General features: G+C 71.6%; 82 protein-coding genes and 1 pseudogene (2 of these 83 only partly in view). 46 read left to right on the forward strand and 37 right to left on the reverse strand.

Going from position 1 to position 115,343, the window contains the following annotated elements:
• The 4 genes from ACGFH8_RS18490 to ACGFH8_RS18505 form a co-directional block, all read left to right on the forward strand.
• Window positions 1–16,137 carry the 3' portion of a toxin glutamine deamidase domain-containing protein gene (locus ACGFH8_RS18490; protein WP_393368345.1) on the forward strand. The gene continues 1,731 nt to the left of window position 1, outside the view, so 16,137 of the gene's 17,868 nt are visible here — the last part of the coding sequence; its start codon lies beyond the left edge, outside the window; the stop codon is at window positions 16,135–16,137.
• Window positions 16,138–16,208: 71 nt separating this feature from the next.
• Window positions 16,209–16,721 carry a hypothetical protein gene (locus ACGFH8_RS18495; RefSeq protein WP_393368346.1) on the forward strand — a complete coding sequence of 171 codons (513 nt, stop codon included), beginning with the start codon at window positions 16,209–16,211 and terminating at the stop codon, window positions 16,719–16,721.
• 65 nt (window positions 16,722–16,786) lie between these two features.
• Complete coding sequence (locus ACGFH8_RS18500) at window positions 16,787–19,513, forward strand: LuxR C-terminal-related transcriptional regulator (RefSeq protein WP_393368347.1); 2,727 nt, start codon at window positions 16,787–16,789, stop codon at window positions 19,511–19,513.
• The gene (locus ACGFH8_RS18505; protein ID WP_393368348.1) at window positions 19,510–22,236 is read left to right on the forward strand and encodes an AAA family ATPase; all 2,727 of its coding nucleotides are present in this window, start codon (window positions 19,510–19,512) and stop codon (window positions 22,234–22,236) included. Before ACGFH8_RS18500 ends, ACGFH8_RS18505 begins: the two co-directional genes overlap by 4 nt.
• Here the strand turns inward: ACGFH8_RS18505 and ACGFH8_RS18510 are convergent.
• The gene (locus tag ACGFH8_RS18510; protein ID WP_393368350.1) at window positions 22,221–24,692 is read right to left on the reverse strand and encodes a hypothetical protein; all 2,472 of its coding nucleotides are present in this window, start codon (window positions 24,690–24,692) and stop codon (window positions 22,221–22,223) included. The genes ACGFH8_RS18505 and ACGFH8_RS18510 overlap by 16 nt on opposite strands.
• A gap of 138 nt (window positions 24,693–24,830) precedes the next feature.
• On the reverse strand, window positions 24,831–26,327 hold the full coding sequence (locus ACGFH8_RS18515) for a hypothetical protein (RefSeq protein WP_393368352.1): 1,497 nt from the start codon (window positions 26,325–26,327) through the stop codon (window positions 24,831–24,833).
• Window positions 26,328–26,449: 122 nt separating this feature from the next.
• On the opposite strand from ACGFH8_RS18515, the gene ACGFH8_RS18520 reads away from it, so the two are divergent.
• From ACGFH8_RS18520 to mycP, 8 genes are all read left to right on the forward strand, one after another.
• The gene (locus ACGFH8_RS18520; protein ID WP_393368353.1) at window positions 26,450–26,737 is read left to right on the forward strand and encodes a hypothetical protein; all 288 of its coding nucleotides are present in this window, start codon (window positions 26,450–26,452) and stop codon (window positions 26,735–26,737) included.
• Window positions 26,734–27,075, forward strand: coding sequence for a hypothetical protein (locus ACGFH8_RS18525; RefSeq protein WP_393368355.1), 342 nt, complete (start codon window positions 26,734–26,736; stop codon window positions 27,073–27,075). The genes ACGFH8_RS18520 and ACGFH8_RS18525 overlap by 4 nt, the downstream gene beginning before the upstream one ends.
• Window positions 27,076–27,113: 38 nt before the next feature.
• On the forward strand, window positions 27,114–28,064 hold the full coding sequence (locus ACGFH8_RS18530; RefSeq protein ID WP_393368357.1) for a hypothetical protein: 951 nt from the start codon (window positions 27,114–27,116) through the stop codon (window positions 28,062–28,064).
• 188 nt (window positions 28,065–28,252) lie between these two features.
• The gene (locus ACGFH8_RS18535; protein ID WP_393368359.1) at window positions 28,253–28,810 is read left to right on the forward strand and encodes a sigma-70 family RNA polymerase sigma factor; all 558 of its coding nucleotides are present in this window, start codon (window positions 28,253–28,255) and stop codon (window positions 28,808–28,810) included.
• Between the two features lie 101 nt (window positions 28,811–28,911).
• Complete coding sequence (locus tag ACGFH8_RS18540; RefSeq protein ID WP_393368360.1) at window positions 28,912–30,678, forward strand: RICIN domain-containing protein; 1,767 nt, start codon at window positions 28,912–28,914, stop codon at window positions 30,676–30,678.
• Window positions 30,675–32,351, forward strand: a complete 1,677-nt coding sequence (locus ACGFH8_RS18545) for a S8 family serine peptidase (RefSeq protein ID WP_393368362.1) — start codon at window positions 30,675–30,677, stop codon at window positions 32,349–32,351. The genes ACGFH8_RS18540 and ACGFH8_RS18545 overlap by 4 nt, the downstream gene beginning before the upstream one ends.
• A 130-nt stretch (window positions 32,352–32,481) precedes the next feature.
• Complete coding sequence (locus ACGFH8_RS18550) at window positions 32,482–33,378, forward strand: zf-HC2 domain-containing protein (RefSeq protein ID WP_393368364.1); 897 nt, start codon at window positions 32,482–32,484, stop codon at window positions 33,376–33,378.
• A 2-nt stretch (window positions 33,379–33,380) separates the two neighbouring features.
• A complete protein-coding gene (gene mycP / locus ACGFH8_RS18555; RefSeq protein ID WP_393368366.1) occupies window positions 33,381–34,580 on the forward strand; it encodes a type VII secretion-associated serine protease mycosin in 1,200 nt (399 codons plus the stop codon).
• A gap of 15 nt (window positions 34,581–34,595) precedes the next feature.
• Here mycP and eccCa read toward each other — a convergent pair whose 3' ends face one another.
• Window positions 34,596–38,567: a type VII secretion protein EccCa gene (eccCa, locus tag ACGFH8_RS18560; protein WP_393368368.1), complete on the reverse strand. Its 3,972-nt coding sequence runs from the start codon at window positions 38,565–38,567 to the stop codon at window positions 34,596–34,598.
• 202 nt (window positions 38,568–38,769) lie between these two features.
• On the opposite strand from eccCa, the gene ACGFH8_RS18565 reads away from it, so the two are divergent.
• The 13 genes from ACGFH8_RS18565 (at window position 38,770) to ACGFH8_RS18625 (ending at window position 54,989) form a co-directional block, all read left to right on the forward strand.
• Window positions 38,770–39,648: a WXG100 family type VII secretion target gene (locus tag ACGFH8_RS18565; protein ID WP_393368370.1), complete on the forward strand. Its 879-nt coding sequence runs from the start codon at window positions 38,770–38,772 to the stop codon at window positions 39,646–39,648.
• 20 nt (window positions 39,649–39,668) lie between these two features.
• Window positions 39,669–41,057, forward strand: coding sequence for a type VII secretion integral membrane protein EccD (gene eccD / locus ACGFH8_RS18570; protein ID WP_393368372.1), 1,389 nt, complete (start codon window positions 39,669–39,671; stop codon window positions 41,055–41,057).
• A complete protein-coding gene (gene eccB, locus ACGFH8_RS18575; protein WP_393368374.1) occupies window positions 41,057–42,469 on the forward strand; it encodes a type VII secretion protein EccB in 1,413 nt (470 codons plus the stop codon). The genes eccD and eccB overlap by 1 nt, the downstream gene beginning before the upstream one ends.
• Window positions 42,470–42,598: 129 nt before the next feature.
• Complete coding sequence (locus ACGFH8_RS18580) at window positions 42,599–42,922, forward strand: WXG100 family type VII secretion target (protein WP_393368376.1); 324 nt, start codon at window positions 42,599–42,601, stop codon at window positions 42,920–42,922.
• Window positions 42,923–42,954: 32 nt separating this feature from the next.
• The gene (locus ACGFH8_RS18585) at window positions 42,955–43,257 is read left to right on the forward strand and encodes a WXG100 family type VII secretion target (protein WP_357073452.1); all 303 of its coding nucleotides are present in this window, start codon (window positions 42,955–42,957) and stop codon (window positions 43,255–43,257) included.
• A gap of 83 nt (window positions 43,258–43,340) precedes the next feature.
• Window positions 43,341–46,193 (forward strand): hypothetical protein, encoded by a 2,853-nt coding sequence (locus ACGFH8_RS18590; RefSeq protein WP_393368378.1) that lies wholly within the window; start codon window positions 43,341–43,343, stop codon window positions 46,191–46,193.
• A 3-nt stretch (window positions 46,194–46,196) separates the two neighbouring features.
• Complete coding sequence (locus ACGFH8_RS18595) at window positions 46,197–47,117, forward strand: hypothetical protein (RefSeq protein WP_393368379.1); 921 nt, start codon at window positions 46,197–46,199, stop codon at window positions 47,115–47,117.
• On the forward strand, window positions 47,110–47,562 hold the full coding sequence (locus ACGFH8_RS18600) for a YbaB/EbfC family nucleoid-associated protein (protein ID WP_393368381.1): 453 nt from the start codon (window positions 47,110–47,112) through the stop codon (window positions 47,560–47,562). Before ACGFH8_RS18595 ends, ACGFH8_RS18600 begins: the two co-directional genes overlap by 8 nt.
• On the forward strand, window positions 47,555–47,860 hold the full coding sequence (locus ACGFH8_RS18605; protein WP_393368382.1) for a hypothetical protein: 306 nt from the start codon (window positions 47,555–47,557) through the stop codon (window positions 47,858–47,860). The genes ACGFH8_RS18600 and ACGFH8_RS18605 overlap by 8 nt, the downstream gene beginning before the upstream one ends.
• Window positions 47,861–47,915: 55 nt before the next feature.
• Window positions 47,916–50,351 (forward strand): right-handed parallel beta-helix repeat-containing protein, encoded by a 2,436-nt coding sequence (locus ACGFH8_RS18610; protein WP_393368384.1) that lies wholly within the window; start codon window positions 47,916–47,918, stop codon window positions 50,349–50,351.
• 245 nt (window positions 50,352–50,596) lie between these two features.
• Window positions 50,597–52,714, forward strand: coding sequence for a hypothetical protein (locus tag ACGFH8_RS18615; protein WP_393368386.1), 2,118 nt, complete (start codon window positions 50,597–50,599; stop codon window positions 52,712–52,714).
• A gap of 247 nt (window positions 52,715–52,961) precedes the next feature.
• Complete coding sequence (locus ACGFH8_RS18620; protein ID WP_393368388.1) at window positions 52,962–54,077, forward strand: discoidin domain-containing protein; 1,116 nt, start codon at window positions 52,962–52,964, stop codon at window positions 54,075–54,077.
• A gap of 333 nt (window positions 54,078–54,410) precedes the next feature.
• On the forward strand, window positions 54,411–54,989 hold the full coding sequence (locus tag ACGFH8_RS18625) for a hypothetical protein (protein WP_393368390.1): 579 nt from the start codon (window positions 54,411–54,413) through the stop codon (window positions 54,987–54,989).
• Between the two features lie 33 nt (window positions 54,990–55,022).
• Here the strand turns inward: ACGFH8_RS18625 and ACGFH8_RS18630 are convergent, their stop codons facing one another.
• Both ACGFH8_RS18630 and ACGFH8_RS18635 read right to left on the reverse strand, forming a co-directional pair.
• Window positions 55,023–57,593, reverse strand: a complete 2,571-nt coding sequence (locus tag ACGFH8_RS18630; protein WP_393368392.1) for an FtsX-like permease family protein — start codon at window positions 57,591–57,593, stop codon at window positions 55,023–55,025.
• Between the two features lie 8 nt (window positions 57,594–57,601).
• The gene (locus tag ACGFH8_RS18635; RefSeq protein ID WP_393369100.1) at window positions 57,602–58,348 is read right to left on the reverse strand and encodes an ABC transporter ATP-binding protein; all 747 of its coding nucleotides are present in this window, start codon (window positions 58,346–58,348) and stop codon (window positions 57,602–57,604) included.
• A 242-nt stretch (window positions 58,349–58,590) separates the two neighbouring features.
• On the opposite strand from ACGFH8_RS18635, the gene ACGFH8_RS18640 reads away from it, so the two are divergent.
• Window positions 58,591–59,778, forward strand: a complete 1,188-nt coding sequence (locus tag ACGFH8_RS18640; RefSeq protein ID WP_393368394.1) for a histidine kinase — start codon at window positions 58,591–58,593, stop codon at window positions 59,776–59,778.
• Window positions 59,766–60,425, forward strand: coding sequence for a LuxR C-terminal-related transcriptional regulator (locus ACGFH8_RS18645; protein ID WP_393368395.1), 660 nt, complete (start codon window positions 59,766–59,768; stop codon window positions 60,423–60,425). Before ACGFH8_RS18640 ends, ACGFH8_RS18645 begins: the two co-directional genes overlap by 13 nt.
• Window positions 60,426–60,481: 56 nt before the next feature.
• On the opposite strand, the gene ACGFH8_RS18650 is transcribed toward ACGFH8_RS18645, so the two are convergent.
• Window positions 60,482–60,775 (reverse strand): hypothetical protein, encoded by a 294-nt coding sequence (locus ACGFH8_RS18650; protein ID WP_393369133.1) that lies wholly within the window; start codon window positions 60,773–60,775, stop codon window positions 60,482–60,484.
• Between the two features lie 206 nt (window positions 60,776–60,981).
• Window positions 60,982–61,155: pseudogene (locus tag ACGFH8_RS18655) on the reverse strand (helix-turn-helix domain-containing protein); the annotation flags it as partial.
• A 168-nt stretch (window positions 61,156–61,323) separates the two neighbouring features.
• Here ACGFH8_RS18655 and ACGFH8_RS18660 point away from each other — a divergent pair.
• Entirely contained in the window at window positions 61,324–61,887 is a 564-nt protein-coding gene (locus ACGFH8_RS18660; RefSeq protein ID WP_393368397.1) for an AAA family ATPase, read from the forward strand.
• A 14-nt stretch (window positions 61,888–61,901) separates the two neighbouring features.
• Here the strand turns inward: ACGFH8_RS18660 and ACGFH8_RS18665 are convergent, their stop codons facing one another.
• Window positions 61,902–62,456 (reverse strand): hypothetical protein, encoded by a 555-nt coding sequence (locus ACGFH8_RS18665; protein WP_393368399.1) that lies wholly within the window; start codon window positions 62,454–62,456, stop codon window positions 61,902–61,904.
• A gap of 158 nt (window positions 62,457–62,614) precedes the next feature.
• Here ACGFH8_RS18665 and ACGFH8_RS18670 point away from each other — a divergent pair, with 158 nt between their 5' ends.
• The gene (locus ACGFH8_RS18670) at window positions 62,615–63,367 is read left to right on the forward strand and encodes an MBL fold metallo-hydrolase (protein ID WP_393368401.1); all 753 of its coding nucleotides are present in this window, start codon (window positions 62,615–62,617) and stop codon (window positions 63,365–63,367) included.
• Between the two features lie 187 nt (window positions 63,368–63,554).
• Here ACGFH8_RS18670 and ACGFH8_RS18675 read toward each other — a convergent pair whose 3' ends face one another.
• Both ACGFH8_RS18675 and ACGFH8_RS18680 read right to left on the reverse strand, forming a co-directional pair.
• A complete protein-coding gene (locus ACGFH8_RS18675) occupies window positions 63,555–64,418 on the reverse strand; it encodes a Crp/Fnr family transcriptional regulator (RefSeq protein ID WP_393368402.1) in 864 nt (287 codons plus the stop codon).
• Window positions 64,415–64,921 carry a hypothetical protein gene (locus ACGFH8_RS18680; protein WP_393368404.1) on the reverse strand — a complete coding sequence of 169 codons (507 nt, stop codon included), beginning with the start codon at window positions 64,919–64,921 and terminating at the stop codon, window positions 64,415–64,417. Before ACGFH8_RS18680 ends, ACGFH8_RS18675 begins: the two co-directional genes overlap by 4 nt.
• Before the next feature lie 168 nt (window positions 64,922–65,089).
• Here ACGFH8_RS18680 and ACGFH8_RS18685 point away from each other — a divergent pair, with 168 nt between their 5' ends.
• The 5 genes from ACGFH8_RS18685 to ACGFH8_RS18705 all read left to right on the forward strand — a co-directional run bounded on the left by ACGFH8_RS18685 (window position 65,090) and on the right by ACGFH8_RS18705 (window position 71,176).
• Complete coding sequence (locus ACGFH8_RS18685) at window positions 65,090–65,884, forward strand: hypothetical protein (protein ID WP_393368406.1); 795 nt, start codon at window positions 65,090–65,092, stop codon at window positions 65,882–65,884.
• Between the two features lie 80 nt (window positions 65,885–65,964).
• Window positions 65,965–68,175: a hypothetical protein gene (locus tag ACGFH8_RS18690; RefSeq protein WP_393368408.1), complete on the forward strand. Its 2,211-nt coding sequence runs from the start codon at window positions 65,965–65,967 to the stop codon at window positions 68,173–68,175.
• Between the two features lie 13 nt (window positions 68,176–68,188).
• The gene (locus ACGFH8_RS18695; RefSeq protein ID WP_393368409.1) at window positions 68,189–69,067 is read left to right on the forward strand and encodes a hypothetical protein; all 879 of its coding nucleotides are present in this window, start codon (window positions 68,189–68,191) and stop codon (window positions 69,065–69,067) included.
• A 107-nt stretch (window positions 69,068–69,174) separates the two neighbouring features.
• Complete coding sequence (locus ACGFH8_RS18700; protein WP_393368411.1) at window positions 69,175–70,131, forward strand: cyclase family protein; 957 nt, start codon at window positions 69,175–69,177, stop codon at window positions 70,129–70,131.
• Between the two features lie 265 nt (window positions 70,132–70,396).
• Window positions 70,397–71,176, forward strand: coding sequence for a hypothetical protein (locus tag ACGFH8_RS18705; protein ID WP_393368413.1), 780 nt, complete (start codon window positions 70,397–70,399; stop codon window positions 71,174–71,176).
• A 93-nt stretch (window positions 71,177–71,269) separates the two neighbouring features.
• Here the strand turns inward: ACGFH8_RS18705 and ACGFH8_RS18710 are convergent, their stop codons facing one another.
• The 4 genes from ACGFH8_RS18710 to ACGFH8_RS18725 are packed head-to-tail and all read right to left on the reverse strand — an operon-like array spanning window position 71,270 to window position 77,228.
• A complete protein-coding gene (locus ACGFH8_RS18710) occupies window positions 71,270–71,464 on the reverse strand; it encodes a hypothetical protein (protein WP_393368415.1) in 195 nt (64 codons plus the stop codon).
• Window positions 71,433–74,810 carry a S8 family serine peptidase gene (locus tag ACGFH8_RS18715; RefSeq protein ID WP_393368416.1) on the reverse strand — a complete coding sequence of 1,126 codons (3,378 nt, stop codon included), beginning with the start codon at window positions 74,808–74,810 and terminating at the stop codon, window positions 71,433–71,435. Before ACGFH8_RS18715 ends, ACGFH8_RS18710 begins: the two co-directional genes overlap by 32 nt.
• Before the next feature lie 43 nt (window positions 74,811–74,853).
• Window positions 74,854–76,071, reverse strand: coding sequence for a hypothetical protein (locus ACGFH8_RS18720; protein WP_393368418.1), 1,218 nt, complete (start codon window positions 76,069–76,071; stop codon window positions 74,854–74,856).
• On the reverse strand, window positions 76,068–77,228 hold the full coding sequence (locus ACGFH8_RS18725) for a ThiF family adenylyltransferase (protein WP_393368419.1): 1,161 nt from the start codon (window positions 77,226–77,228) through the stop codon (window positions 76,068–76,070). Before ACGFH8_RS18725 ends, ACGFH8_RS18720 begins: the two co-directional genes overlap by 4 nt.
• A gap of 417 nt (window positions 77,229–77,645) precedes the next feature.
• Between ACGFH8_RS18725 and ACGFH8_RS18730 the strand changes: the two genes are divergently transcribed.
• Window positions 77,646–80,267 carry a tetratricopeptide repeat protein gene (locus tag ACGFH8_RS18730; protein WP_393368421.1) on the forward strand — a complete coding sequence of 874 codons (2,622 nt, stop codon included), beginning with the start codon at window positions 77,646–77,648 and terminating at the stop codon, window positions 80,265–80,267.
• A gap of 33 nt (window positions 80,268–80,300) precedes the next feature.
• Here the strand turns inward: ACGFH8_RS18730 and ACGFH8_RS18735 are convergent, their stop codons facing one another.
• Genes ACGFH8_RS18735 through ACGFH8_RS18750 form a run of 4 tightly spaced genes read right to left on the reverse strand, consistent with a single transcriptional unit; the run spans window position 80,301 to window position 83,470 of the window.
• Entirely contained in the window at window positions 80,301–81,161 is an 861-nt protein-coding gene (locus tag ACGFH8_RS18735) for an oxygenase MpaB family protein (RefSeq protein ID WP_393368422.1), read from the reverse strand.
• Window positions 81,158–82,372, reverse strand: coding sequence for an MAB_1171c family putative transporter (locus ACGFH8_RS18740; protein ID WP_393368424.1), 1,215 nt, complete (start codon window positions 82,370–82,372; stop codon window positions 81,158–81,160). Before ACGFH8_RS18740 ends, ACGFH8_RS18735 begins: the two co-directional genes overlap by 4 nt.
• Window positions 82,373–82,379: 7 nt before the next feature.
• A complete protein-coding gene (locus ACGFH8_RS18745) occupies window positions 82,380–82,904 on the reverse strand; it encodes a hypothetical protein (protein WP_393368426.1) in 525 nt (174 codons plus the stop codon).
• A 50-nt stretch (window positions 82,905–82,954) separates the two neighbouring features.
• Complete coding sequence (locus ACGFH8_RS18750; protein WP_393368428.1) at window positions 82,955–83,470, reverse strand: hypothetical protein; 516 nt, start codon at window positions 83,468–83,470, stop codon at window positions 82,955–82,957.
• 343 nt (window positions 83,471–83,813) lie between these two features.
• On the opposite strand from ACGFH8_RS18750, the gene ACGFH8_RS18755 reads away from it, so the two are divergent.
• Window positions 83,814–84,635, forward strand: a complete 822-nt coding sequence (locus ACGFH8_RS18755) for an NAD-dependent epimerase/dehydratase family protein (RefSeq protein WP_393368429.1) — start codon at window positions 83,814–83,816, stop codon at window positions 84,633–84,635.
• A 30-nt stretch (window positions 84,636–84,665) separates the two neighbouring features.
• Here ACGFH8_RS18755 and ACGFH8_RS18760 read toward each other — a convergent pair whose 3' ends face one another.
• Both ACGFH8_RS18760 and ACGFH8_RS18765 read right to left on the reverse strand, forming a co-directional pair.
• Complete coding sequence (locus tag ACGFH8_RS18760) at window positions 84,666–85,847, reverse strand: toprim domain-containing protein (RefSeq protein WP_393368431.1); 1,182 nt, start codon at window positions 85,845–85,847, stop codon at window positions 84,666–84,668.
• Between the two features lie 113 nt (window positions 85,848–85,960).
• Entirely contained in the window at window positions 85,961–86,821 is an 861-nt protein-coding gene (locus ACGFH8_RS18765; protein ID WP_393368433.1) for an ATP-grasp domain-containing protein, read from the reverse strand.
• Between the two features lie 153 nt (window positions 86,822–86,974).
• Between ACGFH8_RS18765 and ACGFH8_RS18770 the strand changes: the two genes are divergently transcribed.
• On the forward strand, window positions 86,975–87,235 hold the full coding sequence (locus ACGFH8_RS18770) for a hypothetical protein (protein WP_393368434.1): 261 nt from the start codon (window positions 86,975–86,977) through the stop codon (window positions 87,233–87,235).
• A 26-nt stretch (window positions 87,236–87,261) separates the two neighbouring features.
• Here ACGFH8_RS18770 and ACGFH8_RS18775 read toward each other — a convergent pair whose 3' ends face one another.
• Entirely contained in the window at window positions 87,262–87,906 is a 645-nt protein-coding gene (locus ACGFH8_RS18775; RefSeq protein ID WP_393368436.1) for a class I SAM-dependent methyltransferase, read from the reverse strand.
• 110 nt (window positions 87,907–88,016) lie between these two features.
• On the opposite strand from ACGFH8_RS18775, the gene ACGFH8_RS18780 reads away from it, so the two are divergent.
• Window positions 88,017–88,613, forward strand: coding sequence for a helix-turn-helix domain-containing protein (locus ACGFH8_RS18780; RefSeq protein ID WP_393368438.1), 597 nt, complete (start codon window positions 88,017–88,019; stop codon window positions 88,611–88,613).
• Here the strand turns inward: ACGFH8_RS18780 and ACGFH8_RS18785 are convergent.
• From ACGFH8_RS18785 to ACGFH8_RS18815, 7 genes are all read right to left on the reverse strand, one after another.
• Entirely contained in the window at window positions 88,610–91,297 is a 2,688-nt protein-coding gene (locus ACGFH8_RS18785; RefSeq protein WP_393368440.1) for a bpX6 domain-containing protein, read from the reverse strand. The two genes, ACGFH8_RS18780 and ACGFH8_RS18785, sit on opposite strands and share 4 nt — an antisense overlap.
• The gene (locus tag ACGFH8_RS18790; RefSeq protein ID WP_393368442.1) at window positions 91,297–92,949 is read right to left on the reverse strand and encodes a hypothetical protein; all 1,653 of its coding nucleotides are present in this window, start codon (window positions 92,947–92,949) and stop codon (window positions 91,297–91,299) included. Before ACGFH8_RS18790 ends, ACGFH8_RS18785 begins: the two co-directional genes overlap by 1 nt.
• Complete coding sequence (locus tag ACGFH8_RS18795; protein ID WP_393368444.1) at window positions 92,946–93,356, reverse strand: hypothetical protein; 411 nt, start codon at window positions 93,354–93,356, stop codon at window positions 92,946–92,948. The genes ACGFH8_RS18790 and ACGFH8_RS18795 overlap by 4 nt, the downstream gene beginning before the upstream one ends.
• A complete protein-coding gene (locus ACGFH8_RS18800; protein ID WP_393368445.1) occupies window positions 93,353–94,504 on the reverse strand; it encodes an AAA family ATPase in 1,152 nt (383 codons plus the stop codon). Before ACGFH8_RS18800 ends, ACGFH8_RS18795 begins: the two co-directional genes overlap by 4 nt.
• Window positions 94,505–94,591: 87 nt before the next feature.
• A complete protein-coding gene (locus ACGFH8_RS18805; RefSeq protein WP_393368447.1) occupies window positions 94,592–95,233 on the reverse strand; it encodes a hypothetical protein in 642 nt (213 codons plus the stop codon).
• Window positions 95,230–95,982, reverse strand: a complete 753-nt coding sequence (locus ACGFH8_RS18810) for a hypothetical protein (protein WP_393368449.1) — start codon at window positions 95,980–95,982, stop codon at window positions 95,230–95,232. The genes ACGFH8_RS18805 and ACGFH8_RS18810 overlap by 4 nt, the downstream gene beginning before the upstream one ends.
• Window positions 95,976–96,689, reverse strand: coding sequence for an ABC transporter ATP-binding protein (locus ACGFH8_RS18815; RefSeq protein ID WP_393368450.1), 714 nt, complete (start codon window positions 96,687–96,689; stop codon window positions 95,976–95,978). The genes ACGFH8_RS18810 and ACGFH8_RS18815 overlap by 7 nt, the downstream gene beginning before the upstream one ends.
• 112 nt (window positions 96,690–96,801) lie before the next feature.
• Here ACGFH8_RS18815 and ACGFH8_RS18820 point away from each other — a divergent pair, with 112 nt between their 5' ends.
• Together ACGFH8_RS18820 and ACGFH8_RS18825 are read left to right on the forward strand one after the other, a co-directional pair.
• Window positions 96,802–97,650: a sensor histidine kinase gene (locus ACGFH8_RS18820; protein ID WP_393368452.1), complete on the forward strand. Its 849-nt coding sequence runs from the start codon at window positions 96,802–96,804 to the stop codon at window positions 97,648–97,650.
• Window positions 97,647–98,312, forward strand: coding sequence for a response regulator transcription factor (locus ACGFH8_RS18825; RefSeq protein WP_357239979.1), 666 nt, complete (start codon window positions 97,647–97,649; stop codon window positions 98,310–98,312). The genes ACGFH8_RS18820 and ACGFH8_RS18825 overlap by 4 nt, the downstream gene beginning before the upstream one ends.
• 17 nt (window positions 98,313–98,329) lie before the next feature.
• Here ACGFH8_RS18825 and ACGFH8_RS18830 read toward each other — a convergent pair whose 3' ends face one another.
• A complete protein-coding gene (locus ACGFH8_RS18830; protein WP_393368453.1) occupies window positions 98,330–100,510 on the reverse strand; it encodes a HelD family protein in 2,181 nt (726 codons plus the stop codon).
• A gap of 281 nt (window positions 100,511–100,791) precedes the next feature.
• Between ACGFH8_RS18830 and ACGFH8_RS18835 the strand changes: the two genes are divergently transcribed.
• Window positions 100,792–101,742: a hypothetical protein gene (locus tag ACGFH8_RS18835; RefSeq protein WP_393368455.1), complete on the forward strand. Its 951-nt coding sequence runs from the start codon at window positions 100,792–100,794 to the stop codon at window positions 101,740–101,742.
• A gap of 48 nt (window positions 101,743–101,790) precedes the next feature.
• On the opposite strand, the gene ACGFH8_RS18840 is transcribed toward ACGFH8_RS18835, so the two are convergent.
• From ACGFH8_RS18840 to ACGFH8_RS18850, 3 genes are read right to left on the reverse strand one after another with little or no spacing between them, the layout of a single operon-like run.
• On the reverse strand, window positions 101,791–103,380 hold the full coding sequence (locus ACGFH8_RS18840) for a serine hydrolase domain-containing protein (RefSeq protein ID WP_393368456.1): 1,590 nt from the start codon (window positions 103,378–103,380) through the stop codon (window positions 101,791–101,793).
• A 19-nt stretch (window positions 103,381–103,399) separates the two neighbouring features.
• Window positions 103,400–103,675 carry a hypothetical protein gene (locus ACGFH8_RS18845; RefSeq protein ID WP_393368458.1) on the reverse strand — a complete coding sequence of 92 codons (276 nt, stop codon included), beginning with the start codon at window positions 103,673–103,675 and terminating at the stop codon, window positions 103,400–103,402.
• Window positions 103,676–103,677: 2 nt separating this feature from the next.
• A complete protein-coding gene (locus tag ACGFH8_RS18850) occupies window positions 103,678–104,016 on the reverse strand; it encodes an ArsR/SmtB family transcription factor (RefSeq protein ID WP_393368460.1) in 339 nt (112 codons plus the stop codon).
• 183 nt (window positions 104,017–104,199) lie between these two features.
• On the opposite strand from ACGFH8_RS18850, the gene ACGFH8_RS18855 reads away from it, so the two are divergent.
• Window positions 104,200–105,573 (forward strand): serine hydrolase domain-containing protein, encoded by a 1,374-nt coding sequence (locus ACGFH8_RS18855; RefSeq protein ID WP_393368461.1) that lies wholly within the window; start codon window positions 104,200–104,202, stop codon window positions 105,571–105,573.
• Window positions 105,574–105,601: 28 nt separating this feature from the next.
• On the opposite strand, the gene ACGFH8_RS18860 is transcribed toward ACGFH8_RS18855, so the two are convergent.
• Window positions 105,602–106,621: a hypothetical protein gene (locus ACGFH8_RS18860; RefSeq protein ID WP_393368462.1), complete on the reverse strand. Its 1,020-nt coding sequence runs from the start codon at window positions 106,619–106,621 to the stop codon at window positions 105,602–105,604.
• On the reverse strand, window positions 106,618–107,202 hold the full coding sequence (locus tag ACGFH8_RS18865) for a PadR family transcriptional regulator (RefSeq protein ID WP_393368463.1): 585 nt from the start codon (window positions 107,200–107,202) through the stop codon (window positions 106,618–106,620). The genes ACGFH8_RS18860 and ACGFH8_RS18865 overlap by 4 nt, the downstream gene beginning before the upstream one ends.
• Window positions 107,203–107,370: 168 nt before the next feature.
• Here ACGFH8_RS18865 and ACGFH8_RS18870 point away from each other — a divergent pair, with 168 nt between their 5' ends.
• The 3 genes from ACGFH8_RS18870 to ACGFH8_RS18880 all read left to right on the forward strand — a co-directional run bounded on the left by ACGFH8_RS18870 (window position 107,371) and on the right by ACGFH8_RS18880 (window position 110,546).
• Window positions 107,371–107,601 carry a hypothetical protein gene (locus ACGFH8_RS18870; protein ID WP_393368464.1) on the forward strand — a complete coding sequence of 77 codons (231 nt, stop codon included), beginning with the start codon at window positions 107,371–107,373 and terminating at the stop codon, window positions 107,599–107,601.
• A 329-nt stretch (window positions 107,602–107,930) separates the two neighbouring features.
• Window positions 107,931–109,385, forward strand: a complete 1,455-nt coding sequence (locus ACGFH8_RS18875) for a hypothetical protein (RefSeq protein ID WP_393368465.1) — start codon at window positions 107,931–107,933, stop codon at window positions 109,383–109,385.
• A gap of 261 nt (window positions 109,386–109,646) precedes the next feature.
• Window positions 109,647–110,546: an S-4TM family putative pore-forming effector gene (locus ACGFH8_RS18880; protein WP_393368467.1), complete on the forward strand. Its 900-nt coding sequence runs from the start codon at window positions 109,647–109,649 to the stop codon at window positions 110,544–110,546.
• 72 nt (window positions 110,547–110,618) lie between these two features.
• On the opposite strand, the gene ACGFH8_RS18885 is transcribed toward ACGFH8_RS18880, so the two are convergent.
• Window positions 110,619–111,683 carry an SMP-30/gluconolactonase/LRE family protein gene (locus ACGFH8_RS18885; protein ID WP_393368468.1) on the reverse strand — a complete coding sequence of 355 codons (1,065 nt, stop codon included), beginning with the start codon at window positions 111,681–111,683 and terminating at the stop codon, window positions 110,619–110,621.
• 319 nt (window positions 111,684–112,002) lie between these two features.
• Here ACGFH8_RS18885 and ACGFH8_RS18890 point away from each other — a divergent pair, with 319 nt between their 5' ends.
• Window positions 112,003–112,386, forward strand: coding sequence for a hypothetical protein (locus ACGFH8_RS18890; protein WP_393369103.1), 384 nt, complete (start codon window positions 112,003–112,005; stop codon window positions 112,384–112,386).
• A gap of 145 nt (window positions 112,387–112,531) precedes the next feature.
• Here ACGFH8_RS18890 and ACGFH8_RS18895 read toward each other — a convergent pair whose 3' ends face one another.
• Window positions 112,532–113,641, reverse strand: coding sequence for a glycosyltransferase family 2 protein (locus ACGFH8_RS18895; protein ID WP_393368470.1), 1,110 nt, complete (start codon window positions 113,639–113,641; stop codon window positions 112,532–112,534).
• Window positions 113,642–113,671: 30 nt separating this feature from the next.
• On the reverse strand, window positions 113,672–115,343 hold the 3' portion of the coding sequence (locus ACGFH8_RS18900) for a hypothetical protein (RefSeq protein WP_393369105.1). 35 nt of this gene lie beyond the right edge of the window; 1,672 of the gene's 1,707 nt are visible here — the last part of the coding sequence; its start codon lies off the right edge, out of view; it ends in the stop codon at window positions 113,672–113,674.

Raw genomic sequence — 115,343 nt, forward strand, 5'->3', positions numbered from 1 at the left:
GTGGACGGGGGTGAGAGGCAGGGTGCTGGCAACTCCATAGGCCAGGGCGGGACGAATGTGGCCGGCGGTGTCGCGGGCACGCCAACCGGCGACGGCGTCGCTGACCGGTCGGGCGGAGGGCTCGGCGATGGTTCGCCTGTCGGCTCGAACGAGAATGCCGGCCACCTGTCGGACGGTTTGCCGGCCGAGACCACGGTTGGTGGCCAATCCGGCGAGGTCGCGCAGAGGGACGGCGCTCGCGTCGGCGGTGACCAGATCACCGGCGGCCAGTCCGCGGCCGGAGCCCCGGAAACCGGTGGTGCTGGTGGTGCCTCGCAGGGTGGTGTGGGGTCGGGTTCGGGACAGGCCGACGGTGGTGTGGCGTCGTCGGGTGGTGTGGCGTCACCGGTGGGTGACGCTGGCGGTGCCCGAGGGGAGGGGCAGCAGCGCGCACAGGTGGGCGCGGGCCAGTCGCTCGATGGCGGCGCCGCCCGATCGGGCCCTCCGACCACGGTGGTCGGGGGCGACGGTACTCATGGGGCCGACCGTGCGACCACCGACCCGGGCAGCTCAGCCGACCTGCGGACCGTCTCGGACCCCGGTGTCCAGCAGACACCGGGCTTCGGCACCGACCGGTCAGACGGTGCGGATCCGGCTCTGCCGCGGTCCGCAGAGGACTCGGTGGGCAGGAGCGATCCCCGCAGCGGCGATGTGGAGCGCCTGCTGGCGTCGTCGACCCAGGATGTGTCGCACGTGGTGGCCAACACCCGCGCCGCTGTCGAGGGTGCGCAGGACGCGATCATCGGCGCGCTCCAGGCGTCGCCGCCGGACCGTGCCCCGGAGGTGGCGGCCGCCCGCGACGCGGTCCGGTCGGTCCAGCAGTCGCTGACGCACCTGGAGGAGTCGCTGCCGAGCCTGTCGAAGCAGCAGGCGAGGGCCGACATCGCGAGGGTGCTGACCGCCTACGACTCGGCGCACCAACAGGTGCGCAGCGTCGCCGGCGCGGCGCTCCTGCCGTCGGTCGACACGCTTGTCGGCCCGAGCCGCCCGGAGGTGGTGGGCGGAGACCACTCGACGGTGCCGCCGTCCACCGATCAGCGGTTCCAGCAGGCTGCTGTCGACCAGGTCGAGCATCGAACGGCAACGGCGCAGTCGCCGGCCAGCGAGCCGAGCAACGGACCGGCCAACGAGCCGGCCAACGGACCGGCCAACGAGCCGGCCAACGGACCGGCCAACGAGTCGAGCAGCGAGTCGAGCAGCGAGCCGGGCGCCTTGGGCCCGGTCGGGCAGGGGGCGGACGGCGTCGCCCCGGAACGCGGCGATGTGGATAGGCGGTTGTGGTCGGCGGTGGGCCAGTTGCCGGCCTGGGACAGGGCGGCGGACTGCGTCGATCGGGTCGCGGGGGTGCTGCGCCGGGTCGGCGTGCCGATCGTGGCCGAGGTGGATGGCCCGCGAGCCCGGGATGTGGTGGCCCAGTCGCTGGGCGGTTGGTTCGGGCCGGCGGGTGGTGTCGGCCGGTTGGCCGGGTTGTCCGTTGGCGCGATGACGCCTGTGTGGTTGCCGCCGACGGGCAACGGCGAGACGCCGGCACACATGGCCCTGGTGTGGCGTGCTTCCGGGTCACGGTTCGTGCTGGTGGAGACGCAGGGGGACGTCTCGCCGGACGGGTCCGACAGTCGGTTCGTCGACTTCGAGGTGGGGGAGTTGCGGGGCCCCGTGCGGTTGGTGTCCGACGCCGACGGCGCGTTGCGGCAGGTGGACCTGTCCAGCGGCGCGGTGCTGGCCGGCGCCGCCGCGTCGGCGCTGCCGACGCGTGGTGACCGGGTGGCGGACGCCCTCCTCGACCGGGTGCCGCACACCCACGAACCAGGCCTGATCGGCGGCGAACTGGAGGGCTATGTCCGCATCGGCGCCCCGGTGCGCCCTGCGACAACCGCCCAACAGGAGGCGTGGCTGGGCGAGACCATCGCCACGGTGCACTCACTCGGGCTGACGGTCAAGGGCGAGAACAAATCCCCGGTGTACGGCCGCTACTCGGACCGCTGGTACCCCGGTCTCGCTCATCTCCGAGCGGTCGAGGGGCGGCATTACCAGGGCCACCGGCAGGAGCTGTGGCTCGCCGCCGAGGTGGTTTACGACCCGGGTGCGGCGGTGCCGGGGGAGGAGGGCACCGTCCCCTTCACCGTGGCGCAGTATCACGGCCTCGGGAAGGCGCTCATGCGGTGGCTGCAGGACGCGGGACGCATCGGGCTGACGATGGGCGAAGCCCTGCAACCGTCCGCGGACTGGCAACGGGGGTATCTCGACGACTGGCTCAACCAGGTCCCACCCGAGAGCCGCGACTACGCCGACGCGCTGTACCAGGCGTTGCAGACCCCGGACAACGTCCAGGTCGAGCAGGGCATGGCCGATCAGACGCTCTTTCATCCGACGAACGTCCATGGGCAGAACATCAACCTGCAGCTCTCCGCGGGCGGATCCCTGGCGGCGCTTCCCACCTTGATGAATTCCGCCCAGTGGGACGCCGCGGGGCTCGGCGTTGCCAGCGCCGGCACTGTGTCGGAGGCGGTGGGGGTCGCCGACCGGATTGCCAGGCGCCTGATGGCCGACTTCGTTCGCTCCCTTGCCCCTGGGCAGCCCCTCTCCCCGGCCGACATCGAGGACCTCATGCAGTTCGAGGAGCCGACGCAACTGCATGGCGCCCTCGTCCAGGTCCTGACGAATGCGACAGGCGAGGTGATCGGTCCGATCGCCGGATCCAATATCAGCAAGAACTCGGTGCTCCTGCTCAGCCGGCAGGACATGATCCACTACGGTGCGAACCTGCTCCCGGCGGTGCGTGACTACGTCAGCCGCAACATTCTGGACATCACCAACGCGATCGAGAACGCCTACCGGCAGGAGCAGCAGGGCCTAGGTAACCACCCGGCCGAGCAACAGGGACTGTCGTGGATCGATGCCCTGTACCGGGTCTCCGGCACGGACCGGCGGTATTCGGTGCGACAGCTGATCCAGGAGGGACTCACCGGCGTGCCGGTGGTGAACATCAGCCAGGCTGACCTCTTCGGAAAGCTGGCCAGCTTCCCCCCACACCTGTCGCCCGACGGCACGCGCGCGATCTTCGTGCTGGAGAAGCGGAACAACCGCGCGCACCAGGACGCCACCCCCGGGGTGCAGTACGACCCGTACACCACGCTCGACAGCACCGACGACTTCGTCGCCGACATGCTCGCCCTGACGAACGAGGCGCACGAGGTGGCCGAGCGTGCCCGGGCCCGCTCCGAGCAGTGGGCACCCACGCCGACCGCGCCGTTTGGTGGCGTCCAGGCCGCGGCACAGGCGTACGGCGCGGCGCACGGCCAGCTCACGCCGATCCCGAACTCGGTGCTCAACGTCGACCAGCAGGGCAACTACTGGCAGCTGACCGCGCAGGGTTGGGAACTGGTCGCCGATCCGGATCTCGGCGGCTACGCCAACAACCCCTGGGTGTACGCGCTGACGAGCGTGCAGACCAACTCCGTCGTGGGGGTGGACCATCTGGTGCCGGCGACAGTCGACGGCGTGCGGCGCGCCGCACAGGAGGTCCTGGACCAGCTCGACGGGTTGGCGGATCGGATCGAGTCGGCGTTGCGGGAGGCGCTGACCGACCAGGCCGTCCCGGCGGACGGCCCGGACCGCACCGAGCAGGTGGAGACGGCCAGGGCGGTCCTCGACGCGGCCCGGCAGGGGCTCGCCGGTGTGGTCAACTCGGACCAGAGCCGTTCGGGGCCGGCACGTGAGCACTTGCGCGACGCGCTGCTCCAGGTGGACCACGCCCGCCACGAGGTGAACCGGGCGACCGGCGCGGAGACCGTACCGACTGTGGAACGCCTGCGGGGCGCGGCGACCGAGACAGTTGACACCGACGTGACCCCGCGCTCGTCCGGCGCGCTGCCGACGTACACCGTGGGTCTGGCCCGTGTCGACGACGCCGCGCAGCTGGTGGCGGCGCTGCCGGGCAACGCGCAGGACATCGTGCAGGCGTTCGTGTCGCTCCGGGACGACCGGCTGGATGACATCAGGACCGCTCTGGGACAGCCGGGCTCGTCGGCCGCCTTTTCCGCCGTCACCGCGTTCGACCGGCGACTCCTCGCCCTGGAAGCGGGCATGGCCGGCATGTCCGAGCAGACGCTGAGGGCTGGCCTCGTCGACCTGGTGCGCGACTATCGGGTCGCCCGAGGCCAGCTGCTGGCGCTGACCTATGACCAGGACCTGCTCCCGCCGGTCGAGGCGATGCTGGAGTCGTCGACATCGGACGACGACACACCGACCGGCAAGGGGAAGGGCAAGGCGACGTCGAACACCCGTGACGCCGGGGGACAGGGCTCGTCGGCGACCGGGGGCGGTGGGGTTGGCCGGCCGTCGAGTCAGGGCGGTGGGAAGGGCGCGGACGGTCCGGGCGGTGGGAGGGGCGCGGACGGTCCGGGCGGTGGGAGGGGCGCGGACGGTCCGGGCGGTGGGAGGGGCGCGGACAGCCGGGGCGGGGCCCGGGACGGCGGTGACGAATCCACCCCTGCCCCGCGTGCTCCCAGGGCTTTCGCCGACCATCCCGAGGAAGGTGAGCTCTACCCCAATCCGGAGATCCACGCGATGCTCCGGGAGACCAAACTGCTCCTGAGTTCGGTGCTCGAACCCGGGCAGCGGGACGCCCAGCACGTCGCCGACAAGGCCGACAAGAGCCTCCGGGACCACCGGGACGAGGTACGGGCGGCGACGCAGACCAGGAACGACCTGGCGAGTGCCGAACAGACGGTGCGGGACCGGCAGCAGCAGACGGATGGTGCGGTGCGGGCGCTACAGGTCAGCCAGGGCGAGGTGGCCGCGGCAACGAAGGCTCTGGCGGACGCGACCGAGCAGCTCGCAGAGACCGAGCGGCAGCACGACGCCCTGCGGGAGACGCGTGCGGACGCCGAGCGGGCCCGGGCCGAGGCCGAAGCCGACCGGGCCGCCGCGCGAGCCGAGATCACCAGGCTGGAGGACGAGCGGGACACGGCGCAGGACCGGTTGGAGGAGATCGAGGAACAGCTCGACAACCTCAACCAGCAGAGCCTCGCGACGCTCGCCCCGGCTGAGCGTACCGCCGGTCAGCGGCGCCGCATCCACCTCATGGCGGAACAGGCCCAGCTCAACGAACGGCTCGACGCGATCGTCGGGGAGGGGCGGCAACAGGGCGCCCGGGGCAGAGCAGCCGACGTCGCCCTCACCACGGCCAGGGCCACGATCACCACGACGGACAAGAGCCTGGAATCGGTGACGGAGAGCCTGCGCCAGCAGCGCGCCGCCCTGGACGGCGACGACGGCCTGCGGGCACGCCTGCGCCATGCCGAGGAGAAGCACGCCGAGAACAGGGCCACCGCCCAGGCCGCCACGGCGAGCCGGGACGAGGCCGCCGCGCAACGGGATGTGCTGCGTACCGAGGTCGAGCGCCTGCCCTCCGAGACGGACCTGGCGAACACCACGACCCGCCTGACCCGGGCGGCCCGGGACGCCGGCATGGTGCGTGACTCGGCCACGGCGCGAGCCGATGACGCCCGCGAGGCCCTCGACGAGTGGCAGGGCATCGCCGACGAGCGCGAGTCGGACCTGACGATCTTCGGCGATCGTGACGAGACCGAAGGCGATCGTAGCTATCTGAGTATCGGCGCCGAGGGCGTGATCACCGAGCAGGCCGCGGCTCGGATGCGGGAGCTGGCGCTCGCTGCCGTCCGCCCGCTGGGGCGCTGGACTCAGGAGGCGGAGATCCAGGGCGACATCGCCCGCCTGACCACACCGATCGCGTTGGTGGATGATCTGCCGTCCTCCACCGGGCGCAGCGGGTCGGTACAGGTGGTCGGAAGCGGCCGCCACGCGGTACGGCTGACCTTCCACTCGACGCTCACCCGACACGACGAGCGGGACCTCGCCCCGGACTACCCGCCGCCCCCGGTCACCCAGGGCGAGAAGCGGCGCTTCTCGGATGTCTCCTCCACCAGTAGCCACAGCAACATCAACTACCGCGACTTGCCGCTGCCCATCCAGGAGTTCCTGGGTCTGGGGACGACCGGCCCGCTGCGGGTGCTCAACGTGTCGGCGGTGCCCCGGCTGACCCACAACCGGCAGACCCGCAGCGCCTTCGTCGAGACCGGCACCGGGCCGGCGACCATCGAGCGACTGCGGGAACCAGGACTGGCGCACTTCTACACCTGGGAGATGAGGGTCACGGCGGAGCCGGCGGGCCGCCCGCCCCGGCTGGTCACGCCCCCGGGGCGACCCACTCTCGACGATCCCGACGACCCCTGGCAGGACATCGAGGGTGACCCGGAGTCGAACAGCGTACGCGAGCGGTTGGTGGTGTTCTTTCCACAGCACATCGCCGTGCCGGATCCTCCGGCGGACACCACAGTGGCGGACGACGCGGCTCTCGCCTCGTACCCGATGTCACTGGACACGCTGCACGACCCAACGGAGCTGCCGCTGCGCATCCTGAGCGAGTTGCCCGGTCTCATCGCGGAGGCACGCGACCGGAGCAGGGCCGCCGGGGGCAGGAACGCCGCCGGTCGGCGCGCCGGCCGTGGCGCGCCGGCCGTGCGCTCGCCCCGCCGTGGCCGCCGGCTCGGTGCCCGGCGGGGGAGCCGCGCGGGGCTGCTCAACACGAGGTCGCAGAAGCACATTTTCAGCTTCGCCGGGCACGGCAACATGCACAACGTCTTCCAGCGGGCGCGCGACGGGGCTGCCTACAGCGACCCGATCCACGACGCGAACGGCAGACTGCTCGGCGTCCTGCGCCTGTCGGGAGTGCCGTTCACGGATGACACCAGCCGTATCGTCAGCCGGGCCAGCGACAACTCGCTGGAGTTCCTGACCGAGGCGCAGATGACCGAGCGGGGATCGGTCGTGCTGCGCAACGCTCTCGACCTGCCGGTCAGCGGAGGCGTGACACTCCTGAAGGCGCCGACCGAGGGGACCACGACTCCCGGCACGTTCCTCTCGGGCGGCCCCTCGGTCACCCTCGGCCTGGGGACCGGTGCCACCATCGGCCACAACAGCGGGGCGGTCTCGTTCGTGGGCCGCGGGTTCCGGTCCGGCCGGGAACCCGACCCGAAACGGCCCGGCATGGCACCCGACCCCACGGCCACCAAGGCGATCCGACGGGGCATGGTCGCCGACGTCGGCATGAGGTGGAAGCTCGAACTGATCACCGGCGGGAAGGAGCGGCACGCCGCGCCGCCCTCCCGCACGTGGTCCGGGAACTCCGCCGGCCATGGCGCCCGGGTGCGATACCTGCCGTACACGCTGCGCGACGCGGACAAGGTCCGCCACCCACCGCGCGGCGTCGTCGACGGTGACGGGCCCGGCATGGCGGTCTTCAAGAACTTCACAGTGGCCCCCCAGGGGACCGCCGAGGATCCGCGACCGGACCTGGACATGCAGGTGGAGGACTACCTGCGCAGCGAGGGGTACCTGCCGAAGACCGCGCCGGCCACCGAGCTGTTGGCGAAGAACCACAGACGTCTGCTGGAAACCAGCTCCGGCGCGCACCGGATCGGCATGATCGGTGCCCTGCGCGGCACCGGCCTGTGGGTGCCCTACGACAAGCTCACCGCCTCCGGGACGCACCGGAAATGGATCAAGTACTTCATCCCCGCCGACCAGGACCCGGAGGTGGGGTACGAGGGCCTCACCGACGAGCTCGGCGCCAACATGACGATCGACTCGTTCTTCCGGCTGGACAGCGTCCGGTCGATGTTCCGGTCCAAACGCGCCGCGCTCGACGGCAACCTCAGCCTGCCGGTCCGGAAGTGGCTGAAGAAGTGGCTGCCCGGCTGGACGAACTCGGTGCTCAGCGGCACCGTGATCGGCAAGACCTGGGAGAACACCACCTCCCTCGGGTACGGCCAGGTCCCTGGTCGGTCGGTGGTCCTGGACACCGAGCAGGACCAGGCGATGCACAAGTTCGTCCTCTCCACGAACCTTCGCGCCGAGGCATACGACGAGGGCCACGACACACCGGACGAGACGTTCACACCGGGGGACCAACCCGTCTCCTACGAGGCGTGGGTGCCCGACATGCGCGTGCTGACCGCACCCGCGCCCCGGCGTGAGCCGATCAGTCACCGGCCCCTCACCGAATTCGACCACGCCATGCTGAGCGTCGGACCCAGCCTGCCGAACCTCGCGGGCATCGACGCCGTCCGCGGCAGCGCCGCGCTCGACACGATGTTCGCGGAACTCGCCACGAGCCAGTTCGCCCCGCTACAGGAATGGCTCAGCAACCTTCCGGACATCCTCGTCGCACGGTGGTCGAAGCTGATCGGCAACAACCCCGGCTGGCCGACCACCCTGTCCGCGCACACCCGCCGGGTCTTCATCAGCGAGGAGCGGCTGCTGGCGGTGATGGACGTGGCGCTGCGCGGCGCGCACTCCTCGGAGCAGGCATTCGAGCCGGGCCTCCTCGCCGACGCGGAAGGCCGGCACGAGTTGCAGGCCTACATCCATCAGGTGCCCCGGTACGTGCCACAGCCCCGGGACTACGAGCTCTACGTGGAGGACGGGATCCCGGTCACCGGCACCAGCGCGTTCACCCGGAGCCGGGAGGAGACGCGGTACCACAGTGCAGGCGCCAATGCGGTGCACCCCCATGGCAACGCGCCGAGTGCCACGTACCTCACGTCCACGCGTGAGCGTGTCAGCGATACCAAGACGCTGGCGGGCACCGACTACCGGATCAACAACATCAGCGCCCGCATCTACACGATCACCATCCCGGTCACGATGGTCGGCACCTTCACCGGGGCCTCCCGCAACCTGGTGAGCAGCCTCCGCTCACTCTTCGGCGGGATGTGGGAGGCCGCACTGCCGGCGACGGCGTCGGACAGCGCGATCGACGTCGAGGACGGCATCCAGGCGCTGGTCAGCATCCTCGACATGGCGACCATCTGGCGCGATCTCGAACGGTCCTGGCCCGACGTCGACCACTTCGCCGACACCGACGGTGTGCCGGCCGACTTCCAGCGGCCTGTCGACTTCATCGCGGGTCTGCCCCCCGCGCTGCACGCCCAGGTCAAGGCCGCCCTCGACCTGTTGCCCCCCGAGCCGGGCGAGAAACCGGGCCCGGACGCCGTGTATCCACCACGACGGATCAGCCAGCGGCTGGGCCTGGGTGACGCCTCGGTGCTGGACATCAGACTTCCCGCCGGTCGGGAGCTGCTGCACCACACGCTGCGCAGCCTGAAGGTGGACGCCGACGGCGCCACCGACCTGGGTTCCAACAGCTACTCGGCCGGGCTCTACGACTGGATCACCCTGCACGCGTCGAGCATCGTGACGCGCGGCGACATCCGCCGGTACTTCAGCTCCGGGCCGTCCCCGTACCCGGTGGTGGTGGCCGGGTTCCAACGCGCGATCACCCACCGGGGCGGCACCATGGTGGTCGACTACAAACTGCTTGCCCGCCCCGACCCACTGCACGATCCGCTGCGGCTGCACGGCCGGAAGCTCCCCCACCAGATCGACCCCTCCACGACCGGCGCCGTCGACGAGAACGGTCGCCCCTTCGATCCGGTACCCGCGCCGGAGTCCGACATGGAGATGCACGGGACCCACCTGGAGTCCCGGGGCAAGGCGAGGCAACGGGTGAAGTCGCACACCGGTCGCCTCTCCGGCCCCGTGCACACGAGGGCGCAGCGGCACAAGCCGGTGCGACTGATCGGGGGGACTCCGCAGATCGAGCTGTCGCGGCAGCGGAGCGAGGCCGACCTTGAACGGGACCGGCAGGAACCGCGGGTGATCACCAAGTCCAAGGGTGGGCTGGCCCGCATGTACTACCCCTTCGAGATCAGCGTCGACGTGCAGGTGATGACACTGAAGGATTGGCTGATGACGGCGATCACGCCGACCATCTTCTCCTGGGCGAAGTCGCTCTGGACCGATCCGGCCGGCGAGACGGGTCAGCAGTCTTGGCTGAAGGCTGGCGCCGTGCTGGAGTTCATGGCGGCCGACGGTTCCACTCAGCCGCTGGTGCCGGACGGTACGGGACGCCCGCCCGGGGTCACGGTGTTGCACGGCGACCCGGCGGGGCGGGAGACCCTGCACGGGGTCCGGATCAACCCGACCTCCCGGGCCAACGAGACGGGCGGGTTCACCCTCGGCGTGCTCCGGTCCTTCCGTCCCACCGATGGGTTGGGACCGGAGTTCCGGGTGAGCTGGTTCAGCGGCCTCCCCAAGCTGCAGGAGCTGGTGCTCGAGGTGCTTCCCGGCGTCAACCAGTGGGAGCTCACCGGGTTCGTGGACGGGGAGGTCGGCGGGGGCAACCTCTACTCGTTGCTCAAACGCGGCGGAGTCGCACAGACCTTCCCGAGTGGAGGGATGGGCGTCGGTGTCGACGGCACGTTGACCATCAAGACGATCGCCGCGTCGCCCTGGCGGCTCCCCGCCGAACAGCACAAGCCCAACCCCGGCGACCCCGATGTGCCCGTCGACTTCGTGCCCGGCCACGACGCCAGCGCGGTGTTCGAGTACTTCCCGATCGTCGGCAAGGTCCTGACCTCCACCAGCCAGGTCGAGCAACGCGTGACCGTGGCACTGGCCCCCCTCGTCTCGCTGAACCAGGGCGACGGGGTCCGGGCGGCGAACAGCCCCACTGTCACGTCGCGCCAACTGGACTCCGGCGACGCGTCGGGCGACAGCGGCGGTGGCACCAGTTCGGCGGGTCGGCCGGAGTTCGGTGCGGCCCCCGGTGGCCAGAGCTTCATCAACTTCACCATCCTGGGCGTGTCGTTCATCGGCTCCGAGACCATCGGCGCGAGTACCCAACTGCGCTGGTCCGACCGACGCGGCCGGCGTTTCGCGCCGGCCAAGACCGGCTCCCACGAGGAGAAACACCCGGTCGTCCTGCGCCAACGCGACGTGCTCCTGGAGATCACCGGCGAGACCTCGACGGTGTCGAGCGTCGTCTGGGAGGGAATCGTCGACACGGTCCGCAACGCCGGCCAGACCGTCGGCGACGCGGCCAAGTGGGTCGAGGATCTCGCCGGTTTCGGCGGGTCCGTCGACGCCCTCGCCGAGCGGCTGAGCCCGGATGCCCCCGTGGGGAGCAAGACCACGCGGACCCGGCTGCTCGCCGGCACCGTGGAGACCCGGATTCCGTTCGCCCTGGTGGATCCCGGCCGGCAGGTCGACGCGGGCGTCTACCTGCCCGGCGCGGCCGACCGGGACACCCATGTGGACGCCATCGAGGGGCTGCGGGGTCACCCGGACGCGCCGATGGTGATCGGCCGCGGCATCACCGTGGACGGCACGACCACCATCGGCGGCCGAACGGCCGCACAGGTCCTGGACACGTTGGAAACGGCGGGCGTCTCCCGGAGTTCGCCCCTGGTCGTGATGGCCGGGACGGACCGGACGTTCGTCGAGGAGCTGTCTCGCGGGTGGGTCGGTCCCGTGTTCGCCAACCGGCATGTCGTGGTCGACGAGGACGGCCAGGTGCTCGGCTACACAAACGAGGAGGTCCGCGAGGGCCTGCGAGCGGCGCGCAACTGGGAGGAGTTCCGGGGTGGTCGGTTCCACAAGGAGCTTCCCTCGCACAACCTCGCCGACGTGCTGGCCGAGCGGTACGGCTCCGACAGGCGACCGCCGGCTCCGGTCCGTACGGAGTCGCAGCCGGTGTCCCTGACGGCACCGTCGGCCAGCCGGCCGCTACCGCCCGACCACCAGCACTACGAGGGTGCACCCAAAGCCGACGGTCTCGGGAAGCCGAGGGGTGTCCTGAAGGCCAGGGGCGTCCTGAAGGCCAGCGACGGGGGGAAGGCCAGCGGCGTCGGGAAGGCCAGCGACGGGGGTAAGGCCAGCGGCGTCGGTAAGGCCAGCGGCGTCGGTAAGGCCAGCGACAGCGGGAACGCCGGTGGCGGGGGGCGACAGCGGAGGGTGCACTGGGCCTTACCAGAGGATTCCAGCGCGCCCACCGGTCCGCCCACCGGTCCGCCCACCGGTCCGCCCACCGGTCCGCCCACCGGTCCGCCCACCGGTCCGCCCACCTCGGGGCCGGGGGGTGGTGACCTGGCCGGTGCGACGCCTGCCGACCGCAGCGGCTGGACCGAGGTCGGTCCGCCCCGGGCGGCGAGCGAGGTTCTGACCAGGCATCCGTATCTGCGATCGAGCGGCACGGACCCCACCACCCCACGGACCGACTGCGTCTTCGCGTCGATGGTGACGGACCTGCGGATACGCACGGGGGGCCAGGGCTCGTTCGTCGTTCCGGAGTCGGTGGCGACCGAGGTGGGCGTGCTGTCCTGGTACGCCGGGCATCCGCTGCGGGACGTCACGGGCTTCGACGCGGTCACCGAGGCGATGCGCAACGCGACTGACGGCGCCGCCGGCATCGTGGTCGTCAACGGCGCCGACGGCGACGTGGCGCACGCGTTCAACGTTTTCCGCGACGACGACGGTGAGGCCACCTACTGGGACGACCAGACCGGTCAGCCCGCGACGGCGCCTCCCGACCCGTCCCGGATCCGGTTCGTGGCCACCACCGAGGGCGTACCCGATCCCGCCGCGCCGCCGGTCGCGCCCGCACCGACGGACGGCGCGGTGAACCTGGCCGGAGCGTCGGCCGACGACGGACCCGGCACACCGGCCCCGCACCGGTGGCCGGCCGACGGGTTCGTCAACAATCCCGACGAGTTCCGGGCCGTCGAGGACGACGTGCGCCACCGTCTCGACGTGGGTGACGATCCCCTCCCGTACCGCACCGGTGGCGTGCTGTCCGGCCTCGCGCCCGGCGCGGACGCCGCGCTGACCCTGACCCTGGGCCTCGACCCGGCGGATCCGGCGCGTGCGTCGGTCGACGGCGTCGCCGTGGCGGCGCGGCTGCGTCGACCGGAGAACGTCACGGTCGCGCCCGATGGCGGCACGGTCACGATGCGGATCACCGACGACTCCGCGGACACCTGGACCGACCTGCGGGAGCTGGTCCGCCACCTGCGCTCCGCCGGCGTACGACAGGTGCACGGCGGCATCGAGGCGGCTCTCGACTCCGCTGCCGACACGCAGGGCCTGGCCACGCTCGTCGACGGGTACGCGGCCGAGTGGGGCGTGCTGCTGGCGGCGACGGCCGATCCGCACACGGCGCCCGGTGCCCTCCTGCTCACGCCGGACGCGATCACCGCGCGGATGCCCGCCGCGCGGCTGGACCTCGGCACCATCCAGGCGCAACTCGCCCTGGTGGTGGCGGTGCGGGCCGTGGACCACACCTCGATCGTGGCAACGCCGGGCCCCAGCGCCGTTGCCCGCCCGTCCGCCGCACGGGCCCTGATCGACCAGGTCGGGACCGGGCCGGCACACCGACGTGACCTGGCCCGGCTCTTCCACCTCGGCGGCCGGGTCAGCCGGGACGACGAAACGCGGTCGGAGTCGGCGACCGACTCCCTGGAGGGCTCTGCGGCCCTGACCGGTGAGGGCCTGCGTCGGTTGTTCGGCGAGGTCGTCGCCGCTGGCCGCGGCGTCGATCCGGCCGGTCGGGCGACGGTGGCGGACTGTCTCGCGGTGGTGCAGGCGCTGGTGTCGCGGCTGTTTCCGGGTGGCCCGCTGGCGCACGCGGTGCGGGTGCCGCGGACGCGGGACGACTCGGATCTGGGTCGGCCGGCGGAGGCGTGGCTGGGGGATCGGCGGGACTGGGAGCGGTTCGACGGCTGGGACGGGCTGACGGCGCGGCTGGGCGCGGATGACCTCGGCCGGCGTTCGGTGGCGGTGGTGTTGGTGGAGCGCACGCGGTCGGGGTTCGGGCACGTGTACGCCGCGTATCACACGGCGGACGAGGGTGTGCTGTGGCTGAACCTGACCGATCCGGGGGCGACGCCGCGGGTGGGCGCGCCGCAGGAGACACCGGGGGAGTACGACGCGGACGTCCACGCACGTGCGCTGGTGATCGGTCCGGACGGTGTGGTCCGCGGCGGCGGCACGTCCCGGCGGCCGCTGGCCGAGGCCCTGCTGGACCCGGTGGCCAGCAAGGGGTATCGCGGCGGCGGGCTGGAGGGTGAACGCACCATGCCGATGGACCTCCACGCCAACGACTCGGAGCAGGCGTCATCGGACGGCATTCTCGCCCGTGCCCGCGACGGCAGCTTCCACATCGAGGTGGAGCACAAGGAGCTGCGCTATGCGGCCCAGGAGGCCGAGGACGGCGAGCCCCGCGGGTACCTGCTCCCCGGCGACCCGGCCAGCGGCGACCCGGTGTGGGTCGCCATGCCCGAGCTGGTCACCGGGATCATCAGCAACCTTCCCGGTGAGCAGGGCCGGATCGAGGACACCGAGGACTTCTGGCGGCAGCTTCAGGAGCTGGAGGACCGGTTCGAGGCGGTCCAGGGGCCTGCGGGCCTGCCCACTGTCGCCCTGCCCGCGACTCTCGCCTCCGCCGAGGTGGTGGCCGAACCGGCGGCCAGCGGGACGATCGGTCCGCCACCGCGAGGTGACGAGGGTGGTTGGCACTGGCACATCTCGATGGGTACGCCGATCGAGCGCCTGTCTCGGTTCCTGGCGCACGTCGGGGAGCGCACCTGGCGCGACAGCGCTGTCACCTACGAGTCGGCCCCGCTCGGTCTGCTCGCCTACCGCACGAAGGAGAACCAGCAGGACGGGGTCGCCTTCGGTGATCGCGAGGCAGAGCACGTCCTGCGGTACTTCGCCGGTGCGGGTCAGGTGCCCAGCGCCCGGGTGCTCGACGCGATCAAGGGTGTGCTCGCGCTGGTGTACGCACACACGGCCGGGGCCGCCGAATACCTGCTCGCCCCGATGAGCCTGACCAAGGCACACGTCGCCGCCCTGTCCCGGCCCGCGTTGGGCCTCTACGTCCGACAGTTGCCCTGGTGGGCGCGGCTCTATCTGAGCGATCAGGCGGACGCGATCCACAACCGCTTCGCCCAGTTCTACCTCGACCACAACAACGGCTACCTGGACGAGCTCGGAGCCGTGGCCGGCGCGGGGGTCGGTGTGCGGTTGTCGAGCCGTCAACAGCCCTGGACCGCGTCCCGCGCCGCACCACTGATGTCGCCGATGATGTACCTGCTCTCGGCGCTGCACGGGAAACTGGTCGACCAGCAGCACGTGTTCCCCGGGATGACGACGCACGACCAGCTCGACACGGCGGACGGCAGCCTTTCGGCCGAGCTCGGAGTGGTGGAGGTGCGGTCCTACGGGGCCCGCCGGGGCACTGTCGCGCAGGCCCGTGTGTGGTACCAGGAACTCGCCAGCCTGGCCCGCGACCTGTACCTGGAGGTGAAGGACCTGCCACCGCTGCGGGAGGAACCGCTGCCGGAGGCCGGGCCGACCACCACCGCGCAGGCGCGCTCGGTCACGGCACCGCTGTTCGAAGCCGTCAGCCGAGCCCTCGCCGACGACCTGCCGGGCGCGCTCGACGCGCTCGAGCCGGCCCGCCGGCACCTGACGGTCAGACAGCGGGCCCAGTGGGCCAGGCAGTTGACGTCGCTGAACCACACGCGGGTCGTGGCGGACGGTCCGGCAGCCAGAAGTCCGTTGCTGGGTCTCGCCGCCGAGATCGCGATGCCGATGATCAGCCTCTGGCTGGCCGCGCCCACCTGGGAAACCGCGAAGCGGGAGTGGCAACCGCTCAACGACATCCTCGCCGTCGACGGCGGCCGGCAGTTGGTGCCCTTCGTCCAGGAGATTCTCCTGCCGGACGATTTCGGCGACCCGCCCTGGCAGACGGTCGGCGGTGGCGGCGAGGCCGCGCATCAGGCGGCGGCCGCGGTCATCGACCTCGCCAGTGCGGGCGTCGGGAACGAGGCGCTGGCGCTGCTCGCCGCCGACGGCGCCGAGGCCCGCCAGGACGCGTTGCGCGCTCTGGTGGCCAAGGCCGACCCGGATGAGTACGACAGGTTGCACCGACTCATCGAGGTGGCCGCCCCGCCCGCGGCCGACGTCGCGATGCTGACGGCCCTCGGTCGTGTTGCCGGTGACGACGTCGACGCGGCGGAGCTGATCATTCGGGACACGGTGGTTCACCTCGACTCCACGTCCCGGAACTACTGGATCCGTCGGTTGAGCCACCTGGGCGAGCGCGGCGACATCGGTCTCCCCGAGGCGGACCGCCTGATCCTGCTCATCGCCGACGCACCGGAGACACCGTGAACGACTCGGGGTCGCGTCTCGTTTGAACAGTCGCGTCCGGCACACCGTCGGGCGTGGATGGAGGCGAGCACGTGGCACGGGTCGGGAACGAGGAACGGCGCTATCGGATGGTCTGGGCCGCGGGGGAACGCAGCGTCAGCGCCGACGACCCGGCGACGCTGCTCGCCGAACTGATCGCGGGATACCAGGCCGTGCCGGAGGGGAGGCGCCGGGCGGTCCGCACGGAGCACGCCGAGCTGTCCCTGCGGCGGATCCAGCGGCGGGTGCTCGACGCCTACGACTCCTTCGACTGCGATTCGGAGGAGATGCAGGTCCTGCTCAACGACCGCGCCAACCGCAGGGTCCCGCAGCGGTGGTCGGCCCCGGTGCCGCTGGTGCTGATCGATGCGCACTTCGCCGAGGCCGGCGCGGATCGCCCCCGCGAGGCGGGCGGGCGGATCATCTGGCTGGAGACCGAGGACGAGGAGTCCTACGTACGTTCGCTGGCCGTGGCCGGTGAGATCTTCCTGGTGATCCGGCAGGACGCCGTCGGTGCGGCAGCGGGTGGGCGTGGCCGCCCCGGCGTCGGGGCGGCGGTCGGATGACGGCGCCGGAGGTGCCGCGACCACGCACCGTGCGGCCGGGAGCCATCCCGAGACGGCGGGCGATCGTGGGTCGCGCGACGCAGTTGGACGCCCTCGACGCGGCCCGTGCGGCTGCCGCGACCGGTGGCGGGTTCGCACTGGTCCGAGGTCCGGCCGGCAGCGGCCGGACGTCGCTGCTGGACGCGGCCGCGGGTGCCTGGCGTACCGCCGGGGTGGTGGTGCTCCGGGTGGCACCCGCCGCACCGGGCGACACCGCCGCCGGCTTCGCGGCGCTGCTGAACGCCGTTCGCGACCAGTACGAGCTGCTGGCCGACCCGCCCCTCGCCGGCCCGCTGAGCGCGCTCGGTGCGCTCTGCGACAAGCCCGCCGGCGAGCACGCCGGACGTGGCATCGCGTTGGCCCAGCAGGCCGCCGCCGCGTTCGCCCTGATCGGCCGGCGGGGGCCGACGGTGCTGATCGCCGACGACGCCGGTCCCGCGCTGGCCCCGGCGCTGGCCGCCGCCGTCCGTGCCGGTTGCCTCGTCGTGGCCGCCGGAACGCCCGGCGACGGCCGACTCGGCACGCTCGCCGACGTCGTGGTGGACCTGCCTCCGTTGAGCGCCGAGGCGGTACGCGGAATGCTCGCCCGCCGGTACGCCGTGCCGCTCGACGACGCGGTGCCCTCGGCCCTGTCCACCGCGCTCGGGCCGTTGGCCGGGCACCCCGGCACGGTGCTGGAGGTCGCACACGAGTTGACCCGGGCCGGGCGGCTCGCGGTCGTCCGGGGGCACCTGTGCCTGCTGGACCCGCACGCCCCGATCGCGCTGCCGACGGACCACAGCCTGCTTGCCGCGCTGCGGGCGCGCGGCCCGGTCGCCGTCCGGCTGGCCACCATGGCCGCCGTCACCCGGTTCGGCGTCGACGACCTGCCGCTGTTCGCCGACGCCACCCGGGGGCGACTGTCCGACTACGGCTGGATCATCGACGAACTGATCGACGACGGACTGCTCGTCGCCGGGCCGCGGGGCGGGATCCTCCCGCAGAGCCCGGCGCTCACCGCCCGCCTGATCACCGATGCCGGCCCGGACGCGGTGGCCCGCCTGCACCGCGCCTGTGCCGCGGCGATGTTCCGCCGAGCCGCGTCCGGCCGGCCGGCGGACGGGGCGGCCCTGGCCGACCAGGTCACCTCGGCGGGCGTCGCCCTGCCGTTCGACAGGCGTACGGCGGTGACCCTCGCCGCCGCGGCCGACGAGAACACCGACCGTGCGCCGGACCGGGCGGCGCGCTGGCTGCGCGCCGCGCTCTGGCACGCCGGCGACGGGCGGGCCGGCGACGACATCCTCGCCCGGCTGCTGCGGCTGCTGGTGCGCACCGGCCAGGTCGCCCGCCTCGGCGAGGTGGTGGACACGGCGATCCAGCGAGGCCACGGCGCGTCGTCCCGGCACGCCGCGGACCTCGCGGCCGCCGCCGCGCTTGTCGCCGTGCACACCGGAGAGCCGGTGCCCACCACCATCCGGTCCGCTCTGCGGGGAGCACCGGCGGGCCGGGCGATCGTGGACCTCGCCGACTGGTGGCTCACGGGCGGACCGCCCGCGAAACCGCAGCCGGGGCCGGAGCCGGGGCCGCAGCCGGAGCCGATGCCGGGGCCGCAACCGGGGCCGACGCCGGAGCGGGAGCCGGGGCCGCCGGTCGCCCTCGCCGACGCCGGAGCGCTGCTGCACCCGGCGGAACTCGGTGTCCTGGCCGACGCCGTCGGCCCCGGGCTGGCGGATGCCGGCCCGGCGACCGAGGAGTTGCTGCTGGCCGGCGAGACGGGGGACGTGGCCGCACTCCTGGGGCTGGTCCTGGGTCCGCACCGCTACGGCGTGCCGAAGGACGGGCTCCTGTCCGCGTACCACCGGTTGCACACCTGCCAGGCCGGCGGCGACCTCTCCGGCGTGCTCTCGGCCGCCCGCGAGCTCGACCTGACCGGCGCCGAGGCGCCCCTGCCGCGCTGTCTCGCCCGGCTCTGGGCGGCCGAGGCGCTCGGCCTGCTGGGTCGAGCCACGGAGGCGCCCTCCTGGCTGCGCTCGGTCCCGGAGGAACCGCCGTACGCGGCACTTCGGTGGTGGGCCGCGAACGGGCCGGCCGGGGAGGCCCAGACGGCGCAGGAGGCGGCCCGGCGGTTGGGAGACGGGCGGCGGGCGTACGAGAGCCACCGGCGCCACGGCAGCCGCATCGGCGTCGAGCACCTCCTGGTACGCGCGGCGGGTCTCGCGGCACGGTTCGGTCTCGGCGAGCAGATGGCCTGGTTGACGGCGGTGGTCGACGCCGACGCGGCCGAGCCTCGGCGTCGGGTCAGCAGGCAGACGACGCTGCTGGTCCAGGCGCTGTGCCGGAGTGACGCGAACGCCGCCGCACGCGGTGTCGATCTCGTCCGTGCCGGTGGGAACCGCCTCGCCCTCGCGTACGCCTGTCTGGCGCTCGGCCGGGTCGCCGAGGACCCTCGGCCGTGGCTCGTCGAGGCACAGGCGGTGGCGAAGACGATGACCTCCGGTTGGCTGCGGTCCGCCGTCGCCGCCGCGATGCGGGAGCGCGACGTCCGCCAGCCCCGCACCCGTACGCCGCGGACGGGGTTCAGCCCGGTGGAGACGCACATCATCGAGTTGATCGGTCACGGACGGACCAATCGGCAGATCGCGGCGCAGGTGCGGATCAGCGAGAAGACCGTCGAGAACCACCTGACCCGGCTCTTCGCGCGTACCGGCTGCCGCTCGCGTGTCGAACTGGCCGCGGTGAGCCTCACCACGGACATCCTCGGTCCGGCGTCGTGAGCGTCGCGGTGAACCTCCCGGTCGACCTCGACGGGCCCACCCTGACCGTGCTCACCGGTCCGGCCGGCATCGGTCGCACCCATGCCCTGCGCACGCTGCGCAACGCCGCCACGCGGGCCGGCAGACCCGTTCTCGACCTGCGGTTGGCGCCGGAGTGTCGGCACGACGCGGGATATCTCGCCGGGCGGATCCTCGCCGCGCTCATCCCGACCCCCACCCGGTTGGCCGCCGGTCGTGGCCACGCCCTCACCGGCGAGCCGCCAGCGCACGCACTCTCCCGCGTCCTGCGGCGACACCCCGGCCTGGTGCTCCTCGTCGACGACGCCCAGTGGGCCGACGCCGAGTCCGTCGAGGCCCTGCGCAACGTGTTGCACGGGGTGTACCCGGTGCCCGTACGGTGCGTCGCCACCCTGCGTTCCGACGCCGTCGGTGCCGACCCGGACCAGTCGGCCGCCTTCGACCGCCTGCGCCAGGGAGGGCTCGTGCGGATCGAGCGGCTGCGGCCGCTGTCCCGTGCCGACGTCGACGCGCTCGCCCGCCAGGCATTGCAGGCAACGCCACACGACTCCCTCTCGGCGCAGCTACACCGACTCGGCCGGGGTGTGCCCGCCGCGGTGCTGGCCGTCGTCGAGGGTTACCGGGCCGCGGCGGCCCTGCGGATCGTCGAGCGCCGCGCCTACCTGACCGATGCGGCAAGCACACCCCGGATCCCCGCCGAGCACGACCTCACCCGGCCGGTACGCCAGCTGGGCCCGGCCACCCACACGGTCGCCCGCGCCCTGGCAGTGCTCGAACCGTTGGGCAGGGCCGTCCCCGGGCTGATCGGACAGGCGCTCGACACCACACCGGAGCAGGCACACCGGCACCTGGATGCCCTGCGCGCGGAGGGTTTCGTGCGGGAGCATCGGCGCGGCTGGCGGATCCGGGTGCCCGCGTTGGCACTGGCCCTGCGCGCGGGTCTCGGCCCCTACGAACGACGCCGGCTCGCGCAGGTGGCCGTCGAGGCGCTCTGGTCGGGCGCCGCCCGGTGCGCGGATCCGGCGTACCTGCCGGATCAGGTCGCCGCCGCCGGTGGCCTGGTCGACGCCGAGCGGGCGGCGGCGCTGCTGCGCCGGCACGCGGACGACGCGGGCGTACGCGCGCCCGCCGCGGCGGCACGCTGGTGGGCCGGTGCGGCCGACCTCAGCGGCGATCCCGCGGACCGCGCCGAGGCCCTGCTGGCCCGAGCCGTCGCCGAAGTCGGCATCGGCGGGTACACCGTCGCCCAGGCGCAGATGCGCCACCTGCTCGGCGAGTACGCCGACGCTCTGCCCGACGCCGCCCGGCAGGAGGCCGAACTGCTCGCCCTCGCCAGCGCGCGGGGCGCGCGTGCGGCGCCTGACGTACAGGCCATCGCGGCCGGCGAACCCTGGCTGCCCGAGGGTCCGGTGCCGACCCGGACGACCCGGGCCGCGGCGCTCTGTTTCCTGGACCGCTGGGCCGAGGCCGTGAGTCTGCTGCCGTCCGACCCGGCCCGCTCCGACAGCGAACTGCTGATCGGCACGCCGATCACCGCCGGCAGCGCCCCGGTGGCCGACGCCTCGGCCGGTGACGGCTCGGGCGGCGGCGTCCCGGTGGCCGGCGCTTCGGCTGGCGATCTCCCGGTGGGCGGCGCTTCGGCCGGTGACGGCTCGGGCCTCGGCGGGTCGGTTCGGGGCGCTGCCCGCCGACGTTTCGCGGACACCGTCGCGCGGGTCAGCCTGGCGGCGGTCGTCGGTGCGCTGGACCGGGCGGATCGTGAGCTGACGGCGGCCGGCCTGACGGTGGACGATCTGCCGCCGCCCGAGCGGTGCCTGGTGCACTGGCGCGCGGGCCGGTGGGACGCGGCGAACGACGCCGCGCTGCTCGGTATCGCAGCCGATCTCCCCGTGACGCGCCCGGTGGCACACAGCACCGTGCATCGGGCGGCGGCCGAGATACTGCTCGCCCGTGGTTGGCCGGTGCGGGCCCGCGCACTGCTCGACGCCGCCCGCGCCGACGCCGCCCCGTTGCCGTACCTGCTGGCACCCGTGGCGGCCGAGGCGGAGTGGATCCTCGGCGACGCGCCGGCCGCCGAACGCGTCGTGGGCGACGCCCTGGCCGCCGCCACCCGGCACGGGCTGGTCGTCGGCCTGGACGAACTCTGGCTGGTGGCCGCGGAACTCGCCACCGACCGCGGCGACGGCGAAGCGGCCCGCACCGCCGCCGCATCCGCCGTGACGGCGGCGGACCAGACCACCGCCATCGGCGCGCTGCGGGTCGCCACCGCCCACCTGATCGTTCGACCGGACCGGGTGCGGGCCGGGGACCTGGTGGCACTGGCCCGGGTCGTCGGTCAGCCCCACGAGGTGGCCAGGGCGATCGAGCGGGTGGTCCGCTGGACCGGTCGGAGCGTCGAGCTGCTGGGTGAGGCGTACGAGATCCTCGGCGACCTGGGCGCGATCCTGCACCGGTCCCGGGTCCGCCAGGCGATGCGCGACCATGGCATCACGGTGCCGGGACGGGCGCAGACCCTTGCCGAGGGCGAACGGTTGCTCGCCGCCCTGGTCGCGGAGGGACTGTCGAACCGACAGTTGGCCGCCGCCACGCAGAACAGCGCGAAGAGCATCGAGGGCCGGCTCACCCGACTGTTCAACCGCACCGGCTACCGGTCCCGGGTGGAGTTGGCCACGGCCGTGCTGCTCGGTGACTACCGCATCGGTTGAGGCCGCCACACGTCTGGTGCGGGCCGATGCCCGAGGAGGTTCGGCAGGTCCAGGTCGACTCCTCTCGCCCGCTGCCGCCAGCGCCCGCCGTCGGTGTGCAGCACCTGCTCCACCCGGGTGTCGTCGTAGGAGCCCGGCGGCAAGAGCAGCGTCACACCGTCGGCCACCAACTCGGGCAGGCGCGACCGAATCGAGGTATGGGCGGCCAACGCGGCGGCGCTGGCCCGCGCGTCGATCGCCCGGCCCGCCGCCACCCGAAGACGTACCAACAGATATCCGTCGCGCACCGGCGGCCGACCCTGGTGCAGTGGCAGGAAGTCGTCTGTCGGCTCGTCCCCGGGGGCTGGGATAAGCGCCCAGACGCCAGCCCTCCGCCCACCTGCGGGCCAACGCACCACGTCGTCCGGGAGACCGTCCGTGCCGTGTCGCGCCCCGGTGCAGCGCAGCACGACGTCATGTCCGGGTAGCGCGGTCTCCTCCTGTGGCCGCCCGGCGTCGTCGATGTCGTAGCCCGCCTGTAGCCGCGCCTGGTCGAGCCAGCCCGCCGGCAGCAGGAACCTGCCCGCCGCCGCGGCGACGCGGTGGCCCAGGTCCGCCGGTAGGTCACCGACCCGGTCCAGGTCCACCAGGCCGCCGGCCTCGACCCGCAGGCACAGCAGATGCTGGTACGGGTGGGCACGGGCGACGCGCTCGCCGTCGAGGTCGCCGACGAGGAACAGGTCGGCCGACGGCACACCCTCGACCGCGGCCCGCCGCGGCGACCACGGGCTGGCCAGCCAGACCCACACGGGGTCGGCGTTCACCTCGGGGCGGTCCGGCAACCACCGCAGACCGTGTGGCCGGCTGCCGGGTGCGGGAACGGTCAGTGCGGGGCGCGGGCTCGGTGCCGGCAACACCCGCTCGGGCGGCGGCGCGGCTGCCGCCGGTGCGGCGGGTGACCGCTCGGCTGCCGGTTCGCCGGGCGACCGCTCGGCTGCCGCCGGCTCGGCGGGCGACGGTCCCGGCGCAGGTGTCGACGGCTCGTCCGCGCCCCGCCGACGCGGGATCAGCCAACCATCGTCGTTGCGCCACCGACCGGTCTCGGCCCGCAGATCCGCATCGGCGGCCCGCAACCAGCGCGCCGGGCGTCGCTGTTCGTCGACGGCCCGGGCCAGGCCGTCGCGGACCACGACGACGGCGCCGGGGGCCAGCGACCAGATCTCGACGCCGAGGTCCGACTCCAGAACGCTCAGGTGCTCCCGCAGGCCCTCGGTCCACTCGTCGGCCACCGGGGTCAGCAGTTGGAGGTCGGCGCCCTGCCACCCGGCGTTCGTCAACAGTGCCCGCAGCTCGACCGCGCTCACCGCGAGGTGGCTGCCATCTGGGTAGCGCAGAGCGAGACGCCCGCCGTCGAGAATTGTCAGATCGACGAGCGTCATGCCCGGCTCGGCCGACAGGTCGGCGTACCGTTCGAGGAACGTGACCTCCGACGGCCGAACCGAGCTGATCAGCGCCACCCCGCCGGCGGCGCTGACCGTGGGCCCGCCACCGGGCACGAGCCGTCCGTCACGATCGGTCTCGAAGCGAGGGGCGCCCGGCGCGTGTGGGGGGCGGTATTCCCGCCAGCGGGTGACCGTGCCGGAGCGGTCCCGGGCGGCCAGGTCCAGGCAGCCGCGCAACAGCACCGCCTCGCCGCCGACCTCCGGTGCCCACACCGTCGCGCCGGTCGCCTCGGCCAGTGCCGTCACCTCGGCGTCGAGGCGCGCGCACTGTGCGGGATCGTCCGGCCAGCGCATCCACAGGCGCAGGTCACCGCCGTACAGGAACGTCGCGGAAAGGGCCGCGGCCACGTCCTGCCCGGAGTGCCGGCCCGGTCCCTCCCCGGCGGCGTCCTGCCGGTACGTCGAGAGCCGGAACTGGCCGGCGCGAGTCGCGAGGGCGACCGTCACCAGGTCCGGATGACCGTCACCGAGCCGGGCGGCAGCGGCCCGGCGTACGACGAAGTCCTCGCGGTTGGCGAACTCCAGGCCGCCCGCCAGCGGCAGTGTCGCCAGCCCGCTCCTCGGCAGCACCAGGCCGCCGGCCAGGTCGAACCATCCGGGCCGGGTGGTCTGGAGTGCGGTGGGCTGCACCAGGACCCAGTCGACCACCGCCCCGGTGACCCGGTCGACCGGGACCGCCTCGGCCGGGCCGGCAAGGCCCGGGCCGGTCCGGCGCCGCACGGTCGCTCCGGCGGGCGCGACCAGGACGTCGCAGCTCAGCGCGGTGGCGACCTGCCCGAACAGGGCTGCGTCACGGGCACCGTCGTCGACGAGGACGCGAAGGTCCCGCCCCGCGACTCCGAGGGCCCGCGCGCATTCGGCAATCCCGTCCGCGGTCAGGGCCGTGCTGTCATCGGCTTGCCGGGCCAACCCGCCGTCCTCGGTGCGGGCCAGCACGAGGTCGCACAGGCCGTCGACGGGTAGCGGCAGATCCATCGGGGAAACCTGCTCCGGGCCTGCCCCGAGCGTGCGCTGTCGGTTGGGTCGCAACGTAGTCCTCGCTCTGTGTCCCGCCTCGGGCCGGCACCGGCCGCGAGGCGTCCATTCTGGGCGTACGCCCGGCGCTGGGCCAGCTCACCGTCCGGTCTGGGCCGCGACCGGTGGACCCAGCCGCAACGACCACCGTGCCGCGGGTCCCGCGCCGACGACAATCGGTACGGTTCGTTGAGGGCTGTGCGACAGGGCGCGGAAGGGAGCCCACCGCGCCACGGCATCGGGGCCCGCGCACACCACCACCCGTACCCTCGCCGATGATTTTTCGGCTGCCAACTCGGAAACGGCGTCGACCCGGCGGCAACCCTCGGGTGCCGCGTCGCCGAGCACGTCACCGACCACCACTACGTCCGTGTCGGCGTCGAACTGGCCCAGCAGGGTCAGCGTGTGCCGGCGGCAGGCGGCCAGGTCACCGCCGAGGGTGAGCACGTCGGGGGCCACCGCGAGGTCGATCCACAGTCGACGCCCGTCCCGGTCGCCCAGCACGAGAGGCGCACTCGACGGTGGCGGTCGCTGCCCGTCGGTCAGCCACCCGTAGGGGGATCCCCAGCGAGCCGGTCGTGCGCCGACCAGCCGCACGGTCGCCCGGTCCGGGCCGCAGGTCAGATCCGTGACCAGGGTGGCGAACGGGTTGGGACGGGACAGCGGAAGAAGGCCGGCCGCCCGGACGTCGGGCACCGCCCGAGCCGGGGTGCGATCTGCGGCTCGCGGCGATGGGACCGCCACCGGCGGCGGGGCGGGTGGCGTGGTCGTGACCGCCGCGGGCGGTTGGGTGGGCGGCTCGGTCGCGACCCACGCGGGTGGTTGGGCGGGTGGCGTGGTCGTGACCGCCGCGAGCGGCCGTGTGGGCGGCTCGGTCGCGACCGGGGGTGGCAGCACGAGGGCTGGTGTCGCGGGCGCCGGGGGAGGCGGTGGCTCCGCCGGCGGCGCGGTCACCGGTGCGGGCCGTGGATCCGGGGGAGTCGTCGTCGGGACGGGCCGGACCGGGCTGCTGGCCGATGCGGCGCCGCCACGGGCAGGTCGATGCCGTGCACGGAGGGCCACGTGTGCCCAGAGCAGCAGGAGCACGGCGAGCGCGATCAACGCCACCCGCAGCCCGGTCGGGGACCACAGGGCCGACAGCTGCGGCAGGGTGACGGTGGACGGTGCCGGGGGGTCGACGGGTGCGGTGGACGCGGTCGACGGCCGGGACGGTGACACCGCTGTCGGTGCTGGCGTCGGTGCCGGAAGCGCGCCGGTCTGGACGCCGGGGCCCGTCGCGTCCCGGGGCAGGACGAGGATCCAGCCGGGCTGCAGGCTTGTCGCGTCGGTCAGCCGACGGCCGTCGGGTTGGAGTCGCCCCTCGTTGAGCGCGAAGATCTCCGGGGACCGATTGCCGTTGCCGAGTGTCTTCGCCGCGATCGCGAAGAGATATTCTCGTTGGCCGTCGACCGGAGGTCCGACGACGTAGTACTTGCCGGTCTCGCCCGGGGCGCGCAGCGTCGAGGTGGGTGCGGCGACGGCCGCCGGAGCGGTCACCTGTGTGCTGACGCCCAGCATGAGCAGGCAGAGGCCGAGCACCGCGAGTCGTCGTCTCATCGTGGCATCGTCCTTCGCCGGGGTCGTCGGGTGCTGCCGCGATCCAAGGATCGTCGGAGGAATGGTGAACCGGGGCGTGCCACCCGTCGTTCTCAGGATGTTCTCTCGAGATCGGAGGCGTTATGAGGGGAATTACACCGTATCCGCAGGGCCAGGGCAATATCGCCGACGCGTGCCGCGATGCCGCGGCCGGCATCAGTACGCAACTCGACCGGCTACGCGCCCACCTGGCGAGCCTCGACCCGACGCGCCTGCGGATGTCCGCCTCCCGTCGCGACGCCCTGCTGACCGGGTACGACATCTACGCCCGGATGCTCGACGACGCGCTTCACGACATCGCCGGTGACCTGCAGACGGAGGCCGACCTCCGGCCGGCCGATCTGGCGCTCGCCGCCGGTGGGTCCCGATGAGCGGCGCCGAGTGGGCACCGGTCCCCGACGGCGCGGGCGACCCGGCCGACCCGGGGCCGGCCATCAACGCGCTGGCCACCGATGTCGCCAGGCGGCTCGCCACGCTGCGCGAGCAGTTGGAGCCGACGCGGGCGCGGTGGGCCGACAGCCACGACTACCTCGATCCGGCGGAGGAGTGGGCCATCGCGACGGACGGTCTGCTCGGCCCGACCGGCGTGTTGGGCATCATCAGCGACGCGGTGCGGATCACCCTGCCGGACCTTGTCGGCACCAGGTGGTCCGAGCGTACGTCCGGCCTTTCCGCCGGGCACGGGGGATCGGCAGCGGGTGGCGACTGATGGCCGCTGCCGCCACCCCCCGCGGGGAGTGACCTCCCATGGTCACGTCCACCTGCGTCGACGCCACGATGCGGACAAGTGTCTGCATGCTCGTGCTCGGTCTGCTGTCCGAGGTGGAGAGACGCGACGTCGCCAGTCACCTGGACCACTGCGCGAGCTGCCGGGCCGAGCGGGAGGACATCGGCCACACCGTCGACACTCTCGGCCTGCTCAGCGCCGCACACGTACGACGCTTGATCGCCGATTTCGGGGCGGGTCCGGCCGAGCCGGACCGTACCCCTCCTGGTGATCACCTTTTCGGCGCACCCGGCGGCGCGCCGGCGCGGGACCGGCCCGCCCGCGCCGAGGCTCCGGTCGTGATCGTGCGCGAGACCCGTGCGGTGCCCCGGATCGACGTCCCCGACGACGTCCGTCCGGTGACCCGGGTCCACCCGCCCGGTGCGGCCGACCGGTACCGCGCCGGACCCGGTGAGGGTTTCCTGCCCCCACGACCCGCGACCGGCCCGTTGTCCCGTGGCCCGCACTCGCACCGCCGCCCCAGGCCACGCGGTCGGCGCATCGGTGGGGTGGTGGGCCTGACCGGCCTGCTCGCCGTCGCGCTCAGCACGACACTGCTCATCGAGCCCTGGAACGCCACTGACTCGCCCGGCCCGGTCGTGGCGGTGGCGACCACCGACGACGGCGTCAGCGGCGTGGAGTTCTCCGCGGTCCTCTACGACGACGACGGTCAGGTCAACCTGCGGGTCTCGACCGACGGTCTGGCGCCGGACGCGTCGTACCAGCTGTGGGCACGCACCACGGCGGGCGAGGAGTTGCTGCTCGGTCGGCTGAACGGCAACCCGGGCCGCGGCGGCTACACCGGTGACGTCGCGGTGTCGGTGGACGACCTGAGCCAGCTCAGCGTCCGTCAGGTCGACGGCGGGGTTCTGGTGACGGCCGACGTGGTCAAGGGATCGCCGCGACCGGACGGGGGACCGGATCCGACGTGAGTCGAGCCGACGCGCAACCCGTCCAATCGCGACCGCACCGAGCCGCACCGACCGGTTCGATGTTTCGGCAGGTCAGCGTACGCAATGGGGTTCCGACGTCGAGCCGGTCCGCGAGGGTCTGCCAAGATTCCTCGGGAAAACCCCCACGAACACTGAACGCGGGTACCGATGCACTCGTTATCGCTGCCATGAACCAGGCCGCGGGGAACATGCTCTCGGGTGCGTCGTCGCCGGAGCCGACCTACGACGACGCGCTGCGGCTCGCCTATGAGACACATGGGCCGATTCTGCTCAACTACCTGCTGCGTCTGACGATGGGCAATCGTGGCCTCGCCGAGGACATCGTCCAGGAGACGCTTGTGCGTGCCTGGCACCATCCGGAGGCGCGGACGACCGAGGGTCAGTGGAGCCGGGGCTGGCTGTTCACCGTGGCCCGACGCATCGCCATCGACCACCTGAGGGCGGCCCGGGGCAGGCCGTCCGAGCAGCTCGACGAGCGCATCGAGGAGCGGCACGCCGCCGTGGACGACATCGACCGCCTGCTCAACGGCCGCGAGGTGCGTGACGCCGTGGCCAGGTTGCCCGAGCGGCTGCGCAGCGCGCTGATCGAGATCTACTTTCAGGAACGCACGGTTGCCGAGGCCGCGCGCAACCTCTCCATTCCCGAGGGGACGGTCAAGTCACGGACCTTCTACGCGCTGCGGGCGCTGCGCGAGGATCTCGCCGGGCGGGGGTTCAGCATCTGAGGGGCCCACCGGCAGAAGTTCCGAAGTTGGCCCGCCCAACCGTGAACCAACCTGTCGCTCGGCTCGTTCACAGCGCACACCCGTCGGAGAGGGAAGCAACCGTGACACTGAGATCGGTGATCGGACGCCTGGCCAACCTGCACACCTCGGGCCGGCGCGCATGGGGTTCACTGCGGACGACCCGTCAGCGGATCGAGGCCGGGGTCGCCTTCACCGCGGCCGTCGTCTGCGTCGTGGCGGCCGGCCTGCAGGTCGGGCCGGCGTTGGCCGAGACCACAGTCGAGGGTGAGCCGGTCCCCGCCGACGTGCTGCCGGCGATCGTCGTCGGCGCCACCTCCTGCCCGGCGCTGACCGGGCCGCGACTCGCCGCACAACTGATGGCCGCCTCGGGGTTCAAGGCGACGGCCGTGTCCGCGTCCGGCGAGGGCATCGCCGGACTGGACTCCCGGGCCTGGCAGGCGTGGGCGCCGTGGCAGCAGGCCCAGCGCGCCGACGTCCGAGCCAACGTGCTCGCGCTGGCGCACCGCACCTGCGAGGCGATCGGTCAGGTCCGGGCCGGCGGTGCCGGCGGCGACCTCTGGAAGGCGGCCGTCGCGGCCGACAAGGTCGGTCTGGACGCGGTGGTCAAGGCCAAGGGCGTGCCGACGTCCGCCCAGGAGCACGTCGACACGGTGGCCGGGTACGCCAACTGGTACGCCAAGCAGCCGCAGTTCTCGGGCGCGACGAAGCCGGCGCGGCCGTCCGCCACTCCCGCCGCGGACAAGGTGGGCATTCCCGAGGAGTACGTCGACGCGGTGGTCCAGGCCGGTCAGGTCTGCCCGTCGACCGTGTCCGCTGCCCGGATCGCCGCGCAGCTGAGGTCGCTCTCGGCCTTCAACCCGAACCTGAAGGGCAGCGGCGGCGGCCAGGGCATCGCCCAGTTCACGCCGTCGCTGTGGGAGGAGTACAAGCCGTCCGACAGCGCATCGGTCTGGGACCCGCAGGTGGCCATCCCCACCCTGGCCACCGCGATGTGCGACCTGCGCAACCAGCTCTCCGGAATGAACCTGCGCCAGTCGGGGGAGGAGACCGACCCCTACTCGCTGGCGCTCGCGGCGTACCAGTGGGGCGTCACCGCGGTGCGGGCCAGGGGCGGAGTGCCGCGTGGCGCCGCCGTTCCGCAGCTCGTCGACACGGTCGACCTCTACCTCGACGCGTACACCTCGGACAGCCGACTGGCCAGCGCGTTCCCGTCACCGTCGGTGAGTCGCCCGGCCCCGCCGCCGTCGCCCTCGGCATCGCCGTCCTCGCCGCCGTCCTCGCCGCCGTCGTCGCCCTCGGCGGTGCCCACCCCCGCGCCGACGAAACCGGCTGCGCCACCGACGCCCGCCGCGACTCCGTCGCCCGTGCCACCGCCGCCGGTCACCGCCCTGCCGGCGAAATGGGACCCGGCCGTCTCCTACCAGTTCATCAACGTCCTGAACGGCCGGGTCATGGAGGTGCCGGGGAAGGACAACGTCACCGCCGGCGGGACGACCATCCAGCTCAGTGACAACCTGCATCAGAAGGACCAGTACTGGCACGTCGCCAAGGCCGCCGATCCCAGGTACGTCGTGATCACCAACGCGTTCAACAACAAGGCACTCGGCATCCGCGGCGGCTCGATCAAGGACGCCGCCGAGTTGGTGCAGCTCGACCCGGCGTTCGACAACCCCAACCAGCAGTGGTCGTTCATCGACGGCGGCACGTGGGTCACCCTCATCAACCGCAATTCCGGCAAGGCGCTCGACATCCTCGGTGACGACTGCTGTGGCAAGCACGGCACCCCGATCACCCAGTGGAGTCGGCAGAGCTGGGCCGTCGACCAGCGCTGGGTGCTCAGCAGATGACAGGGACGCGGGACACGGATCGACGCGGCGCGACGGGCTGGGTGGCGGCGATCATCGCGGCGGTCGTGCTCGTCGCCGGGGCACCCGCCGCGCCGGCGCGTGCCGCACTCGACGAGTACGTCCTCTACTACACCGTCACCTCGGCCTACCAGGGCAAGCCGGAGAACCTCGGCGAGATCGCCGGCCGGTTGCTGGGCAACTCGTCGCGCTCCACCGAGATCTTCAACCTCAACACGGCCCGACGGCAGCCGGACGGCGGCGCGCTCACCGACCCGAACACCCTCCATGCCGGTTGGTACCTGGTCGTGCCCTGGGACGCGGTCGGGGCGGGTCTCCAGCACGGCGTGTTGCCCAACACCGCTCCCGCCGCCGCACCAGCCGCGAGTGCTCCGGCCCTCCCGCCGCAGGCGTCCACGCCGCAGGCACCAGGCGTTCCCGCCGTTCCCGCAGTTCCGGGCAGGCCGTCGCCTCCGGCCTCCCCTCCCGGCGGAACGCCGCCGATCCCCACCCTGACACCGGGCCCGGCGCAGATACCGTCCGCGCCGCCACCACCCGCACCGCCGGGCAAATGCGTCACGGCGACCGCCGCCAGCGCACCGTCGAACTGGGCCACCGTGCGGCTGGCGGCCGACCTGGCCTGGCCGCACACCCGGGGCGTGGGGCAGCTCGTCGCGATCGTCGACTCCGGTGTGGATGGTCGCGCGGCTCAACTCGCCGGCCGGGTGTCGGTCGGGGCCAACATCGTGACCGGAGACGGCCGCGGGGACAGCGACTGCCTGGGCACCGGTACCGCGATGGCGGGCCTGGTTGCCGCGCAGCCGGTGGACGGAGACGCTTTCGCGGGTGTCGCCCCGGAGTCGGTCGTCATGCCGGTGCGGGTGGTCACCGACGTGCCGTCCGCGGACGCGGTCGCCCAGGCGACGGCCATCGAGGTGGCGGTCTCCGCCGGGGCGACGGTGATCGCGCTCGGCTCGTACGTGGATGTCACCGCCGAGGGCGTGCTGCGGGCCATCGAGGCGGCGCTCAGCCGCAACATCGTCGTGGTGGCCGGCGCTCCGGCCGGTGCGGGCGCCACCGCCCCGCCGGCGGAGCTGATCAGCGTCGCCGGTGTCGGCGTGGACGGCAAGCTCCTGGAGGAGTACGCCGCGGACCTGGTCGACGTGGTGGCCCCGGGGGTCAACGTCTCCAGCATCGGCATCAACGGCACGAAGCAGTTCGTCGGCAGCGGCACGCAGTACGCGGTCGCTCTTGTCGCCGGCGAGGTCGCCCTGGTGCGTGCCGCCCACCCTGACCTGTCGGCCGCGCAGGTCGCCCACCGGGTTGTGGCCACGGCCGACAAGATGGGTGACGCGCAGCCGGATGCCCGGTACGGCGGTGGCATGATCAATCCGGAGGCCGCGGTGACCCGGGAGCTGCCCGAGGAGGCGACGCAGGTGTCCACCGGTCGGCGTTCCGGTCAGAGCACCGGGGGCGACGGCACCCGGGTCGCGTTCCTGCTGACCGTACTGGTGGGGCTCGTGCTCAGCGCGCTGCTCGTGTTCCGCCTGCGTCGCAGCGTACGGCGGGCCGAGACGGAGACCGGAGGCGAGGACGATGGATTGGACGCGGACTGGCCGGCGGGAACCGCCCCCGACGAACAGCCGAGTCAGCCGACGCTCACCGGCGCGCACTGAGCGACGGTCGGTTTCGTGACAGCACAGACGTCCCCGGTCGTGAACTCCCCCGTGGGCAGTTCCGTTCTTAGAAGGTCGGGGACCGCGGGCGACCAGCCGCGCGGGCGAGGGATTGAGGACTTGGTGCGACATGGCTGACGACGTGTGCGACGAGCCCCAGCTCCGCAGCGCGCTCGGCGTGTACCTGGCCGGCGGGTTGGCCGAGGACCAGCGCGACGCGGTCGAGAGCCACCTTGCCACCTGTGCCCCGTGCTCCGCCGAGGCCGACGCGCTGGCCGAGGCGGTGGCGATGCTCGCCCTGCTCTCCGACCTCGACCACCGGGAGTTGGTGGCCGAGTACGGCGTCCCGCCGAGCGCGACGGTGGCCGGTCCGGCCCGTGTCGACGAGCGGGAAGCAGCACCGGAGCCACCGCCAACGCCCGAGCGGGAGCCCTCCGCGGCGCAGCCGGCTCCGCCGGTCACGGCCCGTACGGCGGAGCCGGCCCGTGGACCTGTCGCGAACCGCGCCAGCACCGGTCCGGGGCGTACGCCGACCACGGCGGCCACCCGCCCCGGCCGCCAGCAGCGCCGGCGGCGGATGAGACTCGCGGGCGCCGGGCTCGCCGTGGTGACCCTGGTCGTCGCGGGTCTGCTGGTCGGCCAGTCGCTGCGTGGCCAGACGACCACCGGGGACCTGGCGGTTCCGAAGGGCCCGGACACCGTCGTCACGCTTGTCACGAACGCCACCGACACGCCCAGCGGTGCCACCCTGTCGGTGGTCGTCTCGCAGCAGGCCGGCGCGGTGAACCTGCGGGCGACCCTGGCCGGCCTGCAGGTCGGTGCGTCCTATCGGCTGTTCGTCACCGACGTCGACAAGCAGAGCTGGGAGTTGGCCGTGGTGACCGGCGGGGACTTCCGGCAGGAGGTCGCCCGCGGCTGCCCCGTGCCCTTAGACCGACTCGACCGGTTCAGCGTCACCGCGGCCGACGGGTCCCTGGCGGTCGTCGCCGTCGTGGACCGGGCATCGCGGTCGGCGACCCCGCGCTAGCCGTGGCGGGAGGCCTGGCCGGCGCGGTGGTCGTGGCGTTCACGATCGTCACCGGCTGGCCGGTGGCCGTGGCCGCGCCCACCCCACCGGCGCGCGGCGGCGGTTGCCTGCGTCCGCCGGAGACCGTCGAGACCGGTGTGCCCTGGGCGCAGGAACGACTGGGCGTGGAGCGGGCCTGGCCGCTGTCGCGCGGTCAGGGCGTCACCGTGGCGATCGTGGACACGGGCGTGGCCACGAACAGCCCGCAACTCAGCGGCCGGGTGCTCGCCGGCGTCGACCTCACCGCCGCCGGCCGGCCGCGCGCCGACGACGACTGTTTCGGCCACGGCACGTTCGTCGCCGGCATCATCGGTGCGGCGCCGGCCGCGGGCACCGGCTTCGTGGGCGTCGCACCCGAGGCGCGGATCCTGCCGATCCGGGTCGCCACCAGCACGGACGACGGAACGGCGGCGCTGCTCGCCAAGGGCATCCGCACGGCGGTGGACGCCGACGCGGACGTCATCAACATCTCCGCCAGCACGTCTGCCCCGGAGCCCAGCCTGGTCGAGGCCATCGCGTACGCCGAGGCCAGGGACGTGGTGGTCGTCGCCGCCGCGGCCAACAGCGCCCAGCACGGCCAGCAGGTGGCGTACCCGGCGGCGCTGCCCACCGTGCTGGCCGTCGGCGCGATCGACGCCACAGGTGCCCTCGCCGGGTTCTCGCAGACCGGCCGGCACCTGGGGTTGACCGCACCCGGTGTGGACGTGGTGAGCATCGGCCCCGGCGGGCCGGGGCACTGGCAGGGCAGCGGCACCAGCTACGCCGTACCGTTCGTGGTCGGGGTGGCCGCGCTGGTCCGGGCGTACCGGCCGGCTCTGACGGCGGCCGAGGTGCGGCACCGGCTGCTGGTCACGGCCGACCACCCGGCGGTGGCGTTGCCGCACCCTGGCTACGGCTGGGGCGTGGTCAACCCGGCCGCCGCCGTGGCGACCGTGCTGCCCGAGGAGGACGCCGCCCGGCCCGGCCTGCCCGTGCCGGCCGCTCGCCACCCCGACCTGCCGACCCCCGACCCGATCGGGCGCTACCTGGTCACTCTCGGTGCGGGGCTCGCCGTCGTGCTGACCGGGCTCGTCGCCCTGCTCACCGTGCTGATGCCCGCCGGGCACCGACGCCGCTGGCGGCCCGCCCGCGTCGTCGAGGTCCGCCGACCGCCGACGACCTGAGGCCCCGGTACGACATCACTGCTCCGGCCGGTCCGGAGTCGGCACCTCGGGCGTCTGCACCAGGCGGACCGAGCGCCGGCGGTCGATGTACTGGCCGCGGGCGGTGGGTAGCGTCCGCGGCCGGATGTTGCCGAGGAAGGTGCCCTCCTCCCGGGGGCAGGAGAACAGGATCGCGGGAGAGCCCAACTCCCAGGCCCGACGCAGCACCGGGCTCATCATCGCCCGGGAGGCGCCCACGGTGCTCCGCGCGATGATCAGGTGCAGCCCGATCTCCGCGCCGTGCGGCAACAGCGGCAGCAGGGGTTGCAGCGGCGAGTCCCGGCCGCCCTCGATCAGCTCGAAGTCGTCGACGATGATGAACAGCCGGCCGCCGGTCCACCAGTCCCGTCGGGGCAGCCGGCTCGGCGGGACATCCGGGCCGGGCAGCCGGCCGGTCAGCACCTGACCCGCCTCGGCGATGGTCGCGGTGAGGCGCTCCGCCGACATCGAGTAGCCGATCTGGTTCGCCTGCGGGATCGCGTCGTGCAGCTCGCGGCGGAAGTCGCCGAAGACCACCCTTGCCTCGGCGGGCGGGTGGTGCGCCGCGACGCTGCGGGCGATGTGCCGCAGCAGGTTCGTCTTTCCGGTCTCGGTGTCCCCGAAGATCAGCAGGTGTGGGTTGGCGTCGAAGTCGTGCCACAGCGGAGCCAGGCGTACGTCGTCGAGCCCGAGCGGGACGCGGATCTCGGCCTCGCGGGTGGGCGCGGTCGCGACCGGCAGATCCGCGACCGGCAGCACCTCCGGCAGCAGCCGTACCTGCGGTGCGCGCGGTGCGGTGGGCACGTCCAGGGCCTCGACCAGCTCGGCCGTCGCCTCGGCCAGGTCCTCGGTCTCCGGGATCCCGTCGATGCGGGGCAGTGCCGTCAGGAAGTGCCGCCGGTCCGCTGTGATGCCCCGGCCCGGGATGGCCGGCACGGTCGCCGCCACCCGGCTGTTGACCTCGGACTCCACCGGGTCGCCGAGCTTCAGCTCGAACCGGGTGCCCAGCACGTCCCGCAGCCAGGGCCGGATCTCCGACCACCGACCGGCGGAGACGAGCAGGTGAACGCCGAAGCTCAGGCCCCGGGCCGCGATCTCACCGAAGCGGTCGTCGAGCTCCTGGAAGTCCTGTCGTGCCGTATACCACCCGTCGATCACCAGGAACACGTCTCCGTACGGGTCCTCGTCCTGGTATCCGCCGGCCTGCCGGGCCCGCCGGTAGCTGGTCATCGAGTCGATGCCGTGCTGGGCGAAGATCTGTTCCCGGCGGGCCATCAGGTTCGTCAGCTCCAACACGGTACGGGTCACCCGGTCGCGGTCGAGCCGCCCCGCGACGCTGCCCACGTGCGGCAGCCGCGACAGTGCCCCCAGCGCGCCGCCGCCGAAGTCGAGACAGTAGAACTGCACCTCGGCGGCGGTGTGGGTCAGCGCCAACGCGCTGATCAGCGTCCGCAGCAGGGTGCTCTTGCCGCTCTGTGGGCCGCCCACCACACCGACGTTGCCCTTGCTGCCCGCCAGGGAGGCCAGCAGCAGCTCCCGCCGTTGCTGCGCGGGCAGGTCGACGAGCCCGATCGGCGCGACGAGCTGGCCGGTGCCGTACCCGCCCACCGGGGCCAGACCGAGGGTGGGGTGGTCGATCAGCGGAGGCAGCAGCTTCTCCAGCGTCGTGGTCTCCGTCAGCGGCGGCAGCCACACCTGGTGCGCGGCCGGGCCGTGCCCGTGCAGCACGGACAGCAGCACGTCGGCCATGACCGGCGGCTTCTCCTCGTTCTCCTGCGCCTCGTCCGGCTCCGGCGTCACCGGCGCCTCGGGGCGCAGATACTCGGTGCCGAACGGAACGAGACCACCCTGGACCGCCTGGAGGCGGCGCTGGTGCGGTGGCCGCCACGGCCCGGAACAGTAGGCGCCCTTGAACCGGATCAGAGTCTGGGTGTCCGGTCGCAGGTAACCGTTGCCCGGCACGTTGGGCAACTCGTACGCGTCCGGCACACCCAGCACGCTGCGGCTCTCCATCGAGGAGAAGGTCCGCAGACCGATCCGGTACGACAGGTGGGTCTCGATCTGGTGGATGCGCCCCTCGTCGAGGCGCTGACTGGCCAGGAGTAGATGCACACCAAGGCTGCGGCCCAGCCGGCCGATCATCGCGAAGACGTCGATGAACTCGGGTTTGCTGCTGAGCATCTCGCTGAACTCGTCGACGACGATGAAGAGCGCCGGCATCGGCTCCAGCACGACACCCTCGGTCCGCGCCTTCTCGTAGTCGCGCCGGGACGGGTATCCGCTCGCCCGCAGGTGCTCCTGGCGACGGTTCAACTCACCGGTCAGCGCGTCCTGCATGCGGTCGACGAGCTCCAGCTCCTCGGACAGGTTGGTGATCACGGCCGAGGTGTGCGGCAGCCGCTCGAAGCCGAGGAACGCCGCCCCGCCCTTGAAGTCGACGAGGACGAGGTTCAGCTCCTCGGAGGTGTGCCGAGCGGCCAGCGCCAGCACCAGCGTACGGAGCAACTCGCTCTTGCCCGAACCGGTGGCGCCGATCAGCATCCCGTGTGGGCCCATGCCGCCCTCGGCCGCCTCCTTGATGTCCAACTCGATCGGGGTGCCGGTGGCCGACATGCCGATCGGCACCCGCAGCCGTTGCGCCGCCGTCCGCCCGGCCCGGTAGGCGGTCGGGTCCAGGGCGGTCAGATCACCGAGCTGGAGCAGGCCGGCCAGGTCGTAGTCGGTGGCCAGCGGCTCCTCGGTGTCGGTGCCCGCGCCCACCCGGTAACGGGCCATCGACCGGGCCAGCGCCGCCGCCGCCACCACACCCAACCGGTCCGGACGGCACAGTCGGCTGCTGCTGGACTTGCCGAGGTGGTCGAAGGAGACGATGTCCAACTGCTGCTCGGTGGCCCGCACCAGCAGGGTGTGCGGGTGCGCCTCCCAGCCCAGCGTCGCGCCCACGTCCAGCGTGAGCACGTTGCGATAGCCCTCCATTCCGAGGCGGTGGCCGGCCGGCAGGCGTGGTCCGTCGAGGACGAGCACCACGAACGGCTCGATGGCCGTGACCGGGGAGTCCGGTTCGTAGCCGGGGCGGTCCTGCACGTTCAGCGTGGCGAGGGCCTCCTCGATCTCGGTCCCGTCGGTGGCGAACCTCCGCCGGGTGCCGGTCACGTCGGGAACGGTGTCGTCCTGCACGTGCGGCAGCCACTTGGCCCAGTCCCATTCCGGGCCCCGGGCGGAAGCGATCACCACCAACAGATCCTGCGGGGAGTGGGCGACGGTGAGCTGAGCCAGGATCGCGCGCACCGTGGACCGGGCCACCGACACGTCGCCGCCGAACCCGATCCGCGCGAAGCCGCGCAGGTAGATGGCGATCGGCGCGTCCTGCAGGGTGGAGTAGGCCCGCAGGAAGCGACGCAGGGCATGCGCGGCCAACGGCTCCAGATCCTCCAGCGGCTTACTGTTCGGTGCGGCCAACCGCACCGTGGAGCGGCGGGTACCGAGCCCCACACGTACCTCGCCGAAGTCGTTGTGCGCCGTACGCCGCTCCCACAGCCGATGACTGAGCGCCATCGACCACAGCGCGCCCGGGTCCGGGTGCAGCCAGCGGGCGGCGCGCCGCTCCTCGGTCAGCGCGGCACGCACCTTGCGCCGAACCTGGCCGAGGTAGCGCAGGTAGTCGCGGCGCTCACCGTTGAGCCGGTGCTTGTGCTGCCCGGCGTTGCGGATCAACGGCACGATCAACATCGCGATCGCCGAGAGCACCATCAGGCAGACGCCGACATAGGCAAGTGCGCCCGCGTTGGGTCGCAGGAACATGAGCACCATCGCGAGCGAGGCGATGGCCATCGGCGCCAGCATCAGCACGGCGCTCAGGCCCCGCTCGGCCGGCTCGGGGATGACCGGCGGCTCCTGGAGCGCGATCTCCTCGGCCGGCGCGACCGGGCCGGCGCGGCGAGCCCTACGGACGTACGGCACGGTGCCCACGTTCGTCTCCTTCGGTGAGGGGTTTCCCTCCGATCGGCCCGGTTGCCTGCCGAGCACCCGTCGGGCGCGCGACAGCGGGCTTATCGTCCTGGGGATTCGGCGCTCGACCCGGAAGCGATGTCGGAGGCCGCGGTCTCGCTTGTGGAGGCAGACCGGGCACCGGAGAAACGAACAGCAGTGACCATAGCAGGAGGGGGCGGTTGTGGCGGAGACACGCGTTACCCCGGATCAGTTACGGGAGATCGGCAAGAAGATCGGCGCCCTTCTGGAAGACCACCAGTCGGTTTTCAACAAGCTGGCGAAGATGGAGCCGAACGCCGGCAAGTTCGACGCGGCGACCTGGCTGGAGGATCTCTTCGTCGATCGCCGGGACGGAATCGTCGAACACGTGAAGTACCTGCAACGGGCATTCGACGAGATCAACACCGGCCTGTACCAGATCGCCGACGACTACGAGCGGATCGACGGGAGCAACGCCGACGCGGTGTCCGCGTTCAACAAGGACGCCAAGAAGGTGGTCGGCGGGATGGGTGACGCCGAGTTCGAGCCGACAAAGGTGAAGGAGCAGTCCAGCTACAAGACCGGCGACTACGGCTCCGAGGTGGACAAGTCGACGATCGACCCGGAAAAAAACCTGATCAAACCCTTCAAGCCGGGCGACATCGAGGGCATGGACGAATTCCTCGACATCAAGGGCATCGGGCCCAAGGACGACACGAACCTCGACCTCCGCGAGAGCCCGCAGCTCAAGGACATCGACGGTTATCCCGACTCGCGGCTCAGCGAGGAGAGCGCGGAGGAAAAGCCGGAGGAGGAGAAACCGGAGGAGAAGAAGCCGGACGAGAAGAAGCCGGAGGAGACGCCGCTCTCCACCGGTGAGCACTTCGATCCGCATCACGAGCCGGTGGGGGAAAAGTACGTCCACAACCCGTCCAACGACGAGGATTTCCGGGGCAAGACGTACCGGTACTACGAGATCGACGGTAAGCACCAGACCGGTCCGGGCGGCGTCGAGATCTGGTGGACGGACCTGCAGCCCTACTACTACGACGGCCGCTACTACCGTCCGTACGAGCACTGACACCCCCCGAGATGGAACGGTTGAGCACGCAGCGCCTCTCGGCACCCGTACGTCTCCGGTTCGTGCTCGGCTCGCGTGCCGTGGACGTGGCCCTGCCCGGGGACGCGCCGCTTGTCGATCTGCTGCCGTCGGTGCTGCTCCAACTCAACCCCGAGGCCGCCGACCACGGCGCCGAGCATGACGGGTGGGTGGTGCAGCGCGTCGGCGAGCCGTCGCTGGACGAGGAGCACTCGGCCCTCGAGCTGAACCTGCTCGACGGCGAGACGCTGCACCTGCTGCCCCGGGCCGAGCAGTTGCCGCCGATCGACTTCGACGACCTGGTCGACGGCGTGGGTGAGCAGGCACGTACCAGCCCGTGGCGCTGGACGGTTGCCCGCACCCGCGCGATGCTGCTCACCGACGGCGCGGTGCTGCTGGCGGTGGGCCTGGTGGTGCTCTGGCTCGGCGGGCCGGCGGTGGTGCGTGCCACCGTCGCCGCGGCGCTCACCGTCGTGCTCCTCGCCGCCGCCGGCCTGGTCAGCCGGGCGGTTCCGGACCCGCAGACGGGGACGTTGCTGGCCATGGCGGCGGCGGGATACTCGGCGACAGCCGGTTGGCTCGGGGCGGTCGCGATCGCCCCGCACTCGGCACTCTCGGTGCGGATCTGCCTGGCGGCACTGGCCGCGGTGGTGACGCTCGCCGCCGGGCTCTCCGCGGTGGCCGACGCCGGTCTGCTCTTCGCCGGTGCGCTCGCCCTCGCGGTGACCGTCGCGCTTCCGGCGCTGCTCACCGCGGCGGGCCCGGTGACCCCACCGGAGGCAGCCGCGTGTGGGCTGGTCTTCTCGATGGTGGCGGCGTTGATGCTGCCGCCGGCCGCGTTCCGCCTCGGCGGGCTGACGTTGCCGCTGCTGCCCGGCAAGCCCGAGCAACTCTCCGAGGACATCGACCCCGAGCCGCACCGGATCGTCGTGGAGCGGGGGAGCGCGGGTCTCGCGTACCTGGCCGCGCTCACGATCGGGGTGGGTGCCGCGCAGGTCCTGATGGCCGCGGCGCTGCTGGTGGCCGGCGGGCGCTGGGAGATGATCCTCGCGTTGCTGGCGGCCACCCTGCTGGGCATGCGAGCCCGGCACCTGAGCGGCCTGGTGGCACGCTGGGCGACGATGACCCCGGCCGTGGCGCTCGTCCTCTTCACCCTGCTCCGGTACGCCGCGGACCAGGGGACCGTGGCGCGGGCCGCCGTCCTGGTGCCCACCGTGGTGGCGGCCGCCGGCGCGTTCCTGACCGCGGCGTCCACCCTGCCCGGCCGTCGGCTGCGGCCGTACTGGGCGCGCACCGTGGACGTGCTGGAGATCCTTCTCGCGGTGGCCCTGATCCCGGTGCTCGGCGCGGTGCTCGGGATCTACCAGATGGTCCGGGCCTGGGCCAGCTGATGGAGTCCCGCAAGGATCAGGTCCACGCCTACTTCTACACGGTCAGCCGCCTCAACTCGGCGGTGATGCAGGGCCGTCCCGACCCGTACGAGCCGCCGAACCAACGTCCGATCCTCGGCCTGGTCATCGGGATCCTGCTGGCCATCGTCGTCGCCGGTGGCTTCGGCATCTACGGCATCTTCCGACCCGGCGGTGACTCTTCCTGGCGGCAGGCGGGTGTCGTCATCGCGGTGAAGGAGACCGGCGCGCGGTACCTGCTGATCGAGGGGCAGCTCCGACCGGTGCTGAACTACGCCACCGCCCGCCTGGTGCTGGGCAGCGGCAGCCCGGCACGCCTCGTCCAGGTGTCGCGCAACTCCCTGAAGGGCGTACCGGTGGGAGCCCCGATCGGCATACCGGGCGCACCTGACACGGTGCCGGTGGCGGGCCGGCTCTACTCGGGTGCGTGGACGGTGTGCGCCCAACCGCCCGAGCCCTCGGGCACGGCCGCCACCACGCTGCTCCTGGGTGACCTCGTCCGGCCTGTCGCACTGACCGACCGGGAGGGGTTTCTGGTCCAGACGACCGACCGCCAGCGATACCTGGTCTGGCAGGGACGCCGTCACCACCTGGCCGACCAGGCCGCGGTGGCGCTGGGCTACGCAGCCGTCGAACCGGTGTCCGTGACCCCGGCGTGGCTCAACCCCATCCCGGCCGGTCGGGACCTGGCCTTCCCCGCCGTGGGCGACCGCGGGCGGCCGGGACCGGCGATCGGCGGGCGAGCCAGCCTGCTCGGCCAGGTGTACGAGGTACGCAAGCCGATCGGCGACGCGCCGGAGCTGTTCCTGTCCCGTTCGGACGGATTCGTGCGGCTGAGTCGTACCGCCGCAGCCCTGGTCCTGGCTGATCCGGCGATTCAGGCGGCGTACCCCGGAGGTGGGGTCGCGCCGATTCCCGCGCGGCCCGACGAACTGGCGGGCGCCACGGTCGCCAGTAGCACCGAGTTCGTGGACGGCTATCCGCCCGAGCCGCCGAAACCGGTGAGCGGTGCGTCAGTGCTGCCCTGCGTGGGCTTCCGGCCGGCGAGGGACGCGGTGACTGTCACCCTGACCAGGATCTCGACGTCGGCGGCACGGTCCGCCCTGCCGGTGCCGCGGACCGCTGTCGCGGCGGGCGGCATCGTGGACCGGATCCTGATCGCCGCCGGCACGGGGGTGCTCGCCCGCAACCCGTACGCGCCGGGCGGTGGTGGGGCGCTCTATCTCGTCTCCGAGTACGGAGTGAAGTTCCCGCTGCCGCCCAGGGGTGCGGAGGCGCTCGGCTACGCCGGCACGACGCCTGTCGACGTCCCTTCGGAGTTGCTGGAACTGCTGCCGACCGGTCCGGCGCTGGATCCGGCCGCGGCGCTGGTGAGCGAGACCTGGGGTGGTTGACGGGGGTTTTCCCCGCGAAGGGACCGGTGGGCCCGCTGCGGCGGTGTTGTCGCCAGACCCGCTGGTTGCATGAGCCCCACCAGGCGAGAAATACCGGATCACCACAGTCCAGAGCAGGGAGAGGAAGCCATGGCGAACGGTAATACCACCCTCGATCCGAGTACCGCCAATCGGGTCGCGGGGGACCACCGACAGACGGCCGGCGACGTCGACGCCGCGAAGAACAGGTTCAGTGCGGCTGTCGACCTGATGGACGACTACTGCGACGGCGCGATGATCAAGGCGTTGCTCGAGGCGCGCGACGACTGGATGGAGGAGGTGACCCGCATCGTCGCGGACCTCAACGAGATGGCCGGCAACGTGGACGGCACGGTGCAGGACTTCGACGAGCAGGACCTGGCGAACGCCGGCCAGGTCGGTGCCATCGGTGTGGGCATTCTCAAGGACATCTGAGCCAGTACAAGCGATCGGAAAGGGGACCGGCCATGTCCGGCAACGGCCTCATCGGCTATCAGTACGACCAGATCTTCGAGGGCATCTCGCAGATGCAGCGGGTCAACCGTGATGTCGAGGGTTACATCGAGAAGTTGTCCCAGGAGACCGGCCACGCGCTCGACACCTGGACGGGGCCGGCGGCCGCGAACTACAACCAGCTCTCGAAGCAGATCGAGGACAACTTCGCCGACATGAACACCATCGTCGCGGAGTTGGCCAAGGAACTGGGAATTCGTGCCGACGACATGAAGGAGCAGGACATCCGCTCCGGCAACCGGTTCGGCAACCGCTGAGCGTTTCGAGGTGACGCCGGGGGGCCCGCGGGCTCCTCGGCGCATTCCGGCAGATCGTGACGAGTCTGAGCGGTGGGGGAATCGTGCCAACGGGTGAAGTTGGGTCCTTCGACGAGAAGAGCCCACCCACGGGAGAGACGTTCCGCAACTATGGGGTGTGGACGGAGATCGGCCCGTTCGTCGCGGACATCACCGAGCCCGGTCTCAACGCCGAGGGCGGCTGGGCCGAGGCGGAGGAGGCGTTCAACAAGGCGGAGGTCGAACTCGACCTCGTCCTGGAAGATTTCGACAAGCTGGCCAAAGAGCTGACCGGTGGGGCGAAACCGGCCTTCGCCGGAGAGGCCGCCGCCGCCTTCGACACCCATGTCGCGGAGGTGGTGGGGAAGAGCAGGAAGGGCGTCTACAACGTCCTCGACAGCAACGCCTACGGCACCAAGATCGGTGACGTCGGCGATGCCATCGTGAGCTTCCGCCGGGATTTCTGGGACATCATCGAGACCGGCCACCGGCTGACCGACCGGCTGCGGGACTGGGTCGTCTCCGAGATGGACAGGATCTACACCGGAGTCGACGACCAGAGTTCCAAGCAGGCGGACCTGGAGCGTGGGCTGGGCCAGGCCTACCAGGCCGGCGAGCGCTGGATCATGTCCAACCTGCGGGCCCGGCTGATGGAATTGTCCACGACGTACCAGGACCTCGGTGGCCGGCTGCCCAAGCTCGACATCGCCGTGTTGAAGCCGATCGACACCAGCAGCGGTGACGACAAGAAGAACGAGGGCGGCGGCAGCGGCAGTGGCAGTGGCGGCGGCAGTGGCAGTGGCAGCGGTAGCGGTAGTGGGAGCGGTAGTGGGAGCGGGAGCGGTAGCGGCGGCGGGAACAGCGGCAGTGGCAGCGGTAGTGGCGGAAACAGTGGGAACAACAGCGGTGGCGATGGCCGTGCGAAGGCCCTCGACGAGGCCGAGGGCGCGGTGTCCGAGGCCATCGACGATCTGAAGAACGGTGACCCCACGCATGACGCCGCGCTCGACGAGGCGAAGAAGGCCGCGACCGACGCGATCGAGGGCCTGTCCAACGGGTCCGGCAGTGAGACGCCACCGACAAAGGGCATCACGACCCCGGCGGAGCTGGCTCCACTGACCTCCAGCGGGGGAGCGCCCTCCGGCTCCGGCGGTGGTGCGCCCTCCGGTTCCGGCGGTGGTGCGCCGATCGGCGGTGGGAGCTCCGGTGGTGACGCCGCGCGGGACAAGGCGCTCAGTGACGCGAAGGGCGCGGCGACCGATGCCATCGATGACCTCAAGAACGGTGACCCCGCACGTGACGGCGCGCTCGACGACGCCAAGAAGGCGGCGTCCGACGCGATCCAGGGGCTCGGCTCGGCGGGTGCTGGTGCGCCCCCCACGAGCGGCGGCCCCGGCTCGGGTGCGGCGCCTGGCGCGGGTGCGCGCAAGGACGCGCTGAAGGATGCGAAGAAGGCGGCCGACGACGCGATCGATGGCCTGTTGGGCGGTGCTGGCGGCGGCGTCCCGGTGACGTCCGGTGAACCCGGGAGTAAGAGTCCCGGTTCCGAATCCGGCAAGGCGGGGGGCGGCTCGGGTACCCCGGGTGAGGCCGCCGAGCAGGCGCGCAGGGACGCCCTCGAGGATGCCCGGGAGGCGGCCGACGACGCGATCGACGGCCTCGCCGGCGGCGGCGATTCGAAGGACGGGACACCACCGACGTCGTCGGCCGACCCGGTCGCCGAGGAGGCGCGCAAGGACGCGCTGGAGGATGCCCGGAAGGCAGCCGACGAGGCGATCGAGGGTCTGCAGGGCGGTTCGACCGCCGATCCGGCCGCCGAGCAGGCCCGCGACAACGCGTTGGAGCAGGCGCAGGAGGCGGCCGACGAGGCGATCGAGGACCTGATCGAGAAGCCGACAGGTGATCCGGAGGTCGACGCCGCCCGCAAGGACGCGCTGGAGGATGCCCGGGAGGCGGCGGACGAGGCGATCGAGGACCTGAAGGACGAGGACGCGGGCGACAGCACCCCGAAGGAGGCGCGCGAGCGGGCGTTCGACGAGGCGCAGAAAGCCGTGGACGGCGCCATCGACGATCTTGACGGCGGGAGTACGACGGGCGGTGGCGCGGACGCCGAGGCCAAGGAGGCCCGCGAGGACGCCCTCGCGGACGCCCGGAAAGCGGCCGACGACGCGATCGAGGACCTGACGGACAAGGGTGACGGCCAGTCGGGCAAGGGTGACGGCCAGTCCGACAAGGGTGACGGTCAGTCCGACCGGGGCGGCAAGGAGGGTGACGGCAAGGGCGACGGGGCCGCCGAGAAGGCCCGCGACAGCGCCCTCGTCGAGGCCAAGGAGTCCGTCAACGACGCGCTCGACGACATGATCGAGGACGAGCGGGCCGGCAAGGGTGAGGGCGACACTCCGGCCGAGCGCGAGACACGGGTGGAGGCGCTCACCGATGCCAAGGAGGCCGCCGACGAGGCCATCGACGACCTGCTCGACGAGACCGGCGGCCACTCGTCCATCTCGGACTACCTCAACGGCAAGTCCACCGCCGGCGCGGACGGCGGTTCAGGTGGCGGTTCGGGTGGCGGTCCCGGTGGCGGCCCCGGCGGCGGTTCGGGCGGCGGGTTCGGCGGTGGTGGTGATGGCGGTGGTTCCGGCGGCGGCGACAGGGGTGGGGAGAACCTGCCCGCCCCACTTGAGCTGGCGCCGGTGGTCTCGGGAGATCCCGGCAGTTCTCCGTCGTCCGCGTTGTCGGCCGGCGCTCAGGCCGGTCAGGGCGCCGGGTCCGGAATGCCGATGTCCCCGCCGATGGGTGGCGGCATGGGCAACCAGGGCGATCGGGACCGCGAACGCAACACCTGGCTCGTCGGCGAGGACGGCATGTGGGGCGACGACGGCGAAGCGGTCTCCAGCAAGGCCGTGGGGAGGAACTGACCCGTGGGCAGCGCGAGAAGAGGCCCGACCGGGCAGCCACAGACACTGCAGGACATCGCCCACGCTCTCGACGCGGCGTCCCCGGCGGACCTGGAGACGTCCGCCCGACTCTTCGACGAGGCCCGGAGTGGCCTGCGGGCGATCGCCGAGTCGCTCGACCGTGCGCTGGGTGAGCTGGACGACGCGTGGCGGAGCACCCAGGCCACAGTTGTCCGACTTGGCGAACCGTCACGTCGTACCCGGCAGTTGGTGCACCGCCTGGACGACGCCGAGTGCGGACAGCAGTTGCGGGTCACGGCGAACGCGCTCGGTGTCGGGCAGGCGCGGGTGCGGGACCTCCAGGTGCAGCGAGCCGCGGAGGGCGGTCCTTCCGACGACGAGTGGGACCGCCGGGCGCGGGTCGTGCTCCAGGGCCTCTCCGCGACGTACCGCGAGGTCGGACTCGGACTCGGCGGCCAGCACCCACCGACGGCCGCGACCGTCGACGAGCCGGGGATCCGCCAGGCCCTCTCCGCGTCGGCGCGGGACGATCCGCCGGGGGTCGTGCTCGCGGCGGACTCCGCCGCCGCCGACCTCTTCCGCCCGGCGGCCCCGACGGTCCGGGCGGGTCAACCCGGCGACGCTGCCGCTCCGCCGTCCGGCGGTGGTGGCGGGGCGGGCGGCGGCGGCCTCCCGATGATGCCGCTCATGCCCATGGGCGGCATGGGGGCCGGCATGGGCGGCATGGGTGGCATGGGCGGCATGCAGAGCGAGGCCGGTGGGCAGCGCCGCAGCAGCACGCTCGCCCAGGGCGACCCGACGGTGTGGAAGGACGCCGATGCCGGGTGGAACGTGCTCGGGCGCAGCGAACGGGTCGACGAGCACATTCGGGAAGGGCTCCGCAAGGAGCTCGGGGACGGGAGGAAGGGTGACCGGAATGGCTGACCAGACCGACCACGGACCAGGCGGCTCAGGACTGAACGCGGTCTTCGCCATGCTCGCCGAGGAGCGGCGCAAACTGGACGAGTTCCAGGCCAAGATGCGCGCGGCGAGCACCACCGTCGAGTCGCCCAACAAGATGCTCAGCGCCGTGTTCGACGGCCGGGGCGAGCTGGTGAAGTTGACGTTCAACAACACCAAGTACCGCGGCATGTCACCCAACGAGCTGAGCAGCCTGCTGGTCGAGACGCTGCGCCGGGGCCGCGCCGAGGCGTTCGGGAAGATCGACGAAATGGCCGGCCGGGACCTGGCGCCCGGCGTCTCCTTCGGCGACCTGGCCGGCGGGAAGGTGGATCTCGACGTGGTCGTCGGATCACTGATGACCTCCGCGATCGACCTGCCGTCGATCGTCCGCGCCGCCAAGAGCGAGGCGGGCCGGGCCGATGGCTGACGAGACGAGGATCGACCCGGAGGGGGCCCACCATCTCTTCAAGGTGGTCGGCAGCGTCGCCGACGACATCGACGACGCCCTGACGCGGGTCAGGAACATCCGGACGAGCCTCAACGAGCCGTGGGGCACCGACGAATACGGTCGCAAGTTCGCGCAGCAGCAGGAGCCCAACGCCGAACAGACGCTGGGTTACGTCGCGACGGTGCGTGACGGGATCAGGGAGCTGGCCGGTGAGGGGCATAGCGCGGTCGACGCGCTCGTGGACCAGGACAAAGACAACAGCGCCAACCTTTCGTAGGTCCGCGTAACCAGCCGCATCGGGGAGTCTCGGTGTCTGTGGAGGTAGGACGAGCGTGAACCAGCGGCGAATCACCGTCACCCAGTCGGCGGTCTCCGGGTACCGGACACTCACAGACGCGCTGGCCGCGGCGTCGGACGGGTCGGTGATCAGCGTCCAGCCCGGCAGCTACACCGAGAACCTGGTGCTGACGAAGATCGTCACCATCACCGCCGAGGACGGGCCGGGCACCGTGAAACTGACCGCGCCGTCCGGCGTCCCGGTCGTCCTCGCGGCGGAGTCGGCCGCGCTGTCCGGGCTGTCGATCATCGCGACCGACGCCGACAGCCCGGCGCTGGCCCTGGTGATGGGCCAACTGAGCGTTACCGAGTGTGAGCTTGTCGCATCGTCGTGGGCCGCCGTCTTCGTCCGGGACAGCGGCTCGCTCACCATGCGCGACAGCCTGGTGCGCAACGAGGTCGGCGCCGGGGTCGTGGTGACCTCCTCCACCGGCAGCGTGCTCGACGACTGCCGCATCGAGCGGCTCGGCACCTCGGGCGTCGTCGTCGCCGAGCGCGGCGAGCTACGGGTCCGCGCCTGCACCGTACGGGACGCCGGCGGCAACGGCATCTGCCTCAACGGCCAGGGCCGGATCTCCATCGAGGACACCGAGATCATCGGTACGAGCAAGCCCGCGCTCGCCGCCGAGCAACAGTCCACGGCCACCGTGCGTCGGTTGAGTATCCGGGACACCAACGGTGTCGGCATCTACCTGGCCACCGCCGGGGCGTGCCTGCTGGAGGACTGCACCGTGGACGGCTGCGCCGCCGACGGAGTCTTCACCGACGAGCGGTGCACACCGGTCCTGCGCCGTTGTCGGGTCAGTGGGGCCCGGCGTACCGGATTCCGTTTCACAGGTCGTGCGGGCGGTCGGCTGGAGGCGTGCGTCGCCACGAAGATCGACGGCGTCGGCGTGAGCGTCGGCGACCGTGCCACACCCGAACTCACCGACCTGGTGGTCAGCGACTGCACCGAGGTCGGGGTGCACCTCGACGGTGGCGCGGACCCGTTCTTCCAACGGATGCAGGTGCACGGCTGTGACGGAGCGGCAGTCGAGGTCGTCGGCGGTGCCCGTGGTCGGTTCGAGAATCTCACCATCGAACGCTGCGGTGGCGTCGGCATCTCGGTCAGCGGCCGCGCCCAGCCGTCGCTGAGCGGTCTGAGCATGCGGGGCGGTGCCGCCGCGGGTGTGGTCGTCGCCGATGCGACCGCCTCGTTCAGTGACTGCGACATCGCCGACGCGGGTGGCGACGGTGTGTCGGTGGGCGCCGGTGGGGACGTCTCGCTGACCGGATGCAGGGTCCACGCCGCCGAGGGCGACGGATGCGTCTTCGGCGACGGGTCGCGGGGGACGGTGACCGACTCGGAGTTCACCGCGAGCGGTGGCGACGGCATCGCGGTGCGGACCGGCGGTTCGGTGCGGCTGATCGGCTGCGTGGTGCGGGACAACCAGGGCTCCGGGGTACGGCAGACCGTGCCGGACAGCCACCTGACGGTCGAGGAACTCGTCAGCTCCCGCAACAGGCTCCCCGACGCGTACGGCACGGCCGCCGTTGCCACCGCCGCTAGCACCCCCGCCGAGACGACGCCCGAGGGGGAGCGGCACATCGTCGCCCGCGGCTCCGACCCGCTGCGTGAGCTGCAGTCCCTGGTCGGACTGCACGGGGTGAAACAGGAGGTGACGTCACTGATCAATCTCAACAAGATGTCCAAGCGCCGTCTGGAGGCCGGGTTGTCCGCCCCGCCGATGGCGCGGCACCTGGTGTTCGCCGGTGCGCCCGGCACCGGCAAGACCACAATCGCCCGGCTGTACGGGCGGATCCTCGCCGAGCTGGGGGTGCTGCGCGAGGGGCACCTCGTCGAGGTCGCCCGCGCCGACCTCGTCGCGCAGATCATCGGCGGCACCGCCATCAAGACGACCGAGGCGTTCAACTCGGCCCTCGGCGGTGTCTTCTTCATCGACGAGGCGTACACCCTCAGCAACAGCCGTGGCGGCACCGGGCCGGACTTTGGTCGGGAGGCCATCGACACCCTGGTGAAGCTGATGGAGGACCGCCGGGACGAGGTGGTGGTCGTCGCCGCCGGCTACTCCGCGGACATGGAACGCTTCCTCCAGGCGAACCCCGGTCTGGAGTCACGCTTCAGCCGGACCATCGAGTTCGCCAACTACACGCCCGCGGAGCTGGTGACCATCGTGGAGAACCAGTGTGTCCGGCACGACTACCAGTTGGACCCCGCCGCGGCATCGGCGCTGCTGACCCACTTCGACCGAATCCCCAAGGACGGCACCTTCGGCAACGGCCGGGAGGCGCGAAAGGTCTTCGAGCGGATGGCTGACCGGCAGGCCTCCCGGTTGGCCGCCGCGGCGGATGTGACGACCGCCGAGTTGGCGCTGCTCACCGTCGAGGATCTGCCGACCGCCGTGGTCGGGGTGGGCGCCGCCGGGGTGTGAGGTAAGGCTCAGCCGACGCAGCACGCCGGAAACACCGGGGCCTTATCATTTCCCGACATGCGTCGCGTCCGGCTTGACGAGGCGTGCCGTGGGCGGCATCCCACCGATTGACAAATTGTTGTCCCGAGTCAACTATGTGGTGGTTCTCGGGGTGGGGTGCGGGTGGAACGAGATGAGACAGGATTGGTGAGTCTCGCGTGGGAGCGGTCTCATCGGTTGCTCTGGATGCGTCCCGGGTGTCGCCGGTGATGTTCGAAGCCGCAGCGCCGCTGAGCAGCGGCCCACGGCGTGGCTCCGCGAACGCGTTGCGGTGGGTCGCGGACAACCTCGCGGTTGTCGGGCCGGATCCGGACGGCACGATCGTCGCGATGGCACGCCTGTTGCCCTCGGAGCGTGGTGTGGTGACAGTGGTCGGCCAGATCGTCGACCCCGACGACTGGGCACTGATCACCGAGGTCCTGCCGATCGCGGTTCCGCCCGGGGCGGCTGCCCGCCTCGCGGTCAGCGGCACCGGCACGACCCCGACAACCGGGCCGCCGCCGGCCGCGACCCTGGCCCGCCAGCTCCAGGCCGACGTGTACGCGCCGAGCGGTCAACTCCTGCTCGTTCCCGGCGGCGGCCTGTTCGCCGTCGACGGGTGGCGCTGGTTCCGGGCCGACGGCAGCATCTCCGACGGTGGCCACCGGTACCCGCCGCCGCACTGGGAGGCCGAGGTCGACACCCTGGTCCGGCACGTCGGCTCGGGCATCAGAGCGCACTGCGTGCCGGCCGGCCTGTGGCTCTACGCCGACTCGCCGGAGCTGCCGGCCCCGAGCCCGGACGACCTGGCGCTCGCGGTGCCGATGGACGCCGAGCGGGTGACTGTGGTGCTCGGGCGTCCCGGCGCGGCCACGCCCGGAGTCGAGGCGACACTGTCGATCCTCGACGCCCTGGACCCCTCGATGGTCATCGCCCCGTACGGCGAGGCCACGGACGAGGCGATGCGGTTGGCCGTCACGATCGCCGACCGCTGGGACCGCCCGGTCGAGGTCGCGGCCGGCCTGCCGATCCTGGATGACGAGCACCGACTGGTGTCGGTCGCGATCGATCCCGGCGGCGACACCTGGTGGACGCCCCCGGTGGCACGGCTGCGGTGCGCTCCGGGCGTCCCGCCGACGCCGGTCGGGACTGTCGACTTCCTCGCGGACCTGCGACCGGCCGGCCCCGGCACGTTCCGACTCGACGAGCGCTGGGTGGTCGAGCCCACCCAGTTCGGGCTCTGGGTGCGGCCCCCCTTCGCCGGCCAGCACACGGGTGACGTCCGCCGCCGTCCGTGGCATCCACAGTGGTTCACGATCGTCGTCGGCCTGCCCGGTCTGCCCCTGTCCGACGACGTGTTGCCGATCCTGCACCTGTTGTTGAACCGACTGCCGGGCAGCGTGCGGGCCCGAACGCGGTTCGTCCCGGAGGAACTGAGCCATCTGCTGGCCCCCGACCCGGTCGACCGACCCGACGTGGTGCTCGCGGCACAGCGCTCGACACCCCCACGCTGGTGGCACCGCGACGACCGGCTCTTCGCGGTGTTGCTCACCGCCGACGCCCGCGCCGGCACGGTGCACACCGATGCGGGCGAGGTCGAACCCGGCCAACTGGGCGAGATCATCGCCGCGTACCGGGAGGCGGATCCGCGTCCGGTCCTGTTGGTGTCCTCCGTGCCCGTCGCCCCGGAGATCGAGCAGCAGGTGGCCGACCAGATGCAGGTCGTGACGATCGGTCGACGGGCGGACGGCTGGTGGGCGAGCCTGCCCCGCCGGGTGGACCGTACGCCCCGCCCGGCGGTGCGCCTCGCCTCGTCCTTTCCCTTCCGGGAGGAGGACCTGGTCGAGCTGCGGGCATCGGGCCGGTCCACGCCGCCGCGCGCCCAGGGCGCCCCGGATGACGACGAGCCGTTGTTGGCGCTGGCCCGGGTTGCCGAGGAATCCGCCGCGGACATCCGGCGACGGACCGACGGGTCCGGGCTCCGTACCGTGGTGGCGGCGCGCGGGCCGGACTGGCGGCGGCCGTTCCTTCTGGCGGGCCAGCCGGTCACCGCCTGGGACTTCGCCACTGTCATCGCCGACCGGCGGCCGGGATGGGTCGGCGGTGGCGAGGTGGTCTGGGTGGAGGGCAGCCAGCTGACCGAGCCCCTGCTGCGGCTGCTCGCCAACTACCTCGGGTGCCCGGTCGGCGCACGGGCACTGCTGGTGGAGGACGCGCCGCCGGCCGCGCTGGCGTCCGGATGGTGCGCGGTGCCGCCGCGTGTCGACGGTGGAGAGAGTGGTTCCGGCCAGGACGAGCACGGATGCTGCACAGAGCGGGAGAGTCACGAGCATGGAAAGTCCTGAGCGAGGGTCGACGTCCGAGTCCGTGCCCGCCGGCGAAGGCCCAGCGGCAGCGCGCCAACCGACGCCGGAAGCCGGTGACCGGGGCTCGGGCGCGAGCGTGCCAGCGGCCCCGGGCGAACGCCGACCCGCCGTGCAGCGGGCAGTGGCGCTGAGCGGACTGCCACCCTTCGCGACACCGTCCGCCGATTCCGCGACAGTTGCGCCGCCGCGGTCCGCGCCGCCGGTCCCGATCGCCGACCGTACCCGGATGCCGGTGCCGCGCCGGCCCGTCGAGGACCGATCGGACGCTCCACCGACTGTGCTCCGGCCACCCGGGCCGGTCACACCGGCGTCGACCGCGCCACCGGCGGTGCCGGTGGCCACCGCCGCTCCGGCCGGCCCGCCGCCGGCTCGGCCGGAGAGCGTCGCCGCCCAGCCGGACGCCGGGACCCCGCTGCCGCCGGCACCGCTTCCGGCGCCGGTCGACCGGTCGTCGGACGACGCGGCACCCGTTGCTGCTGCCACGCCACGCACCGAGCCGATGTCGCCCTCAGCCGCCGCGCCTGCCGAGCCGGAGGCCTCGCCGGACCAGCCGACCGCCGCGACCGGGAGTCGTCCCTTCGGAGTTCTGCTCCGGCCCTGGTCGGTGTCGCTGCTGCTGGTCGGGCTGGTGGCGGTCACCGCGGTCACGCTCGGCAGCCGGCTGCCCGACGATCGCGCCGAGGGCCCGACGGCCCCGCCCGGGGACGGCGAGATCGTGATCACCGCGGGTCCGGGTTACGGGCCGCCGCTGCCGCCCGGGAGTGGCCCGCCCGCCGCGGCGCCCACCTCGTCGGCGTCGGGCCCGTCGGCCCCGTCGGCGTCCGCGTCACCCGTTCCGGCGCCGCCCGCACCGGCATCGCCCGCGACGACCCGCGCCCCCGCCAGCAGCGCCGCGAATCCCCCCGGTGGTTCGGCGCCGAAGACCAACGGCGCCGTCGCCGGCCTGGCGAACCCCTCGGGCAGAAACCTGGCGTTGCGCCGCCCCGCGACCGCCTCCAGTTCCGAGAAGGCCTGGTGGGGCGCCTCGTACGCGGTCGATGGCGACGCGACGACCCGATGGGGCAGCGTGTTCGCCGATCCCCAGTGGATTTCCGTCGATCTCGGCGAGGTGTATGCGATCACAACCGTGACGCTGAACTGGGAACACGCCCACGCCACCGCCTACCACGTCGACGTCTCCGTGGACGGCGCCTCCTGGAAGAGGATCTTCGCCACGACGGCGGGAGCGGCTGGCCCGGTGCTCATCCCGGCCGACAAGGCGGCCGCGCGGTTCGTCCGTGTCACGGGCACCGCGCGCGTCAACCAGTACGGCTACTCACTCTGGGAGTTCGGGGTCTCCTGACGACACGTGCGCCCGCCTCGTCGAGGTCGGGTCACCGACGCCGCCGCGGTCGAGGGGGTGACCAGGCCGAACCTGCGCTGACGCTCGTCGATGTTGCCAGGGCGCATCCAGACGTGTTGGAATGGGCTCATATCGCCGCAGCGCGGGGGCAACCGTGCTGAGAACGGCCAGCACGGGAGCAGCGCAGTGCCGGCAGCGCGCCGCCTTGGCGGGCGCTCGCCCGCCGTATCGCCGGGTCATCGCCATGACGACGGGCGTCCTGCCGGGCAGGCATCCGCGCCCGCCGTACGTATCTGCCAGCGCACAGACCCGGCGACGAGGTGAGAAGCAATCATGGTTTCCCGAGAGAGTTTCGCGGGTTGGTACCGGCACCGCCTGGTGTGGGTGGCGGTGATCCTGCTGGCGGTGTCGGCCGGCGCGGTCGTACTCGTCAACCGGGACGACCCGGAGACGAAGCCGGCGGATCTGCAGACGCAGATCATGGCCCGGATGCGGACCACGCTCGAACAGGCGGACCCGGGGCAGCACAACCACGCCGGGCACAATGCCCAGCAGGCGGCTGCCGCGGAGAAGCCGGCGGTGATCTGCGGGGTCCGCGTCTACGGCTACGAGCCGACCGAGGTCACCGCGCTCGCCGACGTACGCACGGTCTACGGCTTCCACCTCTGCGGAGTCGCGGAGCGGGGGCGCCCCTGGGACGTGGCGGTCAAGCTGGCCGGTCCCGTGATCATGGACATGTCCAAGGATCCGCCGGGCATCCAGGTCGTCGAGGCGACCGCCGAGGTCATGTTCACCGACCGGGTGAAGCAGATGTTCCCGGCCAAGTACGCGGAGTTGGCGCTCAAGGAGGCGCTTGCCGAGTCGGAGATGGCCGACCAGCGCCGCCGGTACGACGCCGCGGCCGGGCTCTGACCGGGCCAGGTGGCCATACCCGGTCCTCGGGCGTCACTCGCGGACACCTATCGCGACGACGGGCCGCGACCGCATGGCGACCCGAGTCGAGATCATGATGGCGGCCGAGCCGAGCAGCGCGGCGACCGCGACGATTCCCAGGTAGACGAGCGGCGGAACGGACGGGATCGGCATCCTGGTCAGCGCGAGGCTCGTGCCGACCACCGACGGGGTGGCGGCCAGGCTTCCGATGAGGACTGCCGCCACCACGATGATCCTCGTCTCGCCGCGCATCATCGCGAACACCTGGCGGCGGGTGGCCCCGACCAGTTGGAGCAGCGCGAACTCGCGAAAGCGTGCGGCGGTCGCCATCACCAGGGTGTTCACCACGGCGATCGCGAGGTAGCCGAGCAGGACCGCGTTGAGAATCAGACCCGTGGCCGACTCGCCGGCGGCCGCGGCGCTCTGCGCGGCGATGAACGACTCACGGTCGTTCACCCGAACGGTCGGGAGGTGCTGGACGGCGGCGCGCAACGCGTCGCCGAGCGCCCCGACGTCGGTGCCCGCGGACGCCGCGACAAGCATCGCGAAGTCCAGGCGGTCGGTGGTGTGCTCCACGACAAGGTCGTGCGGCAGCGTGACGTCACCGAGGCCGAGCCCCCTGTCGTACCGCGCCACCACAGTGGGTCTGATCGGCGTGCCGTCACCGAGGCGGAGGTCGACGGTGTCGCCGAGTGCGGCGCCGAGGGTGTCCGCCGCCATCCGGCTCAACGCCACCGTGTCGCCCCGAAGGTTCGCGACGTCGCCGTCGAGAACGGCGAGATCCATCGTCTCGGCGAGCCGGTCACCGATCACCCCCTGAGCCGCGTAGGTCCTGATCTGGGAGCTGCCCTCCGGTCCGAAAACCGCAAGCGTCCGCGTACGGACGACGGGCGTCACCGTCGAGACGCCGGACACCCCCCGGAGTACGTCCGCGACCTCGGGCGACACGCCGGCGGACGTGGACGTGACCGTGTAGTCCGCGCGCAGTCCGTCCGTGGCCTGGTCCTGGGCGGCCGCGCTCGCGGTCGTTCCGCTGAAGAGTTGCCCGGCGGCCAGGGTGATGCCCATGATCAGGGGAGTGGTCGCCGCGGCGAGTCGCCGCGAGTTGGCGTGCGCGTTCGCGGTCGCGAGGAACCCACTGACGCCCGACCGGAGGTTCAACCAGGGTCCCAGCACGCGGACGGCGCCCTGAAGCAACCGCGGCCCCAGCAGCGCGACGGCGAAGATGAGCAGGAACGCGGAGAAGGCCGCACTCTCCGCGGCCCCCTCGCCGGGCAGCACCAGCGGCAGCACGAACGCCATGGCGAGACCGGCGGGGACCAGCAGCACGCCGACGGTCAACCGGATCCACCCGAGTGTGGGTGGTTCCACCGCGGCCTCGCCGAGCGCGTCCACCGGCCTGAGCCTGGCCGCGCGCCGGGCGGCTATCCAGCCGCCCAGACGAGCGCCGACCAGGCACAGCACCACTGCCCCGAGTACCGGCAGCGGACTGATCGACAGCTCGAAGTCGTCGGGTACCGCACCGACCAGGATGAACGCTTCGCGGAGGAGGAGGCTCAGGCCGATGCCGGGAATCACCCCGAGCACCGCCCCCAGCGTGCCCACCACGATGGTCTCGGCGGAGATCATGCCGAGCACCTGCTTCGGGGTCGCGCCGATAGCCCGCAACAGCGCCAGCTCCCGCAGCCGCTGCCGGACGGACAGGGCGAGCGTGCTCGCCACGACGACCATGATGACCAGGACCATGCTGCCGCCGAACGCCAGGGACAGCTCGCTGATGAACGAACGCGTGTTGCCGATGTCGAGGAACTCGGCCTCGCTCCGGTCCCGGTGGGCGTAGACGACCACGTCGGCGAGGGCCGCCTCGATGGCGCTCGCCAACCCGTCGGCACTGACACCCGGTGCGGCCAGCACACCTATCGCGTCCACCCGATCCGGTTGGCCGGTCAGTTCCCGGGCCCGGTCATCGGTGAAGAACACGGCGGACTGCCGGGCGAGTCGACCTCCAGGTGGACCAGCGATGCCCACCACCCGGTACGTCGACGTGTTCGAGCCGACCGCGAGTCGCACCGACGCGCCGACGGTGACGCCGGCCCGCTCGGCCAGCGCGGAGTCCAGCACCACGTCGTTCGGCCCGGTCGGGGCCCGGCCGGCGTTCGTGACGAACGGTCCGAGCGCCGCCGAGTGCCAGCCATGCCCGAGCGTGGGAGTACCGGCCGGCCCGACGAGCACCTCGGCGTCCGCCGTCACGAGGCTGACCGGGACGGTGACGTCGGCGATCGCCTCCCGCACGCCAGGCAGTCGCGCGACGTCGCCGACCAGGTCGGCCGGCAGAGTGGCCCGCTCGCCGAACCGGGGATCCACGTCGTCGGCCACCGGCAGCGCCTGCCTGGCGCCCACCACCAGGTCGGCAGCCTGGTAACGCTCGGGCGGCACGCCCGAGCGCTCGCTGCTCTCCAGCAGGATCCCGCAGGCCGTGATCACCGCCGAACCGCACAGCACCGCGACGAATGCCGCCACGAACCCGCCCTTGCGCCCCCTGATCGTGCTCCAGGCCAGCGCCAGCACGCGCTTCGACAGCACCCGGCGACTCACGGCTCCCCCAGGTGGGTCATCCGCTCGGCGATCTGCTCGACGGACGGTCGGGCCATCTCGCCGGCCAACCGGCCGTCGGCGAGGAACAGCACGGTGTCGGCCTGCGCGGCCGCCACCGGGTCGTGCGTCACCATCAGCACCGTCTGCCCCAGGTCGTCGACGATCTTCCGGAGCAGTGCCAGGACCTGCCGGCCGGTACGGCTGTCCAGCGCACCCGTCGGCTCGTCGGCGCACACCAGGTCGGGCCGGTTGATGAGCGCCCTGGCGATCGCCACCCGCTGTTGCTGGCCACCGGAGAGTTGGCTCGGGCGCCGGTCGTGCTGCTGGGTGAGCCCGACCGCGGCGAGGACATCCGTGAGTCGTTCGGGATCGACAGACCTCTCGGCCAACCGGACGGGCAACGTGACGTTGTCCGCCACGGTCAGCGCACCGAGAAGGTTGTACGCCTGGAAGACGAACCCGATCCGGTCCCGGCGCAGCTCGGTCAACCCGGTCTCGGAGAGGCCGGACAGGTCCGTGTCACCCAGCACGACCCGGCCCGATGTCGGGCGGTCCAGACCGGCCGCGCAGTTCAGAAACGTGCTCTTGCCGGACCCGGACGGGCCCATGACGGCGGTGAACGTCCCGCGCGGGAACCCGGCCGTGACCCCGTCGAGAGCGCGTACCTCGTTCCTCCCCGACCCGTAGACCTTCGACACCGCGTGCAGTCGCACGGCGCACGGTGGCGTCGTGGACATCGGCATCGCGCCCGGCGGCCGCGCCCCGGTCGCGGTGGCCTCGACCAGCGCCTCGCGTCGTCTCGATGGGTTCCTGCTGTCGCACCTCATTCGTCCGACGCTAGGGTCCGCGGTGTCGGATACCGATACCCTGTACCACCGGATGCGAGGTACAGCTGGCTGTAGTGCCGCGGGCGGTGGCCACCGGGCAGACTCGCCGTCGTGTCGGGAACGCGAGGGGACGCCACCCCGAGCAGAAGGGGCATCCGGTGACGTCGGCTCGACGATGGGCGCAGGTGTGGCGGGCCGGGGTCTACCTCCTGGGATCGCTGGCCACCGGGATCGCCACGCTGCTCGCGCTGCCGCTGCTGTGGCATCCGAGGCTCGCCCGACGGTGGGCGAACTGGCACCGGGACCGCGCCGGGCGACTGCTCGGGACGCCGTTGACGTCCCGCCCGCCCCTGCGCGCGAGGGGACGCCAGGCGTGGACCGATCCGGCCACGCCCCGCGACCTGCTCTGGCTGCCGGTGAACGTCACCACCGGAGTGGCGCTCGGCCTGTTCGCGCTGCTGTGCGTGGGCAACCTCCTGACCGCGGCGGTCGCGACACCACTGTGGTGGGCGTTCGCGCCGGAGAGTCGACCACGGCTGTTCGTCGACATTCCGGTGACCGACTGGGCGGCGGCCCTCACCCTCGGTCCGCTGCAGATCCTGCTGCTCGCCGCGCTGGCGTACCTGGCGTTCGTGCCGATCGCCCGCGTGCACGCCCGGCTCTGCCTGGTGGTGCTGTCGCACTCGGCAGCCGAACAGCTCGCCGACCGGGTCGCCGTGCTGACCCGTACCCGGGCGGACGTGCTCGACGCGCACGGCGCGGAGCTTCGCCGCATCGAGCGCGACCTGCACGACGGCACCCAGGCGCGGCTGGTGGCCATCGCGATGCGGCTGGCCGTGGCCCGGCGGGCGCTGTCCGACAATCCCCGGGACGAACAGTTCCTGGAAGGACTTCTCCGCGACGCGCACGAGGGAACCGAGGAGGCGATGACCGAACTCCGCGACGTGATCCGAACCGTCTACCCGCCGATCCTCGCCGACCGTGGTCTCACCGGTGCGCTGACCGCGGTGACGGCCCGCTGTGGCGTGCCGACCCGGCTGGACATCGACAACCTCGAAACGGTACCGGCGGCGGTGGAGTCCGTCGTCTACTTCGCCGTCGCCGAGGCACTCACGAACGTCGCCAAACACAGCCGGGCGACCACGGCCGGCGTACGGGTGCGCCGCACGGCGGACCTGTTGTCGGTGGTTGTCACCGACAATGGTGCCGGCGGCGCCGACGATCAGTTGGGCACCGGACTGGCCGGCATCCGGCGTCGGGTGCTCGCGCTCGACGGCACCGTCGACGTCGACAGTCCGGCCGGCGGGCCGACGACGATCACCATGGAGCTGCCGTGCGGGTCGTGATCGCCGAAGACAACGTGCTGCTGGCCAGCGGACTGGAACTGCTGCTCACCAGCGTGGGGTTCGACATCGCCGCGATCGGGGGCGACGCCACCGGCTTCCTCACCGCTGTGCGGGACCACCGGCCCGACGTCACAATCGTCGACGTCCGGCTGCCGCCGTCATTTCGCGACGAGGGCATCCGAGCCGCCCTGCAGGCCCGTCGGGAGCACCCCGGCCTGCCAGTCCTGGTGCTGTCGCAGTACGTCGAGCAGCAGTACGCCGCCGAACTCCTCTCCACCACCGGTGGCGGCGTCGGCTACCTCCTCAAGGACCGCGTCAGCCGGGTGGACGAGTTCGTCGACGCCCTGCGCCGAGTAGCCGCCGGTGGCACCGCCATGGACACCGAGGTCATCGCCCAACTCCTCGTCAACCGCAGCGACCCGATCGCCGTCCTCACCCCCCGCGAACGCGAGGTCCTCGCGCTGATGGCGCAGGGGCACGACAACAACACAATCGCCGGCCGGCTCGTCATCACCGACAACGCCGTGCACAAGCACATCGGCAACATCTTCCACAAACTCGGCCTCGCCGTCACCGACAGCGGCCATCGCCGCGTCCTCGCCGTCCTCGCCTACCTCAACGGTGCGGGCCACACCGACGGCGACTGAGGCTCTCCGCGCGAAGACCTCTCCACGGCTCGACGGCGCATCTCCTGAACGCGGCGCTACCGCTCGAGGTGGAGCGTGCCGGCGATGCGGTCCACCGCCTGCTTCGCCTCGACCAGGCTCGCGCCGGTCTGGTTGCGGTAGGCGCGAACGGCGTGAATCGTCCGGCCGCCCTCCAGGTGCCGGACGACCTCCGGGTCCATGGGCTCGGCGATGCCGAGGTGATCCATGATCAGATCGAGCTTCCGCTGCACGGCCGCGAGTTGGGTCGCCGAGCGGCGCCTCTCCTGGGACATCGCCCCGACCGCGATTCCCACCGACCCGATCGCGGCGATGACGAGAAACGTTGACACCCACGGATCCATCCGCACATCCAATCACCGCCGCGCAAGCGAGGGCACCACCGAGTCGGCACCGTCCGCAGCACTGTCGACCGCCATCGGCGTGCGCGGGGCCGGGCCGGATGTATCCGCGTCGGCGGCGGCGCGACGTGTTGCGGCGCCGAGGCGGCGATACGGTCCCCAGCCGCGTGCGCGGCCATCTCGAACGCGGTCCGGTCGGTGTCGGTCAGCCTGAACGCCTGGGCCAGCAGCCGAACGGTGCCGGAGCCCGGCGCCGCGACCTGGCCGGATTCGATGTAGCGGATGTGGCGCACGCTCAGGCCGGCCTTCTCGGCCAGTTCCTGGGTGATCAACAATCTGGTGCGGTGCCTGCGGACGACGTCGCCGAACACTCGGGCCCTCGGACGCGTCAGGCGGCGCCCCCAAGTGCGCCCGCATCAATGAACATGCTAGTAACCCCCCGTGGTCATCGGGAGACAGTATCGAGCTGGTTCTGTCGATCACTAGACTGCGGTGGCCGGACGGGCGGACCGGTCAACGATCACGAAAGCGCGAGGACCATGGCCAGCAACGGGATCGTCGTGCTCTCCGGCCCTCCGTGCTCGGGCAAGACCACGGCGCGAAAGGTTCTGGCGCGGCAACGGGCCACTCCAGGCCGGGTCCACCTGGAGGTCGACAGCCTGTTCGCGCTGCTGTTCCCCGACTCCGATCGCAATCGTGACGACCGCATGCACGCGTACGCCGGCGCGCACCTCCTGGCCCGCATGCTCGTCGACGGTGGAGAGACAGTGGTCCTGGAGTGCACCTACGCGCGCCGTGACCAGCGCGCCAGTCTCCGGGAAGCGTTTGTCGGCTCCGCCGCGCCACTGTGGGTCGTCGAGTTTCTCGTGACTCCCGACGAGGCCGTGCGTCGGTTCCGGGAGCGTCACCAAGCCACGGATCTCGACGAGACGCTCGTCCGCGAGCGGGCGGAGGCGTTCCCCTACTTCGACGGAGCCCTCCGCGTGGAGTCGTCCTCGGAGGCCCCGGAGGAGCACGCACAGCGCATCATCACCTGGCTGCGACAGGGCCCTCGACCGGTGGACCGGGACGCGTGGGTCCGGTCCGGAAGAGCCTGGAACTGAGGGCCCGGTCGTGGTCAGCCCAACGAGAGAGTCACGTCGTCGACGTCGAAGGCGGTGACGCCGTTGCCGGCGGTCTCGCTGGCGAGGAAGCTGACCGTCGCGGTGCGATCGGTCGTCGCCGTCCCGGTCGACATCCCGTACTGCCGCCACGGCGACCCGCCGTCGAAGGCCAGCGAGAACCTCGTCTTCGGGGGTACCCCGGTGACGGCCAACCCGACATTCAGGTAGTCGCCGCGGCTGGTCTCCGTGGTGGTGGTGCGGACCCAGAAGCGGACCGTCAGGTCGCAGCCGGCCGGCACGGTGGCTGTGGTGCGCAGCAGGTCGCCACGCGTCACGTCCAGTCCCGCGAAGGTGGCGTACGCGTTACCGGCGTGCGCGGGCCGGGCCGGGTCGCCGAACACGACGATGCGGGGGCCGGCGGTCCAGCCGGTGGTGCCGTGCTCGAAGCCCGGGTTCGGGTGGATCTGCCCGGCGCAGGGCGCGTCGGCCGCATGTTGGACGGGGGACGCGCCGCCCGTGACCAGGAGCAGCAGAGCCGCGGCCGAGGCGGTGGTGACGAGGGCCTTCATCAGTTCTCCTCATGGCAAGACATTCGGGACGGTCGATATCATCTGACCATGCGTGCTGCCCGTCCGCGCGTCAAGGCCTTGGTGGTGTCGGCTCTGCTGCTGGCGGCCGGACGTCGTCCGGGCCGGTGCGACTCCCGGTGGTCGGGCATGCTGTGCGGATGCGACAGGTCACCGTGCTCGGTAGTTGCGGTGCCTTTCCCGAGCCGGGCCGTGCCTGTAGCGGGTTCGCGATGGAATGGGGCGGCTACCGCCTGGTCCTCGACCTGGGCTACGCCACGCTGCCGCGGCTGCTCGGGCACTGGCCGGATGGCGCCGTCGACGCCGTCGTCATCACCCACGAGCATCCCGATCACTGCATTGACCTGCACGGGCTGTTCCGGATGCGGTTGTACGGTGACGTCGCTGGACCACGGCTGCCGTTGTACTGCCCACCCGGAGTGCTCGACCGGCTCGGCGGCCTGGAGCCGGACGCCGACCTACGGGCGGTCTTCGACGTGCATCCGCTGCCCGGCGCCTACCGGGTGGGACCGTTCGACCTGACCGGGCTGTCGCTCCCGCACTACGTGCCGAACGTGGGCATCCGACTACAGGCGGACGGGATGGCCCTGGCCTACTCCGGGGACACCGGCCCGACCCCCGTGCTGGCCGATCTCGGTCGCGACGCCGACCTGTTCATCGTCGAGGCCACCGACCATGCCGGCGAGACCAACCAGCCGACACGCAATCTGATGACCTCCACCGAGGCCGGTCACTGGGCGCGCCGGGCGGGCGCCCGCCGACTGATGCTCACCCACTTCTGGCCGGGCAATGACCGGGCCGCCGCCGTGGCAGCCGCACAGCTGGAGTTCGACGGTGCGGTGCTCGCGGCCGAAGAGGGCCTCGCCGTCCGGCTCGGGACAGCAGATCGCTGATCACCCCGCCCGCCGTGACGCGCACCGTCAACGGCGGCCGGCGTCACCGCTTTACGGGTGGGCCGCGCCCGATCTGCTGCTGGCCCGCTGAGGTAGTCAAGGGCCGAAAGAGGCCAGAGACCATACGCGGCAGGGAGGGCGCTTCGCCTTCACTCTGACATCGTTCGATACGGTCCGGTTGGACTCTTCAGCTGCCTTTGGTCCACCCATGTCGCACGTTCGGCATTAGCCCCACCTGCCGCAGGGTGGCCAAATCACGTATGGTGATCTGGCGGTATCCCGTTTCAAGAACTCCGGCCTGCCGAAGCTCGCGGAGCGCTTTCTCCACCGTCGGCTCCGCTGCGCCACTCAAGGTTGCCAACTCCGTTTGAGTCAGCATTACGCCAAGAGTTCTGCCGGCCGGCACCGGCTCTCCGTGTGCGGCCGATAGTTCTGCCAAGACCCTAGCCAATCGGACCTTCGCCGGGTAAGAGGCGAAGTCGACCCTTCGCTGGTTCGCCCAGCGGAAACGTGCAGCCGTGGTCCCCGCTAGCGCAAGCGCCGCCTCGGGGTGATCCTGCAAAAATGGATGCCAATCCCGCCGATGAATGACGTTGACCACCCCGTCACCGCAGCTGGTGACCGTGGCCGTGCGCGGTGCGCCGCCCAGCGCCGAGATCTCACCGACGACGTCACCCGAAACCCTGATTGCTAGAAGGGCTTGACGCCCATCTGCCAGATTGACAGTTACCTTCGCCAACGCATCGCGGAGCAGCACCATATGACTACCCTCGTCGCCTTCGCGAAGGATGCGGCCTCCCGGCTCCACCTTTACGGCTGTACCGATGGCAAGGAGCGCGGTGCGGACTGGCGGGGTCAGGTAGCTGAGTAGGGACCCCGGAGGCCACGGTGACAAGTCCTGTGGTCGGTCCTGGTGGTGTTGCATGTCAGCACCCCGTTCGCCGTCGGACGTGGCGATGCTTGGCCTTGTTGCGGTTGCATCGGCACAGCAACCATTCTGGTCGATGCAGTCGGCCGGCAAAAGGTATCCGAGCAGCGGCGTGCCAGTCACAGGAAGGATGCAAGGACCAGCCATGACGTTGCCGAGGCGACTGCAACGAAGGTCCACGGAAGCGCCGAACGCACCCGACAATGCTTGCCGTACGCGATCTGCCCGAGCAGCATCACGAGCCGCCACGCCTCCTTGCTCTCCTGACCAGCCACTAGGGCGATGGGTAGCGATTGAGGATCGGGGAAGCCGAAACGGTTCGGTCCTTCTGGTCCGGTCACCACCGGGCGGAAGCCGAGCGCCAGTTGCCGGGCACCGGCGACCAACGAGCAGATGAGCACGACGCAGGTGAGGCCAAGGGCCAGACCCAGCCCTGGCGTGCCTGCCAGTTCAGACCGCGTGGGCAGGCTACTGGCGATAAGGCCCGCCAGCGCTCCGTAGACACCAACGAGCTTCGCGATCTTGGTATCGGCGTGCTGGATCGAGTCTTGATGCATGCGAGCCGTGGCCAACGCTCGTTCCACGTCGGCAGTACCGGATGACACCGGGAACTGAGGGATGCTCATGGCATCAGTCAAGCCGTGGCGTCTCCGCCAGACCCCTTCGAAGTACGGCTTGACGCAAAGACGACAACACCTCATTCCCGAAACCCGTACTTCGATGGCATTCCCAACGTCGCGCGTCGCTATAAGTGACATGGTCTCGCAAGCAAGGCGAGGCACGAGGGGGGCGAGATGACACCGGCAGCGCAGGCGGACCGGCGGCTGATCATGTTCGTGGACATGGAAAGCTACAGCAGGAACGACGACATGGGACAGTTCCATGCCCAGAGCAACTTCCAAAAGATCATGCGAGATGCTGCCAAGCTTTGCGGGCTGGACCGCAGTGGCTGGGTGATCCAGGCGAGCGGGGACGGTGAGTTCGCAATCTTTCCGCCTGGGACCTCGGAGCCGAGGATCGTTGCCGAACTCGTGCCGGCAATGGACCGGATTCTGCGCGACCACAATCGGCAAGCTGCGGACCATGCCCGTATCCGGATGCGTGTCGCCTTGCATCAGGGGCTGGTAGTACCGGGGGAAAACGGTTTCGCCGGCAAGGCAGTTGTAACGGCCGCTCGGCTGGTCAATGCCGAGCCTGCGCGGGAGGCATTGGGTTTATTCCCCGACGCTGCAGTAGCGCTAATCGTATCAGCCACCATTCACCGCGACGTCGTTTGCCAGTCCTACAGCGGCATCCGGCCAGACCGCTTCCGTCGGGTAGATATTGAGGTGAAGTCCTTCGTGGACGAGGCCTGGGTGTTTGTGCCAGACGAGAATGTCAACTGCGCTCCCTTCGTGCTCGCCGCCGATGGTCCAGAGGACGCTCGTCGTAGTGGTGGAAAGACAAGGCCATCGGCAGCAAGTCCCTCCGGCGGTAGCAGGTTCGACTTTGGCACCGTCACGAATAACGGGCCTACCGTGTACGGCGACCACGGCCGCGCCTACGGCTCACACGCGGTGTGGCGCGACGACGAGGAGCGAGAACGGTGACTCCCCACAGTCCCCCCGCTGACGAGCCATTACCAGTCGATGCAGGGCCTGGTGCGGAAACGCCCGACTCTGGGCAGGAGGTGGACGATTCGAAGCAGCCGGCGACAGCCGGGAAACCCGAGCATGACCGGGACGAGGCGGGCGTCGATCTGCGCGACACAAAGGCCAGTGAGGAGGACGAAGAGGCAGAGGACCAGTCGGAGGATGCGACGGAGATCGACGAGTCTGGCAATTCTGCCGACTTCATGCAGTCCAATCCGACGCTCAGAGCATGGATGCCACGGCAGGGCAACCGCTTCCGGTTCGACGACGTCCGAAACGAAGGACCGACGGTCTATGGCGACTATGCGCGGATCATCGGCAACATCATCAACATCGGCCAAGACGATCGCGCTCGACTAAGCGCCGAGCCCGTTCGCCGGATTAAGCTCAAGGTGGCCACGTTAGTCAAGCCTGCATGTTTCGGTGACCTAACACAACGCTTGGGTCGAAGCCCGGTAGTTGGCCTCGCAGGCCCGGTTGGCACGGGGCGCTCGACGACTGCCTGCGCTGCACTCGTCGCTCGCCACGGCCAGGAACGCGTTCGGGAGATCATGCTCCCCGAGTCCAGCGATCCTTTGCAGATCCGAGATCACGTGGATTTACTGCAGAAGGGGCATGGGTACATCATTCGACTCGGCGCCAACGCCACTGCTGGGCTACTCCGAGCTTTGGAGCGAACCTTTGAGCAGCAAGAAGCGAGTGCGGTTTTGGTACGCGACCTAGACGTGCCAGATCGCGTGCTTCATCACGCGGAGGTATTTCAGAAAAGCAGCTTCGATCCGATAGCTGTGTTCCGTCGGCACCTCGTCTATAACCTCCATGGCCGCTGTGTTGACGGCCATGAGCACTGCGACGGGCACTGCGGGATCCGCTACGCTCGGAGGCTCTTAAAAAACGATCTCCTCCGCCGCGGCGTGACGCTGCTGGCTCGGCCCCGAGAATGCGCACAGCAGGCGGAAGTTATCGCGACCAGAATTCCGCAAAGCAATGAAGAACTGGCCGCACTGCTTCCGTCCGGAGAAGTGCGGCGACGTGTTCGTGCACGCGCCATCTTGGAGATGCCTACCGTCGACAGCGACTACCAACACCGCCAACTGCAGCACCGCAGGGCGCTACGAGTCACCTATGCAGTCTTTTCCGGCCATCCGATCGCCCACGTGACGGATGCGGCCGGGCTATTGCTAGAGAAGCTCGATGGGCTCTTCGCCCATCCCGCCATCGGCCGGCCCGCGCTGGTACACAGCCTCCCCAGACTGCTCGGTGACGATCTTGCAGGCGACTGGGACGGCGAGAAGGAACTAGCAGATCGGCTCCGGCCTGACGTGGCGACCCGGATGGCGCAGGTGGAGCCGGATATGGTTCGGGCACTTTTGGATGTTTCCTGGAACGAATTCGACAACAGCCAGTCGGCACTCATCGGGTGGTTGGACGCGCTGGCCACTCATCCCGCTGAGAATTTCAAGCACTGCGCAGCAGTCGCTGCTGCCGGGTTCGCCTGTCACGACTTCGATCAAGTCTATAGCAGTGTGATCAGCAACTGGGCGAAGGACCGGAAGCCCGCCCTTCGCCGAGCAGCTGCGGCGGCGCTGGTGGCCGCGGCCAACCTTGCCAACTCAGGCACCCCCGACAGATCACCGAGCCACCGGATCAGCAGCCGTGTGAGCGTGGAAATTTCCTCACTCGCCCGGTCTGACGCCGCATTTGAACGAGACACAGCCGCCAAGGCATGGTCTATGGGCTTCCGAACCGTGAATCACAACCGATTATTACACGACCTGACCCACGTCGCCCGAAACGCCCACGGCTATCTCGGCCACGAGGTCACGGAGTCGGTCACTCGACTGGCCGGGGATCTCGGCCATGCCCCGATCTTGGTTCTACTCAAGAAATGGTCGCAAAGTGAGGACTCCGTCCTTGAGGTCGCGGCCGGTCGCGCGTTCAGCCGGTTGACAACGTCGGAACTTCCCTTTCCCGGCCAGTTTCCGCTGCTCTCGCTAGCAGGCGCATCGCCCCAAGCCTTAGAAGATGTGGCGGCGATCTGGCGCTTAATCCTCTTGGACCCTGATCTTGCAGAGAACGGTTGGCGCCAACTGGGTCACTGGCTGCGATCCTTCCGGGCATACCCACCGACCGCCGAGGCCTTTCGCGCCCTGCTCCGGAATCTCGTCCTCGACCGGAGTGTGCAGCCACGGTTCGCCTACTGGCTATCACGAGCGGGTTCCCTATCCCATTTTGCTTCGGCTGCCTGAGTTCAGGAGTGTCATGACCTCCCCCAACGCTATTGCTTCTACGAATGCCATCGCCCGTTGGTGGCGAGGCCTGCAATCATGGCTGAGGCGGCTGTGGCTCGCTGCGCACCGCCTCCTTGCCGGTCCGCCACCGCCGATTCGACAATCCGTCCCGGAGAGCGTCAGCCAGCGCCGTCGGCTGTCCCAGCCCATTATCGTGCCGGCACGCGGGTTCGTCTTCACGTTTGAGATCCAGGTGCTGCTGACCTGGCACGCGGAAAAGCTGAGCGAAGAACTGCTAGGTGCCTGGTCGTTGCAGTTTGCCGACCTAGCACGGAGAGATGTTGAGAGACAGTGTGCTGAGCAGGCACGACATTTTTACCCGCAACAGGCCAGCGAACTCGAGTACCGCCTCAACCGGGAACTCTCGCGAAGCTACCGCACTTATGAACGACGGGGGATCGCTCTTCGCTGCCGGCCCGAGGTGAGGGTCCGTCTCGACCCGGAGGTACGCGAACAACTTCGAGCGATCCACCTCCAACGAATTCAGGAGGAAGGCGAGCACGAGTTACTCCTGCGACGAGCCCAGCGGACCGACCAACTGACCCAACGTTGGATCGCGGTGCTAGACCGGCTGCGCCACAGCCCTCTCGCGCATGCCGCAGCCCATCTTACCGACGAGCATCTGGCCAGCGTCATCGAACAGTACGTGACCGCAGAAGAGAAGGCGAACATAGACCTTCTTGCTACTCGCCTAGACGGAATACTCCGACGTAGCGGACGGGTCGGGCAGCCCTTGGAGGCGCACGAGGCTGACGAGGTCATCAGGCTGCTTGACGACGTCCTAGCCGACGTTCCTGACCTCTTGTCGACCACCTACCGCCCAACCTCAGACGGCACCAAGGCGCAGTGACCCCTGCCCATCTGAGGTAGTGTCGGGCCAGCTCAGCGGGCCGTGGCAGGTCGGGAGAGGCTGCCTGCGGCACCTCGGGCCGCGTGACCGGAGGAGTCGATGCCCAGATGACGGCAGAGCGGTCTTTGCCCACCCAGGACGAGGTGCTCGGATACTTCGACACGCTGTCGAACTGGGGGCGGTGGGGCGACGACGACGAGCGCGGGACGTTGAACCACGTCACCGACGACGTCCGGCTGGCGGCGGCCCAGGCCGTTCGCCATGGCAGGAGCGTGTCGTGCGCGTGGGAGATCGCCGTACCGGAGGACATGGAGCGGGCGACGACGACGTGCCCGTGTGCCGCCGACATGCCCGGTGCCGAGAACATCCCGGTGCCCGCGTTCCACGCCGACCGGCGCTGGGGTTTCTCGACCGAGCGGCTCGGCATCACGTTCCACGGCAACACCCTCACCCACATCGATTCGCCGTGCCACCTCTTCTGGGACGGCGCGATGTACAACGGGCGGTCGCACTCGTTTGTCGACGCCGCGACCGGATCGGCGTGGGCGGCCGTCACGGCGGCGGCGAACGGGATCGTCACCCGAGGTGTCCTGCTGGACGTCGCGGCGGTCCGCGACGTGCCGTGGTTGGAGCCGGGGGAGGGTGTGTTTCCCGACGATCTGGAGAAGGCCGAGCGACGCCAGGGTGTGCGGGTGCGACCCGGCGACGCGGTGCTCCTGCGGACCGGCTTTGGTCGCCGCCGGCACGAGACCGGCGCGGCCATCGGTCTCACGCAGGCCGGCTGGCATGCGTCCTGCCTGCCGTGGCTGCAGGAACGGCAGGTCGCGCTGATCGGCGCGGACACCCCCCAGGACGTTCAGCCGTCGGGGTACGAGGACGTGTTGATGCCGGTTCACGCCGTGAGCCTCGTCGCGATGGGTCTGTGGCTGCTCGACAACTGCGACCTGGAGGCGTGCGCCGCGACGGCGGCTGAGCTGGGCCAGTGGGACTTCCAGCTCGCCGTCGCGCCGATCCGCTTCGCCGGCACGTCCGGCAGCCCGGTCAACCCGATCGCCACCTTCTGAGCGACGGTCGGCCCGGGGCCGTACATCTCCGGCATGGGCCGCGAGGACCAGCGTAGCGACACCAGTCGATATTGCTGGATCGGCCGCGGGTGTGCTGGAATGGCTGGCATCGCCGCAGCACGGGGGCAACCGTGCTGGAGAACGGGCAGCACGGGAGCAGCGCGGTGTCGACGTGGAGCCACGTCGGCAGACGCCGCCGCATCGCCGGGCCACTTCCACGGTATTCCGGCTCCACCCACACGGGTGGGGCCCAACATCATGGAGGATGACCATGCGCCGTTTCCTCGCGGTGTGCACCGCCGCCCTGATCCTCGGCACCACGGCCGGCAGCATTCCGGCCGCCGCGTCCGGTGCCTCCTCGCGCTCGTGCACCCGTGGCCTGCTCTTCTGCGAAGACTTCGAGCGGTTGCCGCACGGCGGTGCCAGCTCGTTGGACTGGGGCATCGACACGCGCAACGGCACGCTCACCGTCGAGCGTGCCCGCCACGGCAACCAGGTGCTGCGTGTCCACACGGTGGACAACGGGCGCGCATTCCTGCGCGTCGACGACTTCGCCGCGCCGGGCAACCGCTTCTACGGCCGGATGCGGCTGCGCGTCGACGCCTTCCCCACCGCGCCCGACTGGGCGCACTTCACACTCGTTGAGGCGACCGGCAGCGGCAGCCCGGAGGTCGTCCGTCCGGTCGGCGGCCAGTACGCGCCCACGGTCCCCGGGATCTTCTGGGGTGTGGGCGCCGACGGCGGCCCGACCGGCGACTGGACCAACTGGCGGGAGTCCGCCCCGGTCACCGAGGACACCTGGCAGTGCTTCGAGTGGAAACTCGACCCGACCGACAACCGCGTCACGGTGTGGATCGACGGTGTGGCGAACCCGGACCTGACCGCTTCCACGACCGAGCACGGCGGCAACGACGTGCCGTTCATCCTGCCGACGGTGAACACGGTGAAGATCGGCTGGCAGCTCTACCAGGGCGGCACCACACCGGGGGAGTTCGACCTCTGGATCGACGACATCGCGCTCTCCACCAGGAGGCTCGGCTGCTGATCCCGTTCGCACGTGTCACGGCGGCCCGTCACCGGGCCGCCGTGACCGGCCCCGCCGGTGGGCGACACCGGCCGGCGGCACGGACGCGAAGCGTCAGCCAGGTTTGACGCTGGCGAGGTGGACGAGCAGGTGCACCAGCCGGTAGGCCTCGGCGATGTCGGCGGCGCGGAAGGCGACCGTCCGGCCGCCGGCCAGGCGGCTCACACCCGGCACCAGGAGCGCGAGGTCGACCATGTACGGGCCGTACAGGTCGACCTCACGCGCTCCCGGCACCATGGTCGACCGCACCACCACCCACCGTGTACGAGTAGGGCACCGCGGCCACCTCCGTGGCGAATCCGGTACGGGCGTCGAGGGTGGTCACCGTCAACGACCCGGTGACCGGTTCTCCCACCGGTTCGTCAGCGCTGAAGAGCACGGTGACCCGGCCGCTCTGCCCCGGCGTCAGCGTCAGCGGCGTGGTGGGCCCGGTCGACCCTTCGACCACCCGCCGCCAGTGACTGCCGGTGGACGAGGTGACCCGCGGGTCGGGGAGTCGGGTCAGGGCGTTCGCCTGGCAGTCCACTCGGGCCGGCGGTTGGGGAGCACCGCCGAACGGCCCGGCCCGGTTGGCGTTGCAGATCCAGGTCGTGGCCGACACCTCCGTCGACGAGACGAGCACCTCCGAGTGCCGGCCGGCGGTTCCGGCCAGGTCCGGGTCACCGACGTAGTAGCCGTTCTCGCCGTACGGCTGCGTGTCCAGCACGTGCGGCACCGTCGAGTCGGCCGCCATCCGCAGCCGCGTCGTGCTGGTCGGCACCGCGAAGCGAGGGTAGACGTCGACGGCGGACACCGGTGTCTGATACGTCGCCGACGTCACCGGCCGCAACGGCACCTCGCCCACGGCGTCCAACCGGGCGTCCACGAGGTACGACGCCGGCGCCGTACCGGTGTTGGTGATGGTGAGGGTGGCCTCGGTCGGCCGCCCCGCCGGCAGCGCGGCTCCCGCCGGGACGCCGGTGGCCAGCACCGACGCCGGGGCGAACCCCACCCGGCCGTGGAACGGCTGGCTGGTCCGGACCGTGGCGGTCGGTGCGGTGAGCACCAGCACCACGGTCCAGCGACCTGGCTGCGGGGTACGCCGGACCAGGTCCAGCCGGGGCGGCGCCGTGGTTCCCGCGGAGCGCGAGCTGCTGGCCGCGAGCGGCATCCCGGCCGGGTCGACGAGCAGTCCCCACACCTCCAGCCCCGGGTCGTCGCCGGCCCGTACCGACACGGCCAGCGCGGGCTTTCCGGCCGGTACGTCGAACTGGAAGCTGCGCCGCTGCCCGAGCAGCGCCCACCCGGCGAGGGCGCCGTTGCCGCCGGAGAAGGTGCCGCCGAAGCTGCCGCCGGCGGGACCGGTCGGGACCAGTGCCCGCAGTCCCAACGGAAGCGCCGCGTAACCCGTCGCGCCGGCGACGGTCACGGCGGCCGACGAGTCACCGGCCGTGGTCGGCAGGCGGACCGGCAGCGAGGCGGTCGTCGTACCGCCGGGCGGCACGACGACCGAGGGGCCGTCGCGCACGGTCAACCGCAGCGCGGTGACGTCGTACCGGACCGCGCCCACCGGCGGCGTCCCGTCCTCGCGGGTCCAGATCGCCACGGTCCAGCGGCCCGGCCGCGGCCGGGCCACCGTCACCCGCCCGTACCCTCCGTTGCCCAGCGGCAGTGAGTAACCGGCGAGCCGGCCGGCGGGATCGAAGACGCTCACCGCGACCGGCGCGGCATGCGCTCGGGGGTCCCAGGCCACCGCGGCCTGGAGCTGGTCGGTACCGCCGGGCACGGTGACCGGCACCCGGCGGGCGCTCGCCGGTACGCCGTCGGCGTCGACGAAGGCTGTCCCCGCCCCCGCGGCCGGCGTCACCTGACCGGCGGCGAGGCTGCGGGCCGGCGTGGTGGACCGCAGGCCGACGGTGACGCGACGGGCACGTCCGCCCGGATTGGTGAGGTGCACCGCGACCGGTGTGACCTGCCCCGCCGCGCCGGTGACGCGCGCCGTCGAGGTGGCGACGAGCAGCCCCGCCGCGTTCCGCGACACCGGCCGACCAGCGGCGTTGGCGGGCTGGGCGGAGGGAGCCGGATGGTCGGTCAGGGCTGCGGCCAGCCGGACCGCGGCGAGGGTGTCCACCCGCCCGGCGCCCTGCTGGTCGGCCGGCTGGCGCAGGTCGGTCGCGGAGCTCAGGAGGATGCGTTTGACCTGCTCGGGGGTTGGTGTGCCGCCGGTGTGCCGGCGGACCGTCTGGATCACCAGCGCCGCCGCCCCGGCCACGAACGGCGCTGCCGCGCTGGTGCCGCCGAACAGGAAGAACGGGCTGGGGGTGCCGCCGTCGAAGAAGGAGACACAGCTCTGGTAGCGGGCGGTGTCGGTCGAGCAGGCAGCCCACCCGGTGTCGCCGGGCGCCACGAGGTCGACGGTGCGGGGTTCGGTCTGCGCGGTGCCGCCGGAGCTCAACGCGGACACCGAGTCGGACCGGTGGCCGCCGTCGCCGAGCGGCGACCCGCCGTACCCGAGCTGGCCGTAGGCGCGCAGTTGGGTGCTCGCGCCGACGGCGATGACGTCCGGGTCGCTGGCCGGCGAACCCAGGGTGCCGTCCGGCCCGGCATCCCCGCTGGCCACCACCACTGTCACCCCTGCGGCGACGGCCGCGTCGTTGGCCAGCCGCAGGGCGTTGGCGGCCGTGTCCGGATAGCCGTAGCCCACCAGCGACTCGTTCAGCACGTCGACGCGTTCGTGCAGCACCGCCCACTCGATGCCCTGTAGGACAACCGAGGTGGGCGCCGCGACGTTGCTGAACACCTTGGCGACGTGCACGGTGGCGGCCGGTGCGACGCCGAGGATCCGCATCGGACACGGTCCGTCGGGGCGGTGCGCCGGATGCGCGTACCGCCCGGCGTCGTAGACGCCGACGCCCTGGGCCGCCACGACACTTGCGTCGCCGAAGGATTCCAGGATGTACGAGGGGGCGTCCAGGCCGTCGCCGGTGAAGTCGGCGTAGCCGGCCACGACCGACCGCCCGTCGCGGACGAACTCGGCCGCCGCCGGGTCGATCGCCCCGCCGAGCACGCCGACCCGCACCCCGGACCCGTCGGCCAGGTCGTGGGCGCCGGGCCCCAGGGCCGATCCGACGGTACGCGTCAACGCCAGCCCTTCCGGTTCGGTCAGCGGCGGCTCATCCGGCCCGGCGCAGCTACGGGCACCCGTCGCGGCTCCGTCGACCGGTGGCGCGGGCCGGCTCGAAGCGACCGGTTGGCGCAGTCGCAGCGGGGTGTCGGGCAGGACGGCTCGTACCCCGGGTCGGTTCGCCAACTCGGTGACGGCCCGCTCCGGCAGGGTCGTGGCGATGGCGTTCACCAGGCGCAAGGGCGCCACCCGGGTGGCGCCGACGCGGCGCAGGTCGGTGAGCATCGGCTGCTGGTCGGCGGTGATCCGGGCGGCCCGGTCGGCGAGCGGTCGCCCGCCGGCGGTGTCGTGCTGGTCGGCGAGGACGACGATGACGGCCCGGACCGGGCCGGCGCCGACCGCCGCCGGCGGGGCCACGGCGGCTACCGGTCCGGTGGCCAGGGCCGGCGTCAGGAGGGCGGCCAGCATTCGGTGCGGGGCGGTCAGTGGCACGGTGGGCGTCCTTACGTGCTGGTGGTGGCGGTGGACGAGCCGATCAGGCGGCGGCGCGACGTTCGGTGGCGAGGACCCAGCCGAAGGTGGCGAGTTGCAGGGCGACGAGCGCGAGGAAGCCGACGCCGTTCCAGAAGGCGAGCCCGTCGACCGGAGCGTCGAGCCCGTCGACGGCCAGCCGGACCATCGTGACCATGGCGGGCACCGTGAGGGCCAGCAGCGCCGCGGTGACGGCGAGCGAGCCCAGCAGGTAGAACGGCGCGTACCAACGGATGATCCGCAGTTCCCGGACCGGCACACCGCCGAGGTCGTGCCCGGGGTCGCGGCCGACCAGCCGCCGCACCTGGTTGGCCAACCACCGCCGGGTGTCACCCATCAGGTCACCCAGCCGCAGCCAGTTGCCCAGCACGTAGTAGACGTCCGTGCGCATGAACACCAGGAACTGGTAGACCACTGACAGCGTGAGCGTGTAGACGACGCCGCGCACCAGCCGCTCGTGCACGCCGGCGAGTTGCAGCACCAGGCAGACCGACATGAGCAACAGGTCCCAGGTCAGCCCCGCCAGGTACGGGGCGTACCGGCGGCGTCGGGGCACGGACCGGACGGCCGACATCTCCGTCTGCGCCACCAGGAACCACAGCCTTCGGCTGATCGAGAGCCGTCCGGTGACGCCCAACGCCCGCACGGTGGCCGCGTGCGCCAACTCGTGCAGCAGCACCAGCACCCAGGCCACCATCGCGACGACAAGGGCGTTGGCCAGCACCCCGTCCAGCAGGAACGCGTCGGCCGGGGCGGGCCGCAGCGAGGGTACGAGCGCCAGTAGCGACGGCACGGTCAACCAACCGCCGACGTAGAGCAGCCGCATCGGCGGTGCGAGCAGCCAGGCCACCCGGTGCGGGGGCAGGTTCGCCAGCAGCGCCACACCCCGGCGGGACACCTCGGCGGCGACCGGTGGGGCGCCGTGCTCCGGCGCGTCTCCGTCACCCGTCGTGGCGTCCACGCGCAGGAAGCCGCAGGACGCGATGCCGTCGAGGAAGTCGGCGAGGTCCGGCTCGGTGCCGTACCGGTCGGCGAACCGCCGGCGGACCTCGCCGAGCGGCAGCCCTTCGCCGAGCCACCGGACGAGGTCGACGCCCTCGGCCGGCAGCTCGACGAAGTCGCCGGTGTCGACCCGGCCGACCTCGCACACACCGTCCTCGCTCTCGCCGATGTGCAGCGGATGCAGCCGGACGACAGTGGTGTCGGCGAGCGTGCTGGTCACGCCGCGGACCCGGAGGCGACGGTGGCCCGCAGGCCGCCGGGGCGGGGCACCCGGCCGTCCGGGCCGCAGGCGGCGCAGTCGTCGAGCAGCGTGCCCTCGGCGAACTGCGTCTCCATCCGGTGCACGTCGACGACGAGCTTCCGGCCGACGATGACCGGCTCCGCCATGCCGGTGAGGTGCTTGACGGCCTCCAGGGCGGCCAGGTTGCCGATCATGCCGGCCATCGGCGCGTTGCACGGGTTGATGGTCCGGTCGCCGATCACCCCGACCACGTACTCGGCCATCGGCGTGTACTCCGGGTGGTTGGCCGCGGCGTCCTGCTCGACGCACTGGAAGCAGGCGGTCTGGTAGGGCACGTGCAGGAAGAGGCTGACCGTGAGCCCGTCGTTGGAACCACGCATCCACGCGGTGCCCTCCCGCAGGGCAGCCTCGTTCAGCCACTGGTAGAGCGTCAGGCGTGGCCGGTCCGCGGCGCAGATCACCAGGTCCCGGCCGGTCATGGCGGCGCGGGCGGCCTCCACCCCGTCGACCCGCGCGTTACGTGCGCTGATCCGCACGTGCGGGTTGATCTCGGTCAGCCGGCGGACGGCGGCGGTCACCTTGGGCTGCCCGACGTCGGCGTCGGTGTACAGCACCTGGCGGTTGAGGTTCATCAGCTCCACGTCGTCGTCGTCGACGAGCAGGATGTCGCCGACCCCGATGGCGGCCAGGCTCATGGCCACGTACGACCCGAGGCCGCCGATCCCCAGCACCGTGACCCGGGCGTCGCGCAGCCGGAGCTGGAAGTCGGCCGCGGTCAGCGGCGGCTTGTGGAAGTACGAGAAGAACTCCAGGTTGCGCCGGTACCGCTCGCGTTCCACGGCCGGCAGCCGAGCCGGCGGGGGTACGGCGGCGTCCTCCACGAAGCCCATCCCGATCAGCGCGTCGACGGAGTCGTCGACGTCGCCGGCGCTGATGCCCGGATCGTGCTCCGCCATCGCGTCCGCCAGTTCGGGCCGGGTCCGGGTGCCGTCCAGCAGGCTCAACAGGTGCCAGGTGTTGCCGCGCTCGTCGTCGACCATCTCCGAGGCGATGCCGTAGTCGCCGCCGCCGATGCGGATGCGGCCGTCGCCCAGCGGGATGGGTGGAAACACGCTCTTGATGCGGGGTCGCCTCATCCGTACTCACTCCTTCGGGTGCTCAGGTCGTGGTGGCGGTCCTGGTCACCGCCCGCACGGGCGGTGACCAGGACACTCGGGTCAGCAGTCCGTGCAGGGGCTGCAAGCGCAGATGACAGTGGTCTCGATCTTCTCGAGACGACGGATCTGGATCTTCATGGCGACACCTCCCTCCCGGGTCTTCCGACCGGCCCGACCGTGACCGGCGGAGGCCGCCGGTGCCCGGACCAGCACCTCGGTGAAGTCTGTGGCGGGCCGCCGGGCCGTGGGTGAATCCCGGACGATCCCGGATGGCCACCACCGGCGGCCCTCCGGTGCGCTCGGCGGATCCGATCAAGGACAAATCAGGTGACGCCGCCGGACCGTGCGGGTCTAGTAGGACGACAAGCCCGAGATCAGGACCGTGCAGGAGCCGCCGTGACCGAGTCGCTGCCGAGTGGAGGCGGTGTGGCGCCGCCGGATCCCGGGCCTGCCGACTCACTCGACGACGTGGCCCAACGGCTACGGATGTTGAAGGTGTGGGCCGGTGACCCGTCCTACGACACGATCAAGAGTCGGATCAACGCCGCCGGGAAGGCCACCGGCCGGCCCGGTGGTCTGCTGGCCAGGCGGACGACGGTCGCCGACTGTTTCCGGGACGGTCGACGGCGGCTCAACACCGATCTGGTGATCGCCATCGTCGAGGCCATGCACCCGGACGTCGGGTACGTGGCGCAGTGGCGGCAGGCGCTTCGGGTCGTCGGCGGGGAGGCCCGGGCGGCGTCGCAGGTGCGGGTCCAGGACGACCTGCCGCAGGATCTCCCCGGTTTCGTCGGTCGTACCGCCGTGGTGAACCGGCTCCGACGGGAGCTACACAGGAGCGACCTGGACGACGGCCCGGTCGTCCTGGCGATCCAGGGCATGGCGGGCGTCGGCAAGACCCACCTCGCCATCCACGCCGCGCGTGCCGTGCACCGGCGGAAACCGTTCGACCGGATCCTCTTCGTCAACCTGCGCGGGTTCCACCCCGACCCCGGTCAACCGCCGGCCGACCCGGCCTCGGTCCTGGAGGGCTTCCTGCGCCTGCTCGGCGTCGCCGGCCAGCAGATCCCGTACGACCTGCCCGCCCGGGCCGCCGCCTACCGCCGCATCCTGGCCGGCACCCACACGCTCGTGGTGCTGGACAACGCCAGCGACGCCGAACAGGCCCGCCCGCTGCTGCCCGACACCCCGGGCTGCCCGGTGCTGATCACCAGTCGACGCGACCTCGGCGACCTGCCGCACGCCACACGGCTCACCGTGGGCCTGTTCACTCCGGACGAGTCGGCCGCGCTGCTCGCCGGGGGCGGCCCGCCCCTCCCCGCCGGCCCCGACCCGAACGCGGTGGCCCGGATCGCGCAGCGGTGCGGCCACCTCCCCCTCGCGCTCGGGCTGGTCAACGCGCACCTCAGAAGCACCTCCGGCTGGACGCTCACCGATCACGCCGACCGGCTCGACGAGCGTCACCACCAGCGCCGCCTCGACGTCAGCGTGGAGCTCGCCTTCGACCTCTCCTACCGCGAGCTGCCCACCGAACGGCGACGGCTGCTGCGTTTCGTGGCGGCACATCCCGGCGATGACTTCGACGCCCGGGCCGTCGCTGCCCTCACCGGCGTGCGCCCGTCCGACGCGGAGATCCATCTGCGCCACCTGCACCGGGACCACCTGCTGCAACAGGCCGTCCCCGGTCGGTACGCCCTGCACGACCTCATTCGCGCGTACGCCGCCGCCCGGTGCGGCGACGAGGACCCACCGCCCGAACGGCGGGCAGCCCTGACCCGTCTGTTCGACTACTACGCGGCCACCACGGCCGCCGCCGTGGGCGTCCTGTACCCGGCCGGATCGCACCGCGAGCCGTCATCCGGCGGCGTGCGGGTCGCGGCGCCGCTCGACGCGGACACCGCCCGCGGCTGGCTGGACACCGAGCGCCCGGCTCTGGTCGCCGTCGCCGCTCACACCGCCGCCCACGGCTGGCCCTCCCACACCACCCGGTTGTCGGCCAGCCTGTTCCCGTACCTGCACGGCGGGTATCCCACCGACGCCCTCGCCATCCACGAGCACGCGCGTACCGCCGCTCGCGGTGCCGGTGACTCAGCCGGACAGGCCCACGCCTCGACCAGCCTCGGCGCCACCTACGCTCAGCTCGGCCGGTACGGGCCGGCCACCGAGCACCTCCAGCAGGGCCGGAGCCTGTTCCGACGGGTGGGTGACCAGGTCGGCGAAGCCCGCGTACTTGTCAACCTCGGTGTCATCGAGTCGCAGCTCGGCCGCAACCGATCCGCCGCCGCCAGCTACGGCCGAGCCCTGACCCTGTTCCGGCAGGCCGGCCACCAGGCCGGGGAGGCACACGCGCTGAACAACCTCGGTGAGGTCGAAGCGCAACTGGGTCAGTACGGGCTGGCCGCCAAGCACGTGCAACGGTCCCTGATCCTGTTCCAGCGGCTCGGTGGCCGTACCGGGGAAGCCTGGACGCTGAACACCCTCGGCGACATCGAGATACGGCTGGGTCGGCACCGGGCCGCGGGGATCCACCTGGAGCGGGCCCTGGCCGTGTACCGCCAACTCGGCAATCACACGGGCACGGCCTGGACGCTGAACAGCCTCGGCACGCTGCACACCCGTCTCGGCCAGACCAGCCGCCATCACCAGCAGTCGCTCGACATCTTTCGCGAGACCGGCGAACGGTACGGGGAAGCCAGCGCGCTCAACGGAATCGCCGAGGCGGCTCGTGTCACGGGCAACGTCGCCGACGCCCTTGCCCACCACGGGGCGGCACACGCGATCGTCGTCGAGATCGGCGCGTATCACGAGCACGCCCGTACCCACGCCGGCCTCGGTCACGCCCACCGCGCTCTCGGGGCCCCCACGTCCGCCCGTGCTCACTTCCAACGGGCGCTCACCCTCTACGCCGACCTGGACATGCCCGAGGCCGAGGAGATCCGCGCCCACCTCTCCGCCCTCGACGGCGACGGCCCGGACCTGACGGGACAGCTCCTGGTGAGCACCGTGAGCTGCGGTTGATCAGCGCCGTTCCGCCAACTCCACGGTGGCGCGCTACTCGGGTACGCGGTCGGGCCGCGGACCGAGCTGGCTGATCTCGTACCCGTCGGGGTAGCTCCTGGCGTTGATCCCGTCGGCGAACAGCGCCGTCTTCCGGGGCGCTCCGAACCACCGCTGCGCCCTGGCCCGCGTCTTCAGACCGAGGTGCAGGCCGGCCCGGACCGGCCACGCCGGCGCCTCGACCCGCATCGCGCGGCGGAGCGGCGCATCGTACATCGCGCTGACCAGCGCGTTTCCCAGCGGCGCGAGCATCCGGGGGATCCGGGCGAGCATCAGCATCCGGGTGGCCCGCTCGATGGCCGCCGCATCGTCGTTGGGCTGGAGGTGCACCGCGTCGTGGGTGTCGAACCAGGTCTCGAACTCGTCGTACGACCCGGGGATGTCCGTGATGCCCATCCGCCGGCCCAACTCCCGGTAGAACAGGTACGTGGCCTGCCGCTCGTGGCAGCAGGGCGGGCGCCAACCGTACTCCCGCAACCACCGCGTCGGGACCACCACGAGGCAACCCAGGACGTAGCGGAAGTCGTCGTTGCTGATGTCGTACGGGCGGTGGATCTGGTTGACGCGCCGCAACGCGTCCCGGCCACGAGGCTGCTCGAACCCGTTGAGCACCATCTCGTACATCAGCAGGCCGGTGTCGTCGATCCGCTTCTGGGTGCGGTCGGTCAGCTCACCTGTGGTCGTGTGCACCGCGGCGATGGCGGGAATGGAGAAGGACCTGTTGAAGGCCAGGTTGAGCCCGAGTTTCAGGTCCCACGGAAACTCGTGACGCAGCATGGTCTGGTAGATGGCCAGGTAGTCGCGCTCCGGGTCGAGAGCACGGGTACGGGTCAGGTTCGCGTAGCGGCCTCTCATCGGCGGGCGTCTCCAGCGGTGAGCTTCCGGGTCGCGGCGAGCGTCTGCGCCACCACAGGTGAGCGGGCGTAGGCGTCGGTGACGAGCGTCAGCCACGCCACCTCGCCAGCGTAGCCATCGTCCGGGCGGTGCAACTCGTCCGCGGGCTGCGGGGTGGCGGCCACGAGACCGGCGCCGTGCCGCCGCAGCGCGCAGGCCAGGTGTGCGGCCTCGACGGCTGCCTGCCGTTCCTGTGTGGTCAGTCCGGCCTGCTCGGCGAGCTGCTCGGCCAGCGTCGTCACACCGACGTCGCTGTACGGGCGCAGTGCCAGGCGGCCGTCGCGGATCTCGGCCACCCGGCGGGTCAGCGCGTAGTCGATGTCGCGCGCCGCCGTGAGGGGGCGGCGCAGGGCGGGGTCGAGTTCCAGCTCGGGCAGGGCCGCGATGAGGTCCCGCCAGAGCGGTTCGAGCCGCCGGTAGGAGTGGAAGTCCTCCCACCGGCGCGTGATCCGCAGGGTGGGCCCCCACGCCGGCATGGTGAGGCCGATCGTGATGAGCAGCGCGCCGATGGTCACCAGGACCGCGGCGATCTGTCGCTCGCCGGTGGGTTGGTGGCCGGCCCAGTAGGCGACGAGATACACGATCTTGTTGACGCTGTAGAGCAGCGCGAAGGCCGCGCCCACCGCGGTGATGCGCAGGCCACGGCGCAACCAGGGCCGACCGCAGATCTTCGCGAAGCTCCAGCACAGCCGGGTGATGTCGAAGCAGTAGGCGAAGAAGCCGAGCACCAGGAAGATCAGCAGGTAGGCGGTCACGACGGGGTCGGTCGCGTACTCGACGGTCAGCAGCACCGGGTCGTCGTAGCTGAGGGTGTAGGCGAAGAGGCCGGCCATGACGAGGAACGCGAGCCCGGTGATCCACACCCAGACGCGGGCACGGGCGGCGGCCTTCGTCGGGGGAAGCGCGAAGTGCAGGAGCATGATCTCGGCGTTCGCCGAGATGGTCAGCGCGCAGCCATGGGAGATGACCTTGGCCAGGTTGGGCAGGCCGGACGCCTGGTCGATGGCGGACGCGATCGGCGGGATGGCGGCGGTGATCCCGGCGGCGAAGGCTCCGAGGCCCACACAGATCGCGCGGCGGGCCCGGCTCGGGTGCCGACGCTGGAGTCGCACCATGTAGACGACGGCGATCCAGCCGGCTACGGCGCACACGGTGTACAGGACGGTATCCATCGCTCCGCTACCAGTGGGGGTGCTCGAGTGAGTGCCGGAGCCGGCCGTACAGCTCGGCGTCCTGGCCGTCCAGCGGTTCGTCGTCCACGTCGCCGCGCCCGCCACGGAGCCGACGCAGGAGCAGCGAGCCGATCATCTCGGCTTCGCGCTCCTCGGCCGCGGCGTAGTTGCTGCGGCCGAGGCTGCGCTGGACCAGTTGCGGATCGAGGTCGGGCAGCAGCAGTCGGGACGCGTCCGCGTCCAGTACCTCGGTCGCCCGGTGGCCGGCGAGCAGGTGACCCAGTTCGTGGCCGATGATCAGCTGTTGGTGCAGCGACGAGGTGTCCTGTTCGAAGAAGATGGCGTCGAAGTCGCCGGTCGGCACGCACATCCCGCACACCGTCTGCGCCGGCAGCTTGATCGGCACCAGGTGGATGGGCCGGCCGCGGCGTTGGCCGAGGACGTCGCACAGCGTCTGGATGTCGAACGGCTCGGGCACCTCGAGCTCGGCGACGATCCGCTCGCAGCGCTTGCGTAATCGGTACAACCTCACGTCAGCGTTCCCCTGCTCGTCGACGTACTCCCATCGGAGGATGTGCACGGCTAGGTGCGCTCGCCGGGCCCGGAACCGGTGACGCCAGCACCCTCGGCCACGGCTCGCAGGCGGACCACCATCTGCTCGATGAGCTGGGTGTCGGTCGCCGAGAGGCCGTTGTCGGTGAGCACCTGGCGCAGCGCCACCTGCTTGACGTCCATTCGACGCAACTCGCTGAGCAGCGTGATCTGGTCCTGTATTCGCCGTGCCGCCGCGTCGTCGACGAAGTAGCCCGAGTTGACCCCGAAGGCGGCGGCCAGGGCGCGGACGTGTGAGGTGCGGGGATCACGTGCCACGCCACGGCGTAACTCTCCGATGTAGGCGGCGCTGATCGTGACACCTGTCTCGGTCGCGACTATGTTGATCTTGTCGGCGATCTCCTTGTTCGTGTACTTGCGCCCCGGCTCGTCGGAGTCGCCGAGCTCGTCGCGAGTGGGGCGGATCTCGTCGAACAGGTATTCGAGCCTCGCAGCCAGCGTGTCGAGGGGCGGCAGCTCCTGCTCTGTGTGCCGATCGTCGGCCATGATTCTTCACCCTCCAGGCACCGAAACGACAGTGTCGCAGATGGATGCGGCAACGAAACAGATGTTGACACCCGCACGGAACGTGAGCGTATGCTCGCTCCTGTTTGGAGCAACGCGTGTTGAGCGATCGGCCAATCTGCTCAACGCCCGTTGCGTGGCGGACGAACCCGAGGTCCGCCAGCCGAACGGGGAGGCGCCGTGGGAGGGGTCAGCTCCGCAAGGAGCACAACGGGGGGACTCCTCCTGCGGCACTGCTGCCATGGTTACCCCAACAGATACCCCGACGCCGCCTGGCCCCGGCCGCGGCGTCTCCTTGTCGGTGGGTGCCGCCAGGATGGGGGCCATGAGTGCACATCTGGGCACGGTCGTGGTCACGGGTGCGGCAGGTCGGATCGGCTCGGCGGTGCGCCAACACCTGTGCGACGAGGTTCGCGAACTCGTGCTGGTCGATCGGGTAGCGGTGCATCCACAATCAACGACAGAGCGGGCGCTGCAACTGGATCTGGCGGACCTGGACGCGGTAGTTGCGGCCCTGGCGGGGGCGGACGCCGTGGTGCATCTGGCCGGGCTTGCGGATGAGGCACCCATGGCCGATCTGCTGGACACCAACGTGCTGGGCGCGTACCACGTTCTGGAGGCAGCCCGCCGACAAGGGGTCGGGCGAGTCGTGCTGGCCAGTAGCAACCGTGTTACCGGCTTCTACCGGGTCGGGCAGGTCGTCGCACCGGACGCACCGGTGCGGCCGGACGGGTTCTACGGGGTGAGTAAGGTCGCCGTCGAAGCACTCGGACGCCTGTACGCCGACAAGTTCGGGGTTTCGGTGGTGTGCCTGCGAATCGGCAGCTTCGAGGACGAGCCGGCCGAGGCCCGTTATCTGGCAACCTGGTTGAGCCCGCGCGACGGCTGCGGCTTCATCCGTGCGGCCATCACCGCGTCCGACGTTCACTTCGCGACCGCCTATGCCGTTTCCGCAAACACCCGCGGGTTCTGGGACACCACCGCCGGAGCGCGGCTCGGCTATCTGCCGGTGGACAACGCGGAGAGTTATGCCGATCGAGTGCCCGGTTCGGACGCGCCGATCGACACCGCCGCCTTTCAGGGCGGCGCCTACACCAGCGCCGAATATTCCCTCCGACACGTCGTGTCGTCCCCTCCTACCGAGTGAGGACGATCAACCAGCGCGCACCTTAGGGAGTCATGCCGATCGGAGCACCGATCGTCCGCTGCTTTCCGGGCGTACCTGATGAGCCCTGGCCTCGTCGGCCGGGTCGAGATCGTGCAGGGTGTCCTCCAGGTGTGTGATCGCGGCGATCGCGACGGTGTCGACGCCGGCCCCGGTCGTGGCGACGATGCGTCGGGCGAGCCGGATCGCGTCGTCCGGGCTGGCGGCCTGAAACAGCAGCGGCACCAGGACGCGGACGGCGGCGCACCTCCCGTCGATGTCTTCCAGCAGACGGGGATGCCGCTCGACGAGCCGGGTGAGGCGGTGGTCGAGCACCGCGTCGAGCATGGGACGGGCCCGCCGCCGCAGGGCGGTCCGTAACTGGGCCCTGCCGTTCGGCCGACGGAGCAGGTCGGCCGGGTCGGCGCCGGCGGCGAACTCGGCCACCAGCAACGGGCCGGGCAGGCGTTGCTGCCGCAGCAGGCGCCAGGCCCGGTCCACGGCGGCGCAGCCGGCCGGGTCCGCGTCGAATGCCGCCACGACGCCCTGCGCGGCGCCGGGCAGATTCCGCAGTATCGCGGCCTGGTCGTCGGTGAGTGTGGTGCCGCAGGGCGCGACGGCCACCGCCTCCGAGGGGCCCGACCGGGAGTACGACAGCCACACCGCGAGGACGTCGGCCGGCCCTTCCACCAGGACCGGTGTCCATCGTGCGCGGATACGCTCCTGCTGCTCGGCGATGCCGAACAGCAGTTGTCCCTTGTCGTAGATCGCGCTCCGCGGGCTGTTGATGTACTTCGGTACGCGCACCACCGAATCAGGGCGGCAGCGGCCGAGGAACGCCACGGCCTGTCCGGCGGGACCGCGTACCGGGAACATGATCCGGTCGCGGAAGACGTCGATGAGCCGGTGTGGGTCCGATCGGGTGCGCCGTGCCACGCCGGCGCCTACCACCTCCTCCGCCGTGAAGCCGGCGGCGAGCAGGTGGTCGGTGAGCGAACTCCAACCCGGTGGGGCGTATCCGACCCGCCACGGCCACTCCCGCTCGACGAGAACACCGAGGCCGCGGTGGGCGAGATACGCGCGCGGGCCGTCGGCCTGTCCCAGTTGGGCACGGTAGTACGCCACCGCGGCCTCGACGGCCGCCAGGAGCCGCGCGGACTCGGGCCCGCTGCCGCGTACCGGGGATGTCGGATGATGGGGTCGGGGAACGCCCATGGCCTACCTCCGGTGTCCACGCTAGGCCAACCGGTCCCTACCGGCCAGGAGCGCTGGGCCGCTCGCGGCGGGGGCACAGTGGACCGGCGGCCGAGGGCGGCGGCGAACGCGGCCTATCGCTGCCCGGGCGGCCCGCCGGCCCAGAGCGCGGCGACGAAATCGTCGGCGCTGATGGTCGTCGGTCGGTCGCTGACCTGACCGTCGCCAAGTTCGATCACGCGCCAGATGCCGTCGTCTCTGCGGGCGAGGTCGACGGTGACGAACGGTAGGTCGAGGGCGGCGATCAGGGGGGTGAGGGTGGTGAGGTCGAGGCCTGTGGGTGGGCGCTCGTCGGGGCTGTCGGGGTGTGCGCCCACGAGTACGCAGGCACCCCCGATCCACCAGGTGCGTACCTCGGCGGTGGTGAAACGCTCGAAGGCGCGCAGGACGAAGCCACCGGTGAAGTCGTCAGCGCGGAGCTCCCGGAAACGGCTGGCCACCCGCCAGGCGGGGGAGGGGTCGGTGAGGTCGGGGATGAACGCCGCCTCGTGCCAGTGGTGTTTCATCGACTTCGTGTAGTCGCGCAGCACGGCGGCGCCGCTGCCGAGCCGTGCCCGGGCTTCGTCGAACGCGGTCCGTTGGGCGCCTGTCGTCCAGGTGGAGGTGGGGGTGACCGGGGCGAGGCGGTCGTACCAGCCGGGGAGTTCGTGGGCGCGGCGGTACTGCTCGGCGCTGGTGCGCAGGGTCACGCCGCGGGCGGCGAGGGCGTCGGCGAAGCCCGCGTACCTGTCGCTGCGGAGCATCCACCCGCGGTAGACGGCGACACCACCGGCGGGCACGGCCGTGACCGCGGCCTGTGGCTCGTCGCCGGCCAGCGCGTCGTGGTCGACCACCGCGACGTCGATCCCGGCGGTGCGTGCGGCGTGCGCTTCGGGTGCGAAGTGGTCGTCGGGCCGGCGCGGCCGTAGGGGGTTGGCGGGGACCAGCAGCAGCATCCGACCATCGTGCCGCAGTTACGGCAACGGGCTCCACCCGAGATCCGATCGGCCCGGCCGGTGGGCACGCCAACGCCGGCGACCACGGCACGTCGTCCCGGTGCCCCGATAGCCTGATCAACCGCCACGGGCGGTAGCAGACAGGATCAGACGATGACGCTGAACAGCACGGTGGCCGCGGCGATCGCCGAGCAGGCTCTGGCGGAGTTGCAACAGGTGCCCTACCCGGCACTCGTGCCGCTGCTCGACGACAGCAGGAAAGCGGTCGTGACCGGTGCCGACGGCAGGCAGTACCAGGTGGTGACGTACGCGTTGCCGGATGTGGATGACTGCGTGCGTGTGGTCGTCGCGGTCGACGACGGCGGACGTTCGGCCTTCAAGCCCCTGGTCCGCGACATCATCGTCGCCCCTTGACGGTGCGACCCGGACCACCGGGCGGGTCAGGGACGGCGGTTGGCTCTGACGACCACGTCGTGGATCGAGGCTGCGTGGCCGCCGTGCCCCGGCAGGGCCCGGTGCGACTCCCGAGCGGTCACGACCTGCCAGACGAGCGGGTCGAGGCGCGCGGTGATGTCGGCGGCTGTCACCGAGGCCGAGGCGGGCGGCCCGGTCTCGTCGTGCCCGTGCCCGGTGCCGGAGGCGTGATCCTGGTGGTGGAGGTGGCCGACGATGAGCAGGGTGCCGGCGGGGGCCACCCAGGACGCGATGCGGTCGTAGAAGTCCAACTGCGGCATGGCGGGATGCGCGTAGTGGGTGGTGACCAGGTCGTACCGTGTGTCCGGCTGCCACCTGGCCAGGTCCGCCTCGACCCACCGCACCCGGGCGGCGACGCCGCTGGCGGCGGCGCGCTCGGCCGCGCGGGCGAGCGCCGTGGTCGCGATGTCCGCCGCGGTGACCTGCCAGCCGCCGGTGGCGAGCCAGATGGCCTCGGCCCCGGCGCCGCAGCCCGCGTCGAGGGCCGTTCCGGGCGATAGGTCAGCGATCTCCCGTACCAGGTGCGGGTTGGGCTGGCCGGCGGCCATGGCGGCGGCACGATCGCCGTCCCAGATCTGGTCCCAGTAATCCTTGTCGAACGAGTGCGTCATCAAGGGTCTCCGTTGGTGGTAGGGACGCGGCCGGCGCGTCCACAGCCGCTCAACAGTGACCAGTAGCGGACGGATCCGCAAAACTTTTTGCCAAATGGCAAACTGGGGTGATGGACGAGTCGACTGACCGGACCCTGGACGCCGTCGGGCCGAGGCTCAAGCAGCTACGGCAGCGCCGCGACATCACCCTGACCGACCTCGCCGCGGAGACCGGCATCTCGACAAGCACCCTCTCCCGGCTCGAGGCCGGCCTGCGGCGTCCCACCCTCGAACAGTTGCTGCCGCTGGCCCGCGCGTACGGCGTCACCCTCGACGAACTCGTGGACGCGCCGCCGACCGGCGACCCACGCGTCAACATGCGCCCGCTGCCCACCAGCGACGGCTTCACTGTCGTGCCGCTGACCCGCCGACCCGGAGGCATCCAGGCCTACAAGTTCGTCCTCCCGGCCGGGCGCGACGACGCCGAACCCGACCTTCGTACCCACGAGGGTTACGACTGGGCCTTCGTCCTCAACGGCCGACTCCGGCTCGTGCTCGGCGAGCACGACCTCATCCTCGAACCCGGCGAGGTCGCCGAGTTCGACACCCGCACCCCGCACTGGTTCGGCGCCACCAGCTCAGGCCCTGTGGAGTTCCTCAGCCTCGTCGGCAAGCAGGGCGAACGCGCACATGTCCGCGCCGCCCCCCAGCGCCACGAATCCAGTTAGAGACGCGTACGCAGGCAGGCGACGGCCTGGCGGCGCGTGAGGTCGACGACGACAAGCCTGCCGCTCTCCTCCCACACGGTGAGGGTGTCGGCGTGGCGTCGCACGCCGATCGCGCCGACGGAGGGCGGAAACACCACGCGAAAATTGCCGTCGGCGATCTCCACGGTGGTGTCGGTGGGGCGGTCGACGCGCATGCCCCCGCCGGTCAGCAGGGTCGGCTTCGCCTCCACCATCCGGGTCGGCGCACCGTGCCCCCGCACCTCGTACGTGCCGGTGTGCTCGTCGTGGCGGGTGGTGATCAGCGCCGAGGAGGCGAGCAGCGCGACGCTGGCGAGGCCGTCGAGGTCGACAGGTCGGCGCAGCCGCAGCATGAGCGCGGGCAGGTCCCAGCGCCACACCTCGGTGTGGTCCGCGTCGGAGCCCGGTTGACGGGTGATCCGGACCAGCGCGGCGAGGCTGGTCGGGCTCCGGGCGATGTCGAGCACCGCGATGCCGGGGTCCAGTTCGCGCCACGTGACGCGGGGGACGTCGGCGGTCAGGTCGACGAACGCGATGCCGTCGTCGTCGACAACGGTGAGCAACGCGCCGTCGTAGCTGGGCAGCACGTGGTGCGCCGTGATGGCGACGGGTGGTCGCAGCCGGCGGGTGCTCAGGTCCAGGGCGCGGACTTCGCCGGAGGTGCCGTGCCGTGCGACGAGCAGGACGTTGGCGCCGTGATCGGCGACGACGAGTTGGTGTGCGGGTACGTCCCACCGGGCCCGGGTGCGCCCGTCCAGGCCGATCAGGCGTACCCCGAACTCGCCGTGTGCGGTCAGGATGGCGCGGCCGGCGAGCAGGACCGCGTCGTGGATCGGCAGTTGACCGGCGTCGCCGGCCGCCGTGATGTCGACCGGGGTGTCCGATCCGGGCACCCTGCTCGCGGGCAGCGGTGGCAGGTCGGCGGCGGCCAGCCGGTCGGCCCGGTCCCGCAGCCGGCCGGCGACCCGCCTGCGCTCGCCGGCGTCTCCGCCGGGGTCCCCTGCCGCGTCGCGGACCAGGAGACGCAGCGCGCCCGTGCACAGCCGGCGGTCCGCTGCCCGGTCGGTGCAGCGCAACTCGCCAAGCGCGGCCGCGAAGCCGCGCTGGGCCGGCGTCAACTCCCGGTCCCGAGAGTCGAGCAGCGCGAGCGCGGTGCCCACGCTGGTGGCGGTCGGGCGCCAGGTGACCAGGTGCGCGAAGAGGTACCCCGCGGTGTGGCCGCTGAGCGCCATCCCGGCCTGGATGTTCGTCACCACGAGCGGGCGCAGCGCGTCGTCGGGCCAGGCCGCCTCGACGGCCCCGAGATGATCGTCGGCGGCCTGCCGCGCGCCTACCCACTCGGCGCGCAACTGGCGGGCCGCCGCGACGTCGACGCCGGCAAGGCGCTCGACGGCCGCGGCGAACGCGCCCCGGGCCCGCGCCACCCGCAGCGCGCGGTCGCGGTCGCCGGCCCGCCACCACAGCCGCACCGCCAGGTCCGGATCGAGTTCCCGTCCCTCGGCGAGCGTCGCGGCGAGCCGGTACCTGCGGTGTCGCTCCAGCAGCGCGACCGCCTCGGCCGGCAGGTCGAGCAGATCCGCGAGGACGAACGCGGATTCCTCGACCCGGCCGGCACCGTCGAGTTCCGTGGCCGCCTGCAGGTAGAGCGTCCGGAGGTGGTGCTGGATCCCGACGTCGATCGGGACCCCCGCTCCGCCCGGGAGATGCGGGTGCGGCACCAGCTCGCCGGTGCGTGGGCGGGGGAGCCGGAGCGTCGGGCGTCCGCCGGAGCCACCCACCGCGATCGCCTCGCGCAGGGCGCTGTCCCAGTCCCGACGGGCGAATGCGGCATCGAGTCGCCGTAGGTAGCGGTGCTGCGCGTTGCGAGCCAGCAGGGCGGCCCGGCTGGCCAGCACGAGCCGGGCGAGCAGCGCGTTCCACCGTCCACCCGACGAGGTGCCGCGACCGGTTGGCGGTGCGCCGAGGTCCGCCGACGTCCCGGTGCCCCGGGCGATCAACCTGGAGATGCCCCAGAGCAGGCCCGCGCCGGCGCCGACAACAAGCATCGGGTGCGCCGCCGCGACGAGCGCGGCGAGGCCGTACGCGAGGACGGCCGCGCCGATCGCGACGATCTTCGCGACGAGGGTGTCGGGGAGCCGGCGCCAACGGCGTGATCGGGTGGACGCGGACAGCAACCGGCGGGTCCGGCGCGGTCGCGACGCGACACCGGCCACCGCGCGTAGGTCGGGTGCCGGTGGGGGTGGCTGCCAGGGCGCTGGTGTCGCCGCCGCGACGACCGGGCGGTCCAGTGCCGCGAGCGGCTCGATCCGCAGGGCGGTCAGGTCGATCCACGAACTCCTGTCGACGCGGGGCAGGTTCGCCCGGTTGGCAACGGTTGTGGTGCCCGCGTGGGGGAGGAGCACGTCCCCGTCCTGGGCACCCTCGACGGGGGTGCCGTGCGGGTGCAGGACGCCGGCACTGTCGACGAGGACGAGACCGGGGGCCAGCTCCGCGCGTACCGGGACGGCCTGGTCGAACTCCAGCAGCCACGCCCCGGTGGGCAGGTCGAACAGCGCGCTACCCGGCCGCCAGGTCTCGACAACCCGCCGGCGCGCCTCGACCTCCCCGAGCAGGGGTACGTCGATCAGCAGGGCGCGGGCCGGGAGCTGGCCACGAAACGCGCTCATCAGGTACTCCGAACCGTGCGCAGGACCTGGTTCGTGGCGAGGTCGGCGATCTCGATCAGTCCGTCCGGCCGTGGCACGGCCAGCCACGGCTTGCTCGGATGCACCGCCGGAGCGCCCACCCCGCCCGACCAGCGGGTGAGCGTCTGGGTTCGGGCCGGCGAGACAAGGCGGACGATCAGTCCGCTGCTCGACAGGGTCACCAGGTGGGGGCCGTCGATGTCGACCAGACCGACGACCGTCGTACCCTTGGCGATCGTCACGTCGCTGACCGGCCCGGACGCGGCGTGGATGCGCCAGGTGGCGTCCCCCACCGACCAGGCCGTCCTCGACCCGGCACCGAGGAGCACGCGCGAGGTGGTGGGAATCCGCACCCCGGCGGGCAGGCCGCTGGCCCGGATGTCGGTGCCGCCCCGCCAGGCCAGGCGGGGGGCGTCCAGCTGCCGGCCGGGGGCGACCGCCACATAGGACGACAGCGCGCGACCGGTGGACAGGTTCCACCACCCACCGCCGAACGCGCACAGCAGGTCACCGCCGAGGACGTAGAGCGGCGACAGCGGCCCCTCGGCAGCCGCCTCGACATCGGCGACGGACAGGCCGATGGCGGCCAGCGGCACCGCGAGGTCCTGCGTGCTGCCCAGCGCCTTACCGATCACGACCGGCCGCAACGTCTCGTCGACGCAGCTGAGGATGACGAGCCGCCGACCCAACCAGGAGGCGGCCAGCGCCGGGCCGGGCAGGTGGTGTCGTCGCGGACGGCCGGTCGGCACCCGGACCGAGACGACCTCGGCCGGTCCGTCGCCACGGGCGATCAGGTACGGCGCGGCGCTCGCGAACGTCGGTGTCCGCAACGACCCCACGGCCGGGCCGACGGGGACCGCGCGGAACGCGGTGCCGCGCAGGATCCGCAGCGCGACGTCACCGCACGGCAGCGGGAGATCGACGTGCCGATCACCGACGACGGCCCGGACGCCTGTCGCTCCGTCGACACCCCACTCCTGCTCGTGACTCACCAGCACCCGATGCCGGTCGGGCAGGTCGCCGGCGAGGTGCGGCCCGGTCAGCAACCACGCCTGATCGGCGGCGTCCACCTGCTCGGTCCACTCCCGGACTGTCGACGCGTCCGGCTCGGTGGCTCGGCGGGCGGCCAGCCAGCCGGCGAGCTGTCTACTGAGGTCACCGTTCCGCCAACTGCCCGGCCGTTCACCAAGCACTCCCAGCACCAACGACCGCCCCTGGCTGGTGGCCCGGCGGTGCAGCACGACGAGCGCGGCGAGCTGGACCAGCCGGGCGGCGCCCAACTGCTGCGGGCCGGTGTCGACGAGGACGACCACCCGTCCGCGCGTCACCGGGGATCGGGTGGCCGTCGCCAGGTACAGCAGTTCCCCGTCGGCGGCGCGGCGGACGAACTCGTCAGGTAGCTCCTGCCACAGCTGCAACTGCGACGGGAGTAGCCGCTCGATGGTGCCGCGCGGTGCCAGCCCGTCGTAGCCGTCGGGTTGGCCGTCGTCCGTGGCGGTGCCGTCCGCGCCGGAGAACAACTCGTCGATCCGTCGGACGAGCGGGCCCATGGCGAGCGCGACGTCGGCCGCCAGTGCCGACAGTGCCGGCGCCCAGGGGGCCAGCGACGCCGGGAGGGTCCGGTGGTCGGTCATGCGGGCGCCAGCCATCCGGGGTCGAGCGGCTCCTGCGGCAGCGGGCCGGCCAGGACCAGGCCGGGCAGCAGCGCGATCAGTCCGGCCGGCTGCTGGGTGAGGTGGCGCAACGGTTCGCGCAGCAGGTCGGCGCACGGCCAGGGCTCGGCGAGCGTCGGAACCAGCACGCCACCGTCCCACCCGAGGTAGACAGCGCCGTCGGCCCACGGCAGATCCGCCAGGTCACCGAGCACGATCAACCAGCTCTGCTCCCGGCCCGCGCAGGCGCGCAGGCGGGCCCCGGCGGTCACCCGCAGCAGCGTGTCCGCGCGCAACTCCGGCACCACCGCGTCGGCCGCGACCACGGCGGCGGCGGGAAGCGCGACGTCGCGCCCCCGCCAGCGCAGGGACACCTGTGCTGCGCTCACCGCTGGATCGCGGCGACCAGGAGGCCGCGCATGTCCCGCAACGCCGACGGGGCATCGGCCAGGACGAACTCCGCGTCGATCTCCCGCAGCGTCGCTTCGAGGCGCAGCCGGTCATCGTGCGTCAGCGGATCGGCGCCCACCTCGTCGAGCAGGCGGCGGCCGGCATCGACAAGGCGGGCCGCGCGGGCCTGTCGACCCCGGGCGAACTCCTCGGCCGCGTACACCAGACTGCCGTTTCGTCCCTGTGCCAACAGGTCGGACAGCGCCTCGCGGGCCGACGCCTGGGCGTCGAGGGTCGGCGCGATCAGCGGGAGCACCCAGAGATCGTCGGCGGTCGCCGTGGTGCGTCCGTCCATTGCCGCCGCGGCGGCCACCAGACGCTGCGACCGCACGACCCGGCGGTCACTGAGCGGTACGCCCGCCTGGCGCAACTGACGGATCGCGGCGGCCAGCAGGCCCCGCACACCCCGGAGGTCACAGTCGTTGGCCGCCCGGGACAGCCGGTCCACCGCCGGCAGCAGCGATCCGGTCGGGTCGGCCGGCCGGGCAGCCGCCGCCCAGCCCACCTCCAGCAGCTCGTCCAGTCGCGCGTCCGGGACCGGGGTGACGAAGACGCGGGCCAGGAACCGGTCCGCGAACGCGGCGAGAGCCGGATCGTCGGGCAGGCTGTTGGCAGCGCCGACGCAGACCCGCAGCGGGCACGACAGGAGAGTCGAGCCCCGCCGGAACACCCGCTCGTTCAGGACGCCCAGCAGGGTGTTGAGGACCGCCGTCGAACCGAGGAAGACCTCGTCGAGGAACGCCACCTCCGCCTCGGGCAGCATGCCCGCCGTCTCGAACTCCACCGACCCCTCGCGCAGCCGGCGCAGGTCGACCGGGCCGAAGATCTCGCTCGGCTCGGTGAACCGTCCGAGCAGGTACTCGAAGTAGCGGCCGCCGAGCTGGTCGGCGGTGCGCCGGACGGCTTCCGACTTGGCGGTGCCCGGCGCGCCGATGACGAGCACGTGCTCGCCGGCGACGGCGCTCAGGGCCACCACCTCGGCGACCACCTCCCGGTCGACGAGGCCGGTCCGGGCCCGCGCGATGGCCTCCCGCACGGCGGCGGCGTCCGTCGACAGGGGAACGGGCTGCCTGGAGATCGTCTGCACCGGCGAAGTCTACGGAAACCGCACGTCGACGGCGCACCACATATTGTGCCGGCCGGCGGCGTGGACGTACCGCGCCGACGTCAGGTGTCACGCGTCGCGGCGACGGAACGTCAGCGCGGCCACGGTGAGGGCGGCGAACGTCCACGCGATCGTGGCGGCGGCGCCGTGCGACGGGTCGAGGGCTGCGGTGTCCGGCAGGTAGGCGGCGCTGGCGGCGGACCCGGCCCGCAGCAGCGGTCCGGCGACGAAGTACAGCCCGAGCAGCAGGATCGCGGCGGACACGGCGCTGCGGACGACGCTGCCGACCGCCGCCGCCAGCAGTGTGGTGAGCGTCAGGTACCCGGTCGCGCCGGCCGTCCAGCCCGCCCCGTCGGCCGGCAGGGTGCTGGTGGCCGCCGTCGCGGCGGCCACCGGGAGCGTCAGCGCGGCCAGCGCGAGTGCCTTCGCCGCCTCCAGGGGCAGACGGCGGGGCATCGCGAGCAGTGTGGTCCGGATCTGGTCGCCCTCCTGGTACTCGGACGTGGCCGCCAGCACGCCGAGCACCAGGAAACCGGGCTGGGTGTAGCCGAGCGGACCCAGGGCTGCGTTGTCGCCGAGTCGATCACCGCGGGACTCGGCGGACGCGTACGCGTACGTCAGCAGGACGGTGGCGGCCCAGGTCAGCAACGCGGTCCGGCGCAACGACGGCAGGGTCAGCAGTTTGCGCAGTTCGGCGCGGGTGGCGTTCACGCGTCGCGCCGCTGGAACAGGACGGCCCCGACCGCGAGCAGCGCGAGGATCCAGGCCGTCATCACCAGGCCGGCGGTCACCGGCGCAACCTCGACGGGGAAGTCCGCGCCGCGGATGAACATCTGCGCCCCGACGATGTCCGGTAGGTAGGAGGCGAGGTCGGTGACCTTTGTCAGCAGGTACGAGACGGACACCACGGAGCTGTTGATGATCAGCAGTGTCAGCGGCACGATTCCGTTGCGGGTGATGAGCGTGATCGCGTACGCGAGGAGCGCGGTAAGCGTCCAGTAGAGGATCGCGGCGGCGATGCGCGTCGGGGCGGGTACCGGCGCGTGGTCGCCGTGCAGCACCTGGGTGAGGGTGAGGGTGGCGGCGGCGGTGACCGCCGCCTGTGCCGCGACGACGAGCACCAGCGCGGTGGTCTTCGCCGCGAGCAGCCGCAGCCGGTTGGGCACCGCGGCGAGGGTGGCCGTGAGCTGGCGGGCGCCGGGGGCGTCCCGAGCGGTGGACGTGTATTCGCTGCTCACCACGATGACGCCGAGGACCATCGGACCGATCAGGCCGATACCCAGGTCGTTCAGGCCCAGGTCGGACGTGTCGGTGAGGGTGCCGTCGGCGATCGCGCGGCGGGTGTACGGCGCGTTCAGCAGGACGACCACGGGAGCGATGAGGGTGCCCAGCACCAGGCCGATCCAGGCGGTGGGCAGGCCGAGCAGCTTGCGGATTTCGGCCCGGACCAGGTTCACCATGGGCCACCCGCCTCGGTGGCGGTCAACGCGAAGAAGGCGTCCTCCAGGGTGCGGTGACCGCCGGTGACGTCGGCGAGCCTGCCGTGGGTCACGACCCGACCCTTGTCGATCACCACGACGTCGTCGGCGATCTCCGCCAATTCGCCCATCAGGTGACTGGAGAGCAGGACGGTGCGGCCCTGTGCGGCGCTGTCGCGCAGGAATCCGCGCATCCAGCGGATCCCGGCCGGGTCGAGCCCGTTGACCGGCTCGTCCAGGACCAGCACCTCCGGGTCACCGAGCAGCGCGGTGGCGAGCCCGAGCCGGCGGCTCATGCCCAGGGAGAATCGGCCGGCGCGCTTGCGCGCGTCGCCGGTCAGGCCCACGGTCTCGAGGACCTCGTCGGCGCGGGAGTCCGGCAGACCGTTGCTGGCGGCCACCCAGCGCAGGTGGGCACGGGCCGTGCGGGCCCGGTGCGCGCCGCTGCCGTCGAGCAGGGCGCCGACAGTCGTCAGCGGGCGGTCCAGTTTCCGGTACGGGTGTCCGCAGATCAGCGCGGTGCCGCTCTGCGGGCTGTCCAGGCCGAGCAGGATCCGTAGCGTCGACGTCTTGCCGGCGCCGTTAGGACCCAGGAAGCCGGTGACCCGGCCGGGTCGGGCCTCGAAGGTGACGTCGTGCAGGATCCGCGTCCCGCTCTTGGTCTTGCTGACGCGATCGATCGTGATCATGGGTCGAGTCAACAGGTGAGCCGACAAGCACACATCGGACCGTTCTCGGATCCCCGCGGCCCGGTCGGTCCACGGACCGTCAGACCCTGGTCTGAGAACTACAGTCGGGGAGGTGAACGTCCACCCGCGCCCCTCCGGACGGTCCAGGATCGTGCCGGTGGTCGCCGTGGTGGCCACCGTGCTGGTGATGGCCATGTGCACGGTCGGCACGCAGGGCCCGCTCGCCATCGTGCTGCCGCCGCTGATCGTCGGTGGCGCTGTCGCGGCCGCGGTGTGGGCGGTGCGGCGGTCCCGCGCGGACCGCACCGCCTACGAGGCGCGGCTGACCGCCTGGGCCGCGTCCGAGGCGGTGCTGGCCGAACGGTTGCGGATCGCCCGCGACCTGCACGACATCGTCTCGCACGGCCTGGGTCTGATCACGGTCCGCGCGGCGGCCACCCGGCACCTGCCCAAGCCGGCCGAGGTGCAGGTGGCGCTCACCGACATCGAGGACGCGAGCCGGCACGCCACCGCCGAGCTGCGCCGCATGCTCACCGTCCTGCGGGAGCCGTCCGCCGCCGGCCGCCGTGCGCCGGTGGACAGCCTCGACGACCTGCCCGACATCGTGCACGCGGCGTCGCTGGCCGGGATTCGGGTACGGCTGACGGTCGAGCAGCTCGGCCCGGTGTCACAGGGCGTACAGGTCGCCGTCTGCCAGACCGTGCGGGAGGCGCTCAGCAACGCCGCGCGGCACGCGGGACCGACCGACGTGCGGGTGTCGGTGCACCGGGACGGGACCCACGTGGTGGTCACGGTGGCGGACACCGGCCCGTCGGTCGACGGTTGGCGAGCGTCGCCGGGCGCCGGCCACGGGCTGGCCGGGCTGCGGGAACGGGTCGGCAGTCTCGGCGGCGCCCTGTCGGCGGAGCCTGTCGACGCGGGCTTCCGCCTCACCGCGCGGATCCGGGACGAGGCGGCGTGAGCGACATCCGGGTGCTGCTGGTGGACGACCAGGCGCTGCTGCGACACAGCCTCGCCATGATCATCAACAACGAGCCGGACCTGGCCGTCGTCGGCGAGGCCGGTGACGGCGCGCGGGCTGTGGCGTGCGCCCGTACCACCCGCCCCGACGTCGTCCTGATGGACGTTCGGATGCCGCACCTGGACGGCCTCACGGCCACCCGTCGCATCTGCGCCGACCCCGCCCTGTCCACCGCCCGCGTCCTGGTCCTGAGCATGTTCGAGCTCGACGAGTACGTCTACGAGGCGTTGCACGCGGGAGCCTCGGGTTTCCTGCTCAAGGACGCCCGCCCCGACGAGCTGATCGAGGCGATCCGTCGTACCCACCGAGGTGAGTCGCTGTTCGCGCCGTCGATCCTCACCCGGCTCGTCGCGCACTACGTCACGGCGCCCCGACCCGATCGGCCGACGCCGGCACTGCGGCGGTTGACCGGCCGTGAGGTGGAGGTGCTGACGCTCATCGGTGGCGGCCTGTCGAACGACGAGATCGCCACCGCCCTGGTGATCTCGGTGAAGACGGTGAAGACGCACATCACGCACCTGATGGCGAAGCTGGCCGTACGGGATCGGGCGCAGCTCGTGATCGCGGCGTTCGACGCGGGCCTGGTGCGGCCACGCCGCTGAACCGGACGGGTTCTGGGTCAGCTAGGGCGTGTGAGGATCACCTGGCCGAGTTCCTGGGTGCATCGGGTCAGCGCGACGTAGAGGCCGTTCCAGCCACGCGGTTCGGCGGCGATGCCCTGCGGGTCGACGAGGAGCGTCGCGTCCCATTCCAAACCCTTGGCCTGGGCGGCGGTGAGCACCGGCACGTCGCTCAGGACGGCCAGGAGTTCGGTGATGCGGTCGGCGGGGGCGACGACGCCGACCGTGCCGCCACGCCACCGTTGCCGAAGCTGTCGCACCGCCTGGGCGGCGGCGCCGGCAAGCTCGGCGGGTGTGGTGGTGAGCTCCCAGGGGGCGATGCCGGAGGAACGCACCGCCCGTGGTGGCGCGTTGTGGCTGCCAGCTCTCGTCAACACCGGCCCGGTGAGGTCCATGACCTCACGCGGGGTCCGGTAGCAGATGGTCAGTTCCGCGGCGGTCCAACGGTCTCCGAAGACTGCCTGCACCGCCTGTGCCCAACTGCTGTGCCGGTGCGCCGCCTCCGCCTGGTCGATGTCACCGACCGCGGTGATGGAGCGACTGGGACAGCGCCGTACGACCATCTGCCACTGCATCTCGGACAGCTCCTGCGCCTCGTCGACACAGACATGGCCGTACACCCAGCCGCGCTGTCGGCGGGCGCGGTCGGCGACGAATTCGCCCTGGGGTTGCGGGGCTTCGACCTCGCCCAGCAGGTCGGCGAGAGCGTCGAGCAGGGCGATGTCGCTCGATGCCCACTCGGCCGGCTCGGCCGCGACGGCGGTGATCTCCGCCGGGGACAGCCGCGGTGCGAACCGGGCCAGCAGGGTGGGGTCGGTCAGGAGAGCACCCAGCAGGGCCTCGGCGTCGAGGGTGGGCCACCAGGCCTCGACGAACCGGGCGATGCTGGCGCTTCCGGCGATCCGCGAACGAAGATCCTCGACCTCCTCCTCGGAGAGCACGCCGTTGACGTCGCTGCCGGTGGGGGCCCGGCCGAGGTGGTGCTCGCGCGTGAGGTCCCGGTCGACGCGGGCGAGGATGTCCTCGAAGCCCTCCTCCATCTCTTTCATCAGTGTCTCGCGCTGTTCGACGACGGCGTCGGCGAGGAGGTGGTGCAGCTGCTCGGCGAAGACCGCGCGGGCGCGATGGTACGGCCGGCCCTGCACCGCCGAGGCGAGCGCCTGCGCCACCGTCGCGGCGGCGATGGCGTAGAACTCGCCCTCCCAGCGCAGCTTCAGCTCACGGGGCCGGGGGAGCAGCGACGTGACGTAGCTTTCCAACGCGGGTTGCCAGAGGGCCCGGCCCTTGATCTCGGCGAGCTGCCGGCTCTCGTCGCGGGCCACCCGGATCCCCGGCAGCAGGGTGTCGCAGGTCGCCGAGACGACTGCGGTCTCACCGAGCGCGGGCAACACCTGGGCGATGTACTGGAGGAACCGTGGCGAGGGGCCGAGGACCAGGACCGCCTGCTCGGCCATCGCCCGGCGGGCGAACAGCAGGTACGCGACGCGGTGCAGGGCAACCACGGTCTTGCCGGTGCCGGGGCCGCCCTGAACGATGAGCGGGCCGGTCGCCTCGGCCCGGATGATGTCGTCCTGCTCGCGTTGCAACGTCGCGATCGCCGTCGACATGTGGCCGGTGCGCCGCTGGTCGAGGGCGGCCAGGAGAGCGCCCTCACCGACGAGTTCCGCCGACAGGGTCCCGTCCAGTGGCTCGTCGTCGACGCCGACGACTGTCGATCCGGTCGTCCGGATGTGCCGGCGACGTGCCTGGCCCTGGGGGTCGACAGCCGTCGCGGTGTAGAACGGCCGAGCCGCGGCGGCACGCCAGTCCACGAGCAGTGGCTCACCGTCCTCGCTGTCGTCGCGCAGACCGATGCGGCCGACGTGCAGCACCGTGCCGTCGAGGCCGTCGAGGCGGCCGAACACCAGCCCGTCCCGTGCTCGCCGTAGCTCTTCGTACTGGTGACGGAGCATGCGCTGTCGGGCCTGTTCCACCGGGTCCAGGGCCTCGGCGGAAAGCTCCACCCGGAGGTGGTCGACCAGCCTGTCGCGCCGGGCCGTGGCCAGGTCGAGAAACGCCTGTTCCTCGGCGACCGCGGATCGGCGGGCGACGTCCTCCGCGGCGGCACTCGGCGGTGCGCCGTCGGAGGTCTCCTCGCTGAATCCAGCAGTGCCGTTGTGCGGAGCAGAATCCAGGCGCATTCGCAATCCCCGTGCTTGTGGTCCCCGGGCCGCGGATGAGCCCGCAGCCTATTCCCGGGCGAGCATAGAACTCATTCTCCTCATCGCCCAGGAAATCTGTCGCCAGAGACGGGAATCTCAACGTCTTGCTAATCCGGTCCGCCTATGGCCTTAGTCAAACCGTATTCGCTTATTGACAGTTCGGTCATTACCTGATCTGAACATGGACACTCCCATTGGCCCGCCCGGTCACGCGCCGTCCGGGGGTGCCGGCCGCTTGATCGACGACTAGCATTCCCCGCGTGATCGAGGAGCTGATCGAGAAGGTGGCGGTCGAGGACGACGAGGCCATCGAGGAACTGTCCGCCATCGCGGACACGGACCCGCAGAGGCTGGCCCCGCACCTCGGGTACCTGCTCGATCGGGACGTGCTGTGGCCGGCGACGTTGTACCGGGCGGCGGAGGTCGACGTGGTCCGCCGGGTCATCGAGCGGATCGACGGCGGCACCACGCCGGACGACCTCAACGAGCTCCTCCTCATCCTGGCGCACACCGCTCACCCGCTGGCCGAGAGCGCCCTGCGTCGCTGGACGACGCAACCGCCGGCCGGCGCGGAGGACCTGCACGTCAGTGCGCTGGGGTACGCCGAAGAGGCCGGTTGGACGATCGGCCCGGACGGCAGCCGCCGGGATCTGTGCGGCGGCACCGCGTACCAGTGGGTCATGCGCGAGACGCCGCCACGCGCGGACCGGCCCACCTGCCCGTGGTGCGCGTCGCCGTTGTGGATCGCCGTGGATCTCGACACCGCGGAGCCTGCCGTCGGCGCCGCGCTGGCCCACACCGGCTGGTCCGGCCGACTGGTCGTGGAGACCTGCCATTTCTGCGTTTGCTACACGACGCTGTACAGCCAGGTCACGCCGGCCGGCACCACCACGTGGTGGCCCGGCAACACCCGCCAGAGCTACATCGGTTCCACCGAACCGGAGGATCCGCCGACGCTGGCGCCGATCCTGGGTCCGGCTCGGAAGAGTCCCTATCAGGCGAGCGCGTGGGATCGGGGCGGTTCGACCCTGGGCGGCGCGCCCGAATGGATCCAGGACGCCGAGCACGCCGACTGCCCCGGGTGCGGCCAGAAGATGGACTACGTGGGTCTGGTGGGCGGCGCGGACCTGGACGACTACGGCGAGGGTGCCCACTACCTACACCTGCACCAACCGTGCGGGTTCGCCGCCGTGAACTACCAGCAGAGCTGAACCCCGTAAACGCTCGCGGGTTCGCGGCGGACGGTGGGAAGCCTGCCATCACGTTGTCCGAACGACCGTCCGCGGACGTGGTGTCGTGTCGGTGTCCGTCGGACGTGTGGTTGCCATGCTGGACAGGCCCATGGCCAGTCGGGTCAGGGCCAGTGCGGTTGCCAGGGCGACCACGGCGATGATGGCGTGACCGAGGTCCGGTGCCCACAACTGGAGCTTGGCGAGGTCGGCGCCCTGCCAGAAGGACGGCACCTTGGCGGCGCCGGCCGCCACAGCGGCGGATCCGCAGGTCCAGGCGGTGGTGGCGATGATGGAACGGACGCGCGAGCGGGCCGGCGGGATGGTGCCGTGCCGGAGTCTGCGGATGAGGCGGGTCCAGGACCAGACCAGGGCGGTGATCAGCACCACGGCGACGCCGAGCAGGCCGGTCAGCACCCAGACGTGAACCGGGTCGGCGGCGGCGGCCGTGGGTGTGCCACCGTGCAGGATGCGGGCCAGATTGAACGCTCCGGCGCTGAGCGGAGCATCCATCGGCAGACCGTAGATGTTGGTCATGATGATGACGGCCAGGTTCGACTCGGGTGCGAGCACGAGGTGGGTGAAGTAGTCCGGGGTCGCACCGGCGTGCCAGACGATGCGGGTGCCGACGCCGTCGAGGGTGCTGTTCCTCCAGCCGAACCCGTAACTGCCGTGACCCGTGGACACGGTGCCGGTGTGCATCTGTTTCGTGCTGTCGGTGCCGAGAATCCGGGTGTCGCCGTAGCGACCACCGTTGAGCTGCGCGATCGCGTAGTGGGTCAGGTCGTCGAGGCTGGCGGCGAGGAAGCCGTACGGCACTCCGGCGGTGTCGAACGGCGCGGCGAAGCGCCGCGGCTGGCCGAGGTAGTAGCGGTGCCCGGCCGGGATTCCGATCGCGCGGGCCTCGTCGACGGTGGCCGCGGAGTGCGTCATCTGTAGCGGGTCGAGCACGTGGCGGCGCAGGTACGCGCCGAAGGTGCCGCCTGTGACGTCCTCGACGAGCGCGCCGAGAATCATGTAGTTGGCGTCGCTGTACTCGTAGCGCTGCCCGACGGCGGCGGTGGATCGGAGGGTGGCCAGGTCACGCACGGACCGGGTCAGGCCACCAGGTTGGTTGTCGTACCTGTCGGTCAGGCCGGTGCTCGCGACTTCCGGTAGGCCGCTGGTGTGGGTCAGCAGTTGCCGGACGGTGACCGTTCGGGCGGTGTGCGCGTCAGCAAGTGTCAGCCAGGGCAGGTAGGTGGACGCCGCGGTGTCGAGGTCGACGCGGCCGGCCTCGACCAGTTGCGCCACCGCGAGCGCGGTGAACGACTTGCTCGTCGAACCGAGCAGGAACGGTGTCTGTGCCGTCATCGGACGGCCGTCACCGTCGACGCCCCAGGCGCCGCTTCGGAGCACCTTGTCGCCGCGTACCACCGCGTACGCCAACCCGGGTGCCTTGATCTGCTCCAGGTAGGCGTGCAGGTAGTTCTCGCCGGCGGCCAACTCGTCACCGGGCGCGGCGCGGTTGAGCACCGGGTCGGCGGCGGCCGGCGCGGCCGTTGTGGCCAGCACCGTCAGGCAGCCGGCCACCGTGACCAGACGTCCGGCCAGCCTTCGTAATCGGGTGTATTGGCTCATGTCACACGTCCCTTCCCCTTCAGCCGATCTGGCTCAGGAGCTTCTCCAGCGCGGCCAGCCGATGCCTGACCTCGCCGAGCTCTGCCCGCACGCGCGTGAGTTCGTCGGCCATGGCCTGGCCTCCGTCGGCGCTCCGCTCGGCCAGCAGCCGGTAACCCTCCTCCCGCGTTGCGGCGTAACGGGCGCGATAGAGGCCGAGCCCGACGAGACCGGCGACGACGATCACCGTCGCCACGATCACCGCCGAGGCGATGGTGGAGGTCTGCGCGATGTCCATCGCCATCTGCTGGGTCATCCTCACTTCTCCTGTTCTCTGGCCGGCTCCGCGCCGGTCAGGGTCTGCGCGGCCAGCGCGACCGCCGCCAGGTCCAGGGACACCGTGAACGGGGTGGCCTGGAAATACTTCACCGAGCTGCCGTCCGGTGCGGTGACCAGTTCACCGGTCACCAGATCGGCTGCCTCCAACTTCTGCAGGTGCATGTAGAGCAGCGGTCGATTCATCTGCAGCCGCCGTGCGAGTTCGCTGACGTAGGTGCGACCGTGGCTGAGGGCGGCAAGGATCCGCAGTCGGTGCGGGCTGGCCAGCGCGGCCATCAGTGACACCAGCTCGTCACCGGTCCGCGGGGTGCCGCTCATCCAGGGATCCCTTCTCGGCACGGATGTCAGAATTCTCTGACATCGGGGTGTCAGGAAAGTCTGACACCGGCGCTGGGTGGTGTCAACGTGGCCCCGTCACGCGGTTCACTCACCACCGTGTGCGGGGAACTGGACGCGTCGGATCGTGACGGAGCTGTGCTGGCCGCCCGGTAGGTTGCCCACATGTCATCGACCCCGACGCCACTGCTCCCCGAAACCCGACGCGCGCTGCTCCACCGGCTGGCCACCGGCCAGGTGGCGGGTCGGGCGCCTTCGGTCGTCGCTGCCGTGGTGCGTGACGGCCGTCCGGAGTGGATGGACGGGCGCGGAACCGTGGACGGCAGGGTGCCGGATGGCAATCTCCAGTACCGGATCGGCTCGATCACCAAGACCCTCCTGGCGGTGCTTGTGCTGCGCCTGCGCGACGAGGGGCGACTCGCGCTCACCGACCCGCTGGCCGAGCACCTGCCGGGCACGGCGGCGGGCCAGGCCACGATCGGTGCACTGCTGGGGCACACCGCCGGGCTGATCGCCGACGCGACCGGCCCGTGGTGGGAACGAACCCCCGGCGCGCTGCGACAGACCCTGGCCGACGTGCTGGGCAGCGAACCGCAGGTGCATCCGGCCGGGCAGCGCCACCACTACTCCAGCGTTGGTTATGCCCTACTCGGCGCGCTGGTGCAGCGGGTTCGGGGCCAGGCGTGGGGCGAGGTGCTGCGGCGCGAGGTGCTGGAGCCGCTCGCGATGACCCGCACCACCCTGCTGCCGGTCGCGCCGCATGCCACGGGCTGGGCGGTACATCCCTGGGCCGACGTGCTCCTCGCGGAGCCCGCCGTGGACACCGGTCTGATGGCGCCTGCCGGGCAGCTGTGGTCGACCGCGACGGACCTGGCCAGGTTCGCCGCGTTCCTTCTCGACGGCGACGACCGGGTGTTGCATCCGGACACCGTCGCGCAGATGCGCACCCCGGCGAGCCCACCGGAGGCGACGGACTGGGACAGCGGCTACGGGCTCGGCATGCAGATGCTGCGCCGCGACGGCCGATTGTTGGCCGGGCACACCGGCTCGATGCCGGGCTTTGTCGCGGCCGTGTGGGTCAGCCCCGACGACGCGTTGGGCGCGGTCGTCATGGGTAACGTGACCGCCGGCCTGTCCGCCGGTGCTCTCGCCGCCGATCTGCTGCGGACGGTCGCCGAGCGGGAGCCGCGGATCCCCGCGCCGTGGCGACCACTGCCCTCGCTCGACCCACAGCTACTGGATCTTGCTGGCCCGTGGTACTGGGGGCCGGCCCCTTATGTGCTGCGCCCGCAGGCGGATGACGTCGTGGAGTTGGCCTCGCTGTCCGGCGGGCGCGGCACCCGGCTGCGCCCCACCGGCGACGGCGACTGGGAGGGGATCAACGGCTACTTCGCCGGCGAACGACTGCGCGTGCACCGCGACGCGGCGGGCGCCGTCAGCCACCTCGATCTCGGCACCTTCGTCTTCACCCGGCAGCCCTACGACCCCGCGGCGCCGGTCCCCGGCGGTGTCGACCCGGCCGGTTGGCGGGCCGGCTGACAAGCGCCGGCGCCGGTCCTCCCCGATCCTACGGTCGGCCAGGGATGTCTGGTGCGGGCAGCGGGTCGGTGCTACGGACGATGTCGCGGTAGACGGCGAAGGCTGGCTTGGGTCGATAGGTGTCGGTGACGAGGCCGAGAGTCCCGGTGGGTTCGGTGGAACCGCTGTCGGCGTCCCGGAGGCTGAACAGTTCGTAGTGGGTGATGTGCAGCGCCAACTGTTCGGTGCGGATGACGCCGAGCATGTCCGCAAGCGAGTCGCACTGTGCCTGCTCGGTGCGTGGTGACCCGCTCGGGGTTCCGTTCTCCACGATGTGGACGGGAGTGTCGGGCGGGATGTGCGCGCGGGGCAGCGACACGCCCCGCAGGTGGTGCAGGGCGTGGGTGGTGAGGGACGCGGTGTCTCCCGGGTTGCCCCGCGGGGCGACGGGTGCGAAGGCGTCGGGGTACAGGCCCAGGCCGACGTAGTCGACGTGGGCCGCGAAGTCCTGGTACGGGATCGAGGACAGGTGCGACCAGAATTGGTCGTCGCCGCCCAGCCATTCCGGTGGTTCGGCGACGGAGAAACCGACCCGCACGTGCTGGAGACCTCGCCGGTCCAGTGCGGCGCGCGCGTGCGGGATGCCGAGGACCAGGGCTTCGCGTACGCCGGGGGAGCTTCCGTCGATGAGCGGGATGGGGAAGTTCGGCTCAAGCGTCACCTGGAGGTAGCGCGTCAGGTGACCGTAGCGGTCGATGACGGTGTCGAGGAAGACCAGCCATCCGGCGAGGTCAGCGGTCCGGGGGAGGTAGCTGACCACGAGGTCCAGCTCGCGGTTTCCCTCGACGTACCACTCGTCGGGCATCGTGAGGTGCGCGAGTTCGTGGTCGGCGCCGAGCGAGGTGACGACGTCCGGCGGTGTGGTGTCGCCGAAGAAGTGCACATACTCGCGGACGACGAAGGCGCGACCGCCCGAGAGGTCGTCGACGAGGTGGCGGATCGCGGCGACATCGGGTGGGTGGGAGCAGACCGTGCCGGCCCGGCCGCCCGGATAGATACCGAACTTCATGCTTCTGCGCTCCCACGTGTGTCGGGTTGCTGGGTCGGCCAGCCGATCTCGTGCGACCGGATCCGCCGCACCAAAGTCCTGATCCAGGTGGCTTCGGTGGCGACGATGGTGCGCCAGTAGGCGACTTCGAGCATGTGTACTTCGAGCACGTCACCGTCGGGCGGCCCGGAAAGGGCGGCCAGTTCCTGGTCGAGCCGGTCGGCGCGATCGTCCAGGATGCCCGCCGCCTGGTCCTCGGGGAGAACACCGACGTAGGCGACCGCCATGACGAAGTCCACGGACGCGGCCGGGGACTCGCGCACCCCGGCCTCGATCTTGTGGCGGAAGTCGGCGAGTCCCGCGGCGGTCAGCTCGTAGGCCGTACGGGGTGGCCGGTTGCCTATCCGCTCGGGCTGGCGGGAGGAGACCGTGCCTGCCTTCTCGAGCGCCTTCAGCAGAGACGTGACAGTGCTGCGGGTGACCGGGAGGTGTCCGTATCGCTCGCGTAGTCGTGTCGTGATGTCGTAGCCGTGCGCCGGCTGCTCGACGAGGAGTCCGAGGATCGGCAACACCAGGCTGTTGCGGGACGCGTCCAGAGGCACCCGGCCAACCTATAGGCGTATACGTCTAATCGCAACGCCAGCGGGTAACCGTCGCTCGGTCGGGGCTCGGCGTTGCGATACTCTCCAGGCGCCCACACCGGGGTCGAGCAATCCGCGTCCGCCGGCCTTCGATGGCCGACAGGGCGCCCCAGTTCCAGGGAGATACCGATGCCGGAGCCTGAGCTGCCCGCGCACGACGACCACCAGGCGGATGCCGAGACCACGGCCGAAACCACTGCCGAGGCCGAGGCCGACCAGCCTGCCGCTCCCGCGAATCGGGCTGCCCGACGCGCGAAGGGCAAGGTCGCCTCACCCCAACCGCATGGGAAGGGTCAGCACTTCGGCGGTCGGGGCTCGGTCCAGAGCCCGCGGCAGTGGGGTAACCGGCGAAGCGGCTGACCCGTCGGCGGAGCCCGTCGTCAGCAGACGGCTCCCCGGGCGGGCGCGGTGGCAGCGCCGGAGTGCTGGGGGCATCTGTACCTAATGTAGGACTTCTTCGCATAAGACCGGTTAATGCGAGTCTTGCTCCACTACGTTCATGTCGAGTAGCGGCAACCGATTTGTCGCTGTCTGCACGGATTGTTACGTGCGGAGACATGGTGTAGGGAGAAGGGCTAGGTAGCTCGATGTCCAACCATCGACACCCGAACGTCAGCCAGGTAGCGGCAGATCAATCGCCTCCCCCGAGGAGGCGGCGGGCACGTTGGCTCGTCGCCGGAGTGGCCGGGGTGGCGGGGCTGGCCGCCGTCGGCGCGCCGGCAGGGGTGACCGGAGCGGTCGCAGCGAACGGCGGCAGACTTGTGAACGCCGGGGAGCAGGTCCTCGCCGGGAGCGCCAGCCGGGTGACCGGCGACGACAACAGAGGCCAGGACCGGGGCGGCACGGACCACAAGGACGACGAGCGCCGGGGCGAGGACTTCACGGACGTACCGTGTGGCGCCAACGAGCTGATCGCGGCGCTGGTCCGCGCGAACGCCGGCCACGGGGCGACACTCAAACTCGCCGGGAAGTGCACGTACACGCTCAACGCGTCCGCACCCCAACCACCCGTGCCGCACGGTCCCATCGGCCTGCCGATCATCACGCAGCGGGTCACGATCGACGGGAACGGCGCCACAATCGTCCGCGCGGCCAACGCCGCGCCGTTCCGGATTCTCGAGGTGGGAGCCGGCGGCGACCTGAACCTCCGCGACGTGACCATCAAGGGCGGTCAGGACACGAGTGGGATCGGCGGCGGCGGAGGTGGCATCCGGATCGACGTCGGCGGCAGGGCCACCATCGAGAACACCGACGTGGTCTTCAACCGGACCAACGGCTCGGGCGGCGGAATCTCCAACCACGGTGACACCAGGATCCTCGGCCGGAGCGATCACGGCGCGGGCAAGGACCGGGACGGCAAGGACCGGGACGGCAAGGACCGGGACAAGCACGGGGACGACGAGAGCAAGATCAGTGACAACGCCGCCCTGTACGACGGCGGCGGCGTCTACAACAACGGCAACCTCACCGTGCAGAACACCAGACTCAGCGACAACAACACGATCGGGGTTGTCACCGTCCTGCCGATCGGTGGCACGGGTGGCGGGCTGTCCAACTCCAGCGTCGCCGTGCTCGACAACGTGCGCGTGCACCACAACACCTCCGGTTTCCGGGGCGGTGGCATCCGCAGTGGAATCAACGCCACCACCACGGCCAGGAACATCGAGGTCAGCGAGAACGCGACAGGCAGCGAGGGTGGCGGAATCTTCAGCGACGGCGTCTTCCACCTGGAGCACAGCAAGATCAGCCGGAACAGCGCCGGCCAACGCGGCGGCGGGATCTTCAACCAGATCGGCCGGTTCGTGGCCGAGGACACCCAGATCAGCGAGAACGCCGCGAGCACGTTCAGCACCATCGAGCACGGTGGCGGCGTCTACGTCGGCAGCGGCATCGTCGTGCTGCGGCACACCCACATCAACCGGAACAAGGCCGTCGGCACGAACTCGCGAGGCGGCGGGATCTACAACGGTGGCACCGTCAACCTCCACGAGTCCACGGTGACGGAGAACGTCTCGGCCCTGGCGCCGGGCGGGATCTTCAACGAGGGCGGTCAGGTCACCGTGGATGAGAAGTCGGTCATCAGCGAGAACCGGCCCACCAACTGCACCCCCAGCGCGCCGCCCGTCCCCGACTGCTTCGGCTGACCATCTGGTCGCCCGGCTCGTCGAGGGCAACAGGCACCGACAGCGGTACGCCGCATCCGGTCCCGCCCGGGTTCGATCACAGGATCGGGCTCGTGCGGGACCGGATGCGTGTTCCGTTCCAGCGGTGAACGGCCGGGTCCGACAGCACGCGACGACGTGAGGTTCGGCCGGAGTCGCCGATCAAACGGACGGTAGCGCCTCGATCGCTGATCGTGCCACCATCGGGGGTAGGGGTGGACCGCTGGGCGCTCGGAGGTTCCATTGGCAGACACGCGGCGGATCAACCAGTTGCAGAACGACGACCGTTCCCTGGTGCTCTTCCGGGCCATCGCGGTGGCGCACCGCTACACGCAACGCGCCCAGGCGGTCAGTCTCTCGATGTCACTGGTGGTGGCGAGCCTCGGCGTCGTGGCCAAGGTGGCGCAACCCCCGCTGCAACCCGCTGTCTCGGTCATCGGTGCGCTCTGGGCCGGCGTCTACGCGATCGTCCTGGCTCCCCTGATCGGTCGTCACCTGCGCATCAGCGCGACCTTGCAGGAGATGCTGGACACCGACCTGTTCGGCCTGCCGTGGAACGCGGTCCTGGTCGGTGAGCGACTGTCCGAGGACGAGCTGAGCCGCCTCAGCCGGCGCTTCCGCGGCGACGACGCGCGCTTGCGGGACTACTACCTGGTCGCGACCGTCGCCGCTCCGTACGACGTGCTCTTCTGTCTGGAGCAGAACCTGGCGTGGGGCTCGCGGGTCCGGCGACGCTTCGCCGCCGTGCTGCTCGGTGTCATCGCGGTCTGGTGTGTGGTGGGTGTGGCCGTGGGCCTGGTGACCGAGAGTACGGTCGGCAGCCTGGTCGGCGTGTGGTTCGTGCCGTCACTGGGTCTGCTGCTGTCCTGTTCGGACATGGCCCGCGCCCAGATCCTGACCACCCGGGACCGCACCCGGGTGCTTGGCCTGGTGCGCGCGGTCACCGAGGAGCCGTCGCACGTGATCGCGGACGACCAGGCGTTCGCCGTGTTCGCCAGGCAGGTGCAGGATGTGCTGTTCGTCGCCCGCCGGCAGCAGCCGCGGATGCCGCAGTGGTTCTTCCGCCTCTTCCACGACGATGATCTGACCGACTTCCGGTACAAGATGCAGGTGCTCGAACAGCGGGTGGGTGTCAATTCCTAGTGCGAGCGCGCGTGCGTCTCCCGATCGGGCGCGGGCCGACGGGGTGGGGTCGGCTCGCGCCCGCGACGACCGTCAGTACGGGTATCCGGGGACGTTGAGTCGCACGCTGTACAGGCCGGAGTCGTTGCGCTGGCCGGAGGTGATGTAGAGCGTCTGCCGGTCGGCGCCGCCGAAGGCCACGTTCGTGGTGCCGGAGTTGCCGGCCCGGATCGTGCCGAGCTGCGTGCCGGTGGGGGAGTAGACGTGGACCTGGCCGTCATATCCCGACGTCCAGTAGACGTTGCCGGCGCAGTCGATCGTCCCGCCGTCCGGACCGCCGACGTAGTTCACGAAGACACTGCGGGCGCTGGTGCTGCCGTCGGGCGCGACGGCGTACTTGTAGATCTTGTTCTCGGAGTAGGCGCCCACGTACAGCGTGGTCCCGTCGGGTGAGAGCGAGATGCCGTTGGGCTGGCGCAACCGGTCGTCGACGAGCGACACCTGACCGCCGGAGACACGGAAGACACTTGTGCGGCCGTTCATCTGGTCGGAGCGGTTGCCGCGCTGGAAGTTGGGGTCGGTGAAGTAGACGACGCCGTCGGACCGGACCGCGACGTCGTTCGGCGAGTTGAACGCCCGGCCCTGGTAGTTCGCCGCGACGGTGCTGCGGGACCTGTCGCTCAGCCGGTACGCGGACACGCTCCGCTGGTCGTGGGTGGCCGCGATGAGCTGCTGGGCGTCGGCGCTGAGGGCCAGGCCGTTGCTGCCGGCGTTGGGGATGAACGTGTCGAACGTCGACGGCGGCGTGAACCGGCGGATCGTCGACGGCTGGACGTTGTACGGCCCGGTGCCGGCGGCCATGTCGGACATCAGCAGGTAGCCGCCGTCGGCAACCCAGACCGGCCCTTCGAGGAACGAGAAACCACCCTGGATCCTCGTGGCCGACAGTGAGCTTGCCGGCAGCGGTGATCCGTATCCCACCCCCTCCGGGCAGACCCCGGGCGGTGCGCCGGGCGGACCGGCGAGCGCGGCGTGAGCGCTAACATGGGCGGTGTCCGCGGCTGTCGAGGGCGTGGCGGCGGCACCTGTGGCGAACGGCGCGGCGCCGACCGCGAGGCACAGTCCGGCGAGTGCGGCAATTGTGGGACGCCAGGTCATCGAATGCTCCAATCGGCGTCGGCCGTTGCGTGGACCGGCGGTAGGCGGTGTGCGAGGACGCGGGTGACCGGCACGTTGACGGTGCGGCCGTCGAAGTGTCACCAGGCAGCCTAAGTGACGAACCAGCGAGTCGCATCGGTTTCGTGCCGGTTAATTCGCCGTGAATCACTAAGACGCTGGTCAATGCGTAAGCGTCGGGCGAATATTTCCCGGTCGTACCACAGTGGATCCTCCCGGGGCCCGGATCGTTTCAACGCCCCGCCCCCGTGGGTACGCTCCCATCCGCTGATCCCTCGATCGACGGAGACCTATCGTGATCATGGCTTTGCTGCTCGACCTCGCCAACATCGTCGGCGGTTTCCTGCTCGCCGTCGCTGTGCTGCGGCTGCTGCCGCGCGTCGGCGACGACCTGGGCCGCCTCGCCGGTCGGGCCGCCCCGATCGCGTGGGTGGTCGGCATCGTGGCGCTCGTGACCGGCGGCTACTACCTCATCGTCCACCTGGTGTCCGGGCCCCGGGTGTTCCACTTCGAGGTGGTGGGCATCGGCGTCGGGCTCGCCCTGCTGTGGGAGCGGCTGACCGGACGACCGGCGCCACGCGGCGAGCAGGCGACCGGGGCCACCGGGGTCCGCCTCCTGCTCGCGATCTTCGGTCTCATCGCGATCGTCGTCGGCATCCAGGGGCTCTTCACCCCGGACGGCTGACCGGGCCGCCCGCACGACAGGCGGACCGCCGTCGGCCCGTCATCAGCCATCGGCTGCCTCCCCGGACCGTCGCACCGGCACAGGTGCCGCGTGATCCGGGCGGATTGGACGGCCTCGTCGAGGGCGGCCGGGTGACATCGACGGATTAGCTGGCGTCGCCGGTCGTGGCCTCTCCGGTGGCCGGCCGCTGGGAGGGCCGGCGGAACGGGTCCTCCCGGCCCGGCACCGCCTGCTGACCCCGGTCGGTCGACCGCGGCGCGGGCTGCGACGGCATCCGCGGCGACTCGCCGGTCTCGGCGACCACGCGTTCGGTCTCCTGCACCAGATAGTGCGGTCGGCGCTTCGTCTCGTAGTAGATCCGGCCGATGTACTCCCCGATCACACCCAGGATGGTCATCTGGATGCCGCCGAGCCCGATCACGCTGACGATGATCGTGGTGTAGCCGGGAACGTCGATGCCCTTCTCGACGGCGTCCGCCACCACCCAGGCCATGTAGACAAGCGCGATGAGGGTGAGGAACATGCCGCCGTAGATCGCCAGGCGCAGGGGCCGGTTGTTGAACGACAGCAGGCCGTCGAACGCGTAGTTGAACAGCTTGCCGAACGTCCACCTGCTCCGCCCCGTCTGCCGGGTCTCGTTGCGGTGGGCCACCACCACCGTGCGGAAGCCGATCCAGGAGAACAGCCCCTTGGAGAACCTGTTGTATTCCGGCATCGACAGGATCGCGTCCACCGCGAGCCGGGACAGCAGCCGGAAGTCGCCCGCCCCGTCCTGCAGGCGTACGTCGATCCACCAGTTGATCATCCGGTAGAAGGACCGCGAGGCGACCATGCGGACGAACCGGTCACCCCGCCGGTCTCGGCGGGCGATCACCTGGTCGAAGCCCTGCCGGTAGAGGGCCACCATCTCGGGCAACAACCGTGGCGGGTGTTGCAGGTCGGCGTCCATGATGACGACCGCGTCGCCGGTGGCCCGCTGCAGGCCGGCGAGCATCGCCGCCTCCTTGCCGAAGTTGCGGCTCAGCGACGTGTAGCAGACCGTGGGGTCGGCGGCGGCGAGGCGGCGCAGCGCCTCGAGGGTGCCGTCCTCGCTGCCATCGTCGACGTACACCACCTCGACATCGAGGTCGGTCAGGTCGGCGAGCGTGGCCGTGAGGGTCTCGTGCAGGCGCTCCACCGACGATTCCTCGTTGAAGCAGGGCACCACGATGGACAGTCGCACCCTGCTCACCCCGCCCGACCGGTGTTCGGGCATCCGCCGCCGGTGTCCGCGGCGCACTCCCGATCAGAGCCGGTAGAGCAGCGTGCCATCGAGATCCTCCCGAGTGATGCCCAACCCGTCGATGGGCCGGGTCGCGATGCCCTCCCACGGTGTCCCCGCCGTGCGGTCCGGCACGGCGACCACCGACCGCACGCCGATCCCACGCAGGTACGCCACGCTGCCCGCGTCGGGGAACGACGCCACCGCGATCCGGGTGTTCGCCTGGCTGACCGGCTCGAACCCGGCCAACCCGTTGGTGATCCGGGGGAAGCCATCGGTCGTCCACAACATGTACGCCAGGTCGCCCACGCTGCCTGCGGGCAGCACCAGGATCGGGTCCTTCGCGGCCCGCATCGCGGCCGGTGGCGGAGTCACCGTCGGGTGGGGTGTCCGGTTGACGCCCTCCAGGGTGACCAGGGCCAGCGGCACCAGCAGGACCAGCGGCATGAGCACCCGCGTCCAGCGGCGGGCCGAGAACTGACCCGGTGATGTCGAGGTCTCACCAGTCGATGTCGAGGTCTGGCCCGGTGATTCGGCCAGCGCCGTCACCGCTCCGGCGGCCAGCAGCGCCAGCAACAGGCTGGTCCAGTGCATCATCCGGCCCGGTGTGCGCAGGGCGTCCCAGCCCGGCAGGGAGGTGGACAGGGTCAGGTAACCCGGGTCTCCGTCACCACCGAGGGTCGAGCCCAGGCCCAACAGCACCGTGCCGAGCACACCGAGGCCCAGCGCGATCCGGTGTCGAGCCGGGTACGCCGAGATGAACAGGCCCGCCGCGGCCAGCGCGATGAGCGTTATCCCCGGCAGCAGCGCCATCTCCGGCGGCCAGGACAGCTGTTCGCGGGCGGCGGCGTGCCGCTCACCCCACAGCCACGAGTCGGCGGGTGCGGTCACGAACCCGATGAGCGGGGGAGAGAACATCTTCGTCCACTCCAACCCCCGTTCGGCCTGCGGGTTGAGGTCGACGACGCGCAGGTAGACCAGACCGAGCAGCACCGTCGCCGCGCCGAACACGCCGCCGCCGGCCAGATCCGCGAGCAACAACCGCCGACCGAACGGCGGGCGCTCCCGCTTACGCCACCAGGACCAGCCGTAGCAGCCGGCCGCCACCAGCACCGCGGCCAGCAGGAAATAGACAAGTGGCAGCCCGATGCCGAAGCCGAGCGTGATCTGCCAGGCGGCCACGAGCCACCCGGCCAACGCCCAGCCGGGTCGCCGACGCTCGGGCCGGTAGCCGTGGCGCAGCGACCAGCCATGCCCACGGGCCAGCATCGCCAGGCACAGCGCGATGCCCCCACTGGACAGGATGTTGAGGTGGCCGGCGTGCGCCAACCGCCAGGGGGCGAACGCCCACGCGATCCCGGCGACCGCCCCGCCCCACCGGTTGGCGCCGAGCTGCCGCGCCAGCACGTACGCCCCGAAGGCCGCGAGCGCGTGCAGCAGCACGTAGAGCACGTTGTACCGGATCACGGCCGCCTCGAAGCCGGAACCGATCATCCCGATCGGGGCGTACCCGAGCAGGGTGTCGCTGTAGGCGAACGTGTATTTCTCCGGGAAGAACGTGTTCGAGTTCCAGAGGTCGGCCGGACTGCTGAAGAGCGCGTGCCCCGCCCAGGCGACCTGCCACGCCTGCAACGTCGGGTCACCGAGGTCGTTGGGGATCGTGCTCGCCGGATGCCGCAGCGTCGGCCAGGTCAGC

It is taken from the genome of Micromonospora sp. NPDC049175 (genome assembly GCF_043197345.1).
Classification (GTDB): Bacteria; Actinomycetota; Actinomycetes; order Mycobacteriales; family Micromonosporaceae; genus Micromonospora.

What these genes read in the sequence shown, in the direction of transcription:
- ACGFH8_RS18510 (WP_393368350.1), bottom strand. Translation starts at nt 24,692, where the DNA reads ATGGATCTGCCGCTACCCGTCGACGGCCTGTGCGACCTCGTGCTGGCC.
- ACGFH8_RS18515 (WP_393368352.1), bottom strand. Translation starts at nt 26,327, where the DNA reads ATGAGACGACGACTCGCGGTGCTCGGCCTCTGCCTGCTCATGCTGGGC.
- ACGFH8_RS18520 (WP_393368353.1), top strand. Translation starts at nt 26,450, where the DNA reads ATGAGGGGAATTACACCGTATCCGCAGGGCCAGGGCAATATCGCCGAC.
- ACGFH8_RS18525 (WP_393368355.1), top strand. Translation starts at nt 26,734, where the DNA reads ATGAGCGGCGCCGAGTGGGCACCGGTCCCCGACGGCGCGGGCGACCCG.
- ACGFH8_RS18530 (WP_393368357.1), top strand. Translation starts at nt 27,114, where the DNA reads ATGGTCACGTCCACCTGCGTCGACGCCACGATGCGGACAAGTGTCTGC.
- ACGFH8_RS18535 (WP_393368359.1), top strand. Translation starts at nt 28,253, where the DNA reads ATGAACCAGGCCGCGGGGAACATGCTCTCGGGTGCGTCGTCGCCGGAG.
- ACGFH8_RS18545 (WP_393368362.1), top strand. Translation starts at nt 30,675, where the DNA reads ATGACAGGGACGCGGGACACGGATCGACGCGGCGCGACGGGCTGGGTG.
- ACGFH8_RS18550 (WP_393368364.1), top strand. Translation starts at nt 32,482, where the DNA reads ATGGCTGACGACGTGTGCGACGAGCCCCAGCTCCGCAGCGCGCTCGGC.
- eccB (WP_393368374.1), top strand. Translation starts at nt 41,057, where the DNA reads ATGGAGTCCCGCAAGGATCAGGTCCACGCCTACTTCTACACGGTCAGC.
- ACGFH8_RS18580 (WP_393368376.1), top strand. Translation starts at nt 42,599, where the DNA reads ATGGCGAACGGTAATACCACCCTCGATCCGAGTACCGCCAATCGGGTC.
- ACGFH8_RS18585 (WP_357073452.1), top strand. Translation starts at nt 42,955, where the DNA reads ATGTCCGGCAACGGCCTCATCGGCTATCAGTACGACCAGATCTTCGAG.
- ACGFH8_RS18600 (WP_393368381.1), top strand. Translation starts at nt 47,110, where the DNA reads ATGGCTGACCAGACCGACCACGGACCAGGCGGCTCAGGACTGAACGCG.
- ACGFH8_RS18605 (WP_393368382.1), top strand. Translation starts at nt 47,555, where the DNA reads ATGGCTGACGAGACGAGGATCGACCCGGAGGGGGCCCACCATCTCTTC.
- ACGFH8_RS18620 (WP_393368388.1), top strand. Translation starts at nt 52,962, where the DNA reads ATGCCGGTGCCGCGCCGGCCCGTCGAGGACCGATCGGACGCTCCACCG.
- ACGFH8_RS18625 (WP_393368390.1), top strand. Translation starts at nt 54,411, where the DNA reads ATGGTTTCCCGAGAGAGTTTCGCGGGTTGGTACCGGCACCGCCTGGTG.
- ACGFH8_RS18635 (WP_393369100.1), bottom strand. Translation starts at nt 58,348, where the DNA reads ATGCCGATGTCCACGACGCCACCGTGCGCCGTGCGACTGCACGCGGTG.
- ACGFH8_RS18660 (WP_393368397.1), top strand. Translation starts at nt 61,324, where the DNA reads ATGGCCAGCAACGGGATCGTCGTGCTCTCCGGCCCTCCGTGCTCGGGC.
- ACGFH8_RS18665 (WP_393368399.1), bottom strand. Translation starts at nt 62,456, where the DNA reads ATGAAGGCCCTCGTCACCACCGCCTCGGCCGCGGCTCTGCTGCTCCTG.
- ACGFH8_RS18670 (WP_393368401.1), top strand. Translation starts at nt 62,615, where the DNA reads ATGCGACAGGTCACCGTGCTCGGTAGTTGCGGTGCCTTTCCCGAGCCG.
- ACGFH8_RS18680 (WP_393368404.1), bottom strand. Translation starts at nt 64,921, where the DNA reads ATGAGCATCCCTCAGTTCCCGGTGTCATCCGGTACTGCCGACGTGGAA.
- ACGFH8_RS18685 (WP_393368406.1), top strand. Translation starts at nt 65,090, where the DNA reads ATGACACCGGCAGCGCAGGCGGACCGGCGGCTGATCATGTTCGTGGAC.
- ACGFH8_RS18695 (WP_393368409.1), top strand. Translation starts at nt 68,189, where the DNA reads ATGACCTCCCCCAACGCTATTGCTTCTACGAATGCCATCGCCCGTTGG.
- ACGFH8_RS18700 (WP_393368411.1), top strand. Translation starts at nt 69,175, where the DNA reads ATGACGGCAGAGCGGTCTTTGCCCACCCAGGACGAGGTGCTCGGATAC.
- ACGFH8_RS18705 (WP_393368413.1), top strand. Translation starts at nt 70,397, where the DNA reads ATGACCATGCGCCGTTTCCTCGCGGTGTGCACCGCCGCCCTGATCCTC.
- ACGFH8_RS18725 (WP_393368419.1), bottom strand. Translation starts at nt 77,228, where the DNA reads ATGAGGCGACCCCGCATCAAGAGCGTGTTTCCACCCATCCCGCTGGGC.
- ACGFH8_RS18735 (WP_393368422.1), bottom strand. Translation starts at nt 81,161, where the DNA reads ATGAGAGGCCGCTACGCGAACCTGACCCGTACCCGTGCTCTCGACCCG.
- ACGFH8_RS18740 (WP_393368424.1), bottom strand. Translation starts at nt 82,372, where the DNA reads ATGGATACCGTCCTGTACACCGTGTGCGCCGTAGCCGGCTGGATCGCC.
- ACGFH8_RS18750 (WP_393368428.1), bottom strand. Translation starts at nt 83,470, where the DNA reads ATGGCCGACGATCGGCACACAGAGCAGGAGCTGCCGCCCCTCGACACG.
- ACGFH8_RS18755 (WP_393368429.1), top strand. Translation starts at nt 83,814, where the DNA reads ATGAGTGCACATCTGGGCACGGTCGTGGTCACGGGTGCGGCAGGTCGG.
- ACGFH8_RS18760 (WP_393368431.1), bottom strand. Translation starts at nt 85,847, where the DNA reads ATGGGCGTTCCCCGACCCCATCATCCGACATCCCCGGTACGCGGCAGC.
- ACGFH8_RS18765 (WP_393368433.1), bottom strand. Translation starts at nt 86,821, where the DNA reads ATGCTGCTGCTGGTCCCCGCCAACCCCCTACGGCCGCGCCGGCCCGAC.
- ACGFH8_RS18770 (WP_393368434.1), top strand. Translation starts at nt 86,975, where the DNA reads ATGACGCTGAACAGCACGGTGGCCGCGGCGATCGCCGAGCAGGCTCTG.
- ACGFH8_RS18775 (WP_393368436.1), bottom strand. Translation starts at nt 87,906, where the DNA reads ATGACGCACTCGTTCGACAAGGATTACTGGGACCAGATCTGGGACGGC.
- ACGFH8_RS18780 (WP_393368438.1), top strand. Translation starts at nt 88,017, where the DNA reads ATGGACGAGTCGACTGACCGGACCCTGGACGCCGTCGGGCCGAGGCTC.
- ACGFH8_RS18785 (WP_393368440.1), bottom strand. Translation starts at nt 91,297, where the DNA reads ATGAGCGCGTTTCGTGGCCAGCTCCCGGCCCGCGCCCTGCTGATCGAC.
- ACGFH8_RS18790 (WP_393368442.1), bottom strand. Translation starts at nt 92,949, where the DNA reads ATGACCGACCACCGGACCCTCCCGGCGTCGCTGGCCCCCTGGGCGCCG.
- ACGFH8_RS18810 (WP_393368449.1), bottom strand. Translation starts at nt 95,982, where the DNA reads ATGGTGAACCTGGTCCGGGCCGAAATCCGCAAGCTGCTCGGCCTGCCC.
- ACGFH8_RS18815 (WP_393368450.1), bottom strand. Translation starts at nt 96,689, where the DNA reads ATGATCACGATCGATCGCGTCAGCAAGACCAAGAGCGGGACGCGGATC.
- ACGFH8_RS18830 (WP_393368453.1), bottom strand. Translation starts at nt 100,510, where the DNA reads ATGCGCCTGGATTCTGCTCCGCACAACGGCACTGCTGGATTCAGCGAG.
- ACGFH8_RS18840 (WP_393368456.1), bottom strand. Translation starts at nt 103,380, where the DNA reads ATGAGCCAATACACCCGATTACGAAGGCTGGCCGGACGTCTGGTCACG.
- ACGFH8_RS18845 (WP_393368458.1), bottom strand. Translation starts at nt 103,675, where the DNA reads ATGACCCAGCAGATGGCGATGGACATCGCGCAGACCTCCACCATCGCC.
- ACGFH8_RS18850 (WP_393368460.1), bottom strand. Translation starts at nt 104,016, where the DNA reads ATGAGCGGCACCCCGCGGACCGGTGACGAGCTGGTGTCACTGATGGCC.
- ACGFH8_RS18855 (WP_393368461.1), top strand. Translation starts at nt 104,200, where the DNA reads ATGTCATCGACCCCGACGCCACTGCTCCCCGAAACCCGACGCGCGCTG.
- ACGFH8_RS18860 (WP_393368462.1), bottom strand. Translation starts at nt 106,621, where the DNA reads ATGAAGTTCGGTATCTATCCGGGCGGCCGGGCCGGCACGGTCTGCTCC.
- ACGFH8_RS18870 (WP_393368464.1), top strand. Translation starts at nt 107,371, where the DNA reads ATGCCGGAGCCTGAGCTGCCCGCGCACGACGACCACCAGGCGGATGCC.
- ACGFH8_RS18885 (WP_393368468.1), bottom strand. Translation starts at nt 111,683, where the DNA reads ATGACCTGGCGTCCCACAATTGCCGCACTCGCCGGACTGTGCCTCGCG.
- ACGFH8_RS18890 (WP_393369103.1), top strand. Translation starts at nt 112,003, where the DNA reads ATGGCTTTGCTGCTCGACCTCGCCAACATCGTCGGCGGTTTCCTGCTC.
- ACGFH8_RS18895 (WP_393368470.1), bottom strand. Translation starts at nt 113,641, where the DNA reads ATGCCCGAACACCGGTCGGGCGGGGTGAGCAGGGTGCGACTGTCCATC.